This window comes from Arthrobacter sp. PvP103 (assembly GCF_017833075.1).
GTDB lineage: Bacteria > Actinomycetota > Actinomycetes > Actinomycetales > Micrococcaceae > Arthrobacter.
In genome coordinates this window covers 4,406,279-4,521,621 of record NZ_JAFIBQ010000001.1, presented here as the reverse complement: position 1 = coordinate 4,521,621, position 115,343 = coordinate 4,406,279, and the positions used below count along the sequence as shown (strand labels likewise).

Annotated in this window: 93 protein-coding genes and 2 pseudogenes (2 of these 95 running past the window's edge); 46 read left to right on the top strand and 49 right to left on the bottom strand. The window is 63.4% G+C overall.

What is annotated here, in order from left to right; all coding sequences use genetic code 11:
- Positions 1–1,001, bottom strand: the 5' portion of a protein-coding gene (locus JOE41_RS20565; RefSeq protein WP_011691798.1) for a Gfo/Idh/MocA family protein. The gene continues 142 nt to the left of window position 1, outside the view; the window shows 1,001 of its 1,143 coding nt (coding positions 1–1,001); the start codon lies at positions 999–1,001; its stop codon lies beyond the left edge, outside the window.
- A 135-nt stretch (positions 1,002–1,136) separates the two neighbouring features.
- On the opposite strand from JOE41_RS20565, the gene JOE41_RS20560 reads away from it, so the two are divergent.
- The 8 genes from JOE41_RS20560 (at position 1,137) to JOE41_RS20525 (ending at position 9,904) form a co-directional block, all read left to right on the top strand.
- Positions 1,137–2,054 (top strand): PfkB family carbohydrate kinase, encoded by a 918-nt coding sequence (locus JOE41_RS20560; RefSeq protein ID WP_209753445.1) that lies wholly within the window; start codon positions 1,137–1,139, stop codon positions 2,052–2,054.
- Between the two features lie 12 nt (positions 2,055–2,066).
- Positions 2,067–2,951, top strand: coding sequence for an aldolase (locus JOE41_RS20555; RefSeq protein ID WP_209753444.1), 885 nt, complete (start codon positions 2,067–2,069; stop codon positions 2,949–2,951).
- An 89-nt stretch (positions 2,952–3,040) separates the two neighbouring features.
- Positions 3,041–4,327 (top strand): ABC transporter substrate-binding protein, encoded by a 1,287-nt coding sequence (locus tag JOE41_RS20550; protein WP_209753443.1) that lies wholly within the window; start codon positions 3,041–3,043, stop codon positions 4,325–4,327.
- A complete protein-coding gene (locus tag JOE41_RS20545; RefSeq protein WP_011691794.1) occupies positions 4,324–5,286 on the top strand; it encodes a carbohydrate ABC transporter permease in 963 nt (320 codons plus the stop codon). The genes JOE41_RS20550 and JOE41_RS20545 overlap by 4 nt, the downstream gene beginning before the upstream one ends.
- Before the next feature lie 4 nt (positions 5,287–5,290).
- Positions 5,291–6,106, top strand: a complete 816-nt coding sequence (locus JOE41_RS20540) for a carbohydrate ABC transporter permease (protein WP_011691793.1) — start codon at positions 5,291–5,293, stop codon at positions 6,104–6,106.
- Positions 6,107–6,185: 79 nt separating this feature from the next.
- Positions 6,186–7,625: an NAD-dependent succinate-semialdehyde dehydrogenase gene (locus JOE41_RS20535; RefSeq protein WP_209753442.1), complete on the top strand. Its 1,440-nt coding sequence runs from the start codon at positions 6,186–6,188 to the stop codon at positions 7,623–7,625.
- Positions 7,626–8,369 carry a sulfite exporter TauE/SafE family protein gene (locus tag JOE41_RS20530; RefSeq protein ID WP_209753441.1) on the top strand — a complete coding sequence of 248 codons (744 nt, stop codon included), beginning with the start codon at positions 7,626–7,628 and terminating at the stop codon, positions 8,367–8,369.
- Positions 8,370–8,653: 284 nt separating this feature from the next.
- Positions 8,654–9,904 (top strand): AGE family epimerase/isomerase, encoded by a 1,251-nt coding sequence (locus JOE41_RS20525; protein ID WP_011691790.1) that lies wholly within the window; start codon positions 8,654–8,656, stop codon positions 9,902–9,904.
- Positions 9,905–10,109: 205 nt separating this feature from the next.
- Here JOE41_RS20525 and JOE41_RS20520 read toward each other — a convergent pair whose 3' ends face one another.
- Positions 10,110–11,555 carry a hypothetical protein gene (locus JOE41_RS20520; protein ID WP_245200776.1) on the bottom strand — a complete coding sequence of 482 codons (1,446 nt, stop codon included), beginning with the start codon at positions 11,553–11,555 and terminating at the stop codon, positions 10,110–10,112.
- Positions 11,556–12,014: 459 nt separating this feature from the next.
- Positions 12,015–13,484, bottom strand: a complete 1,470-nt coding sequence (gene rox / locus JOE41_RS20515; RefSeq protein WP_209753439.1) for a rifampin monooxygenase — start codon at positions 13,482–13,484, stop codon at positions 12,015–12,017.
- A 407-nt stretch (positions 13,485–13,891) separates the two neighbouring features.
- Here rox and JOE41_RS20510 point away from each other — a divergent pair, with 407 nt between their 5' ends.
- Entirely contained in the window at positions 13,892–14,734 is an 843-nt protein-coding gene (locus JOE41_RS20510) for a glycogen debranching N-terminal domain-containing protein (protein WP_280873641.1), read from the top strand.
- Between the two features lie 260 nt (positions 14,735–14,994).
- Here the strand turns inward: JOE41_RS20510 and JOE41_RS20505 are convergent, their stop codons facing one another.
- The 17 genes from JOE41_RS20505 to dnaK all read right to left on the bottom strand — a co-directional run bounded on the left by JOE41_RS20505 (position 14,995) and on the right by dnaK (position 34,822).
- On the bottom strand, positions 14,995–16,071 hold the full coding sequence (locus JOE41_RS20505) for a maleylacetate reductase (protein WP_209753438.1): 1,077 nt from the start codon (positions 16,069–16,071) through the stop codon (positions 14,995–14,997).
- 210 nt (positions 16,072–16,281) lie between these two features.
- Entirely contained in the window at positions 16,282–17,898 is a 1,617-nt protein-coding gene (locus tag JOE41_RS20500; RefSeq protein ID WP_011691783.1) for a 4-hydroxyphenylacetate 3-hydroxylase family protein, read from the bottom strand.
- A gap of 70 nt (positions 17,899–17,968) precedes the next feature.
- On the bottom strand, positions 17,969–18,550 hold the full coding sequence (locus JOE41_RS20495) for a flavin reductase family protein (protein WP_011691782.1): 582 nt from the start codon (positions 18,548–18,550) through the stop codon (positions 17,969–17,971).
- A 138-nt stretch (positions 18,551–18,688) separates the two neighbouring features.
- The gene (gene catA, locus JOE41_RS20490; RefSeq protein ID WP_209753437.1) at positions 18,689–19,537 is read right to left on the bottom strand and encodes a catechol 1,2-dioxygenase; all 849 of its coding nucleotides are present in this window, start codon (positions 19,535–19,537) and stop codon (positions 18,689–18,691) included.
- Between the two features lie 220 nt (positions 19,538–19,757).
- On the bottom strand, positions 19,758–20,036 hold the full coding sequence (catC, locus tag JOE41_RS20485) for a muconolactone Delta-isomerase (RefSeq protein WP_209753436.1): 279 nt from the start codon (positions 20,034–20,036) through the stop codon (positions 19,758–19,760).
- Positions 20,037–20,088: 52 nt separating this feature from the next.
- A complete protein-coding gene (locus JOE41_RS20480) occupies positions 20,089–21,189 on the bottom strand; it encodes a mandelate racemase/muconate lactonizing enzyme family protein (protein WP_209753435.1) in 1,101 nt (366 codons plus the stop codon).
- Positions 21,186–22,106 (bottom strand): LysR substrate-binding domain-containing protein, encoded by a 921-nt coding sequence (locus JOE41_RS20475; protein WP_011691778.1) that lies wholly within the window; start codon positions 22,104–22,106, stop codon positions 21,186–21,188. Before JOE41_RS20475 ends, JOE41_RS20480 begins: the two co-directional genes overlap by 4 nt.
- 152 nt (positions 22,107–22,258) lie before the next feature.
- On the bottom strand, positions 22,259–24,118 hold the full coding sequence (locus tag JOE41_RS20470; RefSeq protein WP_209753434.1) for an FAD-dependent monooxygenase: 1,860 nt from the start codon (positions 24,116–24,118) through the stop codon (positions 22,259–22,261).
- A gap of 188 nt (positions 24,119–24,306) precedes the next feature.
- Positions 24,307–25,284: an AraC family transcriptional regulator gene (locus tag JOE41_RS20465; RefSeq protein WP_011691776.1), complete on the bottom strand. Its 978-nt coding sequence runs from the start codon at positions 25,282–25,284 to the stop codon at positions 24,307–24,309.
- 417 nt (positions 25,285–25,701) lie between these two features.
- Positions 25,702–26,778, bottom strand: a complete 1,077-nt coding sequence (locus JOE41_RS20460) for a WxL protein peptidoglycan domain-containing protein (protein ID WP_307800731.1) — start codon at positions 26,776–26,778, stop codon at positions 25,702–25,704.
- Positions 26,779–26,928: 150 nt separating this feature from the next.
- A complete protein-coding gene (locus tag JOE41_RS20455; RefSeq protein WP_209753433.1) occupies positions 26,929–27,507 on the bottom strand; it encodes a WxL domain-containing protein in 579 nt (192 codons plus the stop codon).
- Between the two features lie 541 nt (positions 27,508–28,048).
- Positions 28,049–28,477 carry a thioredoxin gene (trxA, locus tag JOE41_RS20450; RefSeq protein ID WP_209753432.1) on the bottom strand — a complete coding sequence of 143 codons (429 nt, stop codon included), beginning with the start codon at positions 28,475–28,477 and terminating at the stop codon, positions 28,049–28,051.
- Positions 28,474–31,110 carry an ATP-dependent chaperone ClpB gene (clpB, locus tag JOE41_RS20445; protein ID WP_209753431.1) on the bottom strand — a complete coding sequence of 879 codons (2,637 nt, stop codon included), beginning with the start codon at positions 31,108–31,110 and terminating at the stop codon, positions 28,474–28,476. The genes trxA and clpB overlap by 4 nt, the downstream gene beginning before the upstream one ends.
- Positions 31,107–31,424: a chaperone modulator CbpM gene (locus JOE41_RS20440; protein WP_209753430.1), complete on the bottom strand. Its 318-nt coding sequence runs from the start codon at positions 31,422–31,424 to the stop codon at positions 31,107–31,109. The genes clpB and JOE41_RS20440 overlap by 4 nt, the downstream gene beginning before the upstream one ends.
- Positions 31,421–32,371 carry a DnaJ C-terminal domain-containing protein gene (locus tag JOE41_RS20435; RefSeq protein WP_209753429.1) on the bottom strand — a complete coding sequence of 317 codons (951 nt, stop codon included), beginning with the start codon at positions 32,369–32,371 and terminating at the stop codon, positions 31,421–31,423. The genes JOE41_RS20440 and JOE41_RS20435 overlap by 4 nt, the downstream gene beginning before the upstream one ends.
- Complete coding sequence (locus JOE41_RS20430; protein WP_209753428.1) at positions 32,364–32,909, bottom strand: nucleotide exchange factor GrpE; 546 nt, start codon at positions 32,907–32,909, stop codon at positions 32,364–32,366. The genes JOE41_RS20435 and JOE41_RS20430 overlap by 8 nt, the downstream gene beginning before the upstream one ends.
- An 8-nt stretch (positions 32,910–32,917) precedes the next feature.
- A complete protein-coding gene (dnaK, locus tag JOE41_RS20425; protein WP_209753427.1) occupies positions 32,918–34,822 on the bottom strand; it encodes a molecular chaperone DnaK in 1,905 nt (634 codons plus the stop codon).
- Positions 34,823–35,604: 782 nt separating this feature from the next.
- Between dnaK and JOE41_RS20420 the strand changes: the two genes are divergently transcribed.
- From JOE41_RS20420 to JOE41_RS20395, 6 genes are all read left to right on the top strand, one after another.
- The gene (locus JOE41_RS20420) at positions 35,605–36,474 is read left to right on the top strand and encodes a S1C family serine protease (protein ID WP_209753426.1); all 870 of its coding nucleotides are present in this window, start codon (positions 35,605–35,607) and stop codon (positions 36,472–36,474) included.
- 65 nt (positions 36,475–36,539) lie between these two features.
- Positions 36,540–37,112 (top strand): HdeD family acid-resistance protein, encoded by a 573-nt coding sequence (locus tag JOE41_RS20415; protein WP_209753425.1) that lies wholly within the window; start codon positions 36,540–36,542, stop codon positions 37,110–37,112.
- 244 nt (positions 37,113–37,356) lie between these two features.
- Positions 37,357–37,716: a UBP-type zinc finger domain-containing protein gene (locus JOE41_RS20410; protein WP_307800730.1), complete on the top strand. Its 360-nt coding sequence runs from the start codon at positions 37,357–37,359 to the stop codon at positions 37,714–37,716.
- Between the two features lie 24 nt (positions 37,717–37,740).
- Positions 37,741–39,483, top strand: a complete 1,743-nt coding sequence (locus JOE41_RS20405; protein ID WP_209753423.1) for an FAD-dependent oxidoreductase — start codon at positions 37,741–37,743, stop codon at positions 39,481–39,483.
- A 160-nt stretch (positions 39,484–39,643) separates the two neighbouring features.
- Positions 39,644–41,281, top strand: coding sequence for a CdaR family transcriptional regulator (locus tag JOE41_RS20400; RefSeq protein WP_245201323.1), 1,638 nt, complete (start codon positions 39,644–39,646; stop codon positions 41,279–41,281).
- A 155-nt stretch (positions 41,282–41,436) separates the two neighbouring features.
- Positions 41,437–42,546 carry a hypothetical protein gene (locus tag JOE41_RS20395; protein WP_209753422.1) on the top strand — a complete coding sequence of 370 codons (1,110 nt, stop codon included), beginning with the start codon at positions 41,437–41,439 and terminating at the stop codon, positions 42,544–42,546.
- A 732-nt stretch (positions 42,547–43,278) separates the two neighbouring features.
- On the opposite strand, the gene JOE41_RS20390 is transcribed toward JOE41_RS20395, so the two are convergent.
- The 9 genes from JOE41_RS20390 to JOE41_RS20350 all read right to left on the bottom strand — a co-directional run bounded on the left by JOE41_RS20390 (position 43,279) and on the right by JOE41_RS20350 (position 54,829).
- Entirely contained in the window at positions 43,279–44,370 is a 1,092-nt protein-coding gene (locus JOE41_RS20390) for a nitrilase-related carbon-nitrogen hydrolase (protein WP_209753421.1), read from the bottom strand.
- Between the two features lie 181 nt (positions 44,371–44,551).
- On the bottom strand, positions 44,552–45,544 hold the full coding sequence (locus JOE41_RS20385) for a LacI family DNA-binding transcriptional regulator (protein WP_209753420.1): 993 nt from the start codon (positions 45,542–45,544) through the stop codon (positions 44,552–44,554).
- Between the two features lie 149 nt (positions 45,545–45,693).
- The gene (locus JOE41_RS20380; RefSeq protein ID WP_209753419.1) at positions 45,694–46,407 is read right to left on the bottom strand and encodes a gluconate 2-dehydrogenase subunit 3 family protein; all 714 of its coding nucleotides are present in this window, start codon (positions 46,405–46,407) and stop codon (positions 45,694–45,696) included.
- Positions 46,408–46,445: 38 nt separating this feature from the next.
- Positions 46,446–48,098 carry a GMC family oxidoreductase gene (locus tag JOE41_RS20375; protein ID WP_209745400.1) on the bottom strand — a complete coding sequence of 551 codons (1,653 nt, stop codon included), beginning with the start codon at positions 48,096–48,098 and terminating at the stop codon, positions 46,446–46,448.
- Between the two features lie 43 nt (positions 48,099–48,141).
- Positions 48,142–49,092 (bottom strand): aldo/keto reductase, encoded by a 951-nt coding sequence (locus JOE41_RS20370; protein WP_209753418.1) that lies wholly within the window; start codon positions 49,090–49,092, stop codon positions 48,142–48,144.
- Positions 49,093–49,136: 44 nt separating this feature from the next.
- Positions 49,137–50,201: an ABC transporter permease gene (locus JOE41_RS20365; protein ID WP_209745405.1), complete on the bottom strand. Its 1,065-nt coding sequence runs from the start codon at positions 50,199–50,201 to the stop codon at positions 49,137–49,139.
- A gap of 38 nt (positions 50,202–50,239) precedes the next feature.
- The gene (locus JOE41_RS20360; RefSeq protein ID WP_232223616.1) at positions 50,240–51,823 is read right to left on the bottom strand and encodes a sugar ABC transporter ATP-binding protein; all 1,584 of its coding nucleotides are present in this window, start codon (positions 51,821–51,823) and stop codon (positions 50,240–50,242) included.
- Between the two features lie 60 nt (positions 51,824–51,883).
- A complete protein-coding gene (locus tag JOE41_RS20355; RefSeq protein WP_209753417.1) occupies positions 51,884–52,978 on the bottom strand; it encodes a substrate-binding domain-containing protein in 1,095 nt (364 codons plus the stop codon).
- 744 nt (positions 52,979–53,722) lie between these two features.
- Positions 53,723–54,829 carry a LacI family DNA-binding transcriptional regulator gene (locus JOE41_RS20350; protein ID WP_209753416.1) on the bottom strand — a complete coding sequence of 369 codons (1,107 nt, stop codon included), beginning with the start codon at positions 54,827–54,829 and terminating at the stop codon, positions 53,723–53,725.
- A gap of 209 nt (positions 54,830–55,038) precedes the next feature.
- Between JOE41_RS20350 and JOE41_RS20345 the strand changes: the two genes are divergently transcribed.
- The 11 genes from JOE41_RS20345 (at position 55,039) to JOE41_RS20295 (ending at position 66,250) form a co-directional block, all read left to right on the top strand.
- Positions 55,039–55,524, top strand: coding sequence for a hypothetical protein (locus tag JOE41_RS20345; RefSeq protein ID WP_209753415.1), 486 nt, complete (start codon positions 55,039–55,041; stop codon positions 55,522–55,524).
- A gap of 50 nt (positions 55,525–55,574) precedes the next feature.
- Positions 55,575–56,735: a substrate-binding domain-containing protein gene (locus JOE41_RS20340; RefSeq protein ID WP_209753414.1), complete on the top strand. Its 1,161-nt coding sequence runs from the start codon at positions 55,575–55,577 to the stop codon at positions 56,733–56,735.
- A gap of 53 nt (positions 56,736–56,788) precedes the next feature.
- Positions 56,789–58,297 (top strand): sugar ABC transporter ATP-binding protein, encoded by a 1,509-nt coding sequence (locus tag JOE41_RS20335; RefSeq protein WP_011691763.1) that lies wholly within the window; start codon positions 56,789–56,791, stop codon positions 58,295–58,297.
- A gap of 3 nt (positions 58,298–58,300) precedes the next feature.
- Entirely contained in the window at positions 58,301–59,287 is a 987-nt protein-coding gene (locus JOE41_RS20330) for an ABC transporter permease (RefSeq protein WP_011691762.1), read from the top strand.
- A 5-nt stretch (positions 59,288–59,292) separates the two neighbouring features.
- A complete protein-coding gene (locus JOE41_RS20325; protein ID WP_209753413.1) occupies positions 59,293–60,447 on the top strand; it encodes a Gfo/Idh/MocA family protein in 1,155 nt (384 codons plus the stop codon).
- Positions 60,444–61,259, top strand: coding sequence for a sugar phosphate isomerase/epimerase (locus JOE41_RS20320; RefSeq protein WP_209753412.1), 816 nt, complete (start codon positions 60,444–60,446; stop codon positions 61,257–61,259). The genes JOE41_RS20325 and JOE41_RS20320 overlap by 4 nt, the downstream gene beginning before the upstream one ends.
- A 75-nt stretch (positions 61,260–61,334) precedes the next feature.
- A complete protein-coding gene (locus tag JOE41_RS20315) occupies positions 61,335–62,507 on the top strand; it encodes a Gfo/Idh/MocA family protein (RefSeq protein WP_011691759.1) in 1,173 nt (390 codons plus the stop codon).
- A gap of 66 nt (positions 62,508–62,573) precedes the next feature.
- Positions 62,574–62,897, top strand: coding sequence for a putative quinol monooxygenase (locus JOE41_RS20310; RefSeq protein WP_209753411.1), 324 nt, complete (start codon positions 62,574–62,576; stop codon positions 62,895–62,897).
- Between the two features lie 26 nt (positions 62,898–62,923).
- Positions 62,924–63,925 (top strand): sugar phosphate isomerase/epimerase, encoded by a 1,002-nt coding sequence (locus JOE41_RS20305; protein ID WP_209753410.1) that lies wholly within the window; start codon positions 62,924–62,926, stop codon positions 63,923–63,925.
- A 223-nt stretch (positions 63,926–64,148) separates the two neighbouring features.
- On the top strand, positions 64,149–65,093 hold the full coding sequence (locus JOE41_RS20300; protein ID WP_209753409.1) for an ROK family protein: 945 nt from the start codon (positions 64,149–64,151) through the stop codon (positions 65,091–65,093).
- Positions 65,094–65,203: 110 nt separating this feature from the next.
- Complete coding sequence (locus JOE41_RS20295) at positions 65,204–66,250, top strand: AraC family transcriptional regulator (RefSeq protein ID WP_209753408.1); 1,047 nt, start codon at positions 65,204–65,206, stop codon at positions 66,248–66,250.
- A gap of 313 nt (positions 66,251–66,563) precedes the next feature.
- Here JOE41_RS20295 and JOE41_RS20290 read toward each other — a convergent pair whose 3' ends face one another.
- The 7 genes from JOE41_RS20290 to JOE41_RS20260 form a co-directional block, all read right to left on the bottom strand.
- Positions 66,564–67,685: an EAL domain-containing protein gene (locus JOE41_RS20290; protein WP_198011551.1), complete on the bottom strand. Its 1,122-nt coding sequence runs from the start codon at positions 67,683–67,685 to the stop codon at positions 66,564–66,566.
- 421 nt (positions 67,686–68,106) lie between these two features.
- On the bottom strand, positions 68,107–68,406 hold the full coding sequence (locus JOE41_RS20285) for a hypothetical protein (RefSeq protein WP_209753407.1): 300 nt from the start codon (positions 68,404–68,406) through the stop codon (positions 68,107–68,109).
- 394 nt (positions 68,407–68,800) lie between these two features.
- Complete coding sequence (locus tag JOE41_RS20280) at positions 68,801–70,045, bottom strand: S1C family serine protease (protein WP_245201321.1); 1,245 nt, start codon at positions 70,043–70,045, stop codon at positions 68,801–68,803.
- A 710-nt stretch (positions 70,046–70,755) separates the two neighbouring features.
- Positions 70,756–72,000 (bottom strand): fumarylacetoacetate hydrolase family protein, encoded by a 1,245-nt coding sequence (locus JOE41_RS20275; RefSeq protein ID WP_011691751.1) that lies wholly within the window; start codon positions 71,998–72,000, stop codon positions 70,756–70,758.
- Positions 71,997–72,308, bottom strand: a complete 312-nt coding sequence (locus tag JOE41_RS20270) for a hypothetical protein (protein WP_209753405.1) — start codon at positions 72,306–72,308, stop codon at positions 71,997–71,999. Before JOE41_RS20270 ends, JOE41_RS20275 begins: the two co-directional genes overlap by 4 nt.
- Before the next feature lie 267 nt (positions 72,309–72,575).
- Positions 72,576–73,763: a mandelate racemase/muconate lactonizing enzyme family protein gene (locus tag JOE41_RS20265; protein WP_209753404.1), complete on the bottom strand. Its 1,188-nt coding sequence runs from the start codon at positions 73,761–73,763 to the stop codon at positions 72,576–72,578.
- Between the two features lie 7 nt (positions 73,764–73,770).
- Positions 73,771–74,439 carry a carbohydrate ABC transporter permease gene (locus JOE41_RS20260; protein WP_209753403.1) on the bottom strand — a complete coding sequence of 223 codons (669 nt, stop codon included), beginning with the start codon at positions 74,437–74,439 and terminating at the stop codon, positions 73,771–73,773.
- Between the two features lie 190 nt (positions 74,440–74,629).
- On the opposite strand from JOE41_RS20260, the gene JOE41_RS20255 reads away from it, so the two are divergent.
- Entirely contained in the window at positions 74,630–75,355 is a 726-nt protein-coding gene (locus JOE41_RS20255; protein WP_209753402.1) for a FadR/GntR family transcriptional regulator, read from the top strand.
- A 421-nt stretch (positions 75,356–75,776) separates the two neighbouring features.
- Positions 75,777–76,013 carry a hypothetical protein gene (locus tag JOE41_RS20250; RefSeq protein WP_209753401.1) on the top strand — a complete coding sequence of 79 codons (237 nt, stop codon included), beginning with the start codon at positions 75,777–75,779 and terminating at the stop codon, positions 76,011–76,013.
- 266 nt (positions 76,014–76,279) lie between these two features.
- Here JOE41_RS20250 and JOE41_RS20245 read toward each other — a convergent pair whose 3' ends face one another.
- Positions 76,280–77,167 (bottom strand): LysR family transcriptional regulator, encoded by an 888-nt coding sequence (locus tag JOE41_RS20245; protein ID WP_011691747.1) that lies wholly within the window; start codon positions 77,165–77,167, stop codon positions 76,280–76,282.
- 109 nt (positions 77,168–77,276) lie between these two features.
- Between JOE41_RS20245 and mdlC the strand changes: the two genes are divergently transcribed.
- From mdlC to JOE41_RS20200, 9 genes and pseudogenes are all read left to right on the top strand, one after another.
- Positions 77,277–78,866, top strand: coding sequence for a benzoylformate decarboxylase (gene mdlC, locus JOE41_RS20240; RefSeq protein WP_209753400.1), 1,590 nt, complete (start codon positions 77,277–77,279; stop codon positions 78,864–78,866).
- Positions 78,867–78,899: 33 nt separating this feature from the next.
- Positions 78,900–80,255, top strand: a complete 1,356-nt coding sequence (locus JOE41_RS20235; RefSeq protein WP_209753399.1) for an aromatic acid/H+ symport family MFS transporter — start codon at positions 78,900–78,902, stop codon at positions 80,253–80,255.
- A 44-nt stretch (positions 80,256–80,299) separates the two neighbouring features.
- Positions 80,300–81,793, top strand: a complete 1,494-nt coding sequence (locus JOE41_RS20230; RefSeq protein WP_209753398.1) for an aldehyde dehydrogenase family protein — start codon at positions 80,300–80,302, stop codon at positions 81,791–81,793.
- A 19-nt stretch (positions 81,794–81,812) separates the two neighbouring features.
- Positions 81,813–82,745 (top strand): ketopantoate reductase family protein, encoded by a 933-nt coding sequence (locus JOE41_RS20225; protein ID WP_011691743.1) that lies wholly within the window; start codon positions 81,813–81,815, stop codon positions 82,743–82,745.
- Positions 82,746–83,415: 670 nt separating this feature from the next.
- Positions 83,416–85,299, top strand: coding sequence for a beta-glucoside-specific PTS transporter subunit IIABC (locus JOE41_RS20220; RefSeq protein WP_209753397.1), 1,884 nt, complete (start codon positions 83,416–83,418; stop codon positions 85,297–85,299).
- Entirely contained in the window at positions 85,286–86,737 is a 1,452-nt protein-coding gene (locus JOE41_RS20215; RefSeq protein WP_209753396.1) for a glycoside hydrolase family 1 protein, read from the top strand. The genes JOE41_RS20220 and JOE41_RS20215 overlap by 14 nt, the downstream gene beginning before the upstream one ends.
- A gap of 30 nt (positions 86,738–86,767) precedes the next feature.
- Positions 86,768–87,610, top strand: a complete 843-nt coding sequence (locus JOE41_RS20210) for a PRD domain-containing protein (RefSeq protein ID WP_245200774.1) — start codon at positions 86,768–86,770, stop codon at positions 87,608–87,610.
- Between the two features lie 41 nt (positions 87,611–87,651).
- Entirely contained in the window at positions 87,652–87,918 is a 267-nt protein-coding gene (locus JOE41_RS20205) for an HPr family phosphocarrier protein (protein WP_043429703.1), read from the top strand.
- Between the two features lie 142 nt (positions 87,919–88,060).
- Positions 88,061–88,339: pseudogene (locus JOE41_RS20200) on the top strand (aldehyde dehydrogenase family protein); the annotation flags it as partial.
- 828 nt (positions 88,340–89,167) lie between these two features.
- Here JOE41_RS20200 and JOE41_RS20195 read toward each other — a convergent pair.
- Positions 89,168–90,351 (bottom strand): annotated as a pseudogene (locus tag JOE41_RS20195) (cation:proton antiporter).
- A 688-nt stretch (positions 90,352–91,039) separates the two neighbouring features.
- On the opposite strand from JOE41_RS20195, the gene JOE41_RS20190 reads away from it, so the two are divergent.
- Positions 91,040–92,623, top strand: coding sequence for a CYTH and CHAD domain-containing protein (locus tag JOE41_RS20190; RefSeq protein WP_245200772.1), 1,584 nt, complete (start codon positions 91,040–91,042; stop codon positions 92,621–92,623).
- A gap of 299 nt (positions 92,624–92,922) precedes the next feature.
- Here JOE41_RS20190 and JOE41_RS20185 read toward each other — a convergent pair whose 3' ends face one another.
- Positions 92,923–93,414, bottom strand: coding sequence for a universal stress protein (locus JOE41_RS20185; protein ID WP_011691734.1), 492 nt, complete (start codon positions 93,412–93,414; stop codon positions 92,923–92,925).
- Between the two features lie 470 nt (positions 93,415–93,884).
- Between JOE41_RS20185 and JOE41_RS20180 the strand changes: the two genes are divergently transcribed.
- Positions 93,885–94,103, top strand: coding sequence for a three-helix bundle dimerization domain-containing protein (locus JOE41_RS20180; RefSeq protein WP_209753395.1), 219 nt, complete (start codon positions 93,885–93,887; stop codon positions 94,101–94,103).
- Positions 94,104–94,260: 157 nt separating this feature from the next.
- Here JOE41_RS20180 and JOE41_RS20175 read toward each other — a convergent pair whose 3' ends face one another.
- The 8 genes from JOE41_RS20175 to JOE41_RS20140 form a co-directional block, all read right to left on the bottom strand.
- Entirely contained in the window at positions 94,261–94,884 is a 624-nt protein-coding gene (locus JOE41_RS20175; RefSeq protein ID WP_011691732.1) for a GNAT family N-acetyltransferase, read from the bottom strand.
- Between the two features lie 972 nt (positions 94,885–95,856).
- Positions 95,857–96,531: a response regulator gene (locus JOE41_RS20170; RefSeq protein ID WP_011691730.1), complete on the bottom strand. Its 675-nt coding sequence runs from the start codon at positions 96,529–96,531 to the stop codon at positions 95,857–95,859.
- On the bottom strand, positions 96,528–99,179 hold the full coding sequence (locus JOE41_RS20165) for a DUF4118 domain-containing protein (protein WP_209753394.1): 2,652 nt from the start codon (positions 99,177–99,179) through the stop codon (positions 96,528–96,530). Before JOE41_RS20165 ends, JOE41_RS20170 begins: the two co-directional genes overlap by 4 nt.
- A gap of 33 nt (positions 99,180–99,212) precedes the next feature.
- Positions 99,213–99,833 carry a K(+)-transporting ATPase subunit C gene (gene kdpC, locus JOE41_RS20160; RefSeq protein ID WP_209753393.1) on the bottom strand — a complete coding sequence of 207 codons (621 nt, stop codon included), beginning with the start codon at positions 99,831–99,833 and terminating at the stop codon, positions 99,213–99,215.
- Positions 99,834–99,843: 10 nt separating this feature from the next.
- Positions 99,844–101,970, bottom strand: a complete 2,127-nt coding sequence (gene kdpB, locus JOE41_RS20155) for a potassium-transporting ATPase subunit KdpB (RefSeq protein ID WP_209753392.1) — start codon at positions 101,968–101,970, stop codon at positions 99,844–99,846.
- Positions 101,967–103,634, bottom strand: a complete 1,668-nt coding sequence (kdpA, locus tag JOE41_RS20150; RefSeq protein WP_209753391.1) for a potassium-transporting ATPase subunit KdpA — start codon at positions 103,632–103,634, stop codon at positions 101,967–101,969. Before kdpA ends, kdpB begins: the two co-directional genes overlap by 4 nt.
- 7 nt (positions 103,635–103,641) lie before the next feature.
- Positions 103,642–103,740: a potassium-transporting ATPase subunit F gene (locus tag JOE41_RS20145; protein ID WP_083812686.1), complete on the bottom strand. Its 99-nt coding sequence runs from the start codon at positions 103,738–103,740 to the stop codon at positions 103,642–103,644.
- Between the two features lie 406 nt (positions 103,741–104,146).
- The gene (locus JOE41_RS20140) at positions 104,147–106,123 is read right to left on the bottom strand and encodes an amino acid transporter (RefSeq protein ID WP_209753390.1); all 1,977 of its coding nucleotides are present in this window, start codon (positions 106,121–106,123) and stop codon (positions 104,147–104,149) included.
- 346 nt (positions 106,124–106,469) lie between these two features.
- Between JOE41_RS20140 and JOE41_RS20135 the strand changes: the two genes are divergently transcribed.
- The 3 genes from JOE41_RS20135 (at position 106,470) to JOE41_RS20125 (ending at position 108,139) form a co-directional block, all read left to right on the top strand.
- Positions 106,470–106,625 (top strand): hypothetical protein, encoded by a 156-nt coding sequence (locus JOE41_RS20135; protein ID WP_209753389.1) that lies wholly within the window; start codon positions 106,470–106,472, stop codon positions 106,623–106,625.
- Between the two features lie 168 nt (positions 106,626–106,793).
- Entirely contained in the window at positions 106,794–107,129 is a 336-nt protein-coding gene (locus tag JOE41_RS20130) for a hypothetical protein (RefSeq protein ID WP_209753388.1), read from the top strand.
- Positions 107,126–108,139, top strand: coding sequence for a DUF808 domain-containing protein (locus tag JOE41_RS20125; protein ID WP_011691722.1), 1,014 nt, complete (start codon positions 107,126–107,128; stop codon positions 108,137–108,139). Before JOE41_RS20130 ends, JOE41_RS20125 begins: the two co-directional genes overlap by 4 nt.
- A 204-nt stretch (positions 108,140–108,343) precedes the next feature.
- Here JOE41_RS20125 and JOE41_RS21140 read toward each other — a convergent pair whose 3' ends face one another.
- Both JOE41_RS21140 and JOE41_RS20120 read right to left on the bottom strand, forming a co-directional pair.
- Positions 108,344–108,472 carry a hypothetical protein gene (locus JOE41_RS21140; RefSeq protein WP_280873629.1) on the bottom strand — a complete coding sequence of 43 codons (129 nt, stop codon included), beginning with the start codon at positions 108,470–108,472 and terminating at the stop codon, positions 108,344–108,346.
- Between the two features lie 4 nt (positions 108,473–108,476).
- Entirely contained in the window at positions 108,477–108,977 is a 501-nt protein-coding gene (locus JOE41_RS20120; RefSeq protein WP_011691721.1) for an HAD domain-containing protein, read from the bottom strand.
- A 739-nt stretch (positions 108,978–109,716) separates the two neighbouring features.
- Here JOE41_RS20120 and JOE41_RS20115 point away from each other — a divergent pair.
- The 4 genes from JOE41_RS20115 to JOE41_RS20100 form a co-directional block, all read left to right on the top strand.
- Positions 109,717–111,033, top strand: a complete 1,317-nt coding sequence (locus JOE41_RS20115; protein ID WP_307800727.1) for an extracellular solute-binding protein — start codon at positions 109,717–109,719, stop codon at positions 111,031–111,033.
- Between the two features lie 69 nt (positions 111,034–111,102).
- Positions 111,103–111,987: a carbohydrate ABC transporter permease gene (locus JOE41_RS20110; protein ID WP_209753387.1), complete on the top strand. Its 885-nt coding sequence runs from the start codon at positions 111,103–111,105 to the stop codon at positions 111,985–111,987.
- A gap of 6 nt (positions 111,988–111,993) precedes the next feature.
- Positions 111,994–112,896: a carbohydrate ABC transporter permease gene (locus JOE41_RS20105; RefSeq protein ID WP_209753386.1), complete on the top strand. Its 903-nt coding sequence runs from the start codon at positions 111,994–111,996 to the stop codon at positions 112,894–112,896.
- A 68-nt stretch (positions 112,897–112,964) separates the two neighbouring features.
- Positions 112,965–115,343: the 5' portion of an alpha-L-rhamnosidase gene (locus JOE41_RS20100; RefSeq protein ID WP_209753385.1), read on the top strand. 204 nt of this gene lie beyond the right edge of the window; the window shows 2,379 of its 2,583 coding nt (coding positions 1–2,379); it begins with the start codon at positions 112,965–112,967; the stop codon falls past the right edge of the window.

Here is a 115,343-nt window from a genome sequence, read left to right as displayed (position 1 = left end):
TTGCGGTAGCCAAGGTGTTCATAGTACGTGGAGCCGTGGTGGGCGCCGGCAGCGAGGACGGCCTCATCTACAGGAACCTCGTGCATTTCCGGCCCCAGCGGCGAGCGCGGGCTGAATTCCACCGTCGCCTCGGCCTCGTCGCCCTCGATCCAGTGGTTGGCCGCCACCGGGATGAGGGTCTCGATCTTGGCGGCGTCGCCCACAATGGAGATCCGCTCCTGGAACTTGGAGCCCTCCGCGAACATGGACAGCTCCAGCATGGCCCGGCGCCCGCCCTTGAAGTCCACAATCACGTAGGCGTTGTCGATCATGTCTGACACCCTGCCGTCATACACCTCGTCCATGTGGTTGACGTCGTGGCCGCCGCTGGCGTAGACGCGCACGGGTTCGTCCTGCAGGATCAGCCGCATCAGGTCGAAGAAGTGGCAGCACTTCTCCACCAGCGTGCCTCCGGTCCGCTCCGTGAAGCGATTCCAGGCGTCCACCTTGTGCAGGAACGGGAAGCGGTGCTCCACGATGGAGAGCATGTACACGTTGCCGAGCCTGCCGCCGTGGGCCGCCTGGATGATTTCCTGCACCGGCGGCATGTAGCGGTACTCCATGGCAACCCACACCGGCGCGGTGTAGTCAGCTGCCAGCGCTTCAAGCTCGTCGGCCTGTTCCGCAGTGGTGCACACGGGCTTCTCCACCAGCACGGGCAGGTTGGTGCCACTCGCGAAGATGTCCTTGAGGATGGCCAGGTGCGTGTCGTTGGGGCTGGCGATCACCAATGCATCCACCAGTCCGGACGCGAGCAGGTCCTGGTGACGGGAGAAGGTCTGTACCTCGTAGCCGATTTCCGCAACGGTCTCCGCCAGCGATGACGGCTGGGGATCGGATACGGCGGTGATGTGGCTTCCCGGGATCAGGGCAAGGTTCCGGACGTGTTCGCGGGCCATGTGGCCGGCACCGATAAGGCCGTAACGAATGGTCCGGACCGATTCCGCAGAAGGCAATGACATGAGCTGCTCCGTTTCTCTACGTTGAGTGTGGGACCGCGGCGTTGCATCCCAAACAGAACTATACAGAAAGTGTTGTTATTCCAACATAGCGTGTGTATATTTCTTCAGTACAAGCCGACTACAACGAGGTGGAACGTGTCCCAACCGTCAACCGGAACCCTGCTCTTCATAGGCTCCGCCACCCTGGACTCCATAGCCCTGGTTCAGGATTATCCCGCTGCAGACAGCCGCACCGTCGCCGCAGACTTTACGACGGCGGGAGGCGGCCCGGCTGCCACCGCCGCCGTTGCTGCCGCGAGGGCAGGCGCGCGGGCCGCCTTCGCCGGAGTCATCGGCACCGACGAGGAAGGCGACCGCGTCATCAGCGGTCTGCAGGCTGAAGGCGTGGACACCTCAGCCGTGGTCCGCGATCCCGGCGTCAAAACCGGAGCCAGTGTCATCGTGGTCAGCAGGGTCACCGAAAGCCGCGCCATCGTCACCCGCCCGGTGCCGCCGGTCAGCTTCCCGGCCGAGGGGCGCTTCCGCGAACTCCTGGAAGCCGCGGCGTGGGTACACGTGGACCACCTGGGCTGGAACGCCGTCGCCAACCTGCCCGGGCTCAACCACGGCGACCTGAACCTCAGCGTGGACGCCGGCAACCCCATCCCGGCTTTCAGTCCGCGCGGCGTCGCACTGTATGTCCCCACCATCGAACGGCTCCGCGCCGACTACGGCGACCACCACAGTGTTGGGGCGCTGCTCCAGAAAGCCATCGACGACGGCGCCTCCGCCGTCGTCGCGACCGCCGGGTCCGAAGGGGCCTGGGTCAAAACCGGCCACACCGACGCCGTGCACGTGCCCGCGACGCCCGCCACCATCGTGTCCACCCTGGGCGCCGGCGACGTCTACCACGGCGCCCTGCTCGCCGCCGTGGCCGCAGGCCTCCCGCTCGTGGACGCGGCAGCTTTCGCCGGCCGCACCGCAGCTGCCTCCTGCGGGCGACTGGACGGCCGCTCCGGCATCCCGCACCAGAACATCACCCCCGCCCTTGCCTCCAATCACACCCCTAGCTGAAAGAAGCAGCCCATGACTTCCACCGATCTTTCACCCCTGCAGCGCCCGTCAGGCGCCTTCGCGATGCTCGCCGTCGACCAGCGCGAAGCGATGCGCAACATGATCGCCGAACACCAGGATGTCCCCGTCACGGACCAGGACCTCCAGGACTTCAAACTCCAGGCCGCCAGAATCCTTACCCCGTACGCCTCCGGCGTGCTGATCGACCGGCAGTTCGCGCTGGACCAGGCCATCGAGGACGGCGTGGTGGACCCCGGCTGCGGACTCATCGCCTCCGCCGACCACTTTGAATCCGCGCACGGCGAGCTGGTGGGCGAGGTCACCATCGACCGGCTGGTGGACCCGCACAAATACGCCGCGCTGGGCGTCAAGGCCCTCAAGTTACTGGTGCTGTACCGCCCGGACGAGCCCGCCGACGGCCGCGTGGCCATGGTGCGCGAATTCATCGAGATCTGCCGGTCCGCCGGGCTGATCAGCATCATCGAGCCCGTTTCCCGCAAACCGCTCTCCGGCGGTGACTTCGACTGGAACGCAGGCATCCTCGCTGCCGCGCAGGAACTGGGCAGCCTTGGGGCGGACCTATACAAGGCCGAAGTGCCATTCCACGGCCAGGCCCCCGAAGCTGACGTGCGCGCAGCCTGCGCCGACCTGACCCGGGCCATCGACGGCCCCTGGGTTGTCCTCTCCTCCGGCGTCCCCGAGGACGTGTTCCCCGATGCCGTCCGGTGGGCCTGCCTCGAAGGCGCCAGCGGCTTCCTCTCCGGACGCGCCGTCTGGGCGTCCTGCATCGGTGCCCCCGACGTCGTCGAATCCCTCTCGACGGACGCCGTCCGGCGGCTGCAGCGCCTCTGCGCCGTGGTGGACGACGTGGTCTCGTCGCAAAAGACCAGTGCATGAGCAGTCCCGACGCGCCACGCGCGTCCTGGTGACAGCCATTCCGTAGGCAACAAGCAAGGCACAGCAAAACACTCAACGAGGAGAATATTGTGAGTCAGATTTCACGCAGGCAGGCCATCGCGATTCTCGGAGCCCTGGGCTTCGGAGCAACTGCGGCAGCATGCGCCGGACCCGGCGGCACCACGGCGCCAGGCGGCGCCACCGGACCCGCCGCACCCGCCACCGGTGCCGTCACCGGCAAGGTGTCCTTCGCACATTGGCGCGGCGAGGACAAGGTGGTGTTCGACGAACTCATCAAGCGCTTCGCGGCCTTGCACGACGGCGTGGACGTGGTCCAGGACATCTCCACCTCCAACGACTACAACGCCCAGGGGCTGCAGAAGGTCCGCGGTGCAGCCATCGGCGACGCGTTTGCCACCTTCCGCGGCGCCCAGTTCAAGAACTTCACCGAGGCCGGGATCTATGCCGAACTCAAGGGCAGTAAGGCCGCCGCCAACTACCAGCCGGGCCTGCTGACCGCCGGGCAGTCCGGCGACAGCCAGCTGGGCCTGCCGTACCAGGTTGTCTTCCCCATGCCCATGGCCAACGCCGACCTGTTCGATAAGGCCGGCGCGGAGATCGCCCCGAAGGACTGGGACGGCTTCTTGGCCATGTGCGAGAAACTCGCAGCCTCCGGGGTCATTCCCATCTCCTGGCCGGGCGGCGACGTCGGAAACGGCGGCCAGCTGTTCAACTGCATGATCGCCAACAACGCCCCCGTGGACGACATGTGCGCCCAGATCGAGCAGGGCAAGCTCAAGTGCACCGACGACTGGTTCCTCAAGATGCTCGGCCAATACAAGGAACTGGTCCCCTACCTGCAGCCGAACGCCACCGGCACCGCCGTGGAGCCCGCGCAGAACCTGTTCTCCCAGGGGAAGGCTGCCATGCTGGCCACCGGCTCGTACCACATCGCTGCCGTCCGCGGCCTGGGCGCGACGTTCCCCATCGAGCTGGTGTTCCCCAACACCTCAGACGGTAGCGGCAAGTTCGAAGGCGCCTACAACGCCACGTTCATCCTGGGCGTCAACTCAGCGAGCAAGAACCAGGCCGCCTCCGCGGCGTGGATCGACTTCCTCTCCGAGCCCGAGAACGCCGGCTACTACGCCAACAAGACCGCCCAGCACGTGGCCGTGAGCAACGTGGAGTACACCAACCAGGACCTAAAGCGACTCAGCCCCTGGCTGGACAAAAAGACGGCGCTGGCCGCCCGCTTCCAGTTCCAGAACCTCGATGTCCGCAACGCGGTGGAGGCCAGCGCCACGGCTGTCATCTCGGGCACCAGCCCCGAGCAGGCCGCCGAAGCCGCCCAGAAGATTGTTGACGAACGGCTATGAGCACCCATACCAAAATGGCTGCCGAACGGAAGGGCGCGGACGGCAGGACTGAAACCGACGCCGCGAAGGGGCGCCGCCGCTCCCCCACGCGGGTGAATCCAGCACTGTACCTCTTCCCGCTTCCGGCCGTCGCCATTATTGCGTTCTTCCTGGTGATGCCCACCCTGCAGGCGTTCCAGTACGCCATCACGGATTGGAACGGTTTCTCGGCGGCGTTCAACTACGTGGGGCTGGACAACTTCGTCCGAGCCTTCACCAAGGACTCGCTTTTCACCAACGCGCTGACCAACAACTTGAAGTTTGTGCTGATGGTGGTGATCGCGCAGACCGCGTTTTCGCTGGTGCTGGCCCTGCTCCTGACGAAGAACTCGCGCGGCAGCATCCTGCTCCGGGCGCTGTTCTTCTTCCCCACCATCCTGTCCTCCGTCTCCGTGGCCTTCATCTGGAAGTTCATCTACGACCCCAACTTCGGCCTCGCCAACGCGGTCCTGGGCGGCGTGGGCCTCGAAGCCCTGCAGGGTTCCTACCTCGGCAACAATGCCCAGGCCCTGTACTGGGTGGCCGTGACGCAGGTCTGGTTCCACGCAGGGCAGATGATGGTGGTTTACATCGCCGGCCTCCAGGCCATCCCCCGGGAACTCTACGAGGCCGCGGAAATGGACGGCGCCGGCAAATGGCAGCAGTTCAAGTCCATCACCTGGCCATTTGTGGCCCCTGCAACGTCCATCGTGGTGGCCTACACCACCGTCCAGTCGTTCAAAGCCTTCGACCTGATCCTGGGCATCGCGGGGAACCCGCCCAAGCAGTCCCTGGACATCCTCTCCACCCGCATCTACAGCACCTTTGCCAACTCGGAGTTCGGCTACGCCGCCGCCCAGTCGATCATCTTCATGGCGATGATCGCCCTGGTCACCTGGCTCCAGCGCCGTTTGCTCCGGCTGACCCCGAAGGGGGAATGACAGCATGCTCGCTTCACTAAGCCGCCGCGCAATTCTTGGCATTTACGCGGTCATCATCATCGTTCCGCTGACCGTGGTGGGGTTCGGCAGCTTCAAGTCAACGCAGGAACTCTTCGCCGGACCGTTCAGCCTGCCGCAGTCCCTCTCCCCGGCCAACTATGCCGAAGTAATCGGAGGCCAGGACCTGGGCTCGTCCTTCACGAACAGCGTGATTGTCACCGCAATCTCCGTGCCGCTCACCCTGTTCCTGGCCAGCCTCGCCGGGTACGCCATCTCCCGGCTCAAGGGTTTCATGGCCTGGGCCATCTTCGGCTTCCTGGTCTTGGGCATGGCCATCCCGGCGCAGGCCAACATGGTGCCGCTGTACGTCCTGTTCGGCCGGCTGGGTTTGCTGGACAGCCTGGCAGGCCTGGTGCTGGCCAACGTCGTGTCCACCCTGCCCATCGCCGTCTTCATCCTCGGCGGGTTCATGCGGACCCTGCCCAAGGAACTGTACGAGGCATCCTCCATAGACGGCACCGGCCCGTGGCGGACGTACGTGTCCATCGCGCTCCCCCTGTCCGCCCCGTCCGTTGCTGCCGCGGCCATCTTCCTGTTCGTTATCCACTGGAACGAACTGCTCTACCCGCTGCTGTTCATCCAGTCCCCCGGCAACCGGACCCTGCCGCTGGCACTGCTCAGCTTCCAGGGGGAGTTCCAGACCAACTACCCGCTACTGTTCGCCGGCGTCATCCTGGCCTCCCTGCCCGTGGTGGTGGCCTACGTCTTCCTGCAGCGCTACTTCGTTGCCGGCATCACCGCCGGCGCCAGCAAGGGATGAGCATCACGACGGCGGCGGCGGGCTTCCGCGCCCGCCCCGCCGTCCCGGACCCCTCCCCGCCCCACGAAAGGCATCATCCGTGAACCTCAAATCAGCCCAACACCTCGTCAACGGCACCTGGCACGCTACCGGGACCTCCAAGCACTTGACGGACCCCGGAAACGGCAGCACCGTAGGTGAGGTCGCCTGGGGCACCGCCGGGGATGCCACCCAGGCAGCCGACGCGGCCGCGGAGGCCCTTGGGTCCTGGTCACGCACCACGGTGCGCAACCGCGCCGACCTGCTCCGCAGCGCAGCCGACCTCCTTGCCGAACGCCGCGACGAACTCGCCCACACCCTGGCGCTCGAGGCGGGCAAGCGGCTCCCTGAAGCCCAGGGCGAGGTGGACTTCTCGGTGGAATACTTCCGCTGGTTCGCCGAGGAAGTCCGCCGCTCCACCGGCACCGTCAGCCCGCCCGAACTCCAGGGCCGGCGCCACCTCAGCCTCCGTAAACCTATCGGCGTGGCACTCAGCCTCACCCCATGGAACTTTCCCGTATCCATCCAGGCCCGCAAACTCGCCGCAATGCTGGCAGCAGGCTGCACCGTGGTGGGCCGGGTCTCCGAAAAGGCGCCGCTCGCCGCCACCGGCCTGTTTGAGGTCCTGCACGACGCCGGGTTCCCCGCCGGCGTCGTCAACCTGGTCCACGGGCCCTCGCGCGAAATTACCGCCGCCCTGATGTCCCACCCGGCGGTCCGGGCCGTCAGTTTCACCGGTTCCACAGGCGTGGGCCGGCAGATCATGGCGTCTGCATCGGAACGCGTGGTCCGGCCCCTGCTCGAACTGGGCGGCAACGCACCCTTCATCGTGTTCGAGGATGCCGACCTGGATGCCGCCGTCGAAGGTGCCGTCCTGGGCCGTCTCCGCAACACAGGCCAGTCCTGCGTGGCCGCCAACCGGTTCCTGGTCCAGGACAGCATCGCCGAGGAATTTTCGCAGAAACTGGCGGCGCGGTTCGACGCCATGAGCATCGGCCACGGCGTTCCCGACGACGGTTCTGACGTGCCGGACCTCGGCCCCATGATCGACGCCGATCGGGTGGCCGCCGTCCAGGCGCTGGTGGACGACGCCCTCGCGCGCGGCGCACGCCGCGTCACGCAGCGGACCGATGTTCCGGCGCGCGGCGCGTTCATGGCTCCCACACTGCTCACGGACGTCCCCGACGACGCACCCCTGGTGAGCGAAGAAGTGTTCGGCCCGGCGGCCGGCGTCGTGACCTTCACGTCGGAAGAGGACGCTATCCGCAAGGCGAACGCAACCGAGATGGGCCTCGCCGCTTACCTCTGGAGCCGCGATCCCAAGCGCGCCTGGGACATCCCCGAACGCCTGGAAGCCGGCATCGTGGGGGTCAACGATCCCCTCCCCTCCGTAGCGTTCGCCCCCATGGGCGGCGCCAAGCAGTCCGGTCTGGGCCGCGAAGGAGCAAGCCTTGGCCTCGAGGAGTTCGAGGAGGTCCAGTACGTGGCCTGGAGGCCGTAAATGCTGACCACCGGGTTGGTGCTGGGCGCCGTCGTCATGGGAGCCGGGATGCAGCGCATCACCGGCATGGGCTTCGCGCTGGTGGCTGCTCCCTTCCTGGTCCTGCTCCTGGGTCCGGTGGAGGGGGTCGTGCTGGTGAACGTCTGCGGCGCCGTGACGGCGGGGGCAATCATCTTCCGGGTAGTGCGGGACATCGACTGGAAGCGGTACGCGGCATTGGCGGCGTCGGCGCTGCTGGGGATCATCCCGGCAGCCTTCCTGGTCCGGCTCATCCCGCCGGCGGTGCTGGAGATCTCCATCGGAGTGCTCCTCGCCGTCGGGCTCACCGTTTTGCTTGGCCTCAAGTCCGCCACCCTTCCTCCGAGCCGCCGCTACCTTGTCACGGCCGGCGGCCTGAGCGGGTTTATGAATACGGCGGCCGGGGTGGGTGGGCCTGCCGTGAGTATGTACTCCATCGCAACCCGGTGGCAGCACAAATCCTTCGCTGCAACCATGCAACCGTACTTTTTCACCATCGGCGCGTTCTCCCTGATCTCCAAGGCCCTCACTGCCCCGGCCACCTTTCCCGCACTGCCCTGGGGAATGTGGGTGGCCGTCGCCGTGGCCTGCCTCGCAGGGCTGGTGCTGGGCGACGTCGCTGCCCGCTTCGTCCCGGCCCGGGCCGCCCAAGTCCTGCTGATCGTCCTTGCATACCTGGGAGCGGCTGCCACCATCATCCGCGGTGTGCTCGATGCCGTCGGCTAGCAGCCGCTGCTGCACCAACCCATTCCCTCAACCATCAACGAAAGGGCTGCCATGGCTCCCGTCTCCCCCCAAGAAAACCTAGTGCGCGTGTCCACCAACAAGGGCGAGACCGTCACCTTGACGATTGATGCGGGCGCTCCAGTGACCCTCCAGCTTGATGTTGGAGGGCAGTGCAGCTGTCGGGGCACTGCCGGTGTTGCTGGCGCATACACAGATACCGACTTCGGCACCCACTAATCAGGCACCATTCTCAATCTGCACCCGCACCATGGAAAGGAAATAACATGACGTGGCTGAACAGCGCCGCTCACGCGCGATGGCTCGAGGCCGAAACCGATCGGCTGATCAATTTCGCCGCGGGGTCAAAGGTGCCCACCGGATTCGGCTGGCTCGACAACAACGGTGCTGTGTTCACCGACAAGCCGACCCACCTCTGGATTACCGCGCGGATGGTTCATAGTTTCGCGGTCGCTGCCCTGATGGGGCGGCCAGGCGCTGCGACACTCGTCGACCACGGCATCGCCGCCCTCAACGGAGTCTTCCACGATGATGAGTTCGGCGGCTGGTATGCCGAGGTAGACGGGAACGGACCGGTAAACGACACCAAGTCCGGTTACCAGCACTCATTCGTGCTCCTCGCCGCTGCCAGCGCCGTTGCGGCCAACCGCCCGGGCGCCAGGGAATTGCTCGACGAGGCACTGCGAATCGCTGACACGAGGTTCTGGGACCACAACGCCGGCATGTGCTTTGACTCGTGGAACCGGGAATTTACGGAAACGGAAGCATACCGTGGCGGGAACGCGAGCATGCACTCCGTCGAGGCGTACCTCATCGTCGCCGATGTGACCGGGGACAACCGCTGGCTCGAACGGGCGCTCCACATCGCCGAGGTGCTCATCCACGACTTTGCTCGCAACAACGACTACCGGGTCTTCGAGCACTTCGACCCGGAGTGGAACCCCATGCCGGAGTACAACACCGATGACCGGGCCAGCCAGTTCCGCGCGTACGGCGGAACGCCCGGCCACTGGGTTGAGTGGGCACGCCTGCTCCTGCACGTCCGCGCCGGGCTCGAAGCCCGCGGCATGGAGGTCCCGGCCTGGCTGCTGGACGACGCACGGGGCCTGTTCGACGCCGCCATCCGCGACGCCTGGGAACCGGACGGTCATCCGGGCTTTGTTTACACCGTCGACTGGGAAGGCAAGCCGGTGGTCACCACCCGCATTCGCTGGGTTCCCGCCGAGGCAATCGGGGGCGCGGCAGCACTCTACATCGCCACCGGCGACCAGAAGTACGCGGACTGGTACGAGCGAATCTGGGACCACGCCCGCGACTGGTTTATCGACTACGAGCACGGGTCCTGGAAGCAGGAACTCGACGAGAACGGCAATGTCACCTCGACCGTGTGGTCCGGCAAGGCGGACATCTATCACCTCTGGCACTGCCTGGTGGTCCCGCGACTTCCACTGGCACCAGGGCTTGCTCCAGCAGTCGCGGCCGGCCTGCTGGATGCACGGCTTGCTGCTTCCAGGTAAGACAAGGAACCTGCGGCCCCTGACTTCGTGGGTCCTGCGGAAAGCCGCTATTTAGACACCCGGCAACCCGGACCAGGTGACCATATTGGTCACCTGGTCCGGCTTGTACGAACGCCTCCTTCAGGGCACTCTCCGAATCACGCGCCGGGACCTGCTCGATTAGCTGTTCCGCGAGGACGGACTGCCTGGCGGGGGGAAACCCGCGCTAGCCGCCGGTTTTGGGTGCGAGGAGGATCTGCACGGCCTCCATCCGTTTGCCCATACCCGACGTGCCCGCCGTTCCGCCGTCGGCGACCCATGACTGCCAGCCCAAATCTTGCACGTGGGCGCGGTAGTGGATCCTGTAGTGATTGGCCAGCTCACCGGTCAGCCTGATTTCAAACGCTTCCAACCGTAGCCCCTGCCCGGCCGTGCCGATGGGATTGGCCGAGGATGTCCACAGCTGCCAGCCGATCGACTGCACATGCCCCCGCCACTCGATGTCCCCGGAATAAGCCGTGCTGGACACGTTGAGGCGCAGCGCCTCGACCCGAAGGGCCCGACCCGTGGTCCCGGTGACGGTCCCATCGGAAACGTTCGCCATCCAGCCGAGGTTCTGAACGTGGGCGGCGTACACGGCAGTGAATGCTGGTGCGACCTTCGGAACCAACTCGATCGTAACGGCCTCCACCCGCAGACCTTGCCCGACGGTGCCGGCCGTGGCTCCGTCGATCCCGTACGGCTGCCAGCCGACGTTCTGCACGTGGGCGCGATACCTGATGCTGTACTGAGAGGCCAGATCCCCCGTCAACCGCAGCTCGAACGCCTCCAGGCGCAGACCGCGCCCGGTCGTTCCGATCGGGGACGCCGACGTCGTCCAGGACTGCCAGCCGATGTTCTGCACATGCCCCCTCCACAGAATGTCGCCCGACAGGCGGTCTCCTGCCACCGACAGGCGCAAGCCCTCCATCGGCAGTGACCGGCCGGTCGTTCCTGCGGTGGCGCCGTCCGAGACGCTCGACTGCCAGCCGATGGTCGCGACGTGGGCCTGGTAGACCCCGATGCACGTCATGTCGTAGTCGTAGGTGCCGTCGGTCCATTGCGAGATGTGTACGGCTCCGCCGGAGAAGCTGCGATTCACACAGAGGTCGGATGCTTCACTGGCGAAGTCGAGACGCCCTGCCGGTGACCAGACGGGGACGTCGGGAAGCTGCCACGATCCGGTAATGGCCTCCCAACCGCTCGAATAGGAATAGATCCCGTGCGGGTACCCGGCGTCCGCCAGTGCGGCCAGGAGCCCGGAGATGACGTACCGGTTCTCCTGCCGCTGGGCTGCTGTCGAGGTGGGCCAGGGCTGTTGCGGGCGGGGCTCGACGTCGACCCAGATTCTCTCCGGTCGCCATCCCACCTCATCGAGAGACGCGAGAGCTGCGCGGCCCTCGGCGTACCCGACATTGCGCAGCCGGTCCGGCGTGGTGCTTACGGGCCATGGACCGTCGTCGCCGTAGGTTTCGTATTGCGCGGTGGTGGGGAACGTAGCCATGGCGTAGGCCTGAGCCCGGACGCCCCGGTCGAGCACCCACTGGAACTGCCCGCCCAGGCAGGGGTTCTCGGTGAATGCGAGTCCGTTGGTCAGCCCCACGACCACGAACTCCGTGTCTTCCGGCGGCATCGGAAGACCGCCCGGACACTGTGGCCACGAAACGTCATGTCCGTAGTCGACTGCTCGGGCGGGTGCAGCGAACAGCACGCCGAGTGCGAGCACAAGTAAAACCGCCAGGAGCCGGGGCGCGGATGCCCGGGAGCGGCGGCCAGGTCGAAGAGCACCAAGGCCGGCCATGATGGGCCCCCTATTCGAAGGATGACCAAATCATCCCACTCGGCCGCCTCCGCCGCTAGGGAAAATGCCCCCGGCATGCCCTTGCCGACGTAATTAAGCGGCTGGCAGGCCTCCCCAACGTTCATTGGCCCGGTCGCTCCGGGCCTTTCGCCCTCAGCAAGCGCCGACGGTGACACGTCCCGGAAGACTCCGCAAGGACACCGCGATCGCGGCCCACTGACGTTTCTCTCTCCGTAGTCCTCGATTGGGGGTTCGCGGCATCTGTGGAGCCGTTGTGATCGCCCGGAGGCATCATGGGTTCTGGCCGGCGCCTGGGGCTGCGCGGACGAGCGGGTCCTCCGAGGCGGCTCCGAACCATGTGGGCAGGTGGCGGAGCAGGTCGGTCTGGTCTTCGCCGATCCATGCGACGTGGCCGTCCGGTCGGAGCAGGACCGCAGGTGCGTCCAGTTCTCCGCTGACGTCCGCGACATGGTCGATCCGATCCGTCCATCCCGTCACGGAGAGTTCGCCGGTCTGGTCCAGCAGGAGCCCGCGGCCTTCACGAGTGAGCTCGTAGAGACGACCGCGTGAGAGAGGAATATCGCGTAGCCGTTTGCCGAGCAGCTCGGGCCCTTCGCCGAAGTTGTAGCGGATCCCGATCGCGGTGATCTTCTCGGCCAGGAACTGGCGGACGTCCTCGAAGTCCATCAGCTCGGTCATCAGCCGGCGCACAGCCTGCGGGCCGGGCTCGGTGGAGAGCAACTCGCTCTGGGCCCGGGTGATGGTCAGCACGTCCTCGGCGACAGGGTGACGCTCGGCGTAATAACTGTCCAGCAGCCCCTCCGGTGCCCACCCGTTGACCTCGGCCGCGAGCTTCCATCCGAGGTTGAAAGCGTCCTGGATTCCCAGGTTCAAACCCTGACCTCCCAACGGCGGGTGGACGTGGGCCGCGTCTCCAGCGAGCAGAACCCGGCCCACTCGATATCGCTCGGCAAGCCGTGTCGCGTCGCTAAACCTGGACAGCGACCGTGGTGAGTGGGCGCCGAAGTCAGTTCCCGCATAAGCCCGCAGCTGCGTCCGGAACTCTTCCAGAGTAGGCGGGACCGAACGGTCCTCGGCCACCGTCGCCGCCGGAACGACGGCCCGGTACAGGCCGTTACCGGTGGGACCGATGCCGAACCCCTTGTGGGTCTTTCGCACCTCGCCCGCCACCTCCGCGAGCTCGCCCGGCGGCGTGGTCACCTCCACCTCGCCGAGGAGCCACTCGGTAGTGGCGGGCTCGCCGGGGAAGCCGATGCCGAGCAGTCTGCGCACCAGGCTGCGTCCGCCGTCGCACCCGACCAGCCAGCGTGAGCGCAACCGTGTGCCGTCGCCGAGCCCGACGTCCACCCCGTCCCTGCCCTGCTCAACCATCGTCACCTCGCAGCCGCGGCGGATCTGCGCGCCGAGCTCGCCGGCGCGCTCGGCCAGCAGGCCGTCGGTGACCGGCTGGGGGATGCCGAGGACGTAACCGTGTGCGGTGTCCAGGTTCGCGGTTCGGGGTTTGTCGATCGCGGCGAAGCCGCCGACACCGGAATACTGCTGCCCGAGTGCGAGGAACCTGTCCAGCAGCCCGCGCTGGTCCATGATCTCGATGCTGCGCGGGTGCAGGCCGAGCGAGCGGACTGCCTTTCCTGGCTCCGCGTCCTTCTCCAGCACGAGCACGTCCACCTCGTGCAGTCGCAGCTCGCTGGCCAGCATCATCCCGGTCGGGCCGCCGCCGCTAATAATCACGTCGAACATATATAACCCCATTTCATGGTCCGGCGCTGAACGGCCCAAAACCGTCCCGTTTCCGCACGCTTTACTTGCCGCAGCCAACCATTCTCGTCGATGATAGGGGCCTTGCGGCAAGCCCTCTGGCGGGCTGTATTCTGAAAGTGAGGGGCCCCCTGCGCCGGACGGCTGTGGGTCCATTGGGGCGTCAGCCAGTCCAACACTCATGTCACTCCGCGTCGACTACTTCCAGGCGGTTCCACGGCGGCGTCCGCCGGGGACGGACACTCGGAGCGGTGAAAGTTGGACCGGGGAAATCGCTTCTGCGCGCTTCCCGGGCCTCGGTGAATCAGGGCCGGTTGCCTCTTGTTGGCGCTCATGAGCCCGTTACATAGTGCGTGAATACAGGTGGGGTCTTGACGGAAGACAATTAGATGCCCGGATGGAACGTCCATGACAGTGCGGTCCGGGGTGGGACCGGAGAAGTGACCCTGGTTCAGGGGACTTCGTTCTGCGTTTCGAGCGCTAACGGGGACATGTCAGCGAGTAAACCCCAGGGCGTCTTCTTTGAGGACACCCGGTATCTCAGCGAGTGGAAACTTACCGTAAACGGTTTACCCCTTGAAGCGCTTTCGGCCGCGACACCGGAACCTTTCCATGCTGTCTTCATGGGACGGACTCTGCGGCACGATCATGCTGACAGCTCCGTACTGGTCGAGCGGGACCGCCAGCTCGGGGCAAATCTGACGGAGACCATTACCGTGCACAACTACGCCCGTGAACCTTTTCACTGCCGTCTCGAAGTGCTAGCGGACGCGGATTTTGCGGACCTTTTCGAAGTCAAGGAATGCCGGCAGGCGCACCGCATCAGCCGCGTCCGACATGCGACACGGGAGCGGCTCACCGTTGAGTCCGAACGGCCCGGCGATAAGCGGAGCATCACGGTCGTCCTGACCGGCGCCAGAATTGAAGGACGACGTCTCCTGGTGGCGATGATAATACCGTCCCACACCGCGTGGTCCGTGACCGTCTCGGCTGCCCCGGACCTGCAAGGGGAAGTCGGCCGAGGCGGCGGGCTGCGGGGACATCAGCCTGTTTTCTGGTTCGCAAGCACAGACTCGGCCCCGTTGGTCGTTCTTTTGTCCATCTGGTCTCCCGCCATGGCGCGTGGTCTTGCGGTCTCAATATTGCTTGTCGGCTTGGTAGTCCCTATTCGTTACGCCATCCGAGTGGCAGCCCACCCCCGGTATCGCAAAGGGCCGCGGAGGGTTCGTTGAATCCAGCGACTCGTGCACATCTCCTTTTTTGCCCACTTCGGCGACCCCAACCGGGCAGCCTCCTGGCCTGGGCCGGGAGCTGCTGCGCTAGCTCTTGCTGATCCGCATCAGTCGCCATGGGATCCATGGCGTCGCTCATGATCGGTCTCCCCCCGCCAGGCTCCTACCGGCGTGTCGGGCCAAGTGTGAATCGACCGTTATCCAGACAGTCCCGATGTGCGCCACTCTCAGCAATCGATCCCGGCCCGGGATCGAGGAGGTCAGTGCTCCAGGAGGCACCGGGGGTCCTCGCCGCTCAGTGCTGCCTGGAGGAGGCGGGTGAGGTTCTCGGTCGTGACGGGGCGGGGGTTCGATGCCGGTACGGTCGGCTGGACGACGGCGGCGGCTTCGGCGGCCCCGTCCGCGGTAAAACCGTAGTCAGACAGAGCTTTGGGTGCGTCAAGACGATTGCGCAGTTCCTGTAGTCCGGTCAGTGCGTCGGCTGTGCCGAACGCTGCGGCGATGCGAGCTTCGGAGTCGGAAGCATAGGGGGCGTTGAACGCGAGAACGTAAGGAAGTACGGTGGCGTGGACCTGGGCATGGGGGAGGTTGAAAGCGCCGCCCAGGACATGGCAGATTTTGTGGTGCAACCCGGAGCCGGCGGACGCGAACGCGACGGCGGAGAGGTAGGCGCCGTACAGGGCCAGCTCGCGCCCCTCGGTACCTGCGGGGTCTTCGGCGATGAGGGGCAGGCCGTGGCTGAGGGCGCGGATGCCTTCGGCGCCGAGCGCTGCGTTGATGGGGTCTGCGCCGGGGGCCCACATGGAGTCGATGCAGTGTGCAATGCCGTTCAGTCCGGAGGCAACGGACATGGCCACCGGCAGGGCTAGCGTCAGTGCCGCGTCGTAGATGACGGTGACGGGCAGGACGGCATCGTCCACTCCGGTGGTTTTTCGAGATGCTTCGGTTAGGCCCCACACGTTGGTGGCTTCCGAGCCCGCATAGGTGGTGGGCACGGCAATGAGCGGCAGGCGCAAGGTCATCGCGATCGCCTTAGCGAGTCCCGTCGTCGAACCCCCGCCCACACAGACAAGCAGGTCGATGCCGTGCTCACCCGCGGCGGCGCGGGCCTTCCTTGCGGTTTCTATGGGCACGTGCATCACCACGTCGTGGTGCCACAGCGCCACCTCGACGTCGGCAGCTATTCTGTATGCCGTTTCCCTCGCGCGGTTCGAGGTGATCACCATCAGGCGCCGCGCACCTAGGCGGGCCACTTCGGAGGCGAGGCTCGGAGCGGCCGTGCCGGTGCCGAAGAGGACACGCTGGCCCAGAGTCACATGCTCAAAAGCCAGACCCATAGTCAGTCCTTCCGGTTCACGATTGCGGCTTCGGGCGCCGTGCAGTCGGCGGCTCAGGTGCTGGCGGCCGCTTCGTTGAAAGACAATTCCTAATACCATCCGGCCACGCCGAGCGGATGAGCACGAACTCTTCATGCGGCCAACGATGTCTCTTGCCGCGTGAGCGGCGCTCCCAACGTGGACTCGGAGCGCCGCTCATTCGGAATTGATTTAGCTGCGCTTGAGGAAGAGGCTGACGTCGTCGTTGCTGATCAGGTCGGGCACGGTCCAGCCGTCCAGGTCGTATTCGGCGAGGCACTGGTCAGCGAAGCCCTTCATGTAGTCCGTGGTGCCCTGGGCCTGCGCGGCGAAGAGGATCTCGGCCTTCACATTCTCGTGGTTGCCGGAGTAGTTCCGCTCGTAGAGTTCATGCCGGCCGCCAAACTCGGTGCCGATGGAGTCCCAGAGCAGCTTCATCAACTTGACCCGATCCACGGCCTCTACGCCGTCAGAGCCGCGGATGTACTTGTCCAGGTAGGGCCGGATTTCCGGGGTCTTGAAGTCCAGGGCTGAGGAGTTCAGGTAGATCAGGCCGGATGCGACGTCTTGTTCGATGATTTCCTTGATCCGGGGGTAGCCGATGGCCATGAACATCCGGTAGGACAGTCCGTAGTCGAGCTTGGGCAGCACGGTGCCGTTGGGGCCCTGGTCGGGGTTCAGGGTCATGCCGTCGATCAACGCGTGGAACATGTTGCGCCAGCCCAGGACCTCGCCCACCCGGGTCTGGACGCCGCGGAAGTCCTGCGTTCCGGCGACTTCCAGGGCCTTCATCAGCAGCCCGGCGATGAAGTCGAGCTTGGTGGCGAGACGGATCACGCCCTGGAAGGTGAAGCGGTTGATGAAGCCGGTCTGCGGGAAGAAGTTGTTGATCTTCTCCACGTCCCCGTAGGCGAAGACGTTCTCCCACGGGATTAGGACCTTGTCGAAGATGAAGACAGAGTCGTTCTCGTCCATCCGGCTCGACAGCGGGTAGTCGAACGGGGTGCCCATCACAGCGGCCTGGTGGGCGTAGGAGGCCCGGCTGATCAGCTTCACACCCGGTGCGTCCATCGGCACGGTGCAGATCAGTGCGAATTCCTTGCGCTTGATCGGCAGGCCGTAGTGCGCGATGAAATTGTAGTTGGTGATCGCGGACCCGGTGGCAACGACCTTTGCACCGGAGACGATCAGGCCCGAGCCGGTTTCCTTCTCGACCTTCATGAACACATCGCCGACCTGGTCCGCCGGGAGGTGCCGGTCCACCGGCGGGTTGATGATCGCATGGTTCCAGTACAGGACCTTCTCCTGAGATTCCTTGTACCAGCGCTTGGCGTTCTCCTGGAACGGATCGTAGAAGTCCGTGTTGCCGCCCAAGGTGCCCAGGAACGCGGCCTTGTAATCCGGTGAGCGGCCCAGCCATCCGTAGCTCATGCGGGACCAGGTCTCGATCGCTAAGCGGTCCTTCTTCAGATCCTCGACGCTGTGCGGGGTGCGGAAGAAGGACATCGTCTTGCCACCGGAGCCGGTGTCCGTGGGCACCATAAGCTTGTCCTGCATCTCGGGCTTGTGCATTGCGTCGTACAGCCGGGCGGCCATCCTGATCGAGTTCCGGAACGCCGGGTGGGTAGTCACGTCCTTGACACGCTCACCGTAAATCCAGACCTCGCGGTCATCCTGTAAAGACTTAATGTACTCATCCCCGGTCATCGGCATCTTCGGATTCGCCGGCGTTGTTCTCTCACTCATCGACGGCGTGGAGGACGCCGAGGAATCGGTGGCGGGAACTGACTGGTCAACAATTTCGGTCATGATCGTCCCTTTCAGGGGGAGGGGTCTCTGAGCGGTGAGGAAATTTCAGGCGTTCTTGGTGTGGTGCGGGTTAGCGTGTGGAGCCGTGGAGCGGCTTGAAGGAGCTGGAGCCGGCGAACCAGCCCGATTCCGGGGCGTCGCCGGAGTGGTCCCAAGGGGCCCCCTCAACGAGCCGGCCAATCTGGCGGAATTTGCCGCCGAAGAACAGGAGCGGTTCCCGCTTGGTGATTTCCATGCCGATGACCTCGCCCACGACGATGATGTGGTCGCCGCCGTCGTAGACGTTCCACGGCCGGCATTCGAGCGTGGCGGCATTCCGGGTTAGCACCGGGACGTTTCCGTCCAGGGTCCATTCCGGCTCCTCGTCGAGGACCTTGCCGGCGAAATGCAGGGCAACATCCATCTGTTCGAGGGACAGGATGTTGATGGCGAAGGCGGCACCTTCGAGGTAGCGGGCGGCCCGCGAGGTCCGGGTCAGGGTGACCTGGGCGAGCGGCGGATCCAGGGAGACGGCGGTGAAGGCATTGACCGTGGCGCCGTGCGGGACGCCGCCGTCGGACCGACATGTCACCACCGTGACGCCGGTGGCAAACGTGCCAAAGACGTGCCGCAGTTCGCGTGTGTCAATGGCCCCCATGACTTCCTGAGTCATCGACTCCTCCTTTCTGCTGTTGGCCGCTACCGTGGCGGCGGCCTGATTTTGGGCGAGCGGCATTATGGCGGGTGAGGGTGATGTACGGGTTGGGCCCGGGGTCGGAAGTGTTCCGCCCCCGGGCCCGGGACTGGAGCTTTAGTCCTGGGGGTCGAGAACGAAGTTGTAGGTGACTTCGCGACCCTTGCCGTCGGCGCGCTCTGTCGGGGCGAGGACGAGTTCGGGCTTCACGGCCGAGGCGATGTCGTCGGCGACGTGCTCGTCGCCTTCGAAGTAAAGCTGGGTGGTGATGAGCTGGTGCTCCGGCGCTGAAACCTTCAAGTGAAGGTGCGCCGGCCGCCACGCGTGCCAGCCGGCCGCGGCGATAAGGGCACCGCAGGCGCCGTCGGTGGGGATCTGGTACGGCGCCGGCTGCATGGTGTTGATCTGGAAGTTGCCCTGGGAATCGGCAACGATGGAGCCGCGGAGGTTCCATTCCGGCAGCCCGGGGGCGAACTGGGAGTAGAAGCCAAGGTCATCGGCGTGCCACAGTTCGATCAGCGCCCCGGCGAGCGGCTCACCAGCGACATTCGTGACCTGGCCCTGGAACAGCAGCGGGGTGCCGGGTTCGTCGTCGCGCATCGGCAGGGTGGCCGGGGTCTTCTGCGAGGGGGCGTTAGGGATGTAGTACGGTCCCTCGATGGTGCCCTTGGAACCGTGCCGGTTGGCGTTGGCGACCTCCTCGACTGAGTGTTCCACCCAGACGTCCAAAAACAGCGGCCATTCGCCGTCCTCGCCGACCTGGATAAGCCAGGCCTTGAAAGCGTTGTACTCGTCATAGGTGACTTTCTCATCCAGGACGGTGTCGTTGATCGCCTTGATGACGCGGCCGGCCAGCGAGCTGACACGTTCCTGGCTCGTGCCGGCGCCGATGTGCTTGTTTTCCCGGAAGCGGGCGGTGGCCCCCGCGCCGGAGGATGCGGCGGTGGCTTGGATTTCCGTTGTCATGGTGACTCCCTTGTCAAAGAATGGTGGCTCCGGAACCTTGGTCATAAACGGTTCGAGGGGTTCCGGTATGTCGCGTCTACTGCTTAGTGCTGCACATCACATCCGGTGTTGTTTCCACGATATTGCCCTTATTGAGCGAGGGGAAATACCTATTTCCGGATCATTGAAAGCTCTTCGATATGAATGCGATGCGTGCTAATTGATATAAATGCGGGGCGTGCTATTCGATGGCGGACGGGTGCTTGGCCAGCGGCGTAACTTTGATGTCCATGTACGGGAAGAGAGGCAGTCCGGACAGCAGCGTGTGCAACTCATCGTTGTCCGCGACGTCGAACACCGAGTAGTTGGAGTACTCGCCCACGACCCGCCACAAGTGCGGCCAGCGGCCGTTGTGCTGGAGCTCCTGGGAGTACTCCCGTTCCTCCGCCTTGATGGCGTCGACGTTTTTTTTGGGCATGTCCGGCGGAATATTGACGTCCATGCGGACCAGGTAGAGCATGAGGTGTTCCTTTCGGTGTGGGGTTTCTGGGGGCGGATACGGCCGGGCATGCCTAGTCCTGACGGTACTTCTGCAGCTTGTCGGCGTCGATGGCTGCCCCGACGCCGGGGGCCTCGCGGACCCGGATGGCCCCGTCGGTAATTTCGAGCGGCTCCGCAAGCAGGTCATCCGTCATGTCCAGGTAGTTGGAGAGCTCCCCGGCCCGCCGGGAGCTGGCCTCGAAGGCCGCGCCGAAGGTGACCGTGGCGAGACTGCCGACCTGTGTGTCGATCTGGTTGCCCATCGTGACGTCCACGCCAAGGCCCTCGCAGAGGCCGAGGATCTGCTGGGCCTCGGTGAAACCGCTGCGCGCTGTCTTAATGCAGATCGCGTTGCTTCCGCCGGAGAGCAGTTCCCGGGAAACGTCGCCGAGGTTGGGGACGCTTTCGTCGCCCACGATCGGGATGCTCGAGTGCTGGACCAGCCGGCGCCGTCCCATCGCCTCGGCGGCATCGCACGGCTCCTCCAGCATTGACAATCCCAGGCCTTCGGTCCGGCGGAGCACCTCCATGGCCTCGTTCGCCGTCCACCCGCGGTTGGCATCGAGGTAGATCTCGGTGTCCGCACCGAGGCCTTCCCGCAGCACGTGGCAGGCCTCGACGTCCAGGGAGAGCGGCCGCCGGCCAACCTTGAGCTTGAAGGTGTCGATGCCGTACGTTTCACGGAACCGCAGCGCTTCCTCGAGGAGCTCTGCGGCGGCCTTGAAGCCCAGCATGTGCGAGACCCGCATGCTGTCGCTGAAGCCGCCCAGGAGCTTGTGCACCGGGGTGCCCAGCGAAATCCCGATGACATCCCAGAGTGCGATGTCCAGGGCCCCCTTGGCCGTGGGGTTATTGACCGTGCGCCCGAGCAACTGCTGGACTTTGGAGCGGTCCATCGGGTCCATCCCGATGAGCTGCGGGGCAAAGACCTTGGTCACCACCGACACGATCGAATCCTGGGTTTCGCCGTATGTATAGGGCCGCGGAGGAGTGTCTGCCACTCCGCAGATACCCGCATCCGTGTGGATCCGGACCAGCACATGTTCCGCGGTGCTCACCTCTCCGCTGGCGAACTTCAGCGGCCGCGAGTACGGGATGGCATAGGGGATGGCCTCGATGCGTGTGATCTTCACGGGGTCTGTCCTTTGGAGGTTGCCGACTTACCTGGGGGCTGCTTGGCGGGGAGGGAATCGAAGAGATCGAGGAAGGCGCGCAACAGCGGCGTTTCCTTGTCGCTGTTCCAGGCCACCGCCAGGTCCATCGGCGGGGGGTTCCGGAGCGGCCGGAAAGCAACGCCCTGATAGGAAAACATCCGAGATGTCATGGGAACGAGTGCTATGCCCATACCGGAGGCCACGAGCGAGAGCAGCGTGGAGGTCTCCTTTGCCTCCTGAACGACCCGGGGCTGGAATCCGGCCTTGCGGCAGGCATCAACAAAGATGCTGCTGACCGCGGAATAGCCGGGATATCCGATGAAGCCCTCCTCGGACAGGGCGGCCAGCTCCAGCGTTCCCTTCTCTGCCAGCGGCGAGTCTGCGGGCAAGGCCGCCACCAGCTGGTCCTGTTCCAGCAGCTTCAGGGCGATGGCCCCCGAATGAACAGGTGGGCGGAGGACGGCAGCATCGAGCCTGCCCTCCTCCAACGCAGCTTCCATCTGCGGCGTCAGCATTTCGCCCTGGACCGTGATGCGGAGCCCAGGCAGGGTGCGGCGCGCGGCCTGGACGATGATGGGCATTAGCCGGTACGTGGCCGTGCCGGTGAACCCTACCCGGAGCACGCCCGTGGCACCTTCGCCAACCTGCTGCACATCGGATTCCAGGACTTGCAGTTCCTGAAGCAGCACCCGCCCCCGATCCAGCAGTACCTGACCTGCCGGCGTCAGCTCCACCTTCCTGGTAGTCCGGACCATCAGCGGGGTGCCCAACTGTTCCTCCAGCTGCCGGATCTGTTGGGACAAAGGCGGTTGCGCCATATGGAGTCTGGCGGCGGCCCTGCCGAAATGCCGTTCTTCTGCGACGGCTATGAAGTACTTGAGATGTCGCGTCTCCATTGAGGCCTCTCAGTAGGTCTGCCGGCTCAATGCCATGCAGAAATAAGCGTAAAAGCGCGTATTCGTAAATAGAAATACCTATTTATACGTGGCTAAGAGCTTTTAGATCCGAATAATGCCGATATTCACCGGAGTGAAATGTTGCTGCGCGCTCAGCGACCAAGACCGGCGGGTGCGAGAACGGCTTCGGCTTCCTCGGCGAGATCGCAGTCTTCAAGGCCAACGCTCAAGATCTCGGCGAGCACTGCGGTAAGGGCAGCTACGGGATCCTGAACCATAGTGTGGGCGCGCCAGCCGATGTGCTTGTCCGGGCGAACGAGAATGACACCGTCCTCCTGGACTTCCCGCTGGCGGAGCCAGTCCCCGTAGAGGTCCTGGACCTCCCGGCCTTCGCCAATGACCACGGCTTTGAGCTCAATCCCCAGCCGAGCGGCCACATTGACCGCGGCGTCTGCCCAAGCCTGACCCGTGATTCCGGTGAAGATGGTGAAACCGGTGCCTTTGGCGATGTCGTGAGTCGAGTACTTGGACGTTGCGTTTCCAAGCCAGGCATGCGGCAACCGGAGGCCCGGGAACGTGGACTTCTGGTGATGCAGCAGCTCGTCCTCGGTCCGGGCAGGCCGCTCACCGCCGTCGGTCACTACAGCCGTTGACTCGTAGTACTGACCGATCTCGGTACCCTGTGCATTGAACTCATAGTCCTTCGCGTCGAGTGCGGCGCGCAGTGCCGTCCGGCGCGCGGCGCCCTCGGGCGAGTTTTCCTTGCGAAGCTGGAGCTTCTCGGTGAATTCCGCGTCCGTGGTGGCATCCGTGACCCCCAGAGCGTCAAAGATCGGCTTGTAGTCGCGGCTGGACTGGTTGGCGCGGGTGACAATCTGCTTGGCCACGGGGGCGCGCTCGGTGGAGTAGGTTTCCAGCAGTTCGGGACCGGCCTGGCCCCTGATTACGGCGGCCAGCTTCCAGGCCAGGTTGTAGGAATCCTGAATGGAGGTGTTGGAGCCAAGTCCGTGGCTCGGCGGGTGCTTGTGGATGGCATCTCCGGCGCAGAAAACGCGGCCCTTCTGCAGATGGGTGGCCCACTGTTCGTTGTTGCCCCACAGCGAATAGCCCAGGATTTCGACGTCGAGGTCCGCGACGCCCACCAGGTTACGGATGATCCGGATTGCTTCGGCATTGTCCAGGACCGGGGGCTCACCGTTGATGTCGAAGCCCCAGCAGATCAACCACTCATTCCAAGGGCGGACCATGCGGATCAGGCCGGCGCCGAGACCGCCGATGTTTGAGCCCGGGTTGAACACCCAGTACAGGATTGACGGGCGGTGCTTCACGAGGTGGGTCAGGTCCGCCTTGAACGTGATGTTCATAGAGCCATCAATGTCCATCAGGCCCTCCATGGGGAGCTCGATGTCGGCGGCCACCTTGGAGCGCGCACCATCTGCGCCAATGAGGTACTTCGCCCGGATGGTGTATTCGTGTCCGGTGAGGCGGTTCAGCACCTGGACACTTACGCCGTCGCCATCCTGCGTATGGGATAGGTATTCAGTGGAAAACTGGACCTGCGTGCCACGCATCGCCGCGTTCTTGACCATGATCGGTTCCAGCAGAGTCTGCGGAATATCGCACGGCATGGAAGGCGACGCGAGTTCATAGTCGGCCCGCCGATCAGGACGCGTGCCCCAGGTAGGGCGGCGGCCGATCTCCTCGCCGGCGAGGGATTCACAATAGACCGTGTCACCCATGAGTTCGTGCGGCGTGGCCTCGGCCAGGACCTGCTCCTCGATGCCGGCGTCGCGCAGGACTTCCATGGTGCGCTGGTTGGTGATGTGGGCACGGGGCGTGTTCGCGGTCCAGCGATACTTGGTGATCATGATGTTCGGGATGCCCTGGTTGGAGAGGAACAGGGACGCCGAGCTGCCTGCTGGGCCGGAGCCCACAATCAGCACGTCCGTAATGACGATGCCGGTACCTTCCGGGCGGGCAGTGGCGGTGATTCCGTCATTGAAAACTGGCATGACAACCTCCGTTGGTTGTGGTTGGACACTGTGGCCGGCGCTGGCTTTGCGGTGGTGATGCTGCTGGACCGGGCCTTCCCAAGAAGTGTCACAGGTCACTATCGGCCGCGGACCTGGTCGGCGCTGATGCGTCCGGCCGGTGCTAAAACGCGTCGCCGCAGTACTAAAACGACCCGTTCCTGCTGCGGCTACTCCAGCGGTATGCCTGCCCTGGCTGCCTTGCGCGTCTGCAATGGCGTGGCGCTGAACCGCTCTTTGAAGGTACGTGCGAAATAGTTCTGCGACAAAAAGCCGACCCTCGCAGCGATCTCGCCGATGCTCAAGCCATCCGCGGCGGGCGAAGCGAGAAGCTCCTGGCCGCGGTCCAGCCGCAGCCCCAGGACATACCGTCCGGGCGTGAGGCCCGCGGCTGCGAAGGCCCGCCCTAGCTGCCGCTCACTGATGCCGACGGCGGCAGCCACCTCCGCCGTCGAAAGTTCAGGATCGCCGTGGTGCCGTTCGATGTATCCCTTGGCAGCTGCCAGATAGCCGGCATCGCTGCCGGCGTTGCCCCCTGAAGCGATTGAGCGGAATAGTTCAAGGACGGTATTCTCGGCGTCATCCGTCGGCTGCTGGGCCGCCAGCGCTGTCCGGATCCGCCGCGCGAGCTCTTGTGCCTGAGGGACCCCGCCGGGGCCGAAATCGAACCGCACTGGTCGGTTGAGGCCAGTCCCCCCGGACAGCTCCAGGAAAAGCGGCCGGGGAACGGTAAGGACAAGCTCTTGGAGCCCTTCCGCGAAGCCGCGCATGAACGGCAGGTCTGCGTCGTACATGATGGCTTGGCCCGGTTTCAACAACTCGTGGCCGCTGCGGTGGTAAAAGAATGCATCGCCGGCTAGGGCGAAGAAGATCGCCACCATTTCGGTGGGGTTCTGCCGGATGAACGATTCCGAACGCTCCACGATCTGGGCCGTACCGCGCACGTGGGCAAGACGCAGGTACGGAAACTGGAGATTCACTTCAGCCGCGTGCAGCGGGGACTCGTCGAGGGTCCGGATATCGAGCGAAATCAGGGCCTTGGCGTTGTGGCCCTCCCACAGCTGGACGCGGTTGACGGGCGCGATGCCATGCGTGGTGAAGCGAAAGGCGCGAGGCAGGGCGGGCAGATCATTCTGCTGACTGGCCATAATCCGTCAATTCTAGTCCGACCCAGCCGATCGCTTTCTCTCACCGTCCGCTCGCCCGGGAAGGACCTCACGTCGTTCCAAACACCATTGGCACAGACCCGGCAAGACCTCCAATTTTGATGGGCTGTCGACAAAGAAGAGCCTTTCGATGCCAAGCTGGTAAACCGCCATTTCGAACCAACAGCCACAGCCGTACCAGATGAGACCTTCGACAACCGCACTCCGGTAACTCCGGAAGCGTTTGTCACCGGAGAGGCTGCAATCCGCGGTACACAGGTAACCCGTCCGATGCGGGTTCTCTCTCCTAGCCTCATAGAGAAACGGGGCAGCCGCCAACATGACAAACCCACACGCCCGCAAGGAAGCAGTTCCCGCGGTCCGGAACGGGGCGTGCACCCTCTCGGGGGCGGGAGGTTGTTACTGTAGTCGACGGCGGTTTGCCTTTGCCTCGCCCAAGAGGGCGGATGGGGTGGCTGGAGAAGGGGGGCTAGCGTGTTCGTTGGCCGCCCCGGGGCCGTTACTGTTCACTTGGGAGAGGGCGACGCGGGCGCGGCGGACAAACCGGACAGCCCGCCATGCCCCGTAGAGAGCGGCAGCCAAGAGGACTAAGCCAGTGGCAAGCAGGGCCCATGGTGCGTAGAGGACGCGCGTGCCTGCTTGGCTGGTGCCGGCCTCAGAGGTCAGCGTTGCCTCCGCGGTGCCGTTCTGGACGATGGGTGCCTGCGCGAGACGGGCGTGCAGGTCAATGCTCGCTCCTGGAAGCAGTCCATCGGGGGCGTCGAATTTCAGGCTGGTCGCCGGGTCAGGCCAGCCGGAGAGGTTCATCTCAGCGGACGGATGCAGGATGGTGGTACCGGTGTTGCGCACGGGCAGAATGAAATCGAGGGTGTCCCTGTTCTGCTTCCAGCTCAGATTGCCGTGGGCGAGTGATTTAACCGCGGTGCCGGCGACGGTGAGGTAGATGCGCACGCCCTGGCGTTGGATCGTGTCCAGTCGGAGGGCGGTATCGCCGTTGACTGCGGTGGTCTTGCCCTGGACGGTGGGGCTTTGGATTATGAGCCCGCCTGCATAGTCTCCTGGAGCGGTGCCCTGGGGAACGGTGAGACGGAAAGGAACTTTCAGGTCCGTGTTGGCGGGGACGCTAACCTGTTCGGCATCAAGCTGAACCCACGCGCCGACACTGTTGCGTGGATCGGATTGTGCAGCCATGGCGAACGTTCCCTGCACGGTGTTCTCCCCGTCTACGGGGTAGGTGAACAAGGTCACGGGCGAGGAGGTGTGGTTGGAGACGACGGCGGTGGCCTCCGTCGCTGCCCCGGGATAGAGGGACAAGTGGAAGAAGTCCGATTCTGTCTCCGGCCGGATACCCAATGTCCCGTTGTCGACCGCCGACACGGGTTCGGCCGCGATGAAGATGCCCAGGGTCAGCAAGACCATGGCGAAGATCACTCGCAGGGGCCGGTGTGAGTGCTGGTGCGGAGACGGGGGTTTCACGTTTTTCAGTCCTAAAAGGCTTCCGGATGACCGGGGGTTGTGGTGCTGTGGTGTGGAAAGGGAACGGCCGGCGGGCTGGCCAGCGGAGGTTGCCTGCTCCCGGCCCGCCCGCCTTCCCCTGTCGGGGGGGCAGCGGGCGGGCCAGTGCGCTTAGCCGATGGTGTAGGTAATGGTGGAGGTGTAGGGGTTCAGGGCGCCGCTGGTGCCAACAGCGTAGTTAGAGCGGAAGGCGTTGGCCGGAATGGCGAGGCTGAACGCCGGCGTCAGTGTGTACGTGCCCATGTTCTGGCCCAAAGTGGAGACTAGAGCTTGAGAGGACGTTGAAAGGGCTAATTCCGGAGCGGTGATGGTTGCAGCAGCGTCCGATCCGGCGCCTGCCGTGATGGTGCCGGGCGCTATCGTCAAGCCGCTGACTGGGAGAGTGCGGGCGGTCAATTCAACGGTTCCGGCGGCGCTGGTCGGCGTGGTTGCGCTGACCGAGAGAGCCCATGCCGCACCGGTGCCGCGGGCATCGGTGATGGTCCATTCCGAGGAGGCATTGCCGGTGGAGGTCTGGGTATTCGATCCGTTTAGCGTGACCCCTGTCAGGGTGGCTCCGGACGTGGTGGCCGTAAGCGTTCCGCCAGAGATCGTGGAGTCGACGACGTCCGCGGAAGCGGGGGTCAGCCCGACGGTAAGAGCGATACCGGCCGTGGCGAGGACGGCCGAGACTTTGGTAATTCTGCGCATGGTTGTTTCCTGTGTTTTGGGTTGATAAAGGTGAAAACGCACACGGCCGGATGAAAGGCCGGGCACTAAACGAGCGCTGTGGAGCGTCGTCGTTTGCGGGGCAGCATCCCGTAGCAGTGAGACCGGTATCGCCACGGTTGCCAAAAGTCCGTGCGGTCAGCGGTGATCGCGGGCGCCCGTCACTTACGATATTCCTGCCGGCTTTCGATCCCGCCGGGACGGGGAGCCGATGGTCAGCGTGAATTAGTCTATGGTTTTTGATGACGCGAAAAAGTGGCGATGAATTCGATTCATGCAGACTCTTGCCACAAAGGCATCACTGCGTGCAGAGAAGCCGACGAGCGCCGGCTCATTCAAGTCCCGTCCGGCCGGTCTCCCACAACGTCCGGTCCTCAGGCCAGCCCAGCGGGTTCGGCGGGGATTCAGGGACTTCACATTAAGTCGGTCAGACTCTGGGATTCTTCACACCCGCATGGAAGGGGCACACGCGCGTCCAGAAGCGGACGGTGGTGGGAAACCGCCGTCGTCCGCTGTTTCGTAGCTACTTCGTGAGGGCCCCCTCCAACCAGGCTCTCAGCACCGGCGCGGGAGCTGCGCCGGCCTGCCTCGCGACGATCTTGCCGTCGACGATGACCATCAACGTTGGAACTGCCTGAATGGCAAATCTGGCGGAGAGCTGCGGCGAGTGGTCCACATCGACTTTCACGAGTTTGATCTGCCCCGGCCGTTCGTGTGCCAGCTGGTCCAGCACGGGGCTAACCATCCGGCAGGGTCCGCACCACACCGCCCAAAAGTCCACCAGTGCCGGAACACCGGATTGTTCGGCGATCTCGCCGAAGTCATCGTCGCCCGCCTCAACCACCCAGGGAAGCTCCCGGTGGCAACTTCCGCAGCGCGGCCGGCCGTCGGCGGCAGCCGGAACGCGGTTGGACTTCCCGCAATGGGGACATTTGATGATGGCCTTGTTCATGCGGTTCCGACCTCTTCCAGCTCCATCGTGCTGTAGTCAACCACCAGTTCCCCTCCGGAGGCGGTCACTTTGACCAATCCGCCCTCCGCGATGCTGCCACGCAGCAGCGCCCGGCCCACCTGCGTTTCCACCACATGGGAAATATAACGGCGCAGGGGCCGGGCTCCGTATACCGGATCGAAGCCGCGTTCGGCTATCAGAAGGCGCGCCTCCTCGGTTAGTTCCAGCTCTATTTGCTGCTCGGCCAGCCGCTGCCGCAGCTGCTGGAACTGCAGATCAACGATGCGTTCGATTTGCGGCAGTCCCAGGGGTGCGAACAGGACCGTATCGTCCACGCGGTTAAGGAACTCGGGGCGGAAATGCGCCCGGAGCTCGCCCATCACCATGCTGCGCGCTTCCTCGGTGATCGCCCCGCCTTCGGCCGAACCCTCCAAAAGATACTGGGAGCCGATATTGGAGGTCATGATGATGACGGTGTTGCGGAAATCGATGGTCCGGCCTTGCGAGTCCGTAATCCGTCCGTCGTCGAGCACCTGCAGCAAGGTGTTGAAAATGTCCGGATGGGCCTTTTCCACCTCATCGAACAGCACCACCGAGTAAGTCTTGCGGCGTACTGCCTCCGTGAGCTGTCCTCCTTCGTCGTATCCGACATAGCCAGGAGGTGCCCCCAGCAGGCGGCTCACGGTGTGGCGCTCCTGGTACTCGCTCATGTCCAGCCGGATCATTGCGTTCTCGCTGTCGAACAGCGCCGAAGCCAGAGCCTTGGCAAGCTCGGTCTTCCCGACGCCGGTCGGGCCGAGGAAGATGAACGAGCCGATGGGTCGGCGTGGATCCCGGATGCCGGAGCGGGCGCGGATGATGGCGTCCGAAACCGCACTAATCGCTTCTTCCTGCCCCACGACGCGGGCGCGCAGGATTTCGTCCAGATGCAGGACTTTCTCACGTTCGCCCTGCTTCAGCCGTGTCACCGGTATGCCTGTCCAGGCCGCGACGATGTCGGCGATCTCGTCGTCCGTCACGACCTCGCGGAGCAGGCGTTTTTCCCCCTGCTTCGCGGACAGCCGTTCCTCCTCGGCGGCCAGCCGCCGTTCGAGGTCGGCAAGTCTGCCGTAGCGTAGCTCCGCCGCCCGGTTGAGGTCGTAGGCCCGCTCGGCTTCTTCAGCCTCCTGCCGCAGTCGTTCAAGTTCACTGCGGATTTCCTGCAGTTTGTGGATCGCTTGGCGCTCGGCTTCCCATTGGGCCCTCTTCGCGTCGGCCTCGGCCCGCAGGTCTGCCAATTCACGCCTCAGCTCCTCAAGCCGGGTCTTGCTGGCCGGATCGGTCTCCTTGGAAAGTGCCGCCTCTTCGATTTCGAGCCGCGTGACCTTCCGCGTGAGCTCATCCAGTTCCGCTGGCATCGAATCAATTTCCGTCCGCAGCCGGGCGCAGGCCTCATCCACGAGGTCAATGGCCTTGTCCGGAAGGAACCGGTCTGTGATGTACCGGTGGGATAGGGTGGCCGCAGCCACCAGAGCACTATCCTGGATCCGTACGCCGTGGAAGACCTCAAGCCGCTCCCGCAGCCCGCGAAGGATGGAAATGGCGTCCTCGACGTCGGGTTCCTCAACGAGGACCGGCTGGAAGCGGCGTTCCAAAGCCGCATCCGACTCAATGTGTTTGCGGTATTCGTCGAGGGTGGTGGCGCCGATCATGTGCAGCTCCCCGCGGGCCAGCATTGGCTTTAGCATATTGCCGGCGTCCATCGACCCCTCGGACGCGCCCGCCCCGACGACGGTGTGCAACTCGTCCACGAAGAGCAGGATCCTGCCTTCTGCCGCCAGCACTTCTGCCAGCACCGCCTTCAGCCGCTCTTCGAATTCGCCGCGGTACTTGGCACCGGCCACAAGGGCGCTCAGGTCGAGCGAGAAAATGGTCTTGTTCTTCAGGCCTTCCGGCACATCCTGCCGGACGATCCGCTGGGCCAGCCCCTCCACAATGGCGGTTTTGCCGACTCCAGGCTCGCCTATCAGCACCGGATTGTTTTTGGTCTTGCGTGAAAGTATCTGGACGACCCGCCGGATTTCCGCGTCGCGGCCGATGACCGGATCCAGCTTTCCGGTGCGCGCGTCCGCCACCAGATCGCGGCCGTACTTCTCCAGTGCCTCGTAGGTCTGCTCCGGCGTTGCCGAGGTGACTCGCTGGTTTCCCCTGACCTGGGTCAGGACCGAAAGGAACGCCTCGCGAGTGATGCCGTGCTCGGCCAGCACCCTGCCGGCCGCAGTGGACCGGCCTTCCTCCGCCAGCGCGACCAGCAGGTGTTCCACCGAGACGTACTCGTCTTTGAGCCGTTTGGCTTCACGTTCAGCGGCATCGAGGAGTGTGCCGAGCCTACGGCTCACGTACACCTGCCCTGGCGCTGCCCCCGGACCAGTGACCTTCGGCTTTCGCTGCAGCTCGGTCTCGACCGCCCCGTTCAGCTCATCCACGTCAACCTGCATGCCCACGAGTAGCCGCGGGACGAGGCCCCCCTCCTGCGTCAGCAGGGCCGCCAGCAGATGCTCGCCGTCGGTCTCCGTATGGCCGTGTTGCTGGGCGATCCGCTGGGCCCCTGCCAAGGCCTCCTGCGACTTCTGGGTCAAACTCTCCATATTCATCGCGAAGTAGTCCTTTCCACTTGCGTGATTTCAACCAAACGTCGTTCCAGCGTGTCCACCCGCGCCAGCAAGTCCAGTACCAGCGGGATTGCCGCATAGTTCAGCGCCAGCTCCGAATGCAGCCGCATGACGCGCGCGATCAGTTCCGGGGCCCGCGGACTGAACCAGGGGCCGCCCGGAGCGTCGCCTGCTAGCGGCCGAATCAGATCCAGCTCTACGAACCGCCTGACGACGTCGGGGTGGACACCGCTGCTCCGCGCCACCGCCTCGAGATTCAGGCGCCACGGGTAGGCGAGCGCATACACTTCGCTCATTGCTCCTCCCTCGGATTAAAGGCGGAGACGCTGGCGAGTTTCTCGTACAGCTTGCGCTCCTCCTTGCTGAGGCTCGGGGGCACCATGATCCTGATCTCCGCATACAAGTGCCCTGGTAATCCCCGCGGGTTGGGCATACCCTGTCCTCGCAGCCGCAGCCTGCGGCCGCTGGAGGAGCCCTCGGGCACGGTGATTGTGACTGTCCCCGTTGGCGCCTGGATCTTGATCTTGGCCCCCACGGCGGCCTCCGAGGGCGACACCGGAAGGTCGATGTAGATGTCCCGGCCCTTTACCCGGTACCTGCTGTCGGGCTGGAACCGCACGGTCAGTAGGAGGTCGCCCGGTGGGCCCGCTTCGCGGCCCGCCGCGCCTTCCCCGGCCAGACGGATGCGCTGCCCATCGAGCACACCGGGAGGCACGTCGACGTCATAATCGCGGGTCTCCCCGTCGGGCTTAGCCAACCTGACGGTGTGCTTTCCGCCTCGGACAGCTTCCTCGACGGTCAGCCATAGCTCGGCTTCGTGGTCCGCCCCCCGGGACGGGCCCCCTGCCTGTTGCCGGAACCAGCCACCGAGCAGATCCTCCCAATCGACGTCGCCTCCCATGTCGACATGGGCGTCGCCGTACGTGCCACGCGCCGGGCGCGGGCCCGGCCTTGGGCCGGGGCGCGGCCCGCCGGAACCCCGCCGCGCGCCCCCGCCCCCCGGGCCAGCCCCGCTGCCGGCGTACTGCCTGTAGTCGGCGCCGAACCGGTCATAGCGCGCCCTGGTTTCGGGATCTGACAAAGTGTCGTAGGCCTCGCCGATCTCTTTGAACTTGTCGGCGGCATCCGGCTCCCGGTTGACGTCGGGGTGGTACTTTCTTGCCAGTTTGCGGTAGGCGCGCTGGATTTCGTCAGGCTTCGCCGTCCGCGGGACGCCGAGAGCTGAGTAGTGATCCTTAGCCACGGTCCGGGGTCACCGCCCGGCTAACAACGGCGGCGGCTGGCCTGAGGATGGCGTCCGTGCCACCGTAGCCCGGACGCAGTACGGTCAGCACAGTCCCGGGGGGAACCTCGTCCGTTTCCGACACACTGACCACCTCGTGAATCCGTGGGTCGAAGGGGACGTTCTCGGCGTCAATCCGCGGATAGCCCAGGCGGGCCAGGGTATCGATGGCCTGGGATCGTATAGCCGCTATGCCCTCCACGAGCGGATCCTGCGCACCCGCTGGTGCGTGGGCCAGGGCAAGTTCCAGGTTGTCCAGGACGGGCAGCCACGCCAAAGAAACCGCTGCGCGCTCCTGTGCCCTTAGCTGTGCGCCGTCCCGGGTGGCGCGCTTTCTAACGTTTTCCGCGTCAGCCAGCGCACGGCGCCACTGGTCCTCCATCTTGGCCAGCGCGTCCGCCTGCGCAGCCGCTTCGGTTTCCCTTACCTCGGGTGCGGCGGCCTCTGCCCCGTCACTTCCTCGATGGGCCTGTCCAGCCGGCCCCGCCTGGTCACTCATGGCCGTTCCTAGCCACGATCGAATTCTGCATCGACGATGTCATCGTCATCGGCATCGCTGGATGCTCCGGCGTGCTGGCCCGCTCCTGCCTCCGGACCGGCCCCGGCGGTTGCCGCGGAGGCAGCCGAGGCACGGAGCGCTGCCTGCAGTTGCTCAAGTTCCGAAATGAGCTCCCTCGCGGCGGCCACCTCCGCCTGGTTGCTGACCGCGTCGCGTGCCTGGCCAACCAGCAGTTCCGCCCGCGCCTTGTCGTGCGCCGGGACAGCGTCGCCCAGTTCATTGACGGCCCGCTCAACGCGGTAAGCGACCGCATCGAGCTCGTTGAGGGTGTCGATCCGCTCCCGGTTCTGCACGTCCTCGTTTCGGTGGGACTCAGCCTCGGCAATCATCCGCTCGACTTCCTTGGCATCGAGGTTTGAGCCCTCGCTGATCGTGATGCCCTGTTCCTTGCCCGTGTCCTTGTCCTTGGCGGTGACGTTCAGAATGCCGTTAGCGTCGACGTCGAACGTGACCTCGACCTGCGGTTCTCCGCGAGGCGCCGGCCGGATATCGCTCAGCTGGAACCGACCCAGCACCCGATTGTCCGCCCCCAGTTCCCGCTCCCCCTGCAAGACCACCACGTCCACGGCGGGCTGGTTATCGTCGGCCGTGGAGAACACTTCACTGCGACGGGCGGGGATCGTCGTGTTGCGCTCGACGATCTTGGTCATGACGCCGCCGCGGGTCTCAACACCCAAGGAAAGCGGCACAACGTCCAGCAGCAGGACATCCGAAACCTCTCCCTTGAGCACGCCGGCCTGAATGGCCGCACCGATGGCCACGACTTCGTCTGGATTGACGCTCATGTTGGGATCTTTCCCGCCTGTCAGCCGCCGCACGACGTTCTGTACCGCGGGAATGCGGGTGGAGCCACCCACCAAGATCACCTCGTCGATGTCATTAGCGGTGACTTTCGCGTCCGTCATCGCCTGCTGCACCGGCGCCATGGTGCGCTCGACGAGGTCATGGGTGAGGTCTTCAAAGACGGACCGCCGGATGGTGGTCGTCAAGTGCTTGGGGCCGGTGGCGTCGGCAGTGATAAAGGGAAGGTTGACCTGAGTCTGGGTCACAGAACTCAGCTCGACCTTCGCTTTCTCGGCCGCCTCAAACAATCGTTGCAACGCCTGAGCGTCCGACCGGAGATCAATGCCCGCCTCCTTCTGGAAGTCGTCGGCCAAGTAATCGACAAGGCGGCGGTCAAAATCGTCCCCGCCCAGGTGTGAGTCGCCTGCTGTCGAGCGGACCTCCACGACCCCGTCGCCGACGTCCAGCAGGCTCACGTCGAAGGTTCCGCCGCCCAGGTCGAACACCAGCACCGTCTCATGATGACGTTTGTCGATGCCGTAGGCCAAGGCTGCCGCGGTCGGCTCGTTGATGATGCGCAGGACTTCAAGACCGGCAATCTTGCCGGCGTCCTTGGTCGCGGTGCGCTGTGCGTCATTGAAGTAGGCGGGGACCGTGATGACAGCCTCGGTCACCTTTTCGCCCAACTGCTTCGCGGCGTCGTCCACCAGCTTGCGCAGAACTAGCGCACTGACCTCTTCCGGGGCAACTTTCTTGCCGTGGACCTCGAAACGCGCCAGCCCGTTGTCGTCCGGCACGACGTCGAAACTGACGGCCTTGGCCTCATCCGTGATCTCGTCATAGTGTCGGCCGATAAACCGCTTGGCCGATGTGATGGTTCCCTTGGGATTGAGGATCGCCTGCCGTCGGGCCAGTTGCCCCACGAGCCGTTCGCCGGTGTCCGTGTACGCCACAACAGACGGAGTGGTCCGGGCGCCTTCCGCATTGGGTATGACGCGGGCGTCCCCGCCTTCCCAGACGGCAATCACCGAGTTGGTTGTTCCGAGATCAATTCCTACTGCTTTGGCCATGACCCACTCCGGTCCTAGAGGGCGCGACCGGTCCTGTGGTGACGTCCGCCCGAGGTTGCACCGCACGACTTACGCCCTGTCTTGCTGGGCCACGAGGCTCAACGGGCTTTGTCATGGGTCTTACAGGGTTGAGTCTGCCCTTGGAAGGGAGCGACGGCATGACCCCCCACGGTCCAAATATGCTTCAGGGAATGACCTATCAGGGCTAGGGTTCACGGGCGAATCCTCTGAGACGCCGAGATAACCGGAGGGTCGGCCGTCTCGCATCTCGCCGCCCACGAACGACTGAACGACTCCCGTCAGTTGCAGACAGAGACTGCAGGTCAAATCGGTCGCGAACGGTTCAGCTCTGGCCCGCCGGTACAAGAACGACGGCCTCACCATTCACCGGAGCACGCTCCGATACCGACTAATGGCGGTCCGCCAGAGGTTGATCTGGTGGATTAAAGTGCGGGCGGTTTTTAGGCGTCCCGGGGCCATGCGGACGCGATGCTGGCGGAGGAGACTCAGCCTGTCACCTGTTTCTATTAGCAGCCAGAGAAAGCAACGGGAATCCAATGAGTATGAGCAGAACAGCGGCCGCAGAGGGAACGGCCCCGGTCCCGGCCCCAGGACGCAGGAGGGCCTGGACCGGCGCCTTGGGGGCGGGGTTACTCATGTTCGGGTCGGCGTGCACAGGGTCCTCTCCTGCTCCGCCATCACAATCCGCCAGTTCTGGGGGTTCGAGCTCCACAGGGGATCTTTCAGCCGTTCCTAGGATCGTAAGAGAAGTCGAGCCCTCTGTGGTCACGATCGAGACGTCAGGGGGCATCGGCAGCGGAGTGGTCTACCGCAGCGACGGCACCATTGTCACGGACGCCCACGTGGTGGAGGACCAACAAAAGAAGCCGTTCACGAGCGTCCGGATCCGCTTCGCGGACGGATCCCAGGCGTCGGCCACCGTCGTCGGTGTTGACAACGCAACCGATGTGGCTGTGGTGAAAGCTGACCGGGGCAACCTTCCGGCCGCCAAGTTCTCGACCGCGCTTCCCGAAGTTGGGCAGCTGGCCGTCGTCATTGGCAGTCCGCTCGGGCTGGAGCAAACCGTCACTGCGGGCATTGTTTCCGCACTTCACCGTAATATGCCACCGTCCGATGGAGCGCCCCAGGGCCTTATCGACCTCATCCAGACAGACGCGCCCATCTCCCCGGGCAATTCCGGTGGAGCCGTGGTCAACAGCAGCTCGGAGGTCATCGGACTCTCGGAAGCCTATCTGCCGCCCAGTTCGGGCGCTGTGTCGATCGGGTTCGTGACGCCCGCGGCCACCGTGACCGACGTAGCGGACCAGATACTCAAGAGCGGAGTGGCCGCACACCCGGTGCTTGGAATCATTCCGACCGACATCTCTCCCGAGGTCGCAAACCGCTTTGGCCTCCCCTCCACCTCGGGCGCGCTGGTCATCGAAGTTGCCCAGGGGGGGCCGGCAGCCAAGGCGGGTTTGCAGCCCGGAGACATCATCACCCAGTTCGACGGGCAGAAGATTGCCAGTGTGACTGACCTCCTAGCCGCTATCCGCAAGAAAGAGCCCGGCCAGCAGGCCGATGTCGAGTTCCAACGCGGACAGGAAACAAAATCAGTGAAAGTCACATTGGGCACCACGGCAACGGGATAAACCCGTTCGTGTGGTCCGGCCTGCAATATTACGATTAAACCAATTCCAGAAACAGAGGTGCGTCCATGTCCGACCCAATGGCACAACAATTGTTTAAGGGATCAGGAACTGCGTTGATTATCCGGGGCGTTGCGGCCGTTCTATTCGGCATTCTGGTTGTCCTCTGGCCCGGTGCCTCCGTACTGGCACTGGTGATGCTCTTCGGAATCTACGCTGTCGTTGACGGCGTCACCAGCATCGTGCAGTACGTCACGCGAAAGACGCGCCGGTCCGTCTGGCAACTAGTGGGCGGGATCATCTCCGTGCTGGCGGGTCTCGTCGCGTTCGTCTGGCCGGACATTACCGCCCTGTCGCTGGCGCTCGTCATCGGCGTGTGGGCGATCATGCTCGGTGTCTCCCAAATAGCGCTGGCCTTTGAAGTCAAGAAGAGTGTCGGCTCGTGGTGGCTCTGGCTGACCACAGGCATCATCACTACCCTCTTCGGACTCTTCCTGGTCATTCTTCCCGGGCCAGGCATACTTAGTCTCCTGGGGCTGCTTTCGTCCTTCGCAATCCTCCTCGGGATACTCCTGATCGCCTCCGGCGTTGGACTGCGCAGGTTGGGCGAAAGCCCTGAACCGAGGCTCTCGATGGGCTGAAAGGCTGCCTACGGGCCACGGCTTCTCGGAATTCGGCCCGCTGACCTCACCTGGTCCACCACACTCCTTAGGAAAGAACGCCGCACTCGGTACACAGCCGGGATCCGAGAGGCGGCAAGATCCGGCGTGAAATCGGCGGGCGAACCCCAAGCCGGTATGCGGATCTACCGGACGCCGCTTGACAGGCCGACAGGCCGGGTCTAGTACTTGCCTTAACCGGTACACCCACCTGATCCATCCGATAATGGTGCCCATGCCGCCGGTCAGGGCCAACGCGACGCTTATTGGCCAGTTGTCGCGGCGATGCTGGCTCCATGGCCGGACCGACATAGGAGCCAACATGATTGCCGGAATTCTTGATCCACATCTCGCGCTGATTCGTCCGGTTCGGGTACGCACACCGCAGGGCTGCGAGGAGTGCCTGTCTTTGGGCACTCCCTGGGTTCATTTGCGTTTGTGTCTCTCCTGCGGCCACGTCGGGTGTTGTGATTCCTCACCCATGCGGCACGCCCGGGCCCACGCCACCGAGTCGCATCCAATCGTTCGTTCCTTGGAGCCCGGCGAGGACTGGCGCTGGTGCTATCCCCATGAGGCGTTCGTCTAGGGTATCGGCGGGCGCAACCAGCTGATGGAACCTATCGCAGACTCAACGCTGATCGAAACGCCGGATGTCTCTGGCGCCTATCCACGGCTCAGCCAAGCCCAGATCGAGTTGTTGGGCCGTGCCGGCACCGGCCGGGCTACCTCAGCCGGAGAAGTCCTCATACAGGAGGGAAACTTCGACAGTGACTTCTTCGTCACACTGCATGGCAAGGTACTGGTCGTGGAGGGGCTGCACGACGCCGGCAGCAGACAGCCTGCTGAGCTGGGCCCCGGCACGCGGATCCTAGAGGTTCACGGTCCGGGACGGTTCCTCGGGGAATTGGGCCTGGTCGAGGGGCAACCGGCCTTCGTCAGCACTGTGTCCGCCGAGGCGGGTGAAGTGCTCCAGATAAGCGGGGACGATCTCCGCCGCGTGGTTCTGACGGACCCCGCGGTGGGCGAGACCATCCTGCGGGCATATCTTCAGCGCCGAATCCTGCTGATCAGCGCGGGCGCGGGCATCCGCATCGTTGGATCCCGCTTCAGCCGTGACACCCTTCGCCTCCTGGAATTTGCAGCCGCCAACCGCGTGCCTCACCGGCTGGTCGATCTGGAGGATGATGAGCAGGCGCAGGCCATACTGGACCGGGCCGGGATCCTCGAAAGTGACCTGCCCGCAGTGGTGCTCAACGCTTCGCAGGTCCTCAAGAACCCATCCAACGCAGACCTGGCTCTCGCCATGGGCCTGCGGGCAGTGAATGAGCACGTAGCCACCTACGATCTCATGGTGATTGGGGCCGGTCCGGCCGGCCTGGCGGCCGCCGTCTACGCGGCGTCCGACGGGTTGTCGGTCGTCCTGAAAGAAGGCTTCGGGTTAGGTGGGCAGGCCGGCACATCGCCGCGGATCGAGAACTTTCTCGGCTTCCCCGCCGGGCTCTCCGGCGGGGAACTCACCGAAAGAGCGATCCTTCAGGCCCGCAAGTTCAGAGTCCAGATCAACGTCGCCTGCCGGGCGCGCACCATCGAGTTGAGGGACGGCGAATTCCGCGCCGACTTCAACGGGAGCGGGCCTGCCTCCTCACGGGCCGCGCTACTGGCAACTGGGGTCCGCTACCGCCGGCTGCCGGTCCCCGGACTGGAGGAATTCGAGGGGATAAGTGTCTTCTACGCCGCCACTGTCCATGAAGCCAGGCTCTGCGGATTGCAGCCAGTGACCGTCGTCGGCGGTGGAAACTCCGCGGGACAGGCCTCGCTTTTCCTGGCTGGCACGGGAGCACCAGTGCGGCTGGTCGTGCGCGGGACGGATCTCCGCGCGGACATGTCGAGGTACCTCGCGGAACGGATCGAACAGCATTCGGGCATCGAGGTACTGCTGGGGGCCAGCATCGTGGGAGTGGATGGTTCAGGCGCCCTCGAACGGATCGTCGTCGATCTGCGAGCCACAGGCGAACGGCGCATCTTCGACTCCCGATACCTCTTCATTTTCATCGGGGCGATGCCGCACACAGAATGGCTGCAGGGTACCCTCGCCCTGGATGACCACGGCTTTGTGCTCACCGGGGCTGATCTTGAGGATATTCCTGCTGAGTTCAGCCATCTGGGGCGCAGACGGCTGCCTCTGGAAACCAGCGTTCCCGGGATGTTCGCGGCGGGCGATGTTCGGCATGGCTCGGTGAAGCGCGTAACGGCTGCCGCCGGTGAGGGCTCAACAGCGGTGGCAATGATCCACGAGCACCTGCGCCTCCTCCGGGAAGGACCGGCCGGTGCACAATCAGGTGAACCACAGTGAAAGTCCAGCAGGACCATGCCTCCAATGTCCGGCATTGCTGTAGGCCTCGCGAGCATCCGTCCAGAGAGGCGGCAGCCGCTGAACCGGGCCTTCGACCGCGCAGGGGGCTCAGTCGTCCCTACTGGGCGGCCGGCGGCCGAGGAACCTCCCCTTGCCTTGGATGGAAACGAGGATCAATATGTTCGATCGGCGTGTGGCAGAGGAAACCCTCAACAGGGCCGCGCAGGCGGTGTCGGAGATGTCGTTCTGTGAGGTCAAGGACCGCTATCTCGCGGTAGATGGCCAGCTGAATCCCCACCCCGAACGCGCGGCGTTGCCTCAGGATCAGGCCGTCCGTCGCCTCAATGGCGGGGACTCCGTTCTCCCGTCCGCCAGGTCGGGCTGGCGATATGCGCTGTTCACTGTCGGCGACAGTGGCCAACTGAACGGGTGTCTGGTGCTGTCCGCCGCCGACCCTCCGGATCTCCCGCAGCTGGTGCAGCTCCGGGCAGTTGCGGGGACAACGGGAACTGCCCACACCAAGGGATCCACGAGGGAACTCCCGAGCGACGCAATCGATCAGCTGCTCCGTCGCGAGGACATGGACACGCGTCTGCTGTCCCTCTCGGCGACGGTACTTGAGCTCGAAGAACATGCCAGGATCCGGGATGCCTTGGACCAGAGCGTGACTCTCGATCTCGGGGACAGTGACTGCAGGGAGGGATTTCTGGCGGAAGCCCTTTCACGGCTGACTGGGCGGCCCATCTGTATTGAGAACGCGTTCGGGCATATAAGCGCGGTGGCTGGGATCGGATCCAGACGCCCATACCCCAGGCTTGACGCGGCGGCCAGGTCGCGGACTGCGCAGCTCTGGCTTGCCTCCGGCTCACCAGTCCACGAACTGCGGAGGCTGGTTGCCCTTGCCCTGTCGCACGGCGAGGTGTTGGGGGCTATTTGCATGCTGGAAACCGACCGGCCGGTCACAGCCGGCAACTTGTTCGCTTTAAAGTACGCAACGCGGGTCTTGGAGGTCGAGTTGTCGCACCGCCGCAGCCTGGCCCAACTGGAACTACGGCTGGGGCGCGACCTCGTGGACGAACTCGTGTCCGGTATGGAGGGCGCGACCGCGCGCGTTCGTGCAGAGGCATTGGGGTATGACATCAGTGGTCCGCAGCACGTTATTGTGGCGCAGTGGCAGCCGGGGAGAACTGACGATACTGTCGTCGTCGCACTGCGCAGGACATTCCTGGAACTCCGTTCGTCCGCGCTCGTTTCACGTCGCTCGGACATGGCTGTTGCGGTCGTCTGTGGAGATCCACTGGGTGCCGAGGTCTTTTCCGCTGTCGCCAAGACCCTGCGAAGTGCCACCGGCGCCGTGGGCATCGGGGGTCCAAGCCCGGATGTCGCCCAAATTCCGCGCTCCTTTTCGGAGGCCCTGCACGCGCTGCACATTCGGGCCGGTTCAATCGATCCCTACGGTGTCACCCGATTTGATCAACTGGGGATCTACCGCATCTTGGACACAGCTGGGGGCCGACCAGATCTCGCCGGCTATGTTGACGAGTGGCTCGGCACTCTTCAACGCGCCGATGACAGCCGGGGGTCTGACCTGGTGCAAACCCTGGCGCAGTACCTGGACCACGGCGGCAACTATGACAGTACGGCCGAAAGCCTGACAATCCATCGAAGCACTCTGCGTTACCGCTTAAAATCCATCCGGCAGATCACCGGCTTCGACCTTGCCGATCCCGAGACCCGACTTAACCTCCACGTGGCAACGCGCGCATGGCGCCTTCGTCCGCACGTCGCCCCTCCGTAACCATGTCTCAACAGCTCAATAGCCGCAGCCGGTGGGTTGCGTCGTGACCTGCCGGATCCGAATACGGGCAAGTTCTGGACGAGCGGGGCAAATGTGGCATCCGGGGCGGCAGGGAACTCTTGCCGGTCATCGACACTGAACCTTAGGAGGCCGGCATGCAGGAACTTTCGGGTGACGCGTCTCCTGCCGGGGTCCGTACGCTGGGCGTGCTTGCAGAGCCGGAGGTCACCGCCGAGTTTGCCGAGCGTAACGGACGCGAAGTCGGCCATCTACTCAACCTTGCTGATGAGCGCCACGACTGGTCCGTGGTGATCGACTACCAGGATTTTACGGCCGGCGATGGCCTGGCGCCCATGCTGGACTCCCTGGCCAAGCACCGGATCCGCCGTGCATGGGATGTGATGGTCTGCCTGACCGATCTTCCGATTCGTCTCGAGGGCCGGACTGTAGTCGCGGAAGTTGCCCTTGGGGAGCCGATCTCCTTGGTTTCCCTGCCCGCGCTCGGCGCCGTCAACATCGACCGCCGGGTCCGCACTACCGTCGCGGACCTCGGCTGGGCGATGCACCGCCACTTCGATCCTGATGATGACGCTGGGGAATTCGGTCCGCCCTCGCTGTACCGATCACGGCGTATTAAGACCACCGTTCTTGACGAGGGGCCCATTGGGTTCCGTTTCGTCTCAGCAACCCGCCTCGGCCGGGGACAGTTGCTGGCGGGCATGCTGCGGGCGAACCGTCCCTGGCGGCTGGTCTTCGGATTGAGAAGTGCAATGGCCGCCGCGATCGCCACAGGCGCCTTCGCACTTGTCACGGATACCATCTGGCAACTCGCAGACCTGCTGGGGGCACCGAGACTGGTGTTGCTGACGCTGCTTTCGATCAGTTCGATGGTGTTCTGGATCATCACCCAGCACGATCTGTGGGAGAGCCCCCGGCGGGACGGTCTCCTCGAGAGATACAAGGCTTCCTTGTATAACACCTCTACCGTGTGGTCCTTGACGATCGGCGTCGTGATCAGCTACGTCCTGCTGTTCGTGGCCGTGCTGCTGGCCGCGGCGTTCACTATCGACGATGTCTTATTGGCCCAGACCCTGCGACATCCTGTAAATGTTTGGGACTTGGCCGAAGTCGCCTGGATGACGACGTCGGCGGCTCTCATCGGGGGCGCGTTGGGCTCAGGATTCGAGTCGAAGGACGACATCCTGCGGGCGGCGTACGGTCAACGGGAACGTCATCGTCGCCAGTCGGTCGACGAAGGCGAATAATCCGGCCATGCCGGAGGCCTTTGCGGGGCAAAATCGTCGCCCGGATACCGGAGGCAGCTATGCTCGATTCGTCCCGAAGAGTCACTATCCGGCAGGACAAAACCTACACGGGCCTCGCCTGTGCGCCGCGACCATTGCCCCATAAAGACACTGTCATCGAAAACCGTACGGCTCCTACCGCTGCGCTCACACTATTGCACAGGCCATTCCAGGCTCGGATACTCCCCCGGCGGTCCATCCGCCTGCCTGGTCGACGCCGCTATCCCGCAGTGTCATTGACCAGTGGACTCCACAACCACGGGACCGGCCTAATATGGGGCCCGGGCAATCCCGAAGGGATAGGTCTTTTCTACTACCCGGCGCCCGGGCAGGGATCCCCCCGTTCCACGTCCGGTTCCAAGGCCCAGGCTGCCCGATGTAACACATTCGAGAGTCGGCCACGGAGGCGGCTGACTCGTCTACGCTTTCTCATGGCGCCTCCGGGTTCGATTACGGGGGCCCCGGGCAACGCACTGAGGGCTTCGGTATTGATAGCGCCGAGGAGCGGGTAGGCCAGCTGGGAATAATCCATTGTCTTCTTCTTGTCTCGCCAGGCGGCCGCGACCGACAACGACCACAGCCGACCCGTAACTAAGTCTGCTTTTCATGTTGTGAATCGTTCAGCTCAGAAACAGCCGAGGCACAAGAGTTGGCCGGGGTGCGCGAAACGCGCTCCCCGGCCAACTTCCCTACTTATGCCCTGTAGCCCGAGGGCGGTGTGAGCACGCCGCGCTCGATGAGTTTCTCGATATTGGCGGCCCGGGTTGAGTCTTCCCGGGCGAGCCAGCCCTCGCTCGGGGGTGCGTCGAGGTACTGGTTCTTCGGGTAAATCGGGTTGTCGTAGATGACCCGGTACTGCTCGGTGCGCAGGTCCTTGAACTGGTTGTACAGGCCGTTGGCGACCCTGGCCCGGCGGAGCGCTTCGATGTCGATTGTGGTGCAGACGAACGAGTCGCCCGAGGTCCAGCCCTGCTGTTTGGTGAGGATCTGCCCGCGTGGACCGACGATCATGGACTGGCCGCCGAACAGGTCCTGCATGCTCCCGTCGTCGCGGACTTCGGGCCCCAGGTTCGGAGCGACGATGTACGCCGAGTTGAACATGGCGTGTGCCCGGTTCTGCAGTTCCCACATGCCGTTTTGGACGGCCGGCTCGATCAGGGTGCCCCGGATAATGATCTCGGCGCCGTTCATCGCGAGCCCACGCGGCACCTCGGGGTAGACACCCTCGTGGCAGATGGCGTACCCGATGTTGCCGATCTCGGTCTTAGCCACAGGGAAGATGGCGTCCATTGCGTTGCCGTTTCCCTTCTTTTCAATCCACTCGTCCCACACGTCGTGCGGGTTCATGTTGCCGAGCATGCCGCCTTCGTAGGCATCACTGGTGGCCTTGTAGCGCTTGTAGATGATCTCGCCCTGCGGATCGATGATGAAGGCGACATTGAAGTGGCGGTCCGGGAAGTCCTCGTCCTTGACCATGTACAGCTCGGCAGCGATGTAGGTATTGAGCTCCACGGCCTTCTTCGCCAGCTCGTCCGTCTCCGGACCAGGGATCGTCACGGCAAAGTGGGCCTCCTTCTTACGGTTCCCAGGCGTGTTGGCCATCATGCCCTGGATCGCCATCTCGGGCAGGACTACCAGCTTGACCGGAGAGCCTTCCCAGGCGCCGACCATGACCGCCGTGTCGATGAATTCGTTGATGCGCTTGACGTTGGCGACGCCGTCGCCGGGATTCTTCACATTGATTGTCCGCGGCGAAACCGCAACGACGACAAATGGATCGACCATTGTTTTCTCTCTTTTCTCTTCTTTGAGTACCTGAGTTAGCGCTAACTCACGATATTCCGGTTAGGTGGGAAATTGCAAGACCTTTGGGTTCACAGCTTTTCAAGAAGCGGCTAGGGCCCTCTTCAGTTCCCAGTCAAGGAGTTCAGCCCCGAGCAGGACTGTAGGTAGCCAGCGGAGTGGTTTAGCGCTGACTTGGGGGTGGCGCTGTGGTGTCGCGGAGTACCAAACGCGGTTCCAACAGAGGGATATCTCCCTCAGCCTCGTCTTTTATCATGGCCAAAATGCGACCCACAGCAATGTGGCCGATGGCTTCGAAATCGAGCCTTACGGTCGTTAGTGCCGGACGAAAGAAGGGCGCTTCTTTGACGTCGTCAAATCCCACGACGCTGACATCTCCCGGGACGTCGCGCCCGGCCTCGTCCAGTGCCTTGATCACTCCCAGCGCGAAGGGATCATTGGCGGCGAAGACTGCTGTGACGTCCTCCCTTGCGGCGAGCTCACGGCCGACGCGATATCCCTCGGCGGCTGACCAGTCGGTCGTTGCGATCGGCGTCGGAACGAAACGTCCAGACGCCCCCAGTTCCGCTGCCCATCCCTGGACCCGGGCGGATGTTGCCATCCAACCAGGCGGGCCTTGAACGTGCCACACGGTTTTGTGTCCGAGGTCCAGCAGGTGGCGCACCACCATCCGGGCACCTCGCACTTCGTCAACGGAAACGCTAGTCGGGCTCGGATGCGATCCTTGCTGGAACGTCACTACGGGGACACCGATGTCGATACCCTCGAGCACCGCGATCGCTTCCAGCAGGGGTGCGAGCACGATCACGCCGTCAACCGTGTCCGAATTGATGGATTCGAAGGCAGCCCGGATATCGCGGCGTTCGAGACTGGCCAGAGTGACTAAACGCGTCGCGTAGCCATGTTTCCGGGCTTCCTCAGAGATACCGTACAGGGCTACCGTAGGTCCCAGGACAGACAGTTCGAAGCTGACAACACCGATCGTCATGGTCCGGTTGCTGGCGAGAGCCGCGGCCGCGGGATTTCGACGGTACCGCAGTTGGGCGATTGCGTGTTCGACGCGTTCACGGATGTCCGGATCGACATTGGTCGCTCCCCTGACAACCCGCGACACCGTCTGCTGGGACACCCCGGCGAGCCGGGCAACGTCGGACATCCGGGGAGCCTTTGACCTGGAGGCCAGCCGCTCCCCGCGCCCATTGGAGTTTCGGGCGTTTGAGGGAGCGGGGGTCGTGGACACATCTACATTATCCCCGGATACCCCCGGGCAGCCACGGAACGTGGCTCCGGTCGGCGCGCCAACTGTCACGGGCGCCGGTACCGCAGGACCTCAGGATGCTGGTCGTATGGCCACTCGGCTCCCTCCACCATGTACTTGCGGGTGGTGTAGGTGCCGTCCATGGTTGAGGCCAGCGACGGAGGTCCATCGAAGCCGATGACACCCCAACCGACGCGGTTCTCGTTCCCTCCGTACACCGGGTCGCCGTAAAACCCCTGACGGGTGTTAAGCACCAGAAGCGGGAAGAACTCCAGAAAGTCCTCGTTGACCGGTTGGTTTCCTGCCGGCGCGCCCCCAAGGCCAACCTCGGAGTGCTCCAGTGAAAAGGCGTTGGGCTTGGCCAAGCCCGACAGCGTCTCGAGCACCGCGTCTTGGTCCGCTTCCGTCAGTTCGATGAACTCGCGGTCTGCATGCTCTTTCGCCAGCCGGTCCAACTCCACAACGCCCTCGCGGTAAAACTCCCGGCGCTGCTTGATTCGCTCCTGCCATGCGGCCTCCTCGAGGCCCTCCATCCGGAGGAACCCGTTGCCGTCCGCTGCCGGAAAGATGAACTGCGTTCCGGCGAGCATCCGGTCAATGAAGCGGACCACCCTGGCCTCGCGCGCACCCGGGTGGTGGTCGGCGGGGATAATCCGGGCCGATGCCGCTTCGATCGTGTTCCACTCGTGCTCGGTAAAGAAGACCGGCCCGTCCACGTCCCGTGTTGAGATGGGTACCGTAGCCCATTCCGCCTGTCCCATATGGCATCTGTCCTTTCGTGTCCTGTATGAAGTGCGAATCAGTTGTCGGACCAGCCGTGGCGGTCCACCTGGAGGATATGGTCAGAGCACCTCCAGGCGTTGGCCATGATCGTCAGGGCCGGGTTGATGCCGGTCGCCGTCGGGAAGAAGCTCGCGTCGAAAACGTAGAGGTTCGGTACTTCATGCGAGCGGCACCAGCGGTCCACGACGGACGTCGCCGGATCATTGCCCATCCGGGCGGTGCCCAGTTCATGCGAGGTGTTGCCCGTGATCCGTTCCATATTGACCGGAATGACCTTCTTCGCCCCGGCAGCCTCGAGGATTTCCCCGTTCTTGGCAACCTGCCAGCGTTCCTGGGCAAAGTCGTTGGAGTGGGGCGTGTGGGTAATACGGGCCACCGGAAGACCCCATGCGTCTTTGACGTTCGGGTCAAGGTCGACACGGTTGTCCTCCACCGGCAGGTCGTGCAGGAGGACACCGATTTTCATGCTGTGGTTGAAAAAATCGCGGTCGGCGTCCTTGGCCGCCTGGCCCCACGTAGGCCGGCCGGGGAAGCTCCAGTTCACCGGGTGGCCGATCATTGACGGGAAAATCAGTGATCCCAGGATGTGGCCCCGGCTCTCGTCCGTCTCGTAGAAGTCGAACGAACACAGGCTCATGTAGTGGCCCGCCCACCCGTAAAGCGGGTCGCTGACCTCGCGGTCGAACAAGCCGACCGAGAATGAGTACTGATGGAAGGTGGCGTTCTTACCCACCATGCCGCTGCCGTTGCCGAGTCCGTCCGGGAAGAGCCCTGACTTCGACATGAGCAGCAGGCGTGGGGTTTCGATGCCGCCGCCACAGACGATCACGGCTTTCGCGTGCTGGACGAACTCGTCGCCGTCCTCGTCCTGGTAACGGACACCGGTGGCGCGGCCGTCCTTGCCTACGAGTATCTCGCTCACGTAGGAATCGGAGCGGAGGTCGTAGCGCCCGGTCGCAACCGCGTCCGGAATGAAGCTGATCAGCGTGGATGACTTGCCTGTTCCCGGGTCCGGGTACTGCTGCCAGAAGCCGTTCTCACTGAATGGCTGACGTCCCCGATAGGGTTCGGTGACCATGCCCTGCGGCATGGGGAACGTGCCATGCCCGAGCTTTGACATCGCGGTGGCGAAGGTCCGTCCAATCTGGCTCAGCGGTGATGGCTTGGTGGGGTAGCCGCGGCTGCGCCACGCTTCCCACTTGTTCGCTCCGGCAAGGCCCGACGTGCCGAACTCCCACTCAACGCGTGTGTAGTACGGCTCCAGTTCGTCATAGGAGATGGGCCAGTCAACCAGGCTTGCGCCCGGAACATCGCCGTGCAGGCTGCGCAGCTTGAAATCGCTCTCCGCCATACGCGGAACCATGCCACCCCAGTGGGTGGTGCCGCCGCCGACGACCTGCGGCGTGGCGGAAAAGTTGGTGATTTCCGCCTCTACCTTGTCGTTTGGGCGGTAGGTCCGCGGTTTGATCTTCGGGTCCTGCCAGATGAAATTCCGGTTGAGGAACTTGAGTTCGTCCCCCGAGGCGTGCTCGGGCTTTAGCCAGGGCCCACGCTCGAGGCCTACCACCTTCAGGCCGGCCTCCGACAGCACCTTTGCCGCGGTTGCCCCGCCGGCGCCCGCACCGACGATGACGACATCTACCGGCTCTGGCTGCTTCTTCCTGGTCATTGCTTCGTTTCCTTTCGTAAATTCCTGCTACCCGCCCCGGTAGTTAGACCGTCACGGCTTCGATGCCGTTGCGTCCCTCGCGTGCAAGGGGCAGGAGCTGGTCCCAGAGTTCCTGGGGGATGTCGTGGTTGAGCAGGCCGAGGGTCTCCTCGACCCGGCCCGGCTGGGACATTCCGACGATGGTCGACGCCACGCGCTCATCACGGACCGAGAATTGCAGGGCAGCTGCTGCCAGCGGGACGCCGTGCTGCCCGCACAGTTCTTCCATGCGCAGGACCCTGTCGATCGTCGTCTGGTCCACGGGCGCGTAGCAGTACCGCGGGACGGCCCTCGGTCCCTTGACGAGCATCCCGCCGCCGAACGGGGCGGCGTTGACGAAGGCGACTCCGCGGCGGGCCGCGTCTTCCAGGAGCGGCTCGGCGGTCTGTTCAACGAGGGTGTAGCGGTTGTGACTGATGACGGCGTCGAATGCGTCCGTGGCCAGGTACTGCAGCTCCAGGTCGATCGGGCCCCCGGCTACGCCCAGGTGCTGGATAACACCCTGGTCCCGGAGATCGATGAGGGCTTCCAGCGGTCCGCCCTTGGCCACCCCCTCCTCGAAGGAGATCTTCTCGGGGTCGTGCAGGTAGACGAGCTGGAGTTTATCGAGGCCGAGGCGTTCGAGGCTCTCCTCGATTGAACGGCGGACACGGTCCCCGGAGAAGTCGGCGCTGCCGGGAAGCGGGTCGACCTTCGTGGCGACGACGTAACCCTCGGGGATGCCGCCGCGCTCGGCGATCGCCCGGCCAATCCGCTCTTCACTTGCACCCCCGCCGTACTCATTCGACGTATCAATGAAGGTAAAGGGCCCGTCGAAGACACGCTGAATAGTAGCGACGGCGGTGTCTTCATCGACCTCGTAACCGTATTGGGCGGGAAAGCTGCCGAGCGCACTGGTACCGACACAGATATCGGAGACGGTCAGGCTGGTGCGGCCAAAGGGGCGAATGGACATGGTTCCTGCTTTCTGGAGCTGAATGGGAAGACGGGGGTAGGCGGTCAGACGGCGCGGGTGCGCGGGAAATGTTTCGAGAAGAATCCGGAGATCCTCTGGACGCCGCCTGCGCTGGAGAGGAAGACGGCGAGGATGATGACCGCGCCCTTGATGACCAGCTGCGGCTCGGAGGAGATCCCGACGAGGTTCATAATGTTGATGATGGTGGTCAGGATGAACACGCCGATCACTGCGTTCAGGGGATCACCCTTTCCGCCCATGAGGGAGGCGCCGCCCACGACGACGGCCGCGATGGCGTCGAGCTCGTAACCTACACCGATGAGCGAGCTTCCCTGCCTCAGCTGGGAGGCGGCGATGAGGCCTGCCAGGCCGGCGAGCACCCCGGAGATGGTGTAGGTGATGATCAGGTTCCGTGCGACCGGCAGGCCCGAAAGCCGCGAGGCTTCAGGGTTGCCGCCAATAGCGTAGAGCGAGCGGCCGAACGTAGTGTATTTGGCCACGAGCGCCGCGGCCACGGCCACGATAATGAAGATCAGGACGGGGTGGCGGATCCCGAGGAAGCTGCCGCGGGAGAAGGTCTCAATGATCCACTGGTCGCGGATCTCGATCAGGCTTGTTGACTGGATGATGTAGCTGAAGCCCTTGACGGCGCTCATCATGGCGAGCGTGGCGATGAACGGGGGGATGTTCAACCAAACGACGAGGATGCCGTTGATCAGTCCGGCTGCAGCGCAGCAGGCAAGCACGAACACAACGGACGCGCCAGCGGGCATCCCGGCCTGCAAGGTCAGTGCCGTGATTACCGTGGACATGGCGAGGATCGAGCCTACGGAGAGGTCAATTCCGCCCGTCAGGATGACAAAATATTGGCCGATCGCCAGCACGACGACGATCGAGGCGGCCGTGATCACGTTCTCGGCATTGCGGAACGTCAAGAAGTCGTCGGAGACGTAGTAGCCCACCGCGATGATCGCGAGAAGCACGAGGATAAGGTAGCTCTTTGGCAGGGCGCGGAGGGCGCTGCCCCGCAGTCGGGAGCTGATACTTGCTGAGGGCGATGGGGAGGGCGCGCCGCTCTTTGGCGGCAGGGACGACAAGGTCCGGGACATGGTTGTACTCCTGAATAGAAACTGATTGAGGGGGGCCGTCAGGCGAAGCGCTCGAGAATGGCGTTGCCGGAGGGGTCGATGTCGTCGTGATCGAGTTCGGCGACGACTTTGCCGCGCGCCATCACGAGGACGCGATCGCACATCATCGCCTCCGTAATCTCCGAGCTCGCCACCACGACGGTTCCTCCCGCCTGGGCGAACTCGCGGATGAGCTCGTACATGTCCTCCTTCGCCCCGACGTCCACGCCGCGGGTTGGTTCGTCGCACACGAGGATGCGCGACTGGCGGACAAGCCAGCGGGCCAGGATGGCCTTCTGCTGGGTTCCCCCGCTCAGCGTTTTGAGCGGTTGGTGCACCCCGGATACCTTCATGCCGAGCCGGGCCACCATCTCCCCGGCCACACTGCGCTCCCGCCGGGACTGGATCACGCTCAGCCTGCTGAATTGCGGCAGGCTGGCGAGCGTGATGTTGCCTGCAACACCCATGTCCGGGATGAAGCCCGCTGCCTTGCGGTCCTGCGGCAGCAGTCCGATCCCCCGGCGGATCGCGTCGCGGGGGGCACGGAAGTCCACCGCTTTCCCATCGACGCGGATCTCGCCGGAAGTCCGCCTTCTCGCACCGGCGATGAGGCCGGCCAGTTCTGACTGGCCGCTGCCGATGAGCCCGGAGATGCCGAGCACTTCGCCTTCACGCAGCTCGAACGACACCCTGTCCACATGCCCCTGCTCGGAGAGGTCGCGGGCAGAGAGAATGACATTCTCCCGGGGACCGGCCCCCAGGCTGGGCGAGCGTTCCCCGCGGAGGGCCGCATCGGCAATGGAGCCTTCAAGGCTCTTTCCGACCATTGCCGTGACGACGTCGGCGGGCTTGGAACTTGCCGTTTTCAGGTCGGCGGCGTTCACGCCATCGCGCAGCACGGTGACGGCGTCACAGAGCGAAAACAGCTCATCCATGCGGTGCGAAATGTATAGCAGCGTCACGCCTTGTTCCGAAAGGGAGCGGAGGACGGTGAACAGCCGCTCGACATCGGGCAAGGGCAAGGTGGAGGTGGGTTCATCCAGGAGCAGGACCCGGGCGTCCTTGTGCAGGGCCTTGGCCAACTCCACGGCCTGTTGTTCCGCTGTGGAGTAACTTCCCACGGGGCGGCGGACATCGAGATGGAAACCTACGCGGTCCAGCGCGGTCCGGGCTTCGGCCTGCATGCGCTGCCAGTCGACGGAGGCCCCCGCCCGTCGAGGCAGCTGGCCAAGGAAGATATTCTCCGCCACCGAAAGGGACGGCACGAGCGATAGTTCCTGGTAAATGGTGTGGATCCCGGCGCGCTGGGCGTCCATCGGATCACGGAAGCGCTGAAACTCGCCGCCAAGGCGTATGCTTCCGCTGTCCGGGGACTCCGCTCCGGAGAGAATCTTGACGAGTGTCGACTTGCCTGCGCCGTTCTGCCCGGCAAGTGCATGAATGGATCCACGGGCGACGCTGAAGCTGACTCCCTTCAGCGCCTGGACGCCAGGATAGGACTTGGTGACGCCATCGAGCCGCAGCTCCGAAGCGCCGTCGTGGGTGTCTCGTGCCGTCTCCGCCGCTGCGGTGGAAGGCGAGACCGGGTTATGGGCGAGCATCATGCTCCTTATATAGGGCTCTGGATGGATCGGCCGGCCGCGGGGCGGCGCCGGTCAGGGAGCTCAGTTTTTTGCGCGGACGTAGGTGTCCGAGGGGACGTAGTACTCTGGCGCCTCGACGGGCGTGATCACCGTCGTGTCGATGTAGTTCGTCTTGTCCGGGCACTGGGACTGGTCGCCATTGAAGGCGGCAAGTGCCATCCGCACGGCGGCAACTCCCTGGTCCCACGGCTGGTTGGACGCGTCGGCCTGCAACGGACCCTTGGGGTCGTCCACCATTTCCTTAATGGCTCCCATGCCGCCGTCGTAGCTGGCCATGATGATCCCGTCGCCCCAGAGCCCGGCCTGCTGAAGCCCCTGGACAATGCCGCCGTGCATGACGTCGCTCATGCTGTAAATGACCTTGAGGTCCGGGTTGGCGGTGGCAACGTCCCGGATCGGGGCGAGCGCCTTGTCCGGCTTCCACTCCCCGTACTTCGTTTCGAGCTTCACCGTGGTGACGCCCGGGTGCTTTTCCATCACGCGGTTCCAGCCAGCCATAAAGCCGTCAAACCGCAGGTCGCTCAGCACGTCACCCGGGAAGCCTCCGATACCGACAAGCTTGATCTGGCCGCTGTCGCCGTACTTCTCGAGCGCCTTCTGGGCAGCGACTTCCCCGGCGAGTGAACCGGTATGTTCCTGGTCCTCCGCAACGTAGCAGAACATGTCTGGGACCAGCGACTTATCCAGACTTGAGTTGACGGTGACGACAGGTATGCCTGCATCCTTAAGCGCTTGAACTGAGGGGCCGACGCCGATCGGGTCGTTCGGGTTCATGACGACGACGTCCACGCCCTTGGTGATGAGGGTCTGCACGTCAGCGTTCTGCCGCACGGTGTCACCATTAGCATCAAGCAACTCGAGTCGCGCCCCGACCTTGCTTGCCTCGGCCTGACCGCCCTCGACAAGGGTCTTCCACCAGTCACTGCCGCTGATGCCTCGCTGGCTCCAGCCGATGACCAGTCCCTTGCCTGTTGCCTTCGCCTCCTCATCGGCGGCGGCGGCCGCCCCACTCTTGCAGCCAGCGAGTCCGAGCGTTGCGACAGTCAGGATTGAAGCGCAAAGGGCCGCCGCGGCCAGCCTACTGCTCCGACGGGTTCCAGTTTTGGTTCTTTGCATGAACAACACTTCCTTGTGTTCGTGAGTGCCCCAGTTTGGGGCTTCGTGAGCTAAGTTACACCGTGAGTTAGCGCACTATCAAGAGCTTTCAAGAAATATGTTAAGGACTTCGAATCTCGCTGGCTAGGGATCGAGATAAGCGCTAGCAAAGGGATTTTACTCATTGTCTGGTATTCAATTTAGCCGTAGCATTGTTAAGTTACCGCTAATTCAAGCCCTCTAGGGGAGCTGCCGGAAGGAGGGGTTGCGCCCGGATACGGGAGGCGAGGCTCGCTCCGGCAGCAACCCGAGCGACATGGGGAACGTGGCCGCCTCAGGCCGTGTGGGCGTATCTTTCGCGGATCCAGGCAAGCCGTTAGGCGTCGATCCCTGAGGGGTCCTTCAGGGTGAATTCATTGTGCCACCAGTAGGCCGATGCAGGCTCGGCTCTGTGAATCCGTGCCTATTCGACTTCCCTAGTCAGGACAGTGCTGACCAGAATCGCACCACGACGGGGATGGATACCAAGAAACGCACGCCCGTGGACTGCGTGGAACGACGACACGTTCTCCTACAGCTCACACCCCCGCCAGCGCAGATATCTTGTCCAGAAGCGAACCGTATACGGTGGAAGAATTCCGGCCGCCATCAATGCGTTCTCTTGCTGTGCGAGGCATTTCATCAACCATACGACCGAAGGACGCAGCACATACTCCGACAACGCGAACGGTCGTCAGACGGGACTAACCGGATGCATGCTGCCGCTCACGTTTTGTTTGGAGGCGTTTCAGGTGTGTTTTGGTGAGGTGCTTTGCGGGTGGCACGAGTGGCACTGTTGCGCACTACAAGCGTCGGCGTGATTGGCGTACGGTCGACGTCCCGGCCCTCCATGGCGCCGAGGAGCACCTCCGTGCTCATAAGTGCCAGCGCGGTAAAGTCCTGGCGCACGGTGGTCAGGGGCGGCAGGAAGAAGTCTGACCCTTCGATGTCGTCGAATCCGACGACACTGACGTCGTCCGGGACGCGGATGCGGTTTTCGGCGAGAGCGCGAATAAGCCCAAGGGCGGTATGGTCGCTGGCTGCGAAGATCGCCTGAGGGATCCTTCCCTCCCGGACGAGCTGGAGGCCGGTCTCGTAGGCCCATTTGGGGCTCCAGTCGCCCTCGATGCACAGTCCTGGTGCAAGTCCGGCATCACGGAGCGCGGCCTCCCAGCCGCGCTTGCGTACGCGTCCGTCGAACCAGTCCATGGAGCCGGCGAAGTGGGCGATGTCGGTGTGGCCCAGGTCTATGAGGTGCTGGGTGGCCAGCCTCGCTCCGAGCTCCTGGTTTTCTGAGTATGTGAAGACGTTTGGAGTTGATGATGCTCCGGCCGCAATCATCTCCACCGGTACACGGCATGAGGCGTTCCAGACAGCTGCTGCCATGTCGACGAGAGGTGCGATGACTATGATCCCCCCGACGCCGGTATCGTCCAGGGTGTCGAGGGCGGCTTGCACAGACTCTTCATAGGGTTTTTCGACACTGATGACGGTTGTGGCGTAGCCCTTCTTACGCGCAATGTTCTCAAGGGCCATGAGCGTCCCGACAGGGCCGAATCGTGGCGAGCCGTCCGAGAGTATGCCGATGGACGTTGACCGGCTGGTGACCAGCGCGGTCGCGGCCCGATTCCGCCGGTACCCGATGTCTTTAACGATCTGCAGAACTCGCTCGCGAGTTGAAGCACTGACGTCCGGCGCGTTGTTCAGGACTCGCGAAACAGTCCCGAATGAGACACCGGCGATTTGCGCCACATCGTTGATAGTCGGCTTCCGCCGCAAGGAAGTGTCCGGAAGCCGCTCATTCGCCTCGCGGGGGATCGCTGTTCCTCTCACGTGCCCTCCTGTCCTGCACCGGCCGGGCCGAGTCCGCGGTCGTTCCGTGCGTCTTAATCTTACGTCGCCGCAGGCTTCCCGAAACTCAAACCGGCTAAAGGCGTGATGGTTGACACACACCTCCGTAAACGTTTACGATTTGGAGCGTAAACGTTCACGGTAGCGTCGTAAACGTTCACGGAGACAGACTTCAACGAAGAGGGAACGGTATGAGCAACACCATCGACGATGCACTTCTACTCGATCCCAGCGTTGGCATTCGAAATATTGACCCCGCCCAGTGGGCCAATTTGGAAATGCTCCTGACGGACGCAGCACGTGATGATCTCGCAGCCGCTGTCCGCACCTTCGTCTCCGCAGGCTCCTCGGGCGTCGTCGGCATCTTCGATGACAACCTCCTTTGGGCGAGCCTGGTGGTCTCCGTCGACCAATCAGGCGCGCCGACGTCACTGTCAACCATTGACGGCTCGGTCACCGAGACAGCCGGCGCTGAAATGACCAAAGCGGCAGGCGAAGCGGTCCGGTGGGTTCAATCCCATCACGGACCGTGTTCCCTGGGCCTCTTCGTCGACAAAGCGCAGGCAGAGGCGGTCCTGACGTCGTCAGACAAGGCCGCTGCCATCCGCACGGCCGCCGCCGCCGGCGGGCTCGTCCTCTCGCCGGTTCCCCCTGCCCTCGCCATAGCCCTGGCCTGACCCAACACCACCATCCCACCTATCCATACACTCACAAGCACTGGAGAACAATGATGATCCGCAGGCTTCCCATTGTGGCCTTGGCCGCAGCCCTGTCCCTTTCCGTCGCTTCCTGCAGCAGTTCGACAACGGGCACCTCAAACGCTCCCGATGCAGGGGTGTCCGAGAAAGCCCAGCAGGCCCTTGACAAGATCAAGGGACAGGTCCTGAGCAAGGGCCCCAACGGCGAGACGCCCTCCCCGTCATCCGTTGCGGATCTGACTCCCGCCGAGATCGAGAAGGTCAAGGCACTCAACGCCAAGGCCGCAATCGTGATGCACTACGGCGGCAACGACTGGGCAACCGCCCAAACCAACGGGCTTAAGAGCGAATTCGAAAAGCTCGGTATCAAGGTCATCGCCACAACCGATGCGAACTTCAAGCCGGACAAGCAGGTTTCGGACATCGAGACTGTCATGACGCAGAACCCGGACGTCATCGTCTCCATCCCCACGGACCCCGTGGCAACGGCCTCCGCCTACAAGAAAGTCGCGGCCGCCGGAACCAAGCTCGTCTTCATGGACAACATTCCCCAAGGGCTGACTGCCGGCAAGGACTACGTCTCTGTCGTCTCCGCCGACAATTACGGCAACGGCGTCGTTTCCGCCCACCAAATGGCCAAGGCCATCGGTGGCAAGGGAAAGATCGGACTCGTCTTCCACCAAGCCGACTTCTTCGTGACCAAGCAGCGCTATCAGGGATTCAAGGAAACGATCACCAAGGAGTACCCCGACATCAAGATCGTCGAGGAAAAGGGCATCGCCGGGCCGGACTTCGCAGGAGACGCCCAGGCCGCTGCGAACGCCATGCTGAGCAAATACGCCGACCTGTCGGGCATCTGGGCGGTCTGGGACGTCCCCGCAGAAGGTGTCATGGCAGCAGCCCGTGCTGCAGGCCGACAGGATTTGAAGATCGCCACTGAGGACCTTGGCAAGAACGTCGCCATCGCCTTGGCCAAAGACCAACTCATCGTCGGCCTCGGGGCCCAGGTTCCGTTCGACCAGGGCGTTACGGAGGCCCGGCTGGCCGCAGGAGCGCTCATCGGGAAAAAAGCGCCGGCATATGTGGCGCTGAGTGCACTCCCCGTTGACCATTCCAACGTCCTCGAAGCCTGGAAGCAGGTTTACCACGAGGACGCTCCCAAGGACATTCAAGAGTCCTACAAAAAGTAGCCAGACCCGAGGGCGGGGCACCCACCCTCCCCCACTGTCCCGAAAGGGCAACAATGAACACCGCAGACAATGTCGTCGAGATGCGCTCGATTTCCAAGGGCTTCAACGGGGTTTCAGTCCTGAAGGATGTCAGCTTCGACGTCCGGAAGGGCGAGGTCCACGCCCTCGCAGGAGGCAACGGGGCCGGGAAGTCCACCCTTATGAAAATCCTCCAAGGCGTCTATCAGGCAGACGCCGGCGAGATCCTCATTGGAGGCAAACCGGTCGCCATCAACTCGATCCAGGACGCGAAGTCCGCCGGCATCGGGATGGTTTTCCAGGAATTCAGCCTCGTCCCGAGCCTGACTGTCGCTCAGAACATCTTCCTTGCTGCTGAGCCGCTCGGGGCAGGCGGACTCATCGACGACCGCGCCTCGGAGCGGCGGGCCAAGGAAATCTTCGCCGAGATGGAGGTAAAGGTCGACCCCCGTGCCGAAGTCTCCCGGCTCGGCACGGCCTACTGGCAGTTGACCGAGATCGCCAAGGCACTCTCGCAAAACGCCCAGGTGCTCATCATGGACGAACCCACCGCCAGCCTTGCCCGGCACGAGTCCGAAGCGCTCTTCGAACTGATCGACCGTCTCAAACAGCGCGGCATCTCAATCATCTACATCTCCCACCGCATGGACGAGGTATACCGTCTGGCCGACCGGATCACCATCCTGCGCGACGGTCGTCGACTCCTCACCGAGCCGCTGACCGGCGTGACACCCGAACAGATCGTGGAAGGCATCGTCGGCAAGAAGATCGAGGGCCAACTTGCCTACCGCGAGCGGGACCAGGTGGCTCATGACAGCGCCCCGCTGCTGGAGGTCCGGGGGCTGAACGCCGGGCCGCGGGTAAGGGACATCTCCTTCTCGCTTCGACCCGGTGAGATTCTGGGCCTGGCCGGTCTTATGGGTAGCGGTCGCACAGAACTGGCCCGCGCACTCTTCGGCATCGACCGGCGGGACAGCGGTGAGATCTTCATCCGGGGGGAGCGAATCAATCTGACCTCGCCGCAGCAGGCCATCACTGCGGGTGTCGCCCTCATCCCGGAGGACCGCAGGGCCCAAGGTCTCGTCTTGGAGCACTCAGTCCAAGACAACCTGCTGCTGCCGCTGCTTGGCCAGATCCAGCGAGGACCCTTTCTTGACGGTGCCAGGGGCAAGGAGTTGTCCTCTTCGCTGATCAAGAGGTTCGCAGTAAAAGTCGCTCACCCCCACCGACCGGTGCGGCTGCTCTCGGGCGGCAACCAGCAGAAAGTGGTCATCGCCAAGTGGCTGGGCACTGATCCGGACATCCTGATTCTGGACGAGCCAACGGCCGGCGTTGACATCGGCACCAAAAGCGAAATTTTGGACATGATCCGCGAGTTGGCAAGCGCCGGCAAAGCCGTCATCGTCATCTCTTCCGAGTACCCCGAACTACTCGCGGTCAGCGACCGCGTCCTCGTCCTAAAGGACGGCTCCATTATCCGCGACATCCCCCGCAGCGAGATCGCTGACGAGGAATATCTCCAACTTGCAGTCCAGGGAGTCTGAACAGTGAGCAAGGCAAACACCATCGCGCCCCGGGACACCGCGGCACCACGCAATTTCGGCACCATCCTGAAAGAACTCGACTGGCGACGTTACGTCATCTACATCGGCTTTGTCGTCGTCTTCCTCTTCTTCGCCATTCTGCTCCGCGATCAGGGCTTCCTGTCGCCAAACAACCTGCTGAACATTTTCCGGCAAACTGCCACAATCACCGTCATCGCCGTAGGTATGACATACGTCATCTCTTGTGCAGAAATCGACCTAAGCGTCGGATCGGTGGCCGGGTTGTCCAGCGTCTGCACGGCCATGGCGTTGTCCCAGTGGGGCCTGATCCCCGGAATCCTCGCCGGCCTTGCCGTCGGCCTCGTGGTCGGGTCAATAAATGGCGCACTGGTCAGTCTCCTTGGCATCCCCTCCTTCCTCGTGACGCTCGGCATGCTGGGTATCGCCGTCGGAGTCGCCCAGTGGATCACGGCCTCAGCCCCCCAGCCGATCCTGAATGACACCTTCAACATGCTGTTCGGATCCGGTGACTTCGGCCCCGTACCGGGCCTGGTTGTCTGGAGCGCCATCTTCGTTGCCATCGGCGCCGTCGTACTGAACCGCACCAAGTTCGGCCGACAGGTCCTAGCTACCGGCGGTAACCGCAACGCCGCGGAATTCACGGGCATCAACACCAAACGAATCAAATTCCAGGTGCTCCTCATCTCCGGCATGGTCGCGAGCGTTGCCGGCATGCTGTACGCCGGCCGCCTCCAGTCCGGCCGCTTCCAGTGGGGATCGGGCGATGAACTCTCCGCCATCGCCGCCGTCATCCTCGGCGGGACAAGCCTGTTCGGCGGATTTGGCTCCATCATGGGAACGCTCTTCGGCGCCCTCCTGATTGGCTTGATCAACAACGGACTGATCCTGGCCGGCCTCGACAGCAGCCAGCAACAGGTGGTCCGCGGCGCCATCATCATCCTGGCCGTCGCCCTCGCCCGGAAGAAATAGCACCCGTGACCTTAAAACTACGAGCCGGAATTATCGGTACAGGATTCATGGGCTCCGTCCACGCGCACGCAGTGCGCGCAGCGGGGGGCGAAGTCAGTGCAGTCGCCGGGCGCAGTCCGGCTGCCGCTGAGGCAGCCGCAGCCGGACTCGGCGCCCGAACCGCGGCAGAGTCCCCCGAGGCGCTGATCGCAAGAGACGACGTGGATGTCGTACACATCTGCACCCCCAACACCACTCACGCCGACCTCGCACGCAAGGCCATCGCAGCCGGGAAAGCCGTGGTTTGTGAGAAGCCCCTCGCGACCAGTGTTGAGGACGCCCTCGAACTGACCGACCTCGCGGACAGGGCAAGCGTCGTCACGGCTGTGCCCTTCGTCTACCGGTTCTATCCGGCCGTTCGCGAAGCACGCGATCGTATCCTCCGCGGTGACGCCGGCCAGCTTTGGCTGCTCCACGGCTCGTACCTTCAGGATTGGCTGGCCGGCGCAGACGCCACAAACTGGCGGGTCGATTCGACGCTCGGAGGAGCCTCCAGGGCATTCGGTGACATCGGCGTGCACTGGTGCGACCTGATGGAATTCACCACAGGGCACAGAATCACCAGACTAGTGGCCAAGACCAGCCGGGCTTACGACCAACGCGAAACCGGAGGACAGTGGTCCTCCGTGGCTACCGAGGACGGGGCCGCGCTCCTATTCGAGACCGACCACGGAGCCACAGGCTCCCTGGTAGTCAGCCAGGTGAGCCCGGGCCGAAAAAACCGCCTGTGGTTCTCGTTCGACGGGACCGAAGCGTCATTCAGCTTCAACCAGGAGCGGCCGGACACACTTCACATCGGCCGCACGGACTCCAGTTCCCAAATCGCCGTCGGACCGCAAACCCTCACCACCTCTGGCGGACGCCGCTACAACAGGCTCCCTCCGGGTCATCCGCAGGGATACCAGGACAGCTTCAATGCCTTTGTCGCGGACGCATATGCGGCCGTCCAGGGTCAAGAACCCGAAGGGCTGCCCACTTTTCGGGACGGACTCCGGGCAGCCCGCCTCACTGAGGCACTGGTTACCTCCGCCGCCCGGCAGGTGTGGGTCAACGTCCCCGGGCCAACATCCCCCTCTAATATTTCCAACCTTCCTTCGGAAGTTGAAAGGCAAAAGCAATGAAACTTGGTTACTGTTCCATCACTTGGGGCGGCGTTGTCGGCCATCCCGGAGGCGTGACAAGCGTCAAAGACCTCTTCTACCTAACCCACGGATCCATGAAGGACGCCATCCACGACATCGCATCTGTCGGATACGAAGGCGTCGAGATGTTCGACGGCAACCTTGCGGAATACGCAGACAAGCCCGAGGTGCTTAAAGAGCTCCTGAACAGCTCCGGGGTCTCCCTGACTAGCGTGTATACCGGCGCCAATTTCATCTATGCCGACATCCTTCCCGATGAACTGCACAGAATCCACCGCTCTGCCGAACTAGCCGCGAACTTCGGAGCTGACCGACTGGTAGTCGGAGGTGGAGCACGGCGCGCAGCAGGTACCACAGAGGAGGACTACCACCGCCTCGGCCGGGCGCTGGACAGCGTGACGGACATCGCGGAAAGTTTCGGGCTGTCAGCAAGCTACCACCCGCACCTGACCACGATCGTCGAAAGCCCGGACGAGCTGGACAAGCTGATGCCGCTGACCCGAATCGGCTTCTGCCCGGACACCGCCCATCTCGCGGCCGGCGGAGCGGACCCGGCCGCGGTCATCCGGAAGTACCCCGACAGAATCCGACATGTCCACCTCAAGGACTTCCGGCAAGACCCGTTTACTTTCCTCCCCCTGGGCCAGGGCGAACTCGACTTCCCGGACATCCTCGCCGCAATCCGAGAGAGCGGATACGACAGCTGGCTCATGGTCGAACTCGACAACTACGACGGGGACCCCCGGGAAGCTGCCGAACTGAGTATGAAGTACCTCGAGAAGCTCCTCTAACCATCCACCACTTTGACCGCAAGGGAAAGCCACAATCGGCACCTCCCGCTTTCTTCCGGAAGGAACAAGATCCAGATGCAAAACCTCAACGTCGGCCTCATCGGAGGCGGCTTCATGGGCAAGGCCCACTCCCTCGCTTACGCCGCCATGCCCATGTTCTTTTGGCCAGCACCGGCGCTCCCGGTCCGCAAAGTCATCGCTGAAGCCAACACGGAACTGGCTGCCGAAGCGGCCCGCCGCTTCGGCTTCGAGAACTCCACTTCGGACTGGCGCAGCATCATCGACGATCCGGACATCGACGTCGTAGACATCGCCACGCCCAACCACCTCCACGCCGAAATCGCCATAGCCGCCGCCGAAGCAGGCAAGCACATCATCTGCGAAAAGCCGCTTGCACGCACAGGCGAAGAAGCCAAGGCTATGTACGATGCGGTCAAAGACGCCAATATCGTCCACATGGTCGCATTCAACTACCGGCGGACCCCCGCAGTCGCGCTGGCGAAGAAGTACATTGAGGAAGGATCCATAGGCCGCATCCTCAGCTTCCGCGGAACCTACCTGCAGGACTGGAGCGCCGACCCCAACTCCCCCTTGTCCTGGCGTTTCCAGAAGTCGGTCGCCGGTTCCGGCGCCCTTGGCGACATCGCAACACACGTCATTGACATGGCCAGGTATCTTGTCGGAGAGTTCAGCGCCGTCAATGCCGTCCTGTCGACCTGGATCCCGGAGCGCCCCCTCCAAACAGGCGGTGCCGATGCACTTGGCACCGTTCGCGGCGGTGAAGGCCCGCGTGGCCAGGTTGACGTCGACGACGAAGTCATGACGATGATCCGCTTCGCAAATGGAGCCGTGGGATCCGTCGAGGCGACACGTAACGCGCATGGGAGGAACAACTACATCACCTTCGAAATCCATGGAACGGAAGGCAGCATCGTCTTCAACTACGAACGACGCGACGAGCTGCAAGTGTGCTTCGCTTCGGACCAGGCCGACCGCCGGGGATTCCGGACCGTGTACACGGGGCCGGCTCACCCATACGGAGAAGGCCTCTGGCCCATTCCAGCTCTAGGCATCGGTTATGGGGAAACGAAGATCATCGAAGCGTACGACTTCTTCAAGGCCATCGCAGAAGGCGGATCAGTAAGCCCCAATTTCGCCGACGGCTACCAGACCGCGCTCATCGACGACGCCATCGTCGAATCCGCTCAAAAAGAGTCATGGGTCCAGGTTCCACTGATCACCGATTGATCCTCTTGGGAGGGACGGCCAAGAACCGTCCCTCCCAAACTCACCGACCATCACTAAGGAAGACTGATGCTCAATCCCCTCCCGGACCGCCAAGAGACGGCAGGAGTCTGGCTAATGCCGGTCTTCGTCGCCAAAGCAGGGCACGAAGCCGAACTTCGAAACGCCCTTCACTCTCTCCAGACGCTAAGCCGAAACGACCCAGGATGCCTGGAGTACACCGTATTCTCGGACGGGCAGCGGCCCGGCACCTTCATCCTCTTCGAAGGCTGGGCTGATAGCGAGGATCTCGAAGCTCACAACAAAGAAGTCCATGTAAAGGAATTCTTGACAGGAGCGGAACCGCTGTTGGCTGTTCCTCTCGCCGTAACTCCGCTAACGCCTCTCACCTAACATTCCAACTCACCTGAAGGACTGACATGGCCCGCCCGTACACCCTCTTCACCGGCCAGTGGGCCGACCTCCCCTTCGAGGAAGTCGCCCGCCTTGCCTCCGGCTGGGGCTACGACGGCCTCGAAATCGCCGTGTCCGGAGACCACCTCGACGCCTGGCGCTGGGACGAACCCGGCTACGTCCAGTCCAAGCTCGCCGTCCTGGAAAAGTACAAGCTGAAGGTCTGGGCCATCTCCAACCACCTCAAGGGCCAGGCCGTCTGCGATGACCCCATCGACTTCCGCCACGAAGCGATCGTCGGATCCAAGGTCTGGGGCGACGGCGACCCCGAAGGCGTCCGCACCCGCGCCGCCGAAGAAATGAAACACACCGCCCGGCTCGCCAAAGCCCTCGGCGTGGACACCGTCGTCGGCTTCACCGGCTCCTCCATCTGGCAGTACGTGGCGATGTTCCCGCCGGTTCCGGAGAAGGTCATCCAGGCCGGGTACCAGGACTTCGCGGACCGCTGGAACCCCATCCTGGACGTCTTCGACGAATGCGGCGTCCGCTTCGCCCACGAAGTCCACCCCTCCGAAATCGCCTACGACTACTGGACCACCGTGCGCACCCTCGAAGCGATCGGCCACCGCGAAGCGTTCGGCCTGAACTGGGACCCCTCCCACTTCATGTGGCAGGGCATCGACCCCGTCTCCTTCATCTGGGACTTCAAGGACCGGATCTACCACGTGGACTGCAAGGACACCAAGCTCCGCCCCACCGGCCGGAACACCGTCCTCGGCTCCCACCTGTCCTGGGGCGACCCCCGCCGCGGCTGGGACTTCGTCTCCGCCGGACGCGGAGACGTCCCCTGGGAATCGTCCTTCCGCGCCCTCACCGCGATCGGCTATGACGGTCCCATCTCCATCGAATGGGAAGACGCCGGCATGGACCGCCTCCACGGCGCCCCCGAAGCCCTCGCCGCCCTGAAGAAGTTCGACTTCCCCGCCTCCCAGACCTCCTTCGACGCCGCCTTCAGCAGCAAGGACTGAAGTTATGACCGTTTCGGCGGGAGAGGTCTTCCAGCATTTTCGTGGCACGTCACCGTTGACCCGGGCCCGGCTTTCAGCACTGACAGGCCTTTCGCGGGCCGCAACGACAGACAGGATGAGAACCTTGGCGTCGCGGGGACTCATTGGTCCCGCCAACGAGGCGCCCTCGACGGGTGGCCGGCCATCCGCTCAGTTTCGCCTCATGCCAAACAGCGGAGCGGTTATGAGCGTCCTGCTGGGTGCCAGAGAGGCAAAGGTGCAGGCATTCGACCTTTCCGGACAGCCGTTATCTGCTGCGAAGCCGGTGGAAACCGTCCGTGGCGGGTCTGCCGCTATCTTGGATTCCTGCCTGGCTTCAGCGTATTCGCTCCTGAATTCCATGGACGACATTTCCGGCCAGCTTGTAGCAACGGGGGTTGTTCTCGATGAAGGTGCGCCGGATCTGGACTGGCCTGAATATTTTGCTGGCCGCCCGGTCGTCGTCGACTCCGCGCTGGGGGCCATGGCAACCGCGGAGGCCCTGTCGCGAACCCCCCGGCCGCAAAACATGCTCTTCCTGGACGTGGGAAAGACCATTGGCTGTGCCGTGCTCGTCCACGGAAGGACGATGGGGGGTTTCAGGACCTCCAAAGAGGCGTTCGGGCACACGCCGGGGAAGGGCACGTCGACGTTGCCCTGTGCTTGCGGCATCATGAATTGCCTGCAGGCCATCGCAGGGGAAGAGGCAATAATTGCCGGTCTGTCGTCGGACCTTGCAGACGAACCAGACGCGATCAGCGATGCTGTCCGGCGGAGCGATGCGGCAGCAGTCAGTGCTCTGCGACAGGCAGGTCGGGACATAGGTGACACCCTGTTAGGGAGCATTCACCTCCTTCAACCCGAGTTCATCACAGTCAGAACCCGGTGGCCCGGTGCCGCCGACTTTTTGCTGGCCGGCCTTAGGGAGGCAATATACGCAAGCGGCGTCCCTGCTGTGACGGAGAATCTGGTGTTGGCGAGTTCAACGACCGGGTCTCCCGCTACCGGGATTGCACTTCGAGCCCTGGACGCCGGACTGGCGGTGGAATCAGTGGACCGCTTGCTGTCAGCGCCACCCAACCTCAGCGGACAGCGGAACTATTGGCCGGCACCGTTGAAGTCGATCGACCGTCAACGGCTCGCCAGCTGACCGGCCGCGGGTAGGATCTACAGGCGATCGACAACCCATACAACACGATCGCTCTTGCCGCTGCATACTGGGCGCATTGAATCTCGGTTCAGCTGGAAGGTCCCAAGCCCATGGAAGAAACATCTCGCGACAACCACGTCGCCGGCGATCCGGACAGGCCACAGCACGATCAGATCAGACGCTATAGTGTTCCGGCCGGGCTGAACCCGGAAGAAAAATTCGAACATTGGCGGAGCTGGTACGCCAGCGCGATTGACGCTCCCGTTCGGTTGGAAAAAACCGAAAAGTCAGTGCGATCTGGCTTCAATCCAACCGCCCTGAGCCTTGAGAGTCCGGGCTTCAGTCTTGTTGATGTCACGAATGAGCCCGCCAGTTGCTACTGGAACGGGGACACGAATCCCAGCGACTGGCTCGTGTATTTCAGGACTTCATGTGACAAGTTCAGCTTCTCAGGACGTTCCGAGGCTGTCGCTCCCGGAACAGTCAGGTTCTTTGATCTTTCTTTGCCGGGAAACTTCCATGCGCCCGCCGGCTTAAGCGCTGTGCGGTTCCATTTCGACCGGGGCCTGCTCGGCTTGGACGGCAGATCCGTCAAACGGCTGCAGGGATTGGCCGACATCAGAGAAAACCCCATTATGCGTGGGATGATTCTTCCAGCCTTGTCCGGCTGGCAGCGGTCGGTCATAGCCCAGGAGATGCCACGTCTCCAACCGGTCGTCCGGTCGATGATGACGGCCCTGGTCAGCTCCTTGCTCGAAACCACGGCCGATCCCGGCGATATAAAACTGGCCCGCATCGCAGCGATCAAGAAATTCGTGCACCGGAACTTCAGAAACCCTGCCCTCACAGTTGACGAGGTCGTGGCTTACTCATTTCTTTCACGCCGTGCCCTTTACTACCTCTTCGAAGACGAAGGGCTCCAGGTCAGCGGGCACATCCGCGCCCTGCGGACCTTGGAAGCCCTTGAGCTCCTCGCCGAAGCAACCTCCTGGAAACGCTCTCTGACGGACATAGCGGGTGCCAGCGGGTTCAAGAGCCTGCAAGCCATGCGGCGTGCCGTCAGGGAACTAACAGGGCTCTCGCTTGGGGACGCGCAGCAGAACCCGGAACTCTTGCAGACTCGAGCCGCCGAACTAAGAAAATTGACCGTGCTGTGAATCGGATATCTGATGGGTCCCACACGACTCGTCCGCTTCGAAGCTGCCGCCGCTGTCATGAACTTCGGGGCCCGGCCCAAATGTGCCCCACAGAGAAGGGTACGACGCGGGTCTGCTCCTTCGTTTCTTTGACCCGGAGGGTCTCCCGGGTGATTCTCCTACCCAGCGAAAGTGCTTCCATGGATCCGTGCGGAGCCGCGAGGGCTATTTGTGGTCCGAGGCCGGACGCTACGACGACGAGGCGGGGCCGCGTCGAAGGACGATGTATCCGCTGCCATTGATGGGAGCCCGGCCGGCTCCGGCGGATTGGCTCTTAGGTGTCAAGACCATCCGTATCACCATTCACTGAAGACCGGTTCCGCTGACTCCAACGGGACCAATCCGATGAAAGCAGGGATGGTCTACCCAGTAAGTAGCCTTGCCCGGTGTTCACGCCCATCTCGGTAACGGCGGTTAATTCTGCATTGGTTTGGATTCCCTCGGCGACAAGGCTTGCCCCGATCTGTGACGCGAAGCTGACCATAGCCGTGCACAGGGCTCTCTGGTTGGGGTCACAGTCGACGCCCGCAACGATGGTCCGGTCAAGTTTGATGAGTTCCGGGCTGAGCCTAAGGATGTGGCGCATGGATGAGAACCCGGCTCCGACGTCGTCGATAGCTATGCGTACGCCAGCGCTTCTGAGTGGGGCCAGTGCTGCCGCGAGACGTGCATAGTCAGCCACGGCTGAGCGCTCGGTCAGCTCTACGACGATGCGCGTGGGGTCCAGACCGGAATTCGTCACGATATCACTCAGCCTCGGGTAGAGGCATGCCGACGGGGAGAGATTGACGGCTACATAGATGTGGTCGGGAAGATCCGTTGCGGCCTGCATCGCCGTTTCCAGGGCAAGGAATTCGAGTTCGGGGCCTCGTCCGATTGAATCCGCTTCGATGAACCACTGATCGGGCGACCTGAAGGGAGCGCTGACGAAGCGAGTGAGCGCTTCTGCACCGACAACCTCGCCGGTTCCCAAATGGCAGATGGGCTGAAACGCCGTGATCAGTGTCCGAGTGGCGAACAGGCGATCGAGGCGAGTCGTGATTTCCAGCTCTGCAGGGCTCTCTGCCCTGAAGGCTTCCAGCGGTCGCGCGACTCCCTCGAATCCTGATCGTCGACCCTCGCCGTCGAATCGGCGCCGGCAGAAGACCTCTACGCTGAGGCTCCGACCGCCGCGGTGGCGGGCCGAAAGCAAAAGTCCTTCCCGGCCCGCGCGTGCGTCTGGTTTCCGCGCGGTCTTGAGGTCAGCGAGGTCGATGACGAGACTGCACGGGCGTCCCACCAACTCGGAGGGCTCAAAACCAAGTAATTCCCGACTCGCCGGGCTTGAGAAGGTGAACCTCCCGTCTGCTCCTACGGCCCACAGCCATTCACGGGGCGTGCTCCGTAGTGTATCCATGAGGCTGGCTGTAATTGACGCCTCCAACCGGTCGCGACGCTGTTGCCGAATAAGGCGCCAAGCGGCATGAAGGACGGCCGGAAGGAGCAGGGTCGAGGCGAGGGCCGACACTCTGGTGGGGACCTCGAGGCCGCTCCACGGCTCAAGACCAGATAGCAGAGAAAGGAGTAATGACAACACCGATACCAACTCGAGGGACAGAACGGCCAGCAACCGTCGACCGTCAGGGGTTGTCAAAGGTTGGCCGTTGTCAGTCCACGCCGGAGATGTGAACTCCGGGCGCCGAGAAAGTGATGATTCCAAGAGCGCGTTATGCTGCCGCAACAGCCGTGGGGCACCGCGTTGATGTATCGAGTCTGGTGGCATGCGAGTCTTCTTCCGTGCTCGATTCGGCATTAGGTAAGCATCGCTAGATGTCTGCCTACCGCACGCCGTATCGCGGCAGGGAATGCCCGGGATCGGTCTGGCCGCACATCGTTTTTGCCGGCACAGGATCGGTCCTGGGAGAGAGATCGCGTTCCAGAGTGATGCCGTAGGGAACGTCTGTGCTCAGAGTTACTGCGAACGAGGTCGGCCCATAACGCGTCACAAGAATTCCGTGACGTCCCTCCCTCCGAGCTCGCTCCTGAGCCGATTTCTCCGCAGCGTCAAGGCGTTCGGCGACCAACTGGGGCTGGTCGGCCGTGACGTGATGGGTAGTGGTGGAGTTGCCGGTGATCATGGGGTCGTTCCTGTTCTGGTAGTGCTCATAGGCAGTTTGATGTCACGGCCTATATCCCTTGGAAGGCAAGCTGCCCGGTCGCTTTCAAAATCCTACGGTTGAAGGTCGTGCAAGGAAGCGGGCAAGTGTTCCAGAGTGTGCACTCTTTGGTCCTGGACCGCTCATTTTGTGCAGGAGTGTCCACACCCGAGCGTTAGCCGGTGTGCATCCCTATGCTCTGGGCACTCAAGGAAGTCTTCCGATCCAAAGACACTCTGAGACGCGCTGCGCGTATTGTTGCCGTCGATCACAGGGGCCGCACCGTTCAGGGGCTGGTTCCGGCAGTTCTGCGGCAAGGCGCCAGCCGCTGACGTGGTCAGCGACAGTGTCGTCAACCGCGCAGGACAACTAATTATCAGCAGGCCGTGGGTTCACCGAAGGGTAATGACGTGCCGGCTATGAGCCAGGCGCTGCCGTCCCAATGCATTGCATAGCGGAGCTTCCAGTTCGAACAGGTTTGGCCGTTTCTGCCGTGCGCTGCATCTTGGCGTGTTTGTAGGTTCACATCAGCGGAGAGGGCATCGCCGCTGCCTGTAACGTCTACGATTTCGACCTTTTGCCAGTACGAGGATCCAAGCTCAGCGCTCCATGCAACTGAGTCACCGAAAGTTGCCTGGAGTTCGGGAGTGAATTGCTTGAAGGCGGCGGCGTAGGCCCCTTGGTTGATGCCTTGGCCATGCAGCAGGAGGCTCTGCCCGATGTTGCGTGCTTGATCGTGGCTGGACAAGACGGTTAGCGGGAAAGATCCTGAACCCGGTGCCGGGGCGTTGCCACAGTCTTTGAGCGTTACCGGCACCGATCGTTTCTGCCATTCCTGAACGGCGGCAGCAGCCCGTGGCGCAGTCACCGCGTAGGCGATGCCTTCGGCCCGGACATTTTCGTCGAATTCAATGGTCACGATAACGCCAGAAACCTGACCATCCTGGGTAATAAGGGGTCCACCGCTGTTTCCATGGTTGATAGCCGTATCGGTTTGAATCAGATTGCTAAGAACTCGGCTACCAATTCTCTGTTCCGCGTTCAGAGCGCTTACTGTCCCCCGGGTGAAAGTGAAAGGCCGACCTAAGGGAAATCCGAGGGCAGCGACATCCGTTCCAATTGGCGGTTCAGTTGTTCTGAACTGAAACTGATGACCTTGAACTGGGGTTTCGGTTCTTACGAGCGCCAAATCAGCGAGTTCGTTTGTGCCCAGTGTTGTGGCATTTACCGTTGTTCGACCAAACGAAATGCTTATCGCGGACGCGTCCCGCACCATGTGCGCAGCGGTGACAACCAGATCAGGACCAACAAGGAACCCCGTGCCCGTGAAGCTGTTCTCACACCTCGTCACGCTGAACTGCCCGACACCCGACTGCGTCTGGGCAACAACGTCCGGCCAGCTGCTGGGAACGGCCTCCGTGCTTGGACTCGGGCTCGGGGATGGACTCAGGCTGGGGGCAGCGGTTTTCTCGCTTGGGACAGGCGTTTGCGTGGTGGGCGGCCCGGACAAACTAGTCGAGGACTCAGGGGCAGGTCCAGACCCATTTGTGCATCCTGTTGTCCAAAGACATAAGCTCACAACCGCCGCAACCGCACAGAAAATGGTGGGACTTCGCTTCATGCTCATCAATTGCCTCCCGGTGCTGAAGGAACGGGACAACAGTCTCAGCACATGGGCGTGCGCCACTCCTGTCCAGTGTCCCGCAAGGTCATGCTCAAGTAGTGCAAGCGGCGCGATGAAGATAGAGCTTCAAACCATGGAGGCAAAATGGAGACCCCTCCGTAATTCAATCAGCGCCGCTTTTCGTTACTCAGATACCCCAGCGATGACATAGTAGCACCGGAAAAATCAGATTTACCGGATTTGTCCTGCCAAATCCGAATGGTGTCACGCCGCTCTACGCATCGGCCATTAGCATGAACGACCCTGGCCAGATCGCCGACGACAATTGCAGCGAGCCGTCCGGTTCCGATTATGCAGCGCCGGTTGGAACTGGCCGGCTGCGGGCAACGGGTTCTGGAGCCCGCGTGCCGTCATGCATGCCCGGCTCCAGGACCCAGGCGGCACGATGGAGCAAATTCGCGAGTCGGCCACGAAGGTGATCGACTTCTCTGCGTTTCCATTTGGCGCCTTTTGCCTCGATCACAGGGGCACAAGGCAACGCGCTACGGGCTTCGATGTTAACAGCACCGAGGAATGGGTAAGCCAGGTGAAAATAGTCCATCAATCTCTTCTTGTCCTTAGTGTGGGCGGCCGCGGACCGACAACGTCCGCAATCGCGGATTTGTACCGTGGGGGTCACCAGCGGGCCGGGCGCGTACTTAGCACCTTTAGTTCCGGAATCCGATTTTCATGCCCGCCGATTTGCCGGGCGCCGCGGATACCGGGCTCCCGGTGATCGATGGCGCGCCACCGGTTCCTGTCTGGGCGAGGTATCTGAACAAGGCAGTGATTCCGAACGTCCAAGGCTCCGTTTCCTCGGTGCTCTGGGTTTGGTTGATGAGCGTTCCGAGCTGGGGGCTGCTGATGGTGACGATGTCGCCGTTCTTGTGCGTGAAGCCGAGGCCTTCCGTGTCGCGGTCCTGGGTGGGGGCGAACAGCGTTCCTGTGAAGAGGGCGAACCCGTCGGGGTATTGGTGGTGGCTGCCGTGCGCTGCCTTGATGAGCTCTTCGAAGGAGCGGCTGATGCGGGCGACGCTGTTGCGACCCTCCATCCGGTAGCCGTCCGTACCTTCGACCGTGAGGGTGATTTCTTCGGTCCGGAGGGACTCCAGTGTGAAGTCCTTGTGGAAGAGCCGGATCAGCGGACCAATCGCACAGGATGCATTGTTGTCCTTGGCCATCCCGAGCAACAGCGCGCTGCGTCCCTCCACGTCCCGGAGATTCACGTCGTTCCCCAGCGTGGCACCCAGGGGATCCCCGGCGGAGTTGAGAATGAGCACAAGCTCGGGCTCGGGGTTATTCCATGAGGAAAAGCTGGGAATACCAACGCCGGAACCATATCCCACCGAGGATAGGACCGGGGCTTTGGTGAATACCTCCGGGTCGGGACCAAGACCGACCTCAAGGTACTGTGACCACATGCCCTGGGCGGACAGTATTCTCTTGGCCTCCCGCGCCTGCTCCGACCCGGGGCGGACGGAGTCCAAGCTGCCGCCGAGGACGTCGGCGACAGCCTTGCGGACTTCTGCGGCACGGGTGAAATCACCGCCGCACCGCTCTTCGATGACCCGCTCGATCATGCTCTCAACGAACGTCACCCCGCAGGCCTTGACCACCTGAAGGTCGATGGGCGCCAGCAGGTGGGGCCGGTTACGGTCCGTCCCCTGCGAAGCTTCCACGATCTCCGCGAGGTCCCAACGCGGAGCGTCAGTTCTTTGAAGAACCACTTCCAGGGGGTTCTCGTATTCCATGAGTTCTGCAACAGTGCGGACCCCGGGGCTCAGATCGAAAACGTCCTCACCCCGGACAGAGACCACTCTGGGGCCCTGGGAGACCGGATCCCATATGCGGCCGATGAGGATCGCCTTCGCCGGGTCGGCCGGAAGAATTTGCTGTATTTTCATGCTGATCATGCGTTGTCCCTATCTTTAGTGGCTGCTTCCCAGGCCCCGTCGACCCGACGTCGAATCCCCCAGGGGTTGTCGTCCCGGAGCGGTTCGGGCAATTGCGAGGGCGGAAAGGAGTCATAGGCAGCGGGGACCTCTCCCAGACGTGTCTCCTGATGCCCGAGTGCGACCAACTCGTCAGCGTGGGTTTCCAAAGCAGAGGCAATACCTTCCAGCCAGCGAGCTCGCATTTGTGGCTGGTCTTCGCTGGTCAGCTCATAAGCGTTGTGAGCGGCAATGATCTGGTTTTCTGTCTCTTCGCGTGATGTAACCATCGCTTGTTCCTTCCGGGCCCCTGACTCACTGTTGTTTGTGAGGCTGACGGGTCCCTTGTCTTGGGGTGCTTCCGTGCATCCGTCCTGAATATGGCTGCGGTGCTCCGACGCTGCTCCAGAGCTTTGGCTCCGTCGGCGCGGGCTGGGCCAGCTACCGGCGAACTGATCCACTGATTGGCGACGTCTTCGGCGTAGATTCTGCTGGCACGAGCCACCCGGGGCAGGGGCGGGCGCTGCACCGGCCGACCCCTGCACTCCCCCTTTGCTTCAAATGGCCGGGGTGCGCTCGAGGTTGAAGTAGGAGCGGGCGTCCGGGGGGCGGATGTCTGCGACGGCATCATGGAAGATCCGCATCGGGTGTGGCGTGTAGGGGTGTTCGGCGATCGCTTCGAAGTCGAGTTCGATGCCCAGACCGATGCCTTCAGGAATGAGGATGTCACCCTCCTCCGTCAGCTGGAGGCGCTCGTTGGAGATCTCGGTTCGCCAGGGTACGTCCGAGGCCATGATTTCCAGATAGCGGAAATTGGGCAGCATCGCGCCGAGCTGCAACGTCGCCGCGGTACTGAGCGGTCCGCTTGGGTTATGCGGTGCAAACGGAATGTAATGGGCCGCGGCGAGCGTGGAGATGAAGGACAGTTCCAGCAGGCCGCCGGCGTGCGTGACGTCCGGCTGTATGTAGTCCACGGCATTCCGCGCGAGGGCAGGGACAAAGGTGTTCCGTCCGAACCAACGTTCCCCGGCAGCGATCGGTACAGGAGATTTGGAGCGTATCTCAAGGAGCGCGTCGATCCCGTCCGGCGGGCATGGTTCTTCGAAGAACACCGGCTGGAACTGCTCGATTTCGCGTGCGACCCGGATCGCTGTCGGTACATCGAACCGGCCGTGTCCTTCGATGAACAGCTCGACGTCGTCGCCCACTGCCTCGCGGACAGCGGCGACGGGCTCGAGCATGCGCCGCAGGTCCCGCGGCTCGAGGGTGAGGTCCGCGGCTTCGAATGGATCCCACTTGAGTCCGCGGAAGCCTTGGGCGACCGTCTGGACGGCTGCCTCGGCGAAGTCCTCAGCCGTTTTGGCTCCGGAGAACCAGCCGTTGGCGTAAGCGCGGACTCTGTCGCGGACCTGTCCACCCAGCATGCGGTGGACAGGGACGCCAAGTGCGCGGGCGGAGACGTCCCACATTGCCATTTCGAGGGCGCTGAGCGCTGTCATTGAGACCGGCCCGCCGCGCCAGTAGGCATCGCGGTTCAGTTCATAGATGGTTTGCGAAATCCGGGTTGGGTCCTTGCCGCGGACCGCGTCGGCGAGCACGGCGACGGCGCCGCGGACCGCATGTTCCTGGCCTTCGAGGGTTGCCTCGGCGATGCCAGTGAGTCCCTCGTCGGTGCTGAGCCGAACGAAGATCAGGTTCGTCCGGTAGAAGTCGACAACGACGGTGTCGAGGTTGGTGATTTTCATTTGTGGATCATCCTTTGACGGCGCCCGCGGTCATACCGCTGACGACATATCGTTGTGCGAACAGATAAAAGGCGACGGCCGGCAGTGAGAACAAGAGGCCGACGGCCATGATGGTCTGGATAGTGGCCGCGAAGACGTACTCGTTCCAGGCGCTGAAGAAGGCGATCACTGCGGCGGCGGCTATCGCCGGCGCTATCAGTGGCAGGATTATGCGGGCGAGGACGGTGGGTGGGCGGCTGCCGTCGACCCGTGCTGCCTCATCCAACTCGCGGGGAACGCCGTCTATGGCACCTTTGAGGATCAAAGCGACTACCGGCAGGGCGAATGCAGTGTCGGCCAGGATCAGGCCGTGCAGCGAGTTCAGCAGGTCGAATCGCCGGAAGATGGCGAACAGCGGAACCACCAGCAGGGCCTCGGGCAGCATCTGAGTGAACAATAACGCCAAGCCACCGGCGGCCTTGCCGCGGAAAGCGAATCGAGACAGGGCGTAGCCCAGCGGGACACCCAGCGCGATGGATAGAACCGTAGTCCCGGTGGCCACGATGAGGCTGTCTAACAGCCAACCGACGACCTGACCATCAGCCAAGGCGTCGGTAAAGACGCCCAATCGGGTGAAGTCCGGGAGCAGGTTTATGGATGATGACCCGACGAGCCGCCGGTGGACGGAGACGAACACCCAGCGAGCACGGTAGCGCCCGCTGCCAGGACGGCCAAGATCGAAATAGTTCTTGGGCGGCGGGATAGGCGTGATGACATAGCTACTCCTTCGTAAGCGGTAGTGTGGCGATCTCGGCACATCAATATATATATTACTAATAATAGGTATAAAGGCAATAGTTAGTTGGAGGCGGGGTAGAGTTACCCCTATGACCAATCTGCACTCTGGACTCGTTGATATGCTCGGGCTCCGGATCGTACGGGGCGACTACCCCCCGGGTAGTCGGATCGACGTCGACGCCCTGGAGCCCGAGTTCGGAGTCAGCAAAACCGCTATCCGGGAGGCCTTGCGCGTCATCCGCGAGAAAGGGCTCATCGACTCCTGGCCAAAGCGCGGAACAATTGTGAACGACCGCAAGGCATGGAAGCTGCTGGACAGCGACGTCATCATGTGGCGGCGGTCCGCGCGACGGGACGATGACCGTCTCCTCGCGGAACTTTCCCAGTTGCGGGACGTTATTGAACCAGCCGCGGCGAAGCTGGCTGCACAGTATCGGACGCAGGAAGACCTTGAGGCGCTGCGCCGGTCGTTCGCCGAGTTCGAGAGGGCGGGGCAGGACGTCGAACGGCTCGCCGCGGCCGACCAGGACTTCCACCTCCACCTGCTGCGGGCGACGCAAAACGAACTGATGATGCGTCTTGACGTGGTCATTGTGCACGCCCTCCACGCGCGCAACCGAATCCAGCATCATCCCGGCGCGGCGTGGCTCGATCCGGTCCCGGACCATCGGCGGGTGCTCGACGCGATCGAAGCCGGTGACCCAGAGGCGGCAGAAGCGGCCATGAAATATGCGATTCGGGAGTCCGACGTCGACCTCACCAGCGGAGAGCCCGCGTTCATGGAACCGGTCGCTAAGGCCAGCAGCAAGCCCTAGAAGTCGCCCGCCAGGTAGCGCACCTACTGCCGCTTCTCGGTTAACAACAGAATCAGTAAAGAACTACCTCCCCCAGCTGGAGCCAGGTGGACTCGCGGGCCTCAAAAGTCCCTGCGTGCGGAGCCTGGACAGCACTGCATCAGTTCGTCTCCCCTTGAGGTTACGGAAGGCAGGCTACCGGCGTTTAGGGTACGTGAACGGAAGTGGCTGCCAGAACTCCCGTCCCAACGGCGTCGCCGGGTTATTCCGCCTCAATGTCGCTGGAAGGCGCCCTTGCTCGCCCCTGACTGCAGACTGGCGGGATCAACAACATTCATCCGTTCACGGTCCCTGCACACCGCTAGTCAAGGTACGCATGCGCCAACGTGGATTGCCGCATGATCGGGACTGGTCGACCTTGTGCGTCGCGATCGGCGCGATCATGCCCACCGCGAAAAACGCCGGCACGATCTTCGGGCCCCTCTTGGCGCTGACCTTCGTGCCGTTCTACGCCATCGCCCTGATCATCTCCGGCCCCCGGGCCGTGATTGCGCAGGCCTCCACCTACTTCCAGCTCTTAGCGCCCGTCGCCACCCTGCTCCGCAACGCCTTCGGCACCTCACCACCGCTCGAATCGGGCATCATCAGCAGCGGAAGAGGCGGACGGCGAGTCGGATAATGAGGGCTCCGACGATGAAGAGTTCGGCGATGGCGAATGAGGCCATTGCATCTGTGTGGGGCTATTCACAGGAATTGCGCACATATATAACTCTGCCCTTAGCCTCAACCTTCTTCAGCAAACCGTGGATCCCTTCGGAGGCAAGAAAGTGGTCGCCGTCTATGGTCACTGCGGCCATCAATGTAAGAATCAAGACGGAGTCGCCAAACGGCAGTCGCGATGGTGACCCGAAGTAGGAATGTGCAACGAGTACACGCCGCACGGTTTCAGTTCAGGGAGTCTGCGACCGTTTCATGAAACCAGCGCAACGCGCGGGACCGTGGGGCCGTGCCGTTCCAGTAAAGCGATACATCGAATGACGGAACATTAAATGGCAGTTCCCGGATGGTAAGGGGCGCCTGTTCCGTGAACATGCGGGCCACCCTCGACGGAACGATGGCGGCCAGATTCTGCCCTGCCAACACCAGGGGCAACACCGAGAAGTGGTGGAGACGCAGAGCGATGTTTCGTTCGATGCCCAGGGCTGCTATTTCGGCCTCCGCAAGGTGGTGTCCCGCCGACGGGTCGATGACGACGTGCCGCATCCCGGTGAACTGCGACAGGGTCATTTTTTCGGCGAGCCCACCCGCCCCGTCGGGGAGTACGCACACGTAGTGTTCTTGGTCGATCACTCGGCTGCGGATGGCTCCGCCGATGGGCACGCTGGCAATGGCCGCGTCCACGGCCCCGTGCGCGAGCCACTCTGACACCTTGTCGATCTGCATGGGAACGACCTCAAGCACAATCTGCGGGGCGCTGTCGAGGAGACGTTTCATGAGTGCAGGCAGAAATGCCATTTCGCCCAGATCCGAAAGGCAGAGGCGGAAGGTGCGACTCGAGGTGGTCGGATCGAAGTCTCTGGTCCCGTCAATGGCGAGATCGATTGCGTTCAGCGACGCCTTGAAAGTTGAGAAGAGTTCGACGGCCACCCGAGTTGGGGTCATCCCGCCTGCGCCGCGGGTAAACAGGGGGTCGCCGAGCTGTCGTCGGAGCCTGGACAGGGCATGGCTAACAGAAGGCTGAGTGATGCACATCTCAGCAGCGGTCTGGGTCAGGCTCCGCGTCTCGTAGATGCTGACAAACGTCTTCACAAGATTTAAATCCAGATCGGCCATGTAAATGATTATAGATGAAATGCATTTTGGCTAGAGACAGAATTCATTGGACTCATACCAGTGGCATACCTACGCTTGAATAAATCGATCAGTGAAATGAGACACAGCAATGACCACCGTTCACGCCGCAGCGTACGAGCTTCTTCGAAGCAACAGGCTGACCACAATTTTCGGCAACCCGGGATCCAACGAACTCCCCTTCCTTGACGCAATGCCCGCCGATTTCCGGTACATCCTGGGCCTGCATGAAGGGGTCGTGGTGGGCATGGCGGACGGCTTCGCCCAGGCATCCGGTCAGGCCGCCTTTGTTAACCTGCACGCCGCTTCAGGGACGGGCAATGCGATGGGCGCCCTAACGAACGCGTGGTATTCGCATACTCCGCTGGTGATCACGGCTGGTCAGCAGGTCCGTCCGATGATCGGGCTCGAGGCGATGCTGTCCAATGTCGACGCCGCCTCACTGCCACGGCCGCTGGTGAAATGGAGTGCCGAACCGGCACAGGCCCCGGATGTCCCCCGGGCACTGAGCCAAGCAATCCACACTGCCACGAGCGATCCCAAGGGACCCGTATACCTCTCGATCCCTTATGACGACTGGAATCAGGACACTGGGAACCTGAGTGAACATCTGAGCTCACGATCTGTAAGCAGGGCAGGCAACCCCTCCGCAGAACAGCTGGACGACATCTTGTCTGCCCTGAGGGAAGCAGCGAACCCTGCCCTGGTTTTCGGACCTGATGTCGATGCGGCCCGGGCAAATCACCATGCCGTTCGCTTGGCGGAAAAGCTGGCCGCGCCCGTGTGGATTGCGCCGTCAGCGCCACGCTGCCCCTTTCCGACGCGCCATCCGAACTTCCGCGGCGTTCTGCCGGCCTCCATCGCCGAAATCTCTGCGCTACTGAACGGCCACGATCTGATCGTGGTCATCGGCGCCCCCGTGTTCCGCTACCACCAGTACCAGCCCGGCAGCTACCTGCCGGAAAATAGCCGGCTAATCCACATCACCTGTGACGCCGGCGAGGCAGCACGGGCACCGATGGGAGATGCCCTGGTTGCAGACATCGGTCAGACGCTGCGGGCGCTGGCCGACATAATTCCCCAATCGAAACGGCCACCCCTTAGGCCGCGTGTCATTCCGCCGGTCCCGGACTCACAGGATGATCTCCTGGCACCGGACGCTGTCTTTGAGGTGATGAACGAGGTGGCGCCCGAGGACGTTGTCTACGTCAACGAGTCGACTTCCACCGTCGCGGCCCTGTGGGAACGGGTGGAACTAAAGCATCCCGGAAGCTACTATTTCCCTGCATCGGGCGGCCTTGGCTTTGGAATGCCCGCAGCGGTCGGCGTACAACTCGCGAACGATCGGCGGCGGGTCATCGCCGTCATCGGCGACGGCTCGGCAAACTACGGCATCACCGCTTTGTGGACGGCCGCCCAAGAAAAAATCCCTGTTGTTTTCATCATCCTGAACAACGGCACCTACGGGGCGCTGCGCGCCTTCGCCAAACTCCTCAACGCGGAAAACGCCGCAGGCCTTGACGTCCCGGGTATCTGCTTCTGCTCCATCGCCGAAGGCTATGGCGTCGAGGCCCACAGGATTACGAGCCTCGAAAACTTCAAAGACAAGCTTTCCGCAGCCCTGCAGTCAGACACCCCCACTCTCCTGGAAGTACCCACTTCCACCACCAGCCCCTTCTAACCGCGGCATTTTCCTAGAGACAGAAGAATCGCAATGACGCAATTCACGCCAATCAAAGCCATGGCGGACGCCCGCCTTAATCGTTTTCATATCATTTTGCTGCTCTGCTGCTCATTCATCATGTTCTTCGACGGATACGACCTGATTGTCTACGGCTCGGTCCTGCCAACCCTGATGACGGAATGGTCCCTCACCCCTGATCAGGCAGGCTGGCTCGGTAGCGCAGCCCTTATCGGCATGATGATCGGTGCCCTGACCCTCGGTTCCCTGGCCGACAGGATCGGACGGCGGCCAGTGGTCGTTCACGGCACACTGCTCTTCTCACTGGCGGCAATAGCAACCGGGCTCGCTACGACACCAGAAGCCTTCGGCGCGCTTCGGTTCCTGACCGGCATCTTCCTGGGCGGCGTCATACCCAACATCGTGTCGCTGATGAACGAACTCGCACCGAGGGCCAACCGCCACGCCCTGACGACGATCATGCTCAGTATCTACTCCGTCGGTTCAATCGTCGCTACGCTCGTCGCCCTCTGGGTTCTGCCTCTTCTGGGCTGGAAACCGGTCTTCTTCCTTAGCGGTGCAGCGCTGCTGTTCCTCCCCTTCCTGTACCGGTGGATGCCTGAGTCCATGACTTTTCTGATGAGCCGCGGGAAGGAAACAGAGGCCCGCGCCCTGCTTCGCCGCGCAGTGCCGACCCAGAACCACGAGCACGTGCACTGGACAGTTCCTGCCCCTCAGCACCGTCCGTCGGTTTCCGCGTCTCGGCTCTTTCGAGAGGGCCGGCTCCTGGGCACCCCGATGGTGTGGCTGAGCTTCGGAATGTGCATGCTCATGGTCTACGGCCTGAACACCTGGCTACCGAAAATCATGATCGCCGGCGGCTACGACCTGGGATCCAGCCTGCAGTTCCTTATCGTCCTGAACATCGGAGCCACCGTCGGTGCCTTGGCCGGAGGCTGGCTGGGTGATCGCTTCGGAAACAAACTGGTCCTGGTTATTTTCTTCGCCCTGGCCGTCGTGTCGCTGATCCTGCTGGGAACCCACCCCGGCCCGGAGCTCCTCAACATCCTCCTCTTCATCGCAGGCGCCACCACGATCGGGACTCTCGCCGTCGTCCACGCCTTTGGCGCCGACTACTACCCGGCCGAAATACGCTCCACCGGTGTCAGCTGGTGCTCAGCGATGGGACGGTTCGGCGCCATCGCAGGGCCGATCCTGGGCGGAGCACTGATCGGGCTCAAACTGCCCCTGGGCCAGAACTTTTTGATCTTCGCAATCCCTGGCGTCATTGCCATCGCCGCGGTGCTGCTGGTTGCGCGTACCAAGACCGTCGAGGAATCGCACGCCGAACCGCAGCCTGCCGAATCCCAAACGTCCAGCATCAGCTAGACCTGTGACGTCACCTCCATCAGCCCTCACCAAGGAGAACCATTATGACAATCCAACACGCACCCGAGGCATCACCTGCCACGACCTGGATCCCCGGAAAGCAGTTCATCAACGGTAACTGGCGCGATGGCGGATCAGAGAACATCCTGACCGTCACCAACCCGTACAACGGTGAAACGCTGACCACAATCCGCCAAGCCAATCTGGGCGATCTTGACGAAGCTTACGAAGCCGCCGCACTGGCGCAAATTGACTGGGCGGCCCAGAGTCCGGCTGCACGTCAGCAGGTGCTGCTACGGGCGGCCCAAATCCTTGAGGAACGCCGTGAAGAAATCACCTCCTGGCTGATCGCCGAATCCGGCAGCACCGTGCTGAAAGCCAACATTGAACTTGGCGCCGCGCAAGGAATCACCGTCGAGTCAGCATCCTTCCCCCACCGCGTCCAAGGCCGGATTCTCGAATCAAATACCAAAGGCAAGGAAAATCGCGTGTACCGCCGGCCGCTCGGCGTCGTCGGAGTAATCAGCCCGTGGAACTTCCCCCTCCATCTCACTCAGCGCTCCATCGCACCCGCACTGGCACTCGGCAACGCCGTGGTGATCAAACCAGCCAGCGACACCCCCGTGAGTGGCGGCCTCATCCTAGCCAGAGTCTTCGAAGAGGCCGGCCTGCCGCCGGGCGTGCTGAACGTCGTCGTCGGCGCAGGTTCGGAAATCGGTGACGCCTTCGTTGAGCACCACGTACCATCCTTCATTTCCTTTACCGGATCAACACCTGTGGGACAAAACGTTGCCAGACTTGCCGCCACCGGATCGCATCTCAAGCACGTGGCACTGGAACTCGGCGGTAACAGCCCATTCGTCGTTCTCGCCGACGCCGACCTGGACCAGGCGGTTCGGGCCGCCGCCATGGGCAAGTTCCTCCATCAGGGCCAGATCTGCATGGCCATCAACAGAATCATCGTCGAAGACGGCATCTACGACGAATTTCTCACCCGTTTCACCGACCACGTCCGGACGTTGCCGATAGGCGACCCGGCCGACCCGGCCACGGTCATCGGGCCGGTGATCAACAGCAAGCAACGCGAAGGCTTGGAGAAGAAAATAGCCAGGGCGGCCGAAGAAGGAGCCAGGACCCTGCTGGGCGGTCCGGCGGCTGGCCAGGTCCTGCCGCCACACATCTTTGCCGATGTCACAGCGGAAATGGAGATAGCCCGTGAGGAAATCTTCGGACCACTCGTCGGGATCCTCAAAGCCCGAGACGAACAACACGCCCTGGAATTGGCCAACGACAGTGACTTCGGCCTCTCCAGCGCCGTTTTCACTGAAAGCACGGAACGCGGCGTCAGGTTCGCCCGCGGGCTAAAGGCAGGAATGACCCACGTCAATGACATTCCCGTCAACGACGAACCGCATGTGGCATTCGGGGGCGAAAAGAGCTCTGGGCTCGGACGCTTCAACGGCGAGTGGGCCATCGACGAATTCACCACCGACCACTGGGTCAGCGTGCAGCACGAAGCACGCCAGTACCCCTTCTAACCAGGACGGCAAAACCAAAGTGAAAATCGGTATTCTCGGCGCTGGAGCCATGGGCCAGCTTTTCGGGGCCAGACTGCAAATCGCCGGCCAAGCCGTTGTATTCATCGACGCCGCGCCAAACACGATCAACGTGCTCAACAGTGAGGGAATCGCGCTCACAACCGAAGACGGCGCAGAACATACGCACGCGAGTGCAGGATTGGCCTCCGACTTCCGCGACATTCTTGACCTGGTCATGGTCTTCACGAAGGGCTTCCACACCGCCCCGGCCCTAGAATCCATCGGCCACCTTATCGGTCCGGAAACTCACGGAATCACTCTCCAGAACGGCCTGGGCAACGGAGTGGAACTAGCCCGCCATTTTGGTCCGGACCGGACATGGATCGGCACTACCGACTTTCCCGTCGATCTCGAACGACCCGGTGTTCTCACGACCAGCAACAGCGGAAAAGTGCGCTTCGGCTCCTACTCCGCCCGTCAAGCCTCCGTACTCCCTTGGCCGTTCAGAGTCCTTCAGGAAGCACGGCTGAACCCGGTCCTCGAAGTAGATATCCTCCCGGTGATCTGGGAAAAGGTCGCGTTCAACGCAGCACTGAATACGCTCAGTGCCGTCAGCGGCCAAACGGTGGGACAGATCGGTAAGAGCAAGGAAAGCAAAGAACTGGTCGACCATGTGCTGGCCGAGACGGCCGCTGTTGCTGCAAGCGCGGGGGTAGTCATATCCCTTGCTCGTGTAAAAGCGGCGATCACCAACGCTTACGAAAACCATGGCAGCCACAAGACATCAATGCTTCAGGATAGGGAAGCCGGCCGCCGCACCGAGATCGACTATATCGGCGGCGCGGTCGTGCGACTGGGCGCCGAGGCGGGCGTCGCGACTCCGGTGTTGTGGACGCTCACCCTCCTCGCCCGTCAACCTCTCCCAGAAAGGCGGACGGTCACTCCACGATAGTCCGGATCACGACCCTGCATCGCCCTGGTTTGGCGTTGCCTGAAGAAGCACAGCCAGAATCCGCGCACACTCGTCGCGTTCCCACCGGGTTGGGCACGAAAACATGTATCCCTGGCGCAAACCGCCGTTTTGAATGAAGGGACACACTTTGGGACTTACAAGGACCGCCTTTGGCCGCTACCCGACCACGCCAAGCGTCCTCCCAAGATGCATCTCGGACGGCGTGGACGGGCACATGCCCGTCCACGCCGTCGCAATAATCGGCTTCACCACCTTTTCACTCGCCACCGGGCTCGCCAGCGGACCAACCGCCCTCTTGCTCGAAGAAGCCGTTACAGGAGCCACCGAAGGCAGCCGACCCGGACGTACCTGGCGCGCCGTCGTGCCGGATGGCTCTGCCGCTGATGCAGCGCCGCTCGAACTGAGGCAGCTGCAACCAGCGGCGATCCGCCCAAATCAGCATCCTGCTCCCGCAACGACGCCCTCGAAAGAACCCTTGCACGGTTTCGGGATTGCATGTTACGTTGATCGTGGACATGTGACTGGTAGTGCAGGCAGGATCCGACGAAACGCTTTTCAAGCGGGACGTTGGGTCCTTTTTTTGTGCCCGAACGACATCAGGAACGCATCGAAGCGTGTGCGCGTGCCATTGGAATCCAAAGGAGGACCCATGACAACCCAAGAGAGTGCAAAGGCGATTCTCGAGCACGTCGGCGGCGCCGGCAACATCTCGAATCTGCACCACTGCTCGACCCGTTTGCGCTTCACGCTCGCGGACGAGAACAAGACAAATGAGACCGCCCTTAAAGCCATTCCTGGCGTCATCGGCGTCGTCAAGGGCTCATCCCAAACTCAGGTGATCATCGGAAACGGCGTGGGCGAGATATACGCAGCGGTCGAGAAGCTGCGCGGCGGCAACCAGCCCGCGGCGCCTGCCGGGAAGCGCCCATTCAGCTGGAAGCGCCTTGGCGCGACGATCATGGACTTCGTCGTCAGTGTTTTCACGCCGATCATCCCCGCCATCGCGGGCTCTGGAATCTTCAAATCGCTCCTCGTTCTCGCCTCCGCACTCGGGTGGCTTGACGCGCGCAGTGAAAACTACAAGCTGTTGGCGGTCATCCCCGACGCCGTCTTCGGTTTCATACCACTCCTCGTGGCCTACACCAGCGCCAAGAAACTCAACGTCAACATACCTCTAGCTATCGGCTTAGTCGGCGTGCTGGTCTATCCGGCGTTCACCGCCCTGGCAACCAAAGACGGCGGAATCGCACTCTTCGGCATGACCATCCCGGTCGTCACGTACACCGCCCAGGTCTTCCCCGCAATTCTCGCGGTGCTGCTGCTCTCTGTGGTCGAGCGGTTCTTCACCAAAATCACCTGGGCCCCCATCCGCGTTTTCTTCGTACCCATGATGTGCATTGTTATCGTCGCCCCGGCGACGATCTTCCTGCTCGGACCGCTCGGCTTCTGGCTCGGAACCCTTCTGACAGGAGCAATGACCGGCCTGCACGGCTCGTTCGGTTGGGTCGCTGTCATGCTGCTCGCTGGAGTGCTGCCGTTGATTATCTCCGTAGGAATGCACAAGGCCTTCATTCCTCCGACCATCGCCACGATTGCCGCCACCGGCCAGGAATCGCTGTACCAGCCGGCGTCGCTAGCGCACAACCTCAGTGAGGCGGGCGCGACATTCGGTGTCGCCGTCCGGACCAAGAGCACTGCCTTGCGCGCAACAGCCATTTCCGGTGGAATCTCGGCACTCTTTGGTATCACGGAGCCTGCACTCTACGGCGTCACCCTTCAGAACCGCCGGGCCTTCATCGCCGTCGTCGCGGGCAGCATGTCCGCAGGCGCATACATGGGCATCATGCAGGTCGCCGGATTTGTAGCAGTTGGTCCCGGACTTGCAAGCATCACATCATTCATCGACGCCGAGAACCCCCAAAATCTCCTGAACGCCGTCATCGGCCTGCTGATCGCCGTGGCTGTTTCATTCACGACCTCTCTCATCCTCTGGCGAGACGACGCATCCGCTACGGTACGAGCACTCGGCGATGTGAAGCTCCCGGCACTCAACAGCGCCAACGTGGTCAGCCCCATCTCCGGAGACATCATCGCACTGTCAGAAGTAAACGACCCGGTGTTCTCCGCCGGCATCCTCGGGGAGGGTATCGCCATACGCCCCACCGACGGCGCCGTGCGCGCTCCGATAGCAGGAGTGGTGACAGCCCTGCTCGACTCGAAGCACGCCATCGGCATCCGAGGCGACGACGGCGTCGAAGTCCTCGTGCACGTGGGCCTCGACACCGTGCAGCTCGGCGGCAGCGCCTTCACCGCCCACGTGGCCATTAACGACAATGTCGAGGCCGGGCAGCTCTTGCTCGAGGCCGATCTGACCGCGATCACCGAAGCCGGCTACGACACCACCACCCCTGTGGTCATCGTGAACTCGGCCAGCTTCACTGTCGCCCTCACCGCCTCCGGCTCGGTCACGGCGGGCGAACCGCTGCTGCGCGTCAACGAAAAAACCAAGGAGAACGTCAATGTCACTGCCTAAAGGATTCCGATGGGGCGGTGCCATCGCCGCAAATCAGGTCGAGGGCGCCTGGCGCGAGGGAGGCCGCGGTGCCGCCGTCTCCGACGTCGCAACCTACAAGCCCGACGCCGACCCCAAGGACTACGCGATCCACCACCAGATCACCGTGGAGAGCATCAACGCAGCCTTAGCGGATGACGATGAACGGCTGTTTCCGAAGCGACGCGGCATCGACTTTTATCACCGGTACCCGGGGGACCTCGCATTATTCGCCGAGATGGGCTTTACAACCTTGCGAGTCTCGATCTCCTGGACCCGGCTCTATCCCACCGGAGAGGAGCTCGAACCCCAGGCCGACGGGGTCGCCTTCTACAAGGCGTTGTTCACTGAGATGCGGCGCCTGAACATCGAACCCTTGGTGACCCTCTCGCACTACGACCCACCGATAGCCCTCGCGCTCAAGCACAACGGCTGGGTCGCGCGCCGCACAATCGCGTTATTCGAGCGCTTCGCCCGCACCTGCTTCAGTGAGTTCGGCGACCTGGTGAACATGTGGCTTACCTTCAACGAGATCGACGGCATCATCCGTCACCCATTCACCTCCGGTGGCATCATCGACGAAACCGTTGAGGGCAGCCTCGAGCAAGCCTGCTACAGCGCACTGCACCACCAGTTCGTGGCTGCAGCATCGGTCACCAAAATGCTTCGCGAGATCTCACCAGGGGCGCAGATGGGTTGCATGCTCACCATGCTCATGACATACCCGAATACCTGTCGTCCCGAAGACGTCGCCGCCACGCAAGCGAAAGAGAGGCTGCTCTATCTATGCACTGACGTGCAGGCCGGAGGCGGCTACCCGCGGCTAGCCCTGCGGGCGCTCGAGCTTCGCGGCGTAACCATCCCCTTCCTTGACGGCGACACCAAACTGCTCGCCGAAAATCCAGTCGACTTCATCTCGTTCAGCTACTACAACTCGATGACCGAATCGGTGCGCCCGGATGCCGAGCGCACACCAGGGAACACCGTGCTCGGGGTGAAGAACCCGTTCCTCGATTCGAGCGAATGGGGATGGCAGATCGACCCGGTCGGCCTCCGGATCGCGCTGATCGACCTCTACGACCGTTACGGCAAACCGTTGTTCATCGTGGAGAACGGCCTGGGTATGCGCGACGAGCTGACCGCCGAAGGCAAAATCCACGACCCCTACCGTATCGGCTACTTCCGCGCGCATTTCCAGCAGATGATCCAGGCCGTCGATGAGGGCGTGGAACTCATGGGCTACGTCAGCTGGGCGCCCATCGACCTCATCAGTTCGTCAAGCTCACAAATCTCGAAGAGATACGGCTTCATCTACGTCGATCAAGACGACCTCGGCCAAGGAAGCGGAGACCGTTACCGGAAGGACTCCTTCTTCTGGTACCAGAAGGTCATCGCGTCGAACGGCGCCGACCTGGGATGACCCACAACCCTCGACCCTTTGCCGCCGTCAATGGAGACATACATGCAGGTCATCAAGAAGGTGCTCAATTCGAGCGTCGTGCTCGTCGAAGACGAACAAGGAGTCGAACGCGTACTCCTCGGCAAGGGGATCGGGTTCGGGCAGAAGGCGGGCACGCGGATCGACGGAACTGGAGTCGACCGCGTGTTCGTATCGCTCGACGACATCAACCACGAGAACCTCGTGGAACTGCTTTCACAGGTTCCCGTGGAGTTCGTCGAACTGACGAGACAGATTGTGTCCGATGCGGAGAGCGAAGGACTCGAACTGGATCCGCACATCTACCTCGCCCTCACCGACCACCTTCACTTCGCGGTAGAACGGAAGAAGCGCGGACTCGTCGTCGTCAACCGCCTCGCTTGGGAGATGCGCACCGTCTACCCAAAGCAATACGCCGTAGGTTCCCGCGCTGTCGAATTGATGAACACGCATAAGGGCTTCGCTCTTCCCGATGACGAGGCAGCGAACATCGCATTCCACTTGGCCAATGCCGAGCGGGGCAAGGCAGGCCTGGACTCGATGCGGGTCGTGGAGCTGATCCGAGCCGTGACAACCATCGTGTCCAACACTGCGGGTGTACGCGTCGATCGACAGGATCTCAACTCATCGCGCTTCGTGACCCATCTGCAGTACCTTGCGGAGAGATTCTTCACCTCACGCCTGCTCGAAAGCGATGACGACTTCCTCTTCCACAGCCTCAGCGAACGCTACCCGCAGGCGATCGCCACGGCCGAACGTGTGCGCGCCTTCGTGCAGAAGGAGCACCAAACCAGGCTGCCGAACGAGGAAGTTGCATTCCTGGCCCTGCACATCGCCCGGGCCGCGCCCAAATAACTCCGATCCGATCCACCATCACCCGAATGAAAGGCACAATCATGGCACAGCGCACTACAACCATCGCGTCGGCGGTCGGCCTCCATGCACGTCCCGCAGCACTATTTTCGAAGGCCGTCGCGGATTCCGAGCACACGGTGTCCCTCACCACCAAGGGCAAGACGATTGACGCGCAGAGCATCCTCTCGATTATCACCCTTTCCATTGCGCACGGCGACGAGGTTACCATTGACGTGGAAGGCTCAGACGCGGACCGCGTCGCGGATAAACTGCAGGCGATACTGGCATCCGACCTCGATGCCATCTGAGGTGAAGGCCTCTCCCATCGACCTCATTCGGCACACCGAGCCCTGAGTACAGTACCGACGTTCAGATTGTCAGGCCGCCGCGCGTCCCAGCGCGGCGGCCACCTACCTTGGAATCCGCAGAATGCGGGAAGACCCTGCTTAGCTGAGTGCTCCCCGGCAAACGCCTCATGGCGGCCGCCGGAACTTGCTCCGCCTCGTCACCGCCGCTGTCGACGCTGGAGCGGTGATCGTCACCGCCGGCGCGCCAGTGGCCGGGTCCGTGTACTTCTACCAGCCCACTGTCCTCGCGAACGTGCCCAATAATGCGGTGATCCAGAGTCAGGCGATCTTTGGCCCCATCGCACCTGTCGCTACCTTCACCACCAAGCAAGAGGCGATCAGGCTCGCCAATGCCTCCGAGTACGGCCTCGCGTCCAGCCTGTGACAAATGCTCCACATTTAGGCCGGTTGCGGGGAGAACACGCACTACATCGTTTAGGGTCGGGAAATGACTTTGAGTTTGGACGGCGCACCGGATATTCGTGAGCAGGAATGCTGCTGCTGCGGGGCAACGTACGTCGTTGTGAGTCACTTCATTCTGAAGAATGGCCACACGCATGCCATCGCCAGGTCGGCACTTCATCACCACAGCGGCGAACATGAAGCCTGGATCGACGTCATTTTCGGGCGCTTCGGGGACGACCCCGTCGAAGAGCGAGTGAGCTTCGGTTGCCGAGTAGGTCCTATAGAGGGCAGCGCAGAACCTGCGGCGACTGTGGTTGACGCGGCCCAGCCATATCCTGACTCACCTGCCTGGGGCCACAAACTCTCACGTGAAGAAGGGCTGAAGCACGATTCTCTTCCTCACTTCTGGGACGTCGTGGACTGGCTGCTGAGTACGGATCCAACCATTCACGGTCATGTATACCGGAGGGACACAACTGACCTCCCGGTGAGCCCATTCAGCGCCGATTAGTTCGAGTGTCTGAAACGGCCAACTGTTTCCCCGCTCAAGGTTCCTCATCGCACGCAGACCGCCGCAAGATAGCTTGCCGGATCAGGCACCGTATCGGCGACCGGCTCCATGTAGTACCAAATTGTGGCTCCTGCGTTGACACTGAGTAGTGCGATGAGTCATTGCCTGTCGCAAAACCCCGTTGGCCAGAGATTTTACTGTTGCATCTGATCAGGTCCAACGGACGATATGGCTCACTGTCCGGCCACAGTATGAAACTCGGAGACTGACGGAAGTTGCCTGCGGCGTGGCCAACTACGCAGCCAAGGTCGGGCCGCCCCCGGATGGGTTGCCCGCCGCCGCCGAGGTGGCCTGTGTAAACCTGCGGGCGGCCCGTGAGCCCGCGGCGGTGCTCGCCCCGACGGTGATGAGCGCCCCGAGGATCATGGCCGCGGCCTCTCCCGGTTCCAACAAATGCAATTGGGAGCCGATGGCGGCAGCGGCAACCGGCACTCCCAACTGTGACGCTGCAAGAATCGCGAGCGGCAGAGGCTGGCCGAGTAGCCGCAGGCTTCCATGAACCAGCAGGGTTCCCAGGCCAAGGCAAGCCCCGAGAAGAAGCATTTTGGGGCTTACCGCAAGGGTGCGCAGATCAAGCGATGCGCCCAGCCAGACAAAGAAGACGGGCCCTACGAAGCCGTCGCTGACGGCGAAGAGTTGATGAGCCAGTCGCCGGGGTTCGCCCACCGCTGCAACCACCAGGCCGAAGGAGAACCCGGCTAGCATGATGGACACGTGGCCCGCCACGGCAAGCCCGGAGAGCGCGAAGAGCAAGACAAGTTGGATCCTCAGCTCCAGGGCGAACTTCCGGTCCTCGGACAGGTCATGTACCCGTCCGCGCGTGCCGCTGCGCTCCAGCCAGCGAAGTACAAAGAACAAGACTGCTGCGCACGCCGCGACGGCGGTTGCCCCAACGGCCGCCCTCGGCGCGTTGGCTGGGTCAACGGCAAGCGGAAGCGCCACTATGCAGGCGATGTCCGCTACCGCCACTTGCGCCGTCGTCGTCAAGACCTTTGGACCCCTCAGCCGCAGCGAATCGATGATCGGCAGGACCAAGGCGGCAGAAGAGGAAGCGAGCAGAACGATATAAAGGGAGCGTGTCCGGTGCCGAACGCAAAGGCAATGACGGTTCCGACGACGGCCGCCAGTACTGCGGCAACGCCGGCACGCAGGGCGCCCGCGCCCAGTGCCGGGCGAATGGCTTCGTCCCGCACTGGGACATGCGTCCCGGCGACAAACATGATGAGGGCGAACCCGACGTCGGCCACAAAGGTGAACGTGGGGTCCGCAGAGTCCACCAGACCCAAACCCGTGCGCCCGATGGCGATCCCAGCCAGTAGCTGCCCTAGCACCACGGGAAGATGCCATTTCCGGGGAAGTGCCAGCAGTGGTCCCAATAACGCGACCGCGGCGATCAGCGAAAGCTGAAAGAAAGACACCTTCCTCCTTCCACCGGGATTGCGGTTGGCTTACGGTAGACACCGTGGCACGTCAGCCAGTTTGAGTGGAATGTCGCTGTTTTGGTCCCTGAAGTAGCTTGCGCATACCCGATGGTAGCCAGCTGCCACCATTGCGGGAATCCCCCGGGCCAGATCGCCCCTGACCGTCAGCGATTCAACATATCTTAGGCAACCGCGAATCTTGCGGGTTCTGCCACCAGCCGCAAAAAAGGCGCAGGAATCGACGCCGACTGGGCCGGATCCGGGACCTGATGCGAAAGCTAGTGGCTGCCGGAAGCGCACCGGGTCACCCTCAGCGTTAATTCCACTATCAACCGGGACTGCGTGGTCCAGACTCGTCTCTTCCACCACCGGCTGATGAGTATGGACACCGTCACCCTCGTTGCCGGGGCGATGATGGGCCCCGAGTGTGATCCTGCCCCCGGCCCGGCTCGGAGCCTGTGGAACTGTCGGACCCGGCATCCCCGTCATGTGCCGCCAAAACGTGCCCGCCCGCCGGAGCCTATTGGATCGGCAACCCTGTCAGGCCCTGCACCGGCAGCGAACCGACCCGCTAAACCCGGGCCAAAGGCACTGGCCCGGGCCACGGTCCGGCCCTAGAATCGGTCCACGGTCGGGACAAGAAGGGCGCCCTGCCCCGGCCATTTCCACGGCGCCCGGCAAGGATATGCACGATGACAAACTCCCCTGCGGCCACGACCGCCTTCGCAGCCACGCCGGCGGCTTGAGCATCATGGCGTCCCGGGACACCACGGAAACAGAGCGTAAGTACGATACCGGGCCCACCGCACGCCTCCCGGTCTTCGCCGCCATTGCCGGCGTCGACCAGGCCGGAGAACCCGCGGAAACGTTCCTGGAGGCCGTCTACTATGACACCGCCGGGCTGGAACTCGCGGCCCGGGGCATTACTTTGCGTCGCCGCACGGGCGGCTTTGACCAAGGCTGGCATCTTAAACTGCCGGCGGGCCCGGACAGTCGCCGGGAGGTGCAGGCCCCCCTCGGCCAGCCCGACCACGTCCCGGCCGAACTGCTCGACCACCTCGCCGTCTTCACCCGCGGGCAGGAGCTCTCGGCCGTGGCCCGCCTTTCAACCCGACGAGCCACCTACCGTTTGTACGGGTCCGCCGGGGAACACCTTGCAGACTTCACCGATGACCGCGTCCATGCCGTCCCCTTGCGTAACCTGGGACCGGAGACACACTGGCGTGAATGGGAGATCGAACTCGTCCAGGCCGCACCGGAGCTCTTCACGGCCGCGCAACCGGCCTTGGAGGCTGCCGGGGCAGTGCCGTCAGCCCACGCCGCCAAACTCGCCCGCGCCCTCGGCCAGGCCTGGCCCGCGGCCCGGGGCGTGGCTCCCAGGCCGGCACGGAAAAAGGGACCCGTACGTGACGTCGTGGCCTCCTATGTCGGCGCCCAGATCAACGAGCTCCTCAACCATGACGCCGGAGTACGGCACGGTGTCCCGGACTCCGTGCACCAGATGCGATCCGCCGCCCGCCGCACCCGGTCCGTGCTGCGGACCTACCGGACCCTGTTCACGAAGGACGCCGTCGTCGGGCTGGAGCGGGACCTGCAGTGGCTCGGCCGGATCCTGGGCCGCCCCCGCGACGCCGAAGTGATGCGGGAACGGATCCTCGCGAACCTGCACGCCCTGCCCGAAGCGCAGGCCTCCGGACCTGCCCTGGGACAGCTTGAGCACGAACTCGGTACGGCCTACAACACCGGCTACAAGCGCGCCCTTGCAACGCTTGACTCTGCGCGGTATTACCGCATCCTGACCGCTCTGGAACACTTCCGCGACAACCCGCCCGTGAAATCCAAGTCCAAAGCCTCCAAACCCGCCCGCAAGACCAGCGCACGACTGGTGAACAACGCTGCGCGCCGCCTGGACCGAGCCCACCGGGCCGCCCGTAAAGCTGCCGGAACCGCCGGATACGATGCCGCGCTCCACCAGGTCCGCAAAGACGCCAAACGGCTCCGTCACGCCGCAGAATCCGTCATTATCATCCACGGGAAGCGGGCCCGTGTCCTGGAAAAAACCGGCCGCCGGATTCAAAGTGTTCTCGGCGACCACCAGGACACCGTCGTCGCCCGCGAGCTCCTGCACCGGCTCGCCGCAGCCCCGGACCTGGCCGCTGGGACCGCGGCCGTCTACACGGCCCTGACCGAACTCGAAGCCAAAACGGCCGCCAAAACCGAGGCAGCCTATCGCAAGCTACGCAAGAAGGCCCGTGGCCGCCGCCTCTAGACCCGGCGTCAAACCTTGGAGCACCCCGACCTGCCACCCCCGTAAGTCCCGGAATGTGTCACCCCGGACATGTGATGTTCACCCGTGGCGCGCTGCCCCTGGGTCTGTTCAGAAGCGTCCGGACCTTCACCCTTTCCAACCAGGATACGATGACCCATTTGCGCGTGCAGGAAGAATTCACGGCGTCCCTCGCACGGCTCACGAAACCACGGGGCAAAACACCTGGAAGACTCCTGCACCCACTACGTCAGAGCCGTGAAGGAACTCGCGGAACTGATCGGCTGACCCGGCAGTCAGGACTACCCTGCCGGGAGGATTAGCACCGGACGGTCCTGGATCCGGAGCAGCTCATCCGGAACGGTTCCCTCCACCACCCGCTGCAGCTTGGCAAGGACGCCGGGCCGTGGACCGCCAACGAGCAGCAGGGACGCACCCGTGCTCGCCGCGAGACGGGCCAACGCCGGTGCGACAGCACCGCCCAGCACCCGGAAAGACCACCCAGCCCCTGGAGTTCCCAGGCAGAGCACGAGGCCCTTTCTCACGTCGGCGGCAGGAAACAGCGCCTCGTCACTGCCTGGCGGGTCCAGCGACTCCGCGTCCCGGAACCGGGGAGGAGCCCATTCCGCCAGATAACCGGCCGGATCCACATACGCGCACACCAAATGGGAGTTTACGGAACGGGCGAAGCGGGCCGCAGCCCCGACCAGCGGTGCCGGGCAATCCCAGGGGACACCGAACAGCACCGGCCCGTCACCGCACGCGGGCTCTGCCGGGTCCAACGAGAATTCCATTCGGCGCCCTCACAGTTGTTGGGCGAGGCGTTCGGGAAACGAAACGCGCTCCGCCCTTCATCCAGTTAACTCTTCCCCGCCCCACTGCCCCGGGCTCCCCCAATGGAAGCCCGGGGCCCGGCCTTTCCTCGGCCCGTCGGGCCGGAGTTAAGCGGAGGCCGCCCCGGCTGCTTCCTGCTCCGTCTCCAGAAGGACGATGTCCAGTTCGACCATGTCTGTCCCTCAACTCATGGCAGGAATTAACGGCCCCCTTCTCAGCTGGTTCATGTTCGGGTCCTTTCCGAAGTACTCCCTGTCTACACTGTGCACGCCCTAGGTTGCCCGAAAGTTTCCACAACGTGATTTCTAAATGCCAGGCTTACTCATTCACCGCGGCAGCCAACATTCCCCCGGGGGGGCGACAGAAGCCGGCCGCGAATGCGCTAAGCAGACTGCTGGACGCCGTCGTTCCCTGGCCTCAAACTGATTTGATGGACGATACGGAAAAGTACGAAACCATCGCCAAAGTCACGGACCGCCTCTCCGCGCGATACCCCGAAACATCCCGGCACTACATCGCCGGCCTTGTCGCCGAAGAATATGCCCGACTGGAGGCCGGCCGGATCCGCACCTACATACCTACGCTGGTGGAGCACGGTGCCAAGAACCGACTCCGCCACCTCGCTACCTCACCACCAGCAGAGAACTGACACCACCAATCCGAGTCCGATTTCCGCGATTATGTCGCGCCTTGGCCCCAAGGTTGCCCAACAGCGCTCGTCGATGGGACACGTGCCGGCGATTCGTCGTCGTTCAATTGGCGAAGCTCCGGTCAAACATCGGTTTCGGGGCTTAGGTTCAATATGCCTACACAAGGGAAACACGCGATTCGTCCAAGGCCAGGAGCGCCTTTTGTCGGGTCGTCGGCCATTCCTCAGTGAGCAACGACAGAACCACGATGTCCCGCCAGGAGCCGTCGATCCGTTGTGAGGAACGCCTTCGGGTACCCTCGACGGTGAAACCGAACCGCTTGAGCGACGAAATGGACCTGTGGTTTCGCGGATCCACATCGCACTCGACGCGTCCTGCGCCGCGGGAGAACACCCAATCGAGCAGGGCGAGCTTCACCTCGTGGTTGACGTTCTTGCCCCAGAATGCCGGGCTGATGATGGTCCGGCCGATTTTCACCCGCTGTGTTGGCCTGTGCAACTCCGTGATGCCGGTGGTCCCGACGAACAGCGGGCCGCCAGGCAGACCGGTGTAGTACACGGCAAAAATCCGCAGCCCCTCATGGCGGCCGTTGATGAAGCAGACCATCTCATCGTGTGTGCCCGGACGGTGGTGCCCGTCGCCGAACCCCGTAGCCCAGATTTCATCGTTGCCAAGAATATGTGCCAGCGCTTGGACGTCACCGGTACTGAACGGTGTAAGAACAAAACGCCCTGTGGCCGTCCGGAGCGTGGGAAGAGCGCGGGGCAGGCGAAGCGCCATTATGACCTTTCGACATGAGGATCGTCCGGACAGCATTCGGGACCACGACTAACACAGGGTGAACGGAGGGCGATCTCTCGATTTATGCCAAGCCAGAACTTGTAGCAGGTCCATCCGCCGAGCCCGCAGCCGACAAACCCGCAGGGGAAGCAAGCGCGTTCCTGCGGCGGGCGTGGGCGTAGCGTCCGGCCAACCCGGGGCCGTGTACCGCGGCGCCTTCACTTACGAGCTACCCGGACAATGGCCTGATGCTGAATTCATCCGAGTCCACCAGCCGCGTGTCCCCCGTGCGCAAATCGGTAATCCAAAACAGGTTCCCGGATTGAAGAATGCGGGCCACGCGGCCCCGGTGGGCAAGCTGGCCCCGATACCATGCTTCAATCTCCTGGCCCACAGCAATAGGCAACCAAGAAGCAGTCAGAGTCACTGGAGCTTCCTCAGCCAATGCGGGCTTCAGTTCAAGGCTATCCATCACAACTTAACGATGCCCGAGACACATTTCTCTGGTCTTTCGAGAGGATGACCATCCGATGTCTGCGGGCATACCAGCCGGGGTGGTGCACATCAAGGCGTATCAGCGTGCCTCCTTGACTTCGCCGTCTTTGCCCTCTGCACTTGCCCCTTGCCGCGTGATGAACCAGGGCGTCGGCGGCTCTAGTCCAAGGCAATGACGCCGAGGCCGGCCCACCACCAGGCTTTGTCTTCCCGTACTGCTTGCCACAAGCCAAGCGCCCCCGATTTCAGCGACGGAAGCGACGGCAGCGAGCATGAACAACAGAACGGATTTGGCAATGGACATAATCCGAATTCTGCCAACTGGCCTAATTAGTCGTGGTTCCATCATCGGTGGGCCGCTCATAAGCGTCGTTCCAAGCTTTGCTCTGCCCCTCTTCACAGCCCTGTTTCTCCTTACTTTGGCGAGGAAAAGGCTCCTTCTGGCCGGGTCCGGCGAAGCTGGTGCCGTTTGCGGGGTCAGGGTTGGAATCGGTAGCCGACGCCGGGTTCGGTGAGGAAGTGGCGCGGGGTGCCTGGTTTCGGTTCTAGTTTGCGGCGGAGCTGGGCCATGTAGACGCGCAGGTAGTTGGAATCGGTTGTGTACGCGGGCCCCCACACTTCGCTCAGCAGCTGGCGCTGCGTGATGAGTTTGTCAGGGTTACGGACCATGAGCTCCAGGATGTTCCACTCGGTGGGTGTCAGACGTACGTCATTGCCTTCGCGAGTGACACGATGTTTGCCGAGGTCCACGGTAAACGCGCCGGTTGTGACGACGGAGTCCTGGCTATGGTCCGATGCCCGGCGCAGTAGAGCGCGGAGCCTTGCCAGGAGTTCGTCCGGCCCGAACGGTTTGGTGATGTAGTCATCTGCGCCGGCGTCCAGTGCCTCCACCTTGTCTTCGGAGCCGTGTCGCGCGGAGAGCACGAGGATGGGGACCGGGTTCCACCTCCTGAGTTCCGTGATTACCGTTGTCCCGTCGATGTCAGGCAGGCCCAGGTCCAGGACGATGAGCCGCAGCGGATGCTGCGTGGCGGCCAGGAGGGCGGACTTACCGTCCGTGGCGGTAGTGACGGAGTAACCGTTGGCCTGGAGGGTAATTTTCAGGACTTTCAGCAGGAGCGGATCGTCGTCGACGACCAGGACAGCGGTCATGGGTTCTCCGTAGCGGATGGCTGGAAGGGCCGCGAGTCGGTGCGCCTGGCCAGCAAGGACTGCGGCTGCAGGGGCGCTTGCCGGTCACCGTCATCGATGGCCAAACCCGTAGAGAGCGGAAGCCGGATGACCATGGTCAATCCCCCGCCCGGGGTTTCCTCGGCCCTGAGTGTCCCACCCATGGCTTCGGTGAACCCCTTCGCGACAGCCAGTCCGAGCCCCACCCCGGTGGTTTGCGGGATATCGTCCAGGCGCTGGAACGGACGGAACATTTCAACAACGCGTTCCGCCGGTACGCCCTGGCCGTGGTCGATGATCCGCAGCTCGCTGGCCGGCCGCCCGGCGATGGTGGCGGACCTGAAGCCGCCGACTGCTCCCACGAGGACAATCTCGGAATCGGGGGCGTATTTGACCGCGTTCTCGACGATGTTTGCGATTACGCGCTCGAGCATCCCGGGATCGGCATCGATTTCGGGCATGTTTGCGGGCAATTCCACCCGGACACGCCCCTGGGGCGTGCCGTGCAGGGCGGCGGGGACGACTTCTGACCAGCGCACGGGACGGAGCAGGGGGTTGACGGAGTCGGCGCTGATCCGGGACATGTCGAGGAGGTTCCCGACCAGCAGGTCCAGCCTGTCGGCGCAGGCGTCGATGGTCTGCAGCAGGTCCCGTTCTTCTTCAGGAGTGTATGTGACGCCGTGCTGGAGGAGGCCTCCGACGGCGAGTTTGATTCCGGCGAGAGGCGTCCGCAGGTCGTGGGACACGGCACGGAGGATGGAGGTGCGCATCGTGTTGCTTTCGGCGAGTCGGAGGACCTCACGGCGGCTGGCCGCCAGTTGCTGGCGTTCCAGTTGAGCGGCCAGATGCACACCGAAAGCGCCGAGCAGCCGTCTATCGCTGGCCGGAAGGGTCCGGCCGGTGAGGACCAGCCGGGTCGTGGGGTCGATCTGTTCGATGTTGTCCGCAGTATCCGGCCCCGCGGGAGGGACTGCGCCGGCTTCTGCAACGGACCGCCAGCCGGTTCCGCCGGGAGCTTCTGTCCCCGTGTCCCCGGCGGATGTGTAGAGGGCTGCACCGCTGACCTGGAATACGTCCAGGGCCTGTTCAAGGAGTCCTTTCACAGTGTCTTCGGCGCGAGCTGCGCTTCGGGTAAGGTCTCCCAGCGTCGTGGCTTCGGCGCGGGCACGGGAGGCTTCCTTGGAACGGCGTGCCGAGATGTCGACGACGACGGCGACGGCTGCCGAGACTCCGACAAAGACCAGCAGGGCCAGGAGATTCTGTGGGTCGCTGATGGTCAGCGTACCGACCGGTGGTGTGGAGTAGTAGTTGACCAGCAGGCTACTCCAGAGGGCGGCAACGATGGCCGGCCAGAGGCCGCCGATGAGTGCGACGAGCACGGAGCCGCTGAGTTGGATGAGCACCGCTGTGGCGATGTTCGGTTCAGAATTCGCGGACAGCATGAGCTGCAGGAGAGCCGGCAGCACGGCGGCCAGTACGAAGCCGGCGGTGACCCTGACCCTGCCGAGGTCGCGTTGCCGGACCGGTCCGGTCCCACGCCCGCCGAGGGGGTGGGAGACCATGTGCACGTCGATGTCACCGGAGTCGCGGACCACCCTCGTGCCGATGCCTCCGCCGAGCAGTGCGCCGAGCAGGCCGGCCAGTTTCTTGTGGCGGGAGATGCCAACAACGATCTGGGTGGCGTTCACGCTGCGGGCGAAGTCCAGGAGGGCGCTGGCCGGGTCTTCGCCGGCCACGACATGGTAGCTGCCGCCAAGATCCTGGATCAGGCGGCGCTGTGCCTCCAGGGCCCGCGGGGACTCCTCGGCGACGCCGTCGGCCGCGCGGACGTGGACGGCCAACAGGTCCCCGCCGTTGACGCGGTTGAGGATCCGGGCGCCGCGACGGATGAGGACTTCACCTTCGGGGCTGCCGGTCAGTCCGACGACGATGCGTTCGCGGGCTGGCCAGGTGGCCTGGATGTCGTTTTCTTCCCGGTACCGTGCGAGTCCCTCATCGACCCGATCGGCGAGCCACAGAAGTGCGAGTTCGCGCAGGGCGGTGAGGTTGCCGAGGCGGAAGTAGTTCGAGAGGGCGGCGTCGATCTTATCGGCGGAGTAGATCTTCCCGTCGCCCAGGCGCTGGCGGAGGAGTTCCGGCGAGATGTCGACCAGGTGGATCTGGTCGGCCCTGCGCACGATCTCGTCCGGCACGGTTTCGGCCTGGCGGACGTCGGTGATGGCGTTGACGACGTCGCCGAGGGAGGCCAGGTGCTGGATGTTGACGGTGGAGAGGACGTTGATGCCGGCGTTGAGGAGTTCGTCGATGTCCTCCCAGCGTTTGGTGTGACGGCTGCCGGGGATGTTGGTGTGCGCGTATTCGTCCACGATCGCGGTCTCGGGTGCCCGGGCGAGAACGGCGTCAAGGTCCATCTCCTCGAATTCGGTGCCCCGGTAGGGCAGGCGCCGGGGCGGGATGACTTCCAGCCCGTCCAGCAGGGCGCGGGTGTCGCTGCGCCCGTGGTCCATCGCGAACGCGACGACGACGTCCTCGCCGCGTTTGCTCAGGCGGTGGGCTTCCTCGAGCATTTCGTAGGTCTTGCCGACCCCTGGTGCAGCCCCCAGGAAGATCCGCAGCGTTCCGCGTGCCATGTGGTTAGTCTCTCACCTAGGAGTGACCGGTAGTCACGGTTTCGAGCCGGTCTGCGCGGCGGCGGCCACGTCCAGGTTTAGGAGGGTGACGTTGACGGAGGGCTGGCCCAGGAACGCCTCAGGCCCGCTGCTGGTATGGCTCGCCACGAGGGCCGTGACTGCATCGGGGCTCAGCCCGTGGGCCGCGGCGACACGCGGTATCTGAAGCCTGGCGTACACCGGGGAGATGTCCGGATCCAGTCCGGAGCCACTGGATGTAACCGCATCCGCGGGCACGTCCCTTTCGTTGATGCCTTCGGATTCGGCGACGGCGGAGCGGTTGGCGGTGACGGCGTCGAGGAGTTTCGGATCGTTGGGTCCAAGGTTGCTGGCGGAGGACGATGCCGGGTCCCATTTTACGGCGGAAGGCCGGGCATGGAACCAGCGCGGGTCCTGGGCGCCGGAGTCGTCCGCTGCTGACTGGGCGATCAGGGCGGACGCGGCGGGTGCGCCGCCGCTGTCCTTGAGGATAGAGCCGTTGGCCTGGTACGGGGCGATCAGCTGCCCGGCGCCGAAGACGGCCAGGGGGTAGGCCACGCCGATGACCAGCGTGGCCAGGAGCAGGAACCGGACGGCGGTCAGCCCCTGGCGGAGGTAGCCGGTGAGAGTGTTCATGGGAAGGCTCCTAGCCGATTCCGGGGATTAAGGAAATCATCAGGTCGATGATTTTGATGCCGATAAACGGTGCGATCAGCCCGCCCAGTCCGTAGACCAGCAGGTTCCGCCCCAGTGCCTGGTTTGCTGAGACGGCACGGTATTTGACCCCACGGAGCGCGAGCGGCACCAGGACGATGATGATCAGGGCGTTGAAGATCACGGCGGAGAGGATGGCCGAGGACGGGGTTGAGAGTCCCATGATGTTCAGCAGGCCCAGCCCGGGGAAGGCTGCACTGAACAGGGCCGGGACGATCGCGAAGTACTTGGCAACGTCGTTCGCGACCGAGAACGTTGTCAGCGCCCCGCGGGTGATGAGCAGCTGCTTGCCGATGCCCACAATATTGATGAGTTTCGTCGGATCGGAATCGAGGTCCACCATGTTCGCGGCGTCCTTCGCCGCCGGGGTGCCGGAGTTCATCGCAACGCCGACATCCGCCGCAGCCAGGGCCGGTGCGTCGTTGGTGCCATCCCCCGTCATGGCCACGAGCCGGCCGGCGGCCTGCTCTTTCTTGATCACCGCGAGCTTGTCCTCCGGGGTTGCCTCGGCGAGGAAATCATCGACGCCGGCCTCCGCGGCGATCGCCTTGGCGGTCATGGGGTTGTCGCCGGTGATCATCACGGTCCGGATGCCCATCTTCCGCAGTTCGGCGAAGCGGGCGTGCATGCCGGGCTTGACGACGTCGGCGAGGTGGATGGTGCCCAGGATGTCCGCGGCGCCGTCCCTTCCCACCCGGGCGACCAGCAGCGGCGTTCCCCCCTGGGCTGAGATTTCTTTGACCCGGTTTTCTACCTCGGCCGGAGTGTGTCCGCCCAGCTCGGCGACGAAGGCCCCCACCGTGGAGCCGGCACCTTTGCGGATCTGCAGCCCGTCAAGGTCCAGCCCGCTCATGCGCGTGCTGGCGCTGAACGGGACCACCGCAAACTCGCTGGAACTGTGTTCCAAGGTGGCCAGATCCGGACCTGTCATGCCTTTATCGGCGGCGAGGTCCACGATGGACCGTCCCTCGGGTGTGTCGTCGGCCAGGCTGCAGACCCGGGCAGCCTCGATCAGGTCGGTGCGCTCCACCTGGTTGGCGGGGTAGAAGTTGACGGCGCGGCGGTTGCCGTAGGTGATAGTGCCGGTCTTATCCAGCAGCAGGGTGGTGATGTCCCCGGCGGTTTCCACGGCACGGCCCGAGGTGGCCAGCACGTTGTGCTGGACCAGCCGGTCCATCCCGGCGATGCCGATGGCCGGGACCAGGGCTCCGATGGTGGTGGGGATCAGGCAGACCAGCAGCGCCACCAGCACGATCGGCGACGGTGTCGCTCCGGCGAGGGACGCGAACGGGGCCAGGGATATGGTCACAGCGAGAAACACGATGGTCAGGGACACCAGGAGCACGTGCAGTGCGATCTCGTTGGGAGTTTTCTGCCTTACTGCGCCTTCGACGAGTTTGATCATCCGGTCAATGAAGGTCTGGCCCGGTTCGGCGGTGATGCGGATGATGATCCGGTCCGAGAGGACCTTTGTGCCGCCGGTGACCGAGGAGCGGTCTCCGCCGGATTCACGGATGACGGGCGCTGATTCCCCGGTGATGGTGGATTCGTCGACGCTGGCCAGGCCGTCGATGATTTCGCCGTCCGAGGGAATGACGTCTCCGGCCTCGCAGATGACGGTGTCGTTGAGCCGCAGCTCCGTGCCCGGAACTTCTTTGGTGGTGCCGTCGGGCTGACGAAGTCTGGCCACTACGCCCTTTCGGCTCGCGCGGAGGCTATCGGCTTGGGCTTTGCCCCGGCCCTCGGCGATGGATTCCGAGAGGGTGCCGAACAGCACGGTGAGCCACAGCCAGGCGGTAACGGCAATGCCGAAGACCGAGGGCCGGTACAGCGAGATCGCGGTGCATAGGGCAGCCCCGACGAGCACGGTGAACATCACCGGGGATTGGATCATCTGTCCCGGAGACAGCTTGCGGACAGCGAGGGGCAGGGCCGCTGCGACGGATGCGAGCGTCAGTCTCGCAGGTGCCTTTGTGTGGTGTTTGTGTTCGCCGGGGGTGCCGAGGGGATTGCCGTCGGCGTAGGTCTGGGCGGCGGTGTCCGTCTTGGACAGTGTCATTTCAGGAGTCCTTCTGCTAGGGGGCCCAGGGCAATGGCCGGGAAGTAGCTGAGGGCGGTCAGGATGACTGTCACGCCGATCAGCAGCGAACCAAACAGCGGACCGTGGGTGGGGACGGTCCCGGTGGAGGCGGGAACCTTTGCCTGCCGCGCGAGGGATCCGGCCAATGCGAGGACCAGGGCGATGGGCAGGAAGCGTCCCAGCAGCATGGCAATGCCCATCATGACCGAGAGGTAGGGTCCGGAGGTGGTGATGCCGCCGAACGCGGAGCCGTTGTTGTTTGCCCCGGACGTGAAGGCGTAGAGCACTTCGCTGAACTGGTGCGGGCCGGTCGCGGGTGCGTTGGCCGTCAAGTCCGGTAGCAGCACTGTGATGCCGGCTAGGGCCAGCACCAGGACCGGGGTGACAAGGATGTACAGGGCCGCGAGCTTCATCTCGGTGGGGCCGATCTTCTTGCCCAGGTACTCGGGCGTGCGGCCTACCATGAGTCCGGCGATGAAGACGGAGATGATGGACAGGATCAGCATGCCGTAGAGCCCGGACCCGGTTCCGCCAGGGGCGACCTCGCCAAGCATCATGTTCACCATCGCTACGCCGCCGGCCAGCGGCGGCAGTGAGTCGTGGGCGACATTGACGGCGCCTGTTGAGGTGAGCGTGGTGGACGCGGCGAAGATCGCACTCGGAGCGGCGCCGAAGCGTTGCTCGAGTCCTTCGCCCAGTCCGCCCGCGGCCGCGGTGGCTGTGCCCTGGGCTGTTTCAACGGCCCGTCCCATCAACGAAACCGAAGCCAGCCACAGGGCGCCCATCACGGCCGCAACCGTGTAACCCTGCTTACGGTCCCCCACCATCCGGCCGTACGCGTAGGGCAGCGCCGAGGGGATCAGCAGGAGCAGGAAGACCTGGAACAGGCTGATGAAGACATTGGGGTTCTCAAACGGGTGCGCGGAGTTGGCGTTGAAGTACCCGCCGCCGTTGGTGCCCAGGACCTTGATCGCCTCCTGCGAGGCCACCGGGCCGCCGGGGATGCTCTGGCTGATGCCCGTTGCCTGATTGGTGACGTCGGTGGACCAGAAGTTCTGGACTACCCCGCCGATCACCATCACGACCGCGGCGACTGCTGCCAGCGGCAGCAGGACACGGAAGCTTGTCCGGGCCAGGTCCACCCAGAAGTTGCCGAGCCGGTCAGTTCGGGTGCGGGCGATGCCCCGGATCAGGGCGACGGCCACGACGATGCCCACGGCTGCGGACAGGAAGTTCTGCACCGCCAGCAGACACATCTGCACGAACATTCCCACCGTGGTTTCCGGGACGTAGGTCTGCCAGTTGGTGTTGGTGACGAAGGATATGGCGGTGTTCATCGCCACCCACGGATCAACCCCGGGAAGCGCGCCGGCACCCGGGAGCACCCGCTGGAGCCGCTGAAGGCCGAACACGGCCAGAATGGAGACGGCCGAGAACGCCAGGACACTGCGGAGGTAGACCGGCCAGGTCTGTTCGGTGCCGGCGTCGAGTCCGGCGAGCCGGTAGAACAGCCGCTCGGTGCGGGTCGACGTCGTGCCCTCGAAAACGCGGGCGAGATAGACGCCCAGCGGTTTATGGGCGGCCGTCAGGGCAAGGATCAGGGCGGCGACCTGGGTGAGGAAGGATGCGGTATTGAACGTCACTGGGTGCTCACCACTTGTCCGGATGGATCAGCACTGCGAGCAGGTAACCGAACAGGGCGATTCCGGCGATGAGCAGGACCAGCCACATGATGGCGTCGGCGCTCATTGCCCGGCGTCCGGCCGGTCCTCGGCTCCGCCGACCATTCCGGCCAGGAGGTGGCCGATCCACATTACGAAGCCCATGGAAACCATGAGGATTCCGATCACAGCCATGTCGGCCATTGCAGGTTCCTTTCATCCGCGCCCCGTTTGCGGGGCTACTGACAGTCAAGTCCCCTCCGGACGGCAAATAGCGGTTCCTGATGATTTCTTAACGCCGGACCGGCGGATCTTGACGCCGCCCTAACACCCTTACGGAACGGCGCGACGGTACCGCGCTGCGCCGCGCGTTTCGCCCCCGTCCCGGCGGGCAGCGACCGGCCCAGGCCGGCGGGCGTTGTCGCCGGCCCCAGGCTCACCGGCGGCACGCGCACTCCCGTTGCCGGGTCTCGGGACCTCTGGCCGGCGATGCCTTAGCCGACGTGGACCCAGGGTCGTTTGGTGACGTCCGGTTCGGCTTCGCGGAGTACTTCTCGGGTCACCGGAGCGATTTCACCTTCGCCCAGGAAGAGGAACTTGAGCAGGTTGATGATCGGGTTGCCCTCCGTCCAGCGGAAGTAAATGTGCGGCATCAGGCCCGTCACGTCGCGGATGTGCAGCAGGACCGAGGCGATCGTGTTCGGCACGACCGGTCCGTGGACCTCCAGGATCTGGTATCCGTGCCGGGTCACGCCGCGGACCTCGAGTTCTGTCTCAAAGTCGGAGGAATCGTCCACGATCACTTCCAGGAACAGCGCCTGGTGCTCAAGCGGAAGGTGGCTGACCTCGATTGCGGAGGTCAACTTGTCCCGGTATGCCTCCGGGCTCAGCCGGATGGGTTCGTGAGCGATGAGCGCGATCGGGCCGGACACGTTGGAGGACATGAATTCCAGCGCCTGCCGGTCCAGGTGGACGTGGGTGGCGTGGAGTTCAAAGGACCGCCGGATCCGGGAGAGCAACGAGATCACGATGATGCCTGCGATGAAGAGCGAGGCGATCCGGATGCCCTCGGGCCGTTCAAAAATGTTGGCCACCGTCGTGTAAATGAACACCACGGCAATGACACCGAACCCTAGGGTGCGCTTGCTTTGCTGCCGCCGACGGGCCGACAGTGTGACCGCCACCGCAGCCGAGGTCATCAGCACGAGGACGCCGGTGGCGTAGGCGCCGCCCTGGGCGTCGACGTCGGCGTCGAAGAGCCAGGTGATCAGGAATCCGACCGCAGTGAACACGAGCACCAGCGGCCGCACCGCCCGCGCCCACCCCGGGGCCATACCGTAGCGGGGCAGGTACCGCGGGACCAGGTTCAGCAGGCCCGCCATCGCGGAGGCGCCGGCGAACCAGAGAATGGCGATGGTGCTCATGTCATACACGGTCCCGAAACCCGCGCCGAGGTACTCGTGGGCCAAAAACGCCAGGGCGCGGCCGTTGGCCTGGCCGCCGGGCTGGAATTCCTGCTCCGGGATCAGGATCACTGTGGTGAAGCTGGTGGTGATCAGGAAGGAACTCATGATGACTGCCGCGGTTGTCAGGAGCCGGCGGGCCCCCTCGATCCGGCCGACCGGTTTGTCCTCGGTATCCCCTGGCCGGCCCCTAATCTGTGGCATCACGGCGACCCCGGTCTCGAAACCGGACAGGCCCAGCGCCAGCTTCGGGAAGACCAGCAGCGCGATCCCGACCACCATGAACGGATTCCCGTGCGAGGTGGTCAGGGCGTGCCACCAGTCCCCCACAGCAACCGGATGGGTAACAGCCTCGAATACGGTCGCGGCCACCACCACCACATTCAGGCCCAGGTAAACACCGACCAGAACTACCGCCACACCGATGGCCTCCTTGAAGCCCCGCAGGAACACAGCCCCCAGCAGGGCCAGCAGGAACAGCGTGAGCAGCACGTTTTGTCCCTGCATCCAGGCCGGCGTGAAGGGATTCTGGAGCGCGTGCGCCGTGGCATCGGCTGCGGAGAGCGTCATGGTGATCATGAAGTCCGTCGCCGCGAACCCCAGAAGCACCAGCACCAAGAGCTTCCCGCCCCAGCGCGGCATCAACCTCTCCAGCATGGCGATGGACCCCTCACCCCGGTGGCTCTCCCCGGCTACCCGGCGGTACACGGGCAGGGCGCCGAGCAAGGTGACAGCGACCAGCACCACGGTCGCGAGCGGAGAGATCACGCCCGCCGCCAGCGCCGCGATTGCAGGCTGGTAACCCAAGGTGGAGAAGTAATCGACACCCGTCAGGCACATCACCTGCCACCACGGATGCTTCTTCAGGTGCGAATCGCTCACCGCTCCGGGCCCCTGGTGGATCCCCTTGGCGTCCACCAGGCCGAACAGCAGCCAGTTCCGGAAGTTGTCCCCGGCGCCCGGCCGAGCCGCCTGGGGATCCGCTGGCGGCCTGCTCATCGTGGTCATAGCGGCCTTCCCTGCGATGCGCGGCCATCGCGTTCACTGCCGACGATAACACCGGCTCAGCTCAGTGATCCCGGCCCCGGGACAATCTTGACGGATCCTTAACGCCGCGACGGCATGGGTGCCGGGTGCGGGGCTAGCCAGGACAGGAGGGGCCCGCAAAGTCGGCTCCTGCCTGCTGTGGCGGAGCCCCCGGCCGAATATCAGGGAGGCGGTGCCCGGGCCTCAACGTACAGGTTGAATCCGGCCCAAAATCGCTGACCGCTGGTTCGAGCAGGGCCGCGAAACGATCACCCTGGGAGAGGCCGCCGTCAGCGTCACATCCCTGGACGTCACCGCGGGCACGCGCATGGCAGCCATCAGCGGTCTCCTGCTGCGCAGCGAAGCGATGTCCTCTTCCAAGATCGAACACATCGACGCCAACCGTACCGACTACGCCAAAGCGATGATCGGGCTGAGGCCAGCAGTGACGGACAGTCGATGGTGGCCGCCGCTGCCGCGGTAGAAGCCATGATTGCGGACGCCGGCCACTGCGGGGAAATCCGCCTCGAAGCGATGCTGTCCGCCCACCACACCCTGATGAAGGATGACCCGGTGGATACGGCCTACGCGGGGACGCTCCGCGACATGCAGAACTGGATCGGCGGCAGCGACGACTCGCGCCGCTTCAGCCATGGCCGCCAAGGTGCAGCGGTACTTCGATCTGATCAACAACTGCCGGACTGGCGAGGTCGATCCGTTTGTTCTTTACCTGACCCGGTCCGCGCTGCACGCCTCCACGGCCGCAGTGGAATCGGTGGCGACACTGGATGCGCTGCCGGCCCTGTGGATGGAACTCCCCCGGCCCCGACAGAGCTCTTCTGACGATGCCAACAGGTTCATGGCCCGGCACGCCGGCGCGGCCCTTCCGGATGACCGCTCATATAATCGGAGCATGCCAATCACACGTCTCAACCAAGGCCTCCTCGCCAAGCAGTCCTCTCACGACCAGTATGCGAGCGACCTGTGAGCGGCGGTCTTGTTGCCCTGCTGGACGACATCGCAGCCATTGCCCGCATAGCGGCCGCGTCGGTAGATGACGTCGCCGCCGGCGCCGCCAAGGCAGGGGCAAAGGCCGCTGGTGTGGTGATCGACGATGCTGCCGTCACCCCGCAGTACGTGTCCGGTGCGGACCCTTCCCGCGAACTGCCGATGATCAAGAAGATCTTCTGGGGATCGCTTCGGAACAAGCTGCTGATCATTCTGCCGGCGTTGCTTGCCGTCAGCGCTTTCCTTCCGGGAGCAATCCCGTTCATCCTCATGCTGGGTGGCACCTACCTCTGTTACGAGGGTGCCGAGAAGGTGTGGCACAAACTCCGTGGCCACCACTCCGCTGAAGAAGAAACTCCGGCGGTCGAGCGGGGACCTGCGGCGGAGGCCACGGTCATCAAGGGCGCCATCACCACCGACTTCATTCTGTCCTGCGAGATCATGGTCATCTCGATGAACGAGGTGGCCACCGAATCTCTGTGGGTCCGGGCGCTCATCCTGGTCGTCGTGGCCCTCGTGATCACGGTTGCCGTTTACGGTGCCGTCGCCCTCATCGTCAAGATGGATGACGTCGGCCTGCATCTGGCCGCCAAGGACTCCGCCGGTTCCCGGCGCACCGGCGAGCTCCTCGTCAAGGGTATGCCCTCGGTACTGGCCGCGATCACCCTGGTCGGGACGATTGCGATGCTCTGGGTCGGCGGGCACATCATGCTGCAGGGCGCTTACGACCTCGGTTGGCACGCGCCATACGACCTTGTCCATGTCCTCGAGCACCCCTTCGGCGGGATCCCGGTGGTGGGCAGTTTGCTGGCCTGGCTCGTGAACACGCTGTGCTCCGCCGTCCTCGGAATCGCCTGGGGCCTCGTCATCATGGCCATCGTGGGACCGCTGCTGAAAGTGCTGCCGTTCGGCCAAAAGAAAAACGGGCATGACGGGAGCAGCGCTGCAGGGGACCGTCCCGTGAAACGCGGGGCCGATTCGGCCTCGTAGCCGTGCTCGAGGGGGTAGCCCGAAATCCTGCTCTGGCTCATGGAGGGGCTTTGAGCCCCCACGATGAGCTCCGCTTCGAGCTCGCCGCCTGAGAGGCCGACGGCGTAATCATCACCCCGGTTAGCGGGTACCGGTATTTCACCTCCCAGGCAACGGTCCACGAAGGGTACGTCGCCGTCTTCGGGCGACCGGCGGCCGAGGCTGTCAGCCGAGCAGATCCCCGGCTACGCCTACGAACTCCACTACATCGGAGTGGACGCCGCCACCGACATCGCCGCCCGCGGCATCACGCTTGAGGAGTACGCAGGAGCGCAGCCCTCCCGCTAGCGGCATGGCCTCAGGTGGTCGCGTTGACCGCGCCCCCGCCGCCGATGAACACCTCGACCGCAATCACGTGTGCCTCCGTCAGACCCCGGTCAGCGCTTGGCTTCTCCAAAAGCGCTGGCCGGCCACAGGTGCGGGCCCACTCGCGCGCGTCGGGTCCGAGCACGTCATCGATCCACACGACCGAGTCCCAGTCGTCGGACGCCTCCATCCTGGCCAGCCACCTGGCCACCGACCGCAGCTTCGGTGTCGGGTCGTCGGCGTCGGCCGGGCGCAGCAGGAGGGTCACCCGCAACGGTTCGGTCTCGAGCTGCAGCTGCTCCTCAAGCTGGGCGGTCATCTCCGCCGGCCACGTCGACACCCACGCAATCCGACCGCACCGCGCCAGCCGCCGGACCAACGCGGTCCTCACGTCTGTGAGCTGCGGGTCGGGCCGGATAGCACCCGGCCGGGCACGGAGGGCCGGGTTCAGTACACCGTCGATGTCGAGCAGGATGATCGGCTTCAACGTCATGGCCGGAGCCTAACACCGCTCAGCCGCTACCGGCGTTTCCACTTGTGGGTTCCCGGCCCCTAGGGAGGAATGCCCAGGGACAAGACCGGCAAGGGCACGCCAGGGCAGTCCCGCGGTCTGGCCGGACTCCGGGACGGCGGCGTAACTCCTTCAGCTTCCATGGCTCGTAGACGAAGCCCGGCTCGGGCTCGCGAACAGGTGGCTGGCGTGTCGGATACCGCAACCGATGATGCGGCCTCTCCCTGACCCGGCGCTGCCGGTTTCATCCACGCAAACGCATCCATGGCATCCCCCTGTTGTTGTTGCCAGGGAGCATGCGTGGGCCGGGACGCCCTTCTTCGAGTACCGGGACTTCCCCGGCCCGACATCAAGGTGGGCCTGGCCCTTGGCCGGGGTCTCGTAGCCGTACATCTTCAGGCACCGGTACAGGCTTACCTGTGACCAGCCGACCGTCTTAGCGACCCGATCGGCTCTCTTGCCTTCGGATAATAGCCGCCCGGACAGTTCATTGGGCACTCCCTCGGGCGACACGGGCTCATCCGCCAACAGGCAAGAGTTTGAAGCGCTCAAATTGCACCGATTCAACTATCTTCGCAAATTTCCCGTGAGTCACGGCTCCTGAGACACGAAGGGCCAGTTTGCATGGAGAACCGAGGGGCAAGTGATGATTGACACAGTGAACATCCTCCCTTTAGTCTAATTGAAACGCTTCAAAAGAAGCACGCTTCAAGGAGGAACTGTGGTTTCTGTAGTGTCGCGGCCCAAGGCCCGCGTTCTCGCCCCCGTAGTAGCGTCAGTCGGCGCACTCGCACTTCTACTGACCGGCTGCGGGGCCAGCGGCGACTCGTCCGCCCAGGGGTCGAAGGACTTTACATATCTGACGAACGTCGAAAACACCACCATCCGTGGCGAACTTGAGGCCCTGAGCAAGGACCAGTGCAAGGCCGAGAACGAGGCAGCTCCACTCAAGGTTGAGACTGTGCCCCAGACCAGCCTGGACCAGAAGCTGCAGCTGCTCGCCGGGCAGAACGCCCTCCCGGTCCAGTTCGCAGCCGGCAACGCACCCGCCTTGACCCAGGACCTGGACAAGTCCGGCAACATCCTGGACTTTGAGAAGGCCCTCAAGGACCTGAACATCCCGGACGCCATCCTCCCGGGTGCTGCGTCCACCATCAAGTCCCTCTATGGCGGCAAGCTCAACGTCCTGCCCTACCAGTACAACGTCGAAGGCATCTGGTATAACAAGAAACTCTTCGCTCAGAACGGCATTGAAGCTCCGAAGACCTGGGACGATTTCGTCACTGCCGGCGAAAAGCTGAAGTCCGCCGGCGTGACACCTCTCTCGGCGTCGGGCAAGCAGGGCTGGCCCCTGACTCGCCTCGTCAGCGGTTACCTTTTCAGTGACCTGGGTCCTGACGCGCTGAAGAAGGTCTCCGACGGCGAGGCCAAACTGACAGACCCGGAATACGTCAAAGCAGCTGAGGCGGTTGCCGATCTCGGCGCCAAAGGCTACTTCGGCCAGGGCATCGGATCCATAGACTACGACACCGCCGCCTCGCAGTTCCTCAGCGGCAAGGCCGGCATGTTTTACATGGGCAGCTGGATCCTCTCGAACTTCAACGACAAGGCGCAGAACAAGATCGGGGAGGAAAACATCGGTTTCATGCCGTTCCCGAAGGTCGCCGGCGGGCAAGGCATTGACAACCAGTACGCCGCCAACGTCGGTCTGCCGATGACCTTCAACGCCAAGAAGTACGACGACAAGGCCTCCGCCTGGCTCAAGTGCATTGCCACCAACTACGGCAGCACCGCGCTGAAGGACAAGAACTCGATCTCCGGATTCAAGCTGACGACTCCGGTGGACAGCGTCCCGCCGCTGGTGAAGTCCACGCAGGAAACGGTGAACAACACCAAGGAAAGCGTCCTGTGGTTCGAGGCGCTCTTCAGCACCAAGGCCACCACCACCAGCCAGACCAACGCCGCGGGGCTCGTCTCCGGAAGCATCACACCGCAGAAGTTCATGGAACTCGTCCAGAACGATCTCAACACCAAGTAGGCGGCCCTGCCGGGGCCGGCGCGAGCCGGTCCCGGCGACCGGCACCCGAATCCCGATGAAAGAAGCACCATGAATAACGTCCTCGGAGACAAGAAGGCCGTAGTCGTCCTGCTTGGTCCCGCCCTGCTGGTCTACACCCTGGCCATGCTGGTCCCAGTCTTTTGGTCCCTCGGCTACACCTTCCTCTCCGGCAACGCCATCACGGGCTTCACCTTCGCCGGGCTCTCCAACTTCGAAAAGCTCTTCTCCGACCCCGCGGTCGGCGAAGCCCTCTGGTTCACTGTCCGCTACGCCATCGTCATCACGGCAGGTCAGGTGCTCCTGGGCTACTTCCTCTCTCTGCTTTACGTGTTCGCCCTCAAGCGGGGTTCAAGCGTCATCCGGACGCTGGTGTTCTTCCCCGTCGTGCTGCCGACTGTGGCCGTTGCACTCCTGTTCCAGAAGATGTTCGAAATCGCGCCGCAGAACGGCCTCGTCAACTCAGCCCTCAACGTCTTCGGGATGGGTTCCATCGACTGGCTTGGCGACGGTTCCAGAGCATTCTGGGTCATCGTCATCATGGACCTCTGGAGGTCCATGGGCTTCTACGCCGTCCTGCTCTACACAGGCCTGGTGGACATCCCCGAAGACATCCTCGAATCAGCCCGTCTTGACGGCGCACAGGGTCTCCGCCTCATCCGGCACATCGTCCTGCCGCTCTCGCTGCCCGTGTTGCTGTCCTCAATCATCTTCAGCATCAACGGAACACTCAAGGTCTTCGACTCGATCGTGGCCCTCACCAACGGCGGCCCCGGCAGCGCCACCACACCCCTGACTCTGCACATGTTCAGGACCTCATTCACCTACGGCGACTACGGCTACGGCAGCACAGTTGCCCTACTGCTGACGATCCTGTGCCTCATCGTCACCCTGTTTATCTTCCGCTCGTCGCGCCGCGACCTGACCAAGGACTGACCGACGATGACCGCACCCGCCACACTCCGGGACCGCACAGCTACCGGCCCCTCCGCCCCGGCCGCCCGCCGAACACCAAAGATCAAAGTACTCAAACGCCTGCCCGTCCAGCTGCTGGTGGCACTCCTGCTGATCGTGGAGATCTACCCTCTGGTCTGGCTCTTCATGGGCTCCTTCAAGACCCAGGACGAGTTCCTCAACAGCCCCGTCTGGACCCTCCCGCAGAACTTCAGCTTCGACAACTACACCGAGGCCTGGACCACCGGCAACCTGGCCACCTACGTTGGCAACAGCCTCATCGCCACCATCCCCTCGCTCTTCCTCATCGTCTTGTTCGGCGTCGCCGCGGGCTTCGCCCTTGAAGTGCTGGTGTGGAAAGGCCGCAACGCCGTCCTGCTGACATTCCTCGCCGGAATCATGGTCCCCGGCCAGATGATCCTGCTCCCGCTCTTCTCCGCCTACTTCCAGGTCGGCCTGACCGGAACGCTCTGGCCCCTCATCATTACCTACACCGCCACCGGCCTGCCGCTGACCGTGTTCATGATGGCCACCTACTTCCGCGCAGTACCCCGGGAAGTCTTCGAGGCGGCGACGCTCGACGGCGCCAGCATGGTCCGCGCATTCTTCTCCATCGGGTTCCCCATGGTCCGGAACGCCGTCTTCACGGTGGCGCTGGTCCAGTTCTTCTTTATCTGGAACGACCTCCTCATCGCTTTGACGTTCACCAACAACGCCCAACTGAACACCATCCAGGTCGGCCTGCTGAACTTCACCGGCGAATTCGGCGCAGTCCAGTACGGCCCCCTCTTCGCGGCGATCTGCATCAACGTATTCGGCACTCTCGTCCTCTACCTCTTCCTGAACCAGCGCGTCATGAAGGGCCTCGCCGGCGGCGCGGTCAAAGGCTAGGACAGACGTTGTCACACCGCGTACCCACCGACCGTGCCAAATCCAACCACCACCAGGAGCACCACACCATGCCACTGACCGTAAAGCCGGCTACCTTCGATCACCTGCGCGAAGCCCTTGGCGTTGGCAACAGCACTCCTCGCATCTCCTGGAAGACCGTAGGGGCACCGGGCTGGTCGCAGGCGGCGTATCAGGTTGAAACCACCAGCAACGGGGAAACCCACCTCAGTGAGCGGATCGCCTCCCCAGATTCCGTCTTGGTACCCTGGCCCGCGGCCCCCTTGAACTCAGGGGATGAAGTTGCCGTCCGCGTTCGCGTCTGGGGTGCCGACGATGCCGAACCGAGTGACTGGAGCACCCCCTCATGTGTTGAGGCTGGCCTCCTGAATCCTGAAGACTGGACCGCGGCCGCCATCACGCCCGCATGGGATGAAGACCCGGAATCGGACCGCTGTCCTCCACTGCTGCGGCGCGAATTCCCCGTGCACTCTCCCGTCCTCAAAGCCCGGCTCTATGTCACTGCCCACGGTCTCTACGAAGTCGAAATCAATGGGACGCGGGTTGGCAACGACACCTTGTCGCCTGGCTGGACCGTCTACGGCGAACGGCTGCGCTACTACACCTACGACGTCACGGCACTGATCCGCGAAGGTGATAACGCCGTCGGAAGCTGGCTGGCTGATGGGTGGTACCGCGGACGGATCGGCTTCCACGACGGCTACCGGAATCTTTACGGCGACAAAGTCGCCCTGCTTGCGCAGATCCGGATCACGCACGACGACGGGTCCGTCACCGTGGTGGGTACGGACCGGACCTGGAAGGCAGCCTTCGGTCCCATCGGATTCACCGGTCTCTATGAGGGCGAAAACTTCGATGCCCGGCAGCTGCCTGCCGGCTGGAGCCAGCCCGGGTTCGACGACGGCGGCTGGAGCCCCGTCACGACCGTGCCCCGTGATCCCGCCACGCTCGTTGCCCCGGAGGGACCGCCGGTCCGCTGTACCGAGGAAGTCCGCCCAGTGCGCGTCTTCACCAGCCCGGCAGGCAAAACGCTTGTGGATTTTGGCCAGAATCTGGTCGGTCGCCTGAAGATCACGGTGCGGGGCAATCCGGGCCACCAGGTCACGCTTCGCCACGCCGAAGTGCTGCAGGAGGGGGAACTCTTCACCAGACCGCTCCGCCGCGCCATCTCGACCGACACCTACACGGTTGCCGGGACTGGAGCCGAAACCTGGGAGCCGCGCTTCACCATCCATGGCTTCCGCTACGCCGAAATCAACGGCTGGACCGGCGGCGACATCAGCGAGAATGTGGTGGCCCGCGTTTATCACACTGACATGGAACGCACCGGCTGGTTCGACAGCTCCAACCCGGACCTGAACCGCCTGCACGAAAACGTGCGCTGGAGCATGCGCGGCAACTTCGTGGACATCCCCACGGACTGCCCACAGCGCGACGAACGGCTCGGCTGGACCGGTGACATCCAGGTCTTCGCCCCCACGGCAAGTTTCCTCTATGACTGCTCCGGCATGCTGACGTCCTGGCTCAAAGACGTCGCCGTAGAACAGCTCCCGGATGGAACCATTCCCTGGTACGTCCCGGTCATCCCGGGCGGTGATGAGTGGACACCCATCCGGCCCGGCGCCGTCTGGGGAGACGTGGCAGTCCTGACCCCGTGGACCATCTACCAGCGGTTCGGCGACACCCAAGTGCTCCGCGACCAGTACGCCAGCGCCAAAGCCTGGGTGGACCTGATGGACACCCGTGCCGGCGGAACGCACCTGTGGAACACCGGCTTCCAGCTCGGCGACTGGCTTGATCCGACGGCACCGCCGCATGACCCCACCGCGGCCAAGACAGACCCCTACCTCGTGGCAACGGCGTACTTCGCGTGGTCCGCCATGCACTTGGGCAAGATCGCCAGCGTCCTGGGAAATACCGCTGACGAACTGCACTACACCGAGCTCGGCCGGACCGTGGCCAGGGCGTTCGCGGACGAATACGTCTTCCCCACCGGAGCCGTGGCCGGCGACGCACAGACTGCCTACGCACTGGCCATCGTGTTTGACCTCTTCCCCAGCGAAGAGCAGAAGCAGCTGGCCGGGCGCCGCCTGTCCGAGCTGGTTGTCGACGGCGGCAACAGGATCGCTACCGGCTTCGCGGGCACGCCCGTCATCTCCGATGCACTGACCGAAGTGGGCGCGCTGGACAGCGCCTATGATCTGCTGCTCGAAAAGGAATGCCCGTCCTGGCTCTACGCGGTGGACCAGGGCGGGACCACCATCTGGGAACGCTGGGACGCCATGCAGCCCGACGGCACCGTCAACCCGGGAAACATGACGTCCTTCAACCACTACGCCCTGGGAGCCGTGGCTGATTGGATGCACCGCGTGGTGGCCGGAATTTCGCCGCTGGAACCCGGCTACCGCAGGATCTTGTTCAAGCCGCGC

What these genes read in the sequence shown, in the direction of transcription:
- JOE41_RS20555 (WP_209753444.1), top strand. Translation starts at nt 2,067, where the DNA reads ATGACTTCCACCGATCTTTCACCCCTGCAGCGCCCGTCAGGCGCCTTC.
- JOE41_RS20545 (WP_011691794.1), top strand. Translation starts at nt 4,324, where the DNA reads ATGAGCACCCATACCAAAATGGCTGCCGAACGGAAGGGCGCGGACGGC.
- JOE41_RS20540 (WP_011691793.1), top strand. Translation starts at nt 5,291, where the DNA reads ATGCTCGCTTCACTAAGCCGCCGCGCAATTCTTGGCATTTACGCGGTC.
- JOE41_RS20530 (WP_209753441.1), top strand. Translation starts at nt 7,626, where the DNA reads ATGCTGACCACCGGGTTGGTGCTGGGCGCCGTCGTCATGGGAGCCGGG.
- JOE41_RS20525 (WP_011691790.1), top strand. Translation starts at nt 8,654, where the DNA reads ATGACGTGGCTGAACAGCGCCGCTCACGCGCGATGGCTCGAGGCCGAA.
- JOE41_RS20520 (WP_245200776.1), bottom strand. Translation starts at nt 11,555, where the DNA reads ATGCCGCCGGAAGACACGGAGTTCGTGGTCGTGGGGCTGACCAACGGA.
- rox (WP_209753439.1), bottom strand. Translation starts at nt 13,484, where the DNA reads ATGTTCGACGTGATTATTAGCGGCGGCGGCCCGACCGGGATGATGCTG.
- JOE41_RS20510 (WP_280873641.1), top strand. Translation starts at nt 13,892, where the DNA reads ATGCCCGGATGGAACGTCCATGACAGTGCGGTCCGGGGTGGGACCGGA.
- JOE41_RS20505 (WP_209753438.1), bottom strand. Translation starts at nt 16,071, where the DNA reads ATGGGTCTGGCTTTTGAGCATGTGACTCTGGGCCAGCGTGTCCTCTTC.
- JOE41_RS20500 (WP_011691783.1), bottom strand. Translation starts at nt 17,898, where the DNA reads ATGACCGAAATTGTTGACCAGTCAGTTCCCGCCACCGATTCCTCGGCG.
- JOE41_RS20495 (WP_011691782.1), bottom strand. Translation starts at nt 18,550, where the DNA reads ATGACTCAGGAAGTCATGGGGGCCATTGACACACGCGAACTGCGGCAC.
- catA (WP_209753437.1), bottom strand. Translation starts at nt 19,537, where the DNA reads ATGACAACGGAAATCCAAGCCACCGCCGCATCCTCCGGCGCGGGGGCC.
- catC (WP_209753436.1), bottom strand. Translation starts at nt 20,036, where the DNA reads ATGCTCTACCTGGTCCGCATGGACGTCAATATTCCGCCGGACATGCCC.
- JOE41_RS20475 (WP_011691778.1), bottom strand. Translation starts at nt 22,106, where the DNA reads ATGGAGACGCGACATCTCAAGTACTTCATAGCCGTCGCAGAAGAACGG.
- JOE41_RS20470 (WP_209753434.1), bottom strand. Translation starts at nt 24,118, where the DNA reads ATGCCAGTTTTCAATGACGGAATCACCGCCACTGCCCGCCCGGAAGGT.
- JOE41_RS20465 (WP_011691776.1), bottom strand. Translation starts at nt 25,284, where the DNA reads ATGGCCAGTCAGCAGAATGATCTGCCCGCCCTGCCTCGCGCCTTTCGC.
- JOE41_RS20455 (WP_209753433.1), bottom strand. Translation starts at nt 27,507, where the DNA reads ATGCGCAGAATTACCAAAGTCTCGGCCGTCCTCGCCACGGCCGGTATC.
- trxA (WP_209753432.1), bottom strand. Translation starts at nt 28,477, where the DNA reads ATGAACAAGGCCATCATCAAATGTCCCCATTGCGGGAAGTCCAACCGC.
- clpB (WP_209753431.1), bottom strand. Translation starts at nt 31,110, where the DNA reads ATGAATATGGAGAGTTTGACCCAGAAGTCGCAGGAGGCCTTGGCAGGG.
- JOE41_RS20440 (WP_209753430.1), bottom strand. Translation starts at nt 31,424, where the DNA reads ATGAGCGAAGTGTATGCGCTCGCCTACCCGTGGCGCCTGAATCTCGAG.
- JOE41_RS20430 (WP_209753428.1), bottom strand. Translation starts at nt 32,909, where the DNA reads ATGAGTGACCAGGCGGGGCCGGCTGGACAGGCCCATCGAGGAAGTGAC.
- dnaK (WP_209753427.1), bottom strand. Translation starts at nt 34,822, where the DNA reads ATGGCCAAAGCAGTAGGAATTGATCTCGGAACAACCAACTCGGTGATT.
- JOE41_RS20415 (WP_209753425.1), top strand. Translation starts at nt 36,540, where the DNA reads ATGTCCGACCCAATGGCACAACAATTGTTTAAGGGATCAGGAACTGCG.
- JOE41_RS20410 (WP_307800730.1), top strand. Translation starts at nt 37,357, where the DNA reads ATGGTGCCCATGCCGCCGGTCAGGGCCAACGCGACGCTTATTGGCCAG.
- JOE41_RS20405 (WP_209753423.1), top strand. Translation starts at nt 37,741, where the DNA reads ATGGAACCTATCGCAGACTCAACGCTGATCGAAACGCCGGATGTCTCT.
- JOE41_RS20400 (WP_245201323.1), top strand. Translation starts at nt 39,644, where the DNA reads ATGGAAACGAGGATCAATATGTTCGATCGGCGTGTGGCAGAGGAAACC.
- JOE41_RS20395 (WP_209753422.1), top strand. Translation starts at nt 41,437, where the DNA reads ATGCAGGAACTTTCGGGTGACGCGTCTCCTGCCGGGGTCCGTACGCTG.
- JOE41_RS20390 (WP_209753421.1), bottom strand. Translation starts at nt 44,370, where the DNA reads ATGGTCGATCCATTTGTCGTCGTTGCGGTTTCGCCGCGGACAATCAAT.
- JOE41_RS20385 (WP_209753420.1), bottom strand. Translation starts at nt 45,544, where the DNA reads ATGTCCGACGTTGCCCGGCTCGCCGGGGTGTCCCAGCAGACGGTGTCG.
- JOE41_RS20380 (WP_209753419.1), bottom strand. Translation starts at nt 46,407, where the DNA reads ATGGGACAGGCGGAATGGGCTACGGTACCCATCTCAACACGGGACGTG.
- JOE41_RS20375 (WP_209745400.1), bottom strand. Translation starts at nt 48,098, where the DNA reads ATGACCAGGAAGAAGCAGCCAGAGCCGGTAGATGTCGTCATCGTCGGT.
- JOE41_RS20370 (WP_209753418.1), bottom strand. Translation starts at nt 49,092, where the DNA reads ATGTCCATTCGCCCCTTTGGCCGCACCAGCCTGACCGTCTCCGATATC.
- JOE41_RS20365 (WP_209745405.1), bottom strand. Translation starts at nt 50,201, where the DNA reads ATGTCCCGGACCTTGTCGTCCCTGCCGCCAAAGAGCGGCGCGCCCTCC.
- JOE41_RS20360 (WP_232223616.1), bottom strand. Translation starts at nt 51,823, where the DNA reads ATGATGCTCGCCCATAACCCGGTCTCGCCTTCCACCGCAGCGGCGGAG.
- JOE41_RS20355 (WP_209753417.1), bottom strand. Translation starts at nt 52,978, where the DNA reads ATGCAAAGAACCAAAACTGGAACCCGTCGGAGCAGTAGGCTGGCCGCG.
- JOE41_RS20345 (WP_209753415.1), top strand. Translation starts at nt 55,039, where the DNA reads ATGAGCAACACCATCGACGATGCACTTCTACTCGATCCCAGCGTTGGC.
- JOE41_RS20340 (WP_209753414.1), top strand. Translation starts at nt 55,575, where the DNA reads ATGATGATCCGCAGGCTTCCCATTGTGGCCTTGGCCGCAGCCCTGTCC.
- JOE41_RS20335 (WP_011691763.1), top strand. Translation starts at nt 56,789, where the DNA reads ATGAACACCGCAGACAATGTCGTCGAGATGCGCTCGATTTCCAAGGGC.
- JOE41_RS20320 (WP_209753412.1), top strand. Translation starts at nt 60,444, where the DNA reads ATGAAACTTGGTTACTGTTCCATCACTTGGGGCGGCGTTGTCGGCCAT.
- JOE41_RS20315 (WP_011691759.1), top strand. Translation starts at nt 61,335, where the DNA reads ATGCAAAACCTCAACGTCGGCCTCATCGGAGGCGGCTTCATGGGCAAG.
- JOE41_RS20310 (WP_209753411.1), top strand. Translation starts at nt 62,574, where the DNA reads ATGCTCAATCCCCTCCCGGACCGCCAAGAGACGGCAGGAGTCTGGCTA.
- JOE41_RS20305 (WP_209753410.1), top strand. Translation starts at nt 62,924, where the DNA reads ATGGCCCGCCCGTACACCCTCTTCACCGGCCAGTGGGCCGACCTCCCC.
- JOE41_RS20300 (WP_209753409.1), top strand. Translation starts at nt 64,149, where the DNA reads ATGAGCGTCCTGCTGGGTGCCAGAGAGGCAAAGGTGCAGGCATTCGAC.
- JOE41_RS20295 (WP_209753408.1), top strand. Translation starts at nt 65,204, where the DNA reads ATGGAAGAAACATCTCGCGACAACCACGTCGCCGGCGATCCGGACAGG.
- JOE41_RS20290 (WP_198011551.1), bottom strand. Translation starts at nt 67,685, where the DNA reads ATGGATACACTACGGAGCACGCCCCGTGAATGGCTGTGGGCCGTAGGA.
- JOE41_RS20285 (WP_209753407.1), bottom strand. Translation starts at nt 68,406, where the DNA reads ATGATCACCGGCAACTCCACCACTACCCATCACGTCACGGCCGACCAG.
- JOE41_RS20280 (WP_245201321.1), bottom strand. Translation starts at nt 70,045, where the DNA reads ATGAAGCGAAGTCCCACCATTTTCTGTGCGGTTGCGGCGGTTGTGAGC.
- JOE41_RS20275 (WP_011691751.1), bottom strand. Translation starts at nt 72,000, where the DNA reads ATGATCAGCATGAAAATACAGCAAATTCTTCCGGCCGACCCGGCGAAG.
- JOE41_RS20270 (WP_209753405.1), bottom strand. Translation starts at nt 72,308, where the DNA reads ATGGTTACATCACGCGAAGAGACAGAAAACCAGATCATTGCCGCTCAC.
- JOE41_RS20265 (WP_209753404.1), bottom strand. Translation starts at nt 73,763, where the DNA reads ATGAAAATCACCAACCTCGACACCGTCGTTGTCGACTTCTACCGGACG.
- JOE41_RS20255 (WP_209753402.1), top strand. Translation starts at nt 74,630, where the DNA reads ATGACCAATCTGCACTCTGGACTCGTTGATATGCTCGGGCTCCGGATC.
- JOE41_RS20250 (WP_209753401.1), top strand. Translation starts at nt 75,777, where the DNA reads ATGCCCACCGCGAAAAACGCCGGCACGATCTTCGGGCCCCTCTTGGCG.
- JOE41_RS20245 (WP_011691747.1), bottom strand. Translation starts at nt 77,167, where the DNA reads ATGGCCGATCTGGATTTAAATCTTGTGAAGACGTTTGTCAGCATCTAC.
- mdlC (WP_209753400.1), top strand. Translation starts at nt 77,277, where the DNA reads ATGACCACCGTTCACGCCGCAGCGTACGAGCTTCTTCGAAGCAACAGG.
- JOE41_RS20235 (WP_209753399.1), top strand. Translation starts at nt 78,900, where the DNA reads ATGACGCAATTCACGCCAATCAAAGCCATGGCGGACGCCCGCCTTAAT.
- JOE41_RS20230 (WP_209753398.1), top strand. Translation starts at nt 80,300, where the DNA reads ATGACAATCCAACACGCACCCGAGGCATCACCTGCCACGACCTGGATC.
- JOE41_RS20220 (WP_209753397.1), top strand. Translation starts at nt 83,416, where the DNA reads ATGACAACCCAAGAGAGTGCAAAGGCGATTCTCGAGCACGTCGGCGGC.
- JOE41_RS20215 (WP_209753396.1), top strand. Translation starts at nt 85,286, where the DNA reads ATGTCACTGCCTAAAGGATTCCGATGGGGCGGTGCCATCGCCGCAAAT.
- JOE41_RS20210 (WP_245200774.1), top strand. Translation starts at nt 86,768, where the DNA reads ATGGAGACATACATGCAGGTCATCAAGAAGGTGCTCAATTCGAGCGTC.
- JOE41_RS20205 (WP_043429703.1), top strand. Translation starts at nt 87,652, where the DNA reads ATGGCACAGCGCACTACAACCATCGCGTCGGCGGTCGGCCTCCATGCA.
- JOE41_RS20190 (WP_245200772.1), top strand. Translation starts at nt 91,040, where the DNA reads ATGCACGATGACAAACTCCCCTGCGGCCACGACCGCCTTCGCAGCCAC.
- JOE41_RS20185 (WP_011691734.1), bottom strand. Translation starts at nt 93,414, where the DNA reads ATGGAATTCTCGTTGGACCCGGCAGAGCCCGCGTGCGGTGACGGGCCG.
- JOE41_RS20180 (WP_209753395.1), top strand. Translation starts at nt 93,885, where the DNA reads ATGGACGATACGGAAAAGTACGAAACCATCGCCAAAGTCACGGACCGC.
- JOE41_RS20175 (WP_011691732.1), bottom strand. Translation starts at nt 94,884, where the DNA reads ATGGCGCTTCGCCTGCCCCGCGCTCTTCCCACGCTCCGGACGGCCACA.
- JOE41_RS20170 (WP_011691730.1), bottom strand. Translation starts at nt 96,531, where the DNA reads ATGACCGCTGTCCTGGTCGTCGACGACGATCCGCTCCTGCTGAAAGTC.
- JOE41_RS20165 (WP_209753394.1), bottom strand. Translation starts at nt 99,179, where the DNA reads ATGGCACGCGGAACGCTGCGGATCTTCCTGGGGGCTGCACCAGGGGTC.
- kdpC (WP_209753393.1), bottom strand. Translation starts at nt 99,833, where the DNA reads ATGAACACTCTCACCGGCTACCTCCGCCAGGGGCTGACCGCCGTCCGG.
- kdpB (WP_209753392.1), bottom strand. Translation starts at nt 101,970, where the DNA reads ATGACACTGTCCAAGACGGACACCGCCGCCCAGACCTACGCCGACGGC.
- JOE41_RS20145 (WP_083812686.1), bottom strand. Translation starts at nt 103,740, where the DNA reads ATGAGCGCCGACGCCATCATGTGGCTGGTCCTGCTCATCGCCGGAATC.
- JOE41_RS20140 (WP_209753390.1), bottom strand. Translation starts at nt 106,123, where the DNA reads ATGACCACGATGAGCAGGCCGCCAGCGGATCCCCAGGCGGCTCGGCCG.
- JOE41_RS20135 (WP_209753389.1), top strand. Translation starts at nt 106,470, where the DNA reads ATGGCAGCCATCAGCGGTCTCCTGCTGCGCAGCGAAGCGATGTCCTCT.
- JOE41_RS20130 (WP_209753388.1), top strand. Translation starts at nt 106,794, where the DNA reads ATGGCCGCCAAGGTGCAGCGGTACTTCGATCTGATCAACAACTGCCGG.
- JOE41_RS21140 (WP_280873629.1), bottom strand. Translation starts at nt 108,472, where the DNA reads ATGCCGCTAGCGGGAGGGCTGCGCTCCTGCGTACTCCTCAAGCGTGAT.
- JOE41_RS20120 (WP_011691721.1), bottom strand. Translation starts at nt 108,977, where the DNA reads ATGACGTTGAAGCCGATCATCCTGCTCGACATCGACGGTGTACTGAAC.
- JOE41_RS20110 (WP_209753387.1), top strand. Translation starts at nt 111,103, where the DNA reads ATGAATAACGTCCTCGGAGACAAGAAGGCCGTAGTCGTCCTGCTTGGT.
- JOE41_RS20105 (WP_209753386.1), top strand. Translation starts at nt 111,994, where the DNA reads ATGACCGCACCCGCCACACTCCGGGACCGCACAGCTACCGGCCCCTCC.